105 protein-coding genes and 2 pseudogenes (2 of these 107 only partly in view) are annotated in these 115343 nt (G+C 52.6%); 19 read left to right on the forward strand and 88 right to left on the reverse strand.

Annotated elements, in window-relative coordinates; translation table 11 throughout:
* The 6 genes from DWX59_RS05300 to DWX59_RS05325 all read right to left on the reverse strand — a co-directional run.
* Positions 1-679: the 5' portion of a glycosyltransferase family 2 protein gene (locus DWX59_RS05300; RefSeq protein ID WP_117556733.1), read on the reverse strand. The gene continues 308 nt to the left of window position 1, outside the view; 679 of the gene's 987 nt are visible here — the first part of the coding sequence; its start codon is at positions 677-679; its stop codon lies beyond the left edge, outside the window.
* 3 nt (positions 680-682) lie between these two features.
* The gene (locus DWX59_RS05305) at positions 683-1717 is read right to left on the reverse strand and encodes a glycosyltransferase family 2 protein (protein ID WP_117557280.1); all 1035 of its coding nucleotides are present in this window, start codon (positions 1715-1717) and stop codon (positions 683-685) included.
* 29 nt (positions 1718-1746) lie between these two features.
* A complete protein-coding gene (glf, locus tag DWX59_RS05310) occupies positions 1747-2847 on the reverse strand; it encodes a UDP-galactopyranose mutase (protein WP_117556735.1) in 1101 nt (366 codons plus the stop codon).
* Positions 2848-3047: 200 nt separating this feature from the next.
* The gene (treR, locus tag DWX59_RS05315) at positions 3048-3770 is read right to left on the reverse strand and encodes a trehalose operon repressor (RefSeq protein WP_117556737.1); all 723 of its coding nucleotides are present in this window, start codon (positions 3768-3770) and stop codon (positions 3048-3050) included.
* An 87-nt stretch (positions 3771-3857) separates the two neighbouring features.
* Entirely contained in the window at positions 3858-4613 is a 756-nt protein-coding gene (locus DWX59_RS05320) for a TraX family protein (protein ID WP_117556739.1), read from the reverse strand.
* Complete coding sequence (locus DWX59_RS05325; protein WP_117556741.1) at positions 4610-5431, reverse strand: Cof-type HAD-IIB family hydrolase; 822 nt, start codon at positions 5429-5431, stop codon at positions 4610-4612. Before DWX59_RS05325 ends, DWX59_RS05320 begins: the two co-directional genes overlap by 4 nt.
* Positions 5432-5727: 296 nt before the next feature.
* On the opposite strand from DWX59_RS05325, the gene DWX59_RS05330 reads away from it, so the two are divergent.
* Positions 5728-7386: a hypothetical protein gene (locus DWX59_RS05330; RefSeq protein WP_117556743.1), complete on the forward strand. Its 1659-nt coding sequence runs from the start codon at positions 5728-5730 to the stop codon at positions 7384-7386.
* An 80-nt stretch (positions 7387-7466) separates the two neighbouring features.
* Here the strand turns inward: DWX59_RS05330 and DWX59_RS05335 are convergent, their stop codons facing one another.
* From DWX59_RS05335 to DWX59_RS05480, 30 genes are all read right to left on the reverse strand, one after another.
* The gene (locus DWX59_RS05335) at positions 7467-8027 is read right to left on the reverse strand and encodes a 3D domain-containing protein (RefSeq protein ID WP_117556745.1); all 561 of its coding nucleotides are present in this window, start codon (positions 8025-8027) and stop codon (positions 7467-7469) included.
* Positions 8028-8187: 160 nt separating this feature from the next.
* On the reverse strand, positions 8188-9855 hold the full coding sequence (leuA, locus tag DWX59_RS05340; RefSeq protein ID WP_117556747.1) for a 2-isopropylmalate synthase: 1668 nt from the start codon (positions 9853-9855) through the stop codon (positions 8188-8190).
* 339 nt (positions 9856-10194) lie between these two features.
* Positions 10195-12306, reverse strand: coding sequence for a BglG family transcription antiterminator (locus DWX59_RS05345; RefSeq protein WP_166460167.1), 2112 nt, complete (start codon positions 12304-12306; stop codon positions 10195-10197).
* On the reverse strand, positions 12296-12844 hold the full coding sequence (locus DWX59_RS05350) for a class I SAM-dependent methyltransferase (RefSeq protein WP_166460168.1): 549 nt from the start codon (positions 12842-12844) through the stop codon (positions 12296-12298). Before DWX59_RS05350 ends, DWX59_RS05345 begins: the two co-directional genes overlap by 11 nt.
* Positions 12845-12929: 85 nt before the next feature.
* The gene (locus DWX59_RS05355) at positions 12930-14192 is read right to left on the reverse strand and encodes a PTS transporter subunit IIC (RefSeq protein ID WP_117556753.1); all 1263 of its coding nucleotides are present in this window, start codon (positions 14190-14192) and stop codon (positions 12930-12932) included.
* A 23-nt stretch (positions 14193-14215) separates the two neighbouring features.
* The gene (locus DWX59_RS05360; protein ID WP_117556755.1) at positions 14216-14986 is read right to left on the reverse strand and encodes an SDR family NAD(P)-dependent oxidoreductase; all 771 of its coding nucleotides are present in this window, start codon (positions 14984-14986) and stop codon (positions 14216-14218) included.
* A 47-nt stretch (positions 14987-15033) separates the two neighbouring features.
* Complete coding sequence (locus DWX59_RS05365) at positions 15034-15324, reverse strand: PTS sugar transporter subunit IIB (protein ID WP_117556757.1); 291 nt, start codon at positions 15322-15324, stop codon at positions 15034-15036.
* Positions 15324-15776: a PTS sugar transporter subunit IIA gene (locus DWX59_RS05370; protein ID WP_117556759.1), complete on the reverse strand. Its 453-nt coding sequence runs from the start codon at positions 15774-15776 to the stop codon at positions 15324-15326. The genes DWX59_RS05365 and DWX59_RS05370 overlap by 1 nt, the downstream gene beginning before the upstream one ends.
* An 18-nt stretch (positions 15777-15794) precedes the next feature.
* Positions 15795-16463 carry a deoxyribose-phosphate aldolase gene (gene deoC / locus DWX59_RS05375; RefSeq protein ID WP_117556760.1) on the reverse strand — a complete coding sequence of 223 codons (669 nt, stop codon included), beginning with the start codon at positions 16461-16463 and terminating at the stop codon, positions 15795-15797.
* A 40-nt stretch (positions 16464-16503) separates the two neighbouring features.
* Positions 16504-17169: a deoxyribose-phosphate aldolase gene (gene deoC, locus DWX59_RS05380; RefSeq protein WP_117556762.1), complete on the reverse strand. Its 666-nt coding sequence runs from the start codon at positions 17167-17169 to the stop codon at positions 16504-16506.
* 315 nt (positions 17170-17484) lie between these two features.
* A complete protein-coding gene (gene glmM / locus DWX59_RS05385; protein ID WP_117556764.1) occupies positions 17485-18837 on the reverse strand; it encodes a phosphoglucosamine mutase in 1353 nt (450 codons plus the stop codon).
* Between the two features lie 44 nt (positions 18838-18881).
* On the reverse strand, positions 18882-19742 hold the full coding sequence (gene rfbD / locus DWX59_RS05390) for a dTDP-4-dehydrorhamnose reductase (RefSeq protein WP_117556766.1): 861 nt from the start codon (positions 19740-19742) through the stop codon (positions 18882-18884).
* A gap of 108 nt (positions 19743-19850) precedes the next feature.
* Positions 19851-20873, reverse strand: a complete 1023-nt coding sequence (gene rfbB, locus DWX59_RS05395; protein ID WP_117556768.1) for a dTDP-glucose 4,6-dehydratase — start codon at positions 20871-20873, stop codon at positions 19851-19853.
* A gap of 68 nt (positions 20874-20941) precedes the next feature.
* On the reverse strand, positions 20942-21841 hold the full coding sequence (gene rfbA, locus DWX59_RS05400) for a glucose-1-phosphate thymidylyltransferase RfbA (protein ID WP_117556770.1): 900 nt from the start codon (positions 21839-21841) through the stop codon (positions 20942-20944).
* 403 nt (positions 21842-22244) lie between these two features.
* A complete protein-coding gene (locus tag DWX59_RS05405) occupies positions 22245-22949 on the reverse strand; it encodes an N-acetylmannosamine-6-phosphate 2-epimerase (RefSeq protein ID WP_117556772.1) in 705 nt (234 codons plus the stop codon).
* Positions 22927-23430: a NanQ anomerase/TabA/YiaL family protein gene (locus DWX59_RS05410; RefSeq protein WP_117556774.1), complete on the reverse strand. Its 504-nt coding sequence runs from the start codon at positions 23428-23430 to the stop codon at positions 22927-22929. Before DWX59_RS05410 ends, DWX59_RS05405 begins: the two co-directional genes overlap by 23 nt.
* Before the next feature lies 1 nt (position 23431).
* Positions 23432-24355: a dihydrodipicolinate synthase family protein gene (locus DWX59_RS05415; protein ID WP_117556776.1), complete on the reverse strand. Its 924-nt coding sequence runs from the start codon at positions 24353-24355 to the stop codon at positions 23432-23434.
* On the reverse strand, positions 24345-25481 hold the full coding sequence (locus DWX59_RS05420; RefSeq protein WP_117556778.1) for a Gfo/Idh/MocA family protein: 1137 nt from the start codon (positions 25479-25481) through the stop codon (positions 24345-24347). Before DWX59_RS05420 ends, DWX59_RS05415 begins: the two co-directional genes overlap by 11 nt.
* 12 nt (positions 25482-25493) lie before the next feature.
* Positions 25494-26606 carry a Gfo/Idh/MocA family protein gene (locus DWX59_RS05425; protein WP_117556780.1) on the reverse strand — a complete coding sequence of 371 codons (1113 nt, stop codon included), beginning with the start codon at positions 26604-26606 and terminating at the stop codon, positions 25494-25496.
* 40 nt (positions 26607-26646) lie between these two features.
* Positions 26647-27477: a carbohydrate ABC transporter permease gene (locus DWX59_RS05430; RefSeq protein WP_117556782.1), complete on the reverse strand. Its 831-nt coding sequence runs from the start codon at positions 27475-27477 to the stop codon at positions 26647-26649.
* Entirely contained in the window at positions 27474-28355 is an 882-nt protein-coding gene (locus tag DWX59_RS05435; RefSeq protein ID WP_117556784.1) for a carbohydrate ABC transporter permease, read from the reverse strand. Before DWX59_RS05435 ends, DWX59_RS05430 begins: the two co-directional genes overlap by 4 nt.
* Before the next feature lie 45 nt (positions 28356-28400).
* Positions 28401-29786, reverse strand: coding sequence for an ABC transporter substrate-binding protein (locus DWX59_RS05440; protein ID WP_117556786.1), 1386 nt, complete (start codon positions 29784-29786; stop codon positions 28401-28403).
* A gap of 223 nt (positions 29787-30009) precedes the next feature.
* Positions 30010-30888 (reverse strand): helix-turn-helix domain-containing protein, encoded by an 879-nt coding sequence (locus tag DWX59_RS05445; RefSeq protein ID WP_117556788.1) that lies wholly within the window; start codon positions 30886-30888, stop codon positions 30010-30012.
* A gap of 224 nt (positions 30889-31112) precedes the next feature.
* Positions 31113-32681: an ABC transporter substrate-binding protein gene (locus DWX59_RS05450; RefSeq protein ID WP_117556790.1), complete on the reverse strand. Its 1569-nt coding sequence runs from the start codon at positions 32679-32681 to the stop codon at positions 31113-31115.
* A gap of 20 nt (positions 32682-32701) precedes the next feature.
* On the reverse strand, positions 32702-33667 hold the full coding sequence (locus tag DWX59_RS05455) for an ABC transporter ATP-binding protein (RefSeq protein ID WP_148315191.1): 966 nt from the start codon (positions 33665-33667) through the stop codon (positions 32702-32704).
* Positions 33664-34707 carry an ABC transporter ATP-binding protein gene (locus tag DWX59_RS05460; protein WP_117556792.1) on the reverse strand — a complete coding sequence of 348 codons (1044 nt, stop codon included), beginning with the start codon at positions 34705-34707 and terminating at the stop codon, positions 33664-33666. The genes DWX59_RS05455 and DWX59_RS05460 overlap by 4 nt, the downstream gene beginning before the upstream one ends.
* Positions 34708-34719: 12 nt before the next feature.
* Entirely contained in the window at positions 34720-35601 is an 882-nt protein-coding gene (locus DWX59_RS05465) for an ABC transporter permease (protein ID WP_117556794.1), read from the reverse strand.
* An 11-nt stretch (positions 35602-35612) separates the two neighbouring features.
* Positions 35613-36542, reverse strand: coding sequence for an ABC transporter permease (locus tag DWX59_RS05470; protein ID WP_117556796.1), 930 nt, complete (start codon positions 36540-36542; stop codon positions 35613-35615).
* 58 nt (positions 36543-36600) lie between these two features.
* Positions 36601-37545, reverse strand: a complete 945-nt coding sequence (locus tag DWX59_RS05475) for a cupin domain-containing protein (protein WP_117556798.1) — start codon at positions 37543-37545, stop codon at positions 36601-36603.
* 14 nt (positions 37546-37559) lie between these two features.
* Entirely contained in the window at positions 37560-38525 is a 966-nt protein-coding gene (locus DWX59_RS05480) for a cupin domain-containing protein (RefSeq protein ID WP_117556800.1), read from the reverse strand.
* Between the two features lie 222 nt (positions 38526-38747).
* On the opposite strand from DWX59_RS05480, the gene DWX59_RS05485 reads away from it, so the two are divergent.
* Positions 38748-39617 carry a LysR family transcriptional regulator gene (locus DWX59_RS05485; RefSeq protein ID WP_117556802.1) on the forward strand — a complete coding sequence of 290 codons (870 nt, stop codon included), beginning with the start codon at positions 38748-38750 and terminating at the stop codon, positions 39615-39617.
* On the opposite strand, the gene DWX59_RS05490 is transcribed toward DWX59_RS05485, so the two are convergent.
* From DWX59_RS05490 to DWX59_RS05530, 9 genes are all read right to left on the reverse strand, one after another.
* Positions 39602-40453 (reverse strand): alpha/beta hydrolase, encoded by an 852-nt coding sequence (locus DWX59_RS05490; RefSeq protein ID WP_227115822.1) that lies wholly within the window; start codon positions 40451-40453, stop codon positions 39602-39604. The genes DWX59_RS05485 and DWX59_RS05490 overlap by 16 nt on opposite strands.
* Positions 40454-40464: 11 nt before the next feature.
* On the reverse strand, positions 40465-41880 hold the full coding sequence (uxaC, locus tag DWX59_RS05495; protein ID WP_117556804.1) for a glucuronate isomerase: 1416 nt from the start codon (positions 41878-41880) through the stop codon (positions 40465-40467).
* A gap of 15 nt (positions 41881-41895) precedes the next feature.
* Entirely contained in the window at positions 41896-42696 is an 801-nt protein-coding gene (locus DWX59_RS05500; protein ID WP_117556806.1) for an SDR family NAD(P)-dependent oxidoreductase, read from the reverse strand.
* Positions 42697-42802: 106 nt separating this feature from the next.
* Complete coding sequence (locus DWX59_RS05505; RefSeq protein ID WP_227115821.1) at positions 42803-44047, reverse strand: UxaA family hydrolase; 1245 nt, start codon at positions 44045-44047, stop codon at positions 42803-42805.
* Positions 44040-44378 carry a UxaA family hydrolase gene (locus DWX59_RS05510; RefSeq protein ID WP_117556810.1) on the reverse strand — a complete coding sequence of 113 codons (339 nt, stop codon included), beginning with the start codon at positions 44376-44378 and terminating at the stop codon, positions 44040-44042. The genes DWX59_RS05505 and DWX59_RS05510 overlap by 8 nt, the downstream gene beginning before the upstream one ends.
* Positions 44379-44404: 26 nt before the next feature.
* On the reverse strand, positions 44405-45112 hold the full coding sequence (locus DWX59_RS05515) for an RraA family protein (protein WP_117556812.1): 708 nt from the start codon (positions 45110-45112) through the stop codon (positions 44405-44407).
* 41 nt (positions 45113-45153) lie between these two features.
* Positions 45154-46455, reverse strand: coding sequence for a TRAP transporter large permease (locus DWX59_RS05520; protein WP_117556814.1), 1302 nt, complete (start codon positions 46453-46455; stop codon positions 45154-45156).
* Positions 46455-46946, reverse strand: coding sequence for a TRAP transporter small permease (locus DWX59_RS05525; protein ID WP_117556816.1), 492 nt, complete (start codon positions 46944-46946; stop codon positions 46455-46457). Before DWX59_RS05525 ends, DWX59_RS05520 begins: the two co-directional genes overlap by 1 nt.
* Before the next feature lie 93 nt (positions 46947-47039).
* Positions 47040-48158, reverse strand: coding sequence for a TRAP transporter substrate-binding protein (locus DWX59_RS05530; RefSeq protein ID WP_227115818.1), 1119 nt, complete (start codon positions 48156-48158; stop codon positions 47040-47042).
* Positions 48159-48449: 291 nt separating this feature from the next.
* Between DWX59_RS05530 and DWX59_RS05535 the strand changes: the two genes are divergently transcribed.
* Complete coding sequence (locus DWX59_RS05535) at positions 48450-49574, forward strand: enolase C-terminal domain-like protein (protein WP_117556818.1); 1125 nt, start codon at positions 48450-48452, stop codon at positions 49572-49574.
* A 110-nt stretch (positions 49575-49684) separates the two neighbouring features.
* Here DWX59_RS05535 and DWX59_RS05540 read toward each other — a convergent pair whose 3' ends face one another.
* Positions 49685-50758, reverse strand: a complete 1074-nt coding sequence (locus tag DWX59_RS05540; RefSeq protein ID WP_117556820.1) for a LacI family DNA-binding transcriptional regulator — start codon at positions 50756-50758, stop codon at positions 49685-49687.
* A 117-nt stretch (positions 50759-50875) separates the two neighbouring features.
* On the opposite strand from DWX59_RS05540, the gene DWX59_RS05545 reads away from it, so the two are divergent.
* Entirely contained in the window at positions 50876-51625 is a 750-nt protein-coding gene (locus DWX59_RS05545; RefSeq protein WP_117556822.1) for an SDR family NAD(P)-dependent oxidoreductase, read from the forward strand.
* Between the two features lie 57 nt (positions 51626-51682).
* Here the strand turns inward: DWX59_RS05545 and DWX59_RS05550 are convergent, their stop codons facing one another.
* Positions 51683-52678 carry a zf-HC2 domain-containing protein gene (locus DWX59_RS05550; protein WP_117556824.1) on the reverse strand — a complete coding sequence of 332 codons (996 nt, stop codon included), beginning with the start codon at positions 52676-52678 and terminating at the stop codon, positions 51683-51685.
* Positions 52678-53154, reverse strand: coding sequence for an RNA polymerase sigma factor (locus DWX59_RS05555; protein WP_117556826.1), 477 nt, complete (start codon positions 53152-53154; stop codon positions 52678-52680). Before DWX59_RS05555 ends, DWX59_RS05550 begins: the two co-directional genes overlap by 1 nt.
* 214 nt (positions 53155-53368) lie before the next feature.
* Between DWX59_RS05555 and DWX59_RS05560 the strand changes: the two genes are divergently transcribed.
* Together DWX59_RS05560 and DWX59_RS05565 are read left to right on the forward strand one after the other, a co-directional pair.
* Positions 53369-54634, forward strand: a complete 1266-nt coding sequence (locus DWX59_RS05560) for an AAA family ATPase (protein WP_117556828.1) — start codon at positions 53369-53371, stop codon at positions 54632-54634.
* Positions 54635-55279 carry a retron system putative HNH endonuclease gene (locus DWX59_RS05565; RefSeq protein ID WP_117556829.1) on the forward strand — a complete coding sequence of 215 codons (645 nt, stop codon included), beginning with the start codon at positions 54635-54637 and terminating at the stop codon, positions 55277-55279. It begins immediately after the preceding gene.
* A gap of 89 nt (positions 55280-55368) precedes the next feature.
* On the opposite strand, the gene prfA is transcribed toward DWX59_RS05565, so the two are convergent.
* The 7 genes from prfA to DWX59_RS05600 form a co-directional block, all read right to left on the reverse strand.
* Positions 55369-56445, reverse strand: a complete 1077-nt coding sequence (gene prfA, locus DWX59_RS05570) for a peptide chain release factor 1 (protein ID WP_117556831.1) — start codon at positions 56443-56445, stop codon at positions 55369-55371.
* Positions 56438-57325, reverse strand: coding sequence for a peptide chain release factor N(5)-glutamine methyltransferase (gene prmC / locus DWX59_RS05575; RefSeq protein ID WP_117556833.1), 888 nt, complete (start codon positions 57323-57325; stop codon positions 56438-56440). Before prmC ends, prfA begins: the two co-directional genes overlap by 8 nt.
* Positions 57279-58337 (reverse strand): DUF1385 domain-containing protein, encoded by a 1059-nt coding sequence (locus tag DWX59_RS05580; protein ID WP_117556835.1) that lies wholly within the window; start codon positions 58335-58337, stop codon positions 57279-57281. The genes prmC and DWX59_RS05580 overlap by 47 nt, the downstream gene beginning before the upstream one ends.
* Positions 58338-58442: 105 nt before the next feature.
* The gene (gene rpmE, locus DWX59_RS05585; RefSeq protein ID WP_025485384.1) at positions 58443-58649 is read right to left on the reverse strand and encodes a 50S ribosomal protein L31; all 207 of its coding nucleotides are present in this window, start codon (positions 58647-58649) and stop codon (positions 58443-58445) included.
* Between the two features lie 382 nt (positions 58650-59031).
* The gene (locus DWX59_RS05590; RefSeq protein ID WP_117556837.1) at positions 59032-60729 is read right to left on the reverse strand and encodes an FAD-dependent oxidoreductase; all 1698 of its coding nucleotides are present in this window, start codon (positions 60727-60729) and stop codon (positions 59032-59034) included.
* A gap of 57 nt (positions 60730-60786) precedes the next feature.
* Entirely contained in the window at positions 60787-62166 is a 1380-nt protein-coding gene (locus DWX59_RS05595; protein ID WP_117556839.1) for a cation:dicarboxylate symporter family transporter, read from the reverse strand.
* Positions 62167-63360, reverse strand: a complete 1194-nt coding sequence (locus tag DWX59_RS05600) for a MalY/PatB family protein (RefSeq protein ID WP_117556841.1) — start codon at positions 63358-63360, stop codon at positions 62167-62169.
* Between the two features lie 278 nt (positions 63361-63638).
* Here DWX59_RS05600 and DWX59_RS05605 point away from each other — a divergent pair, with 278 nt between their 5' ends.
* On the forward strand, positions 63639-64121 hold the full coding sequence (locus tag DWX59_RS05605; RefSeq protein WP_117556843.1) for a MarR family winged helix-turn-helix transcriptional regulator: 483 nt from the start codon (positions 63639-63641) through the stop codon (positions 64119-64121).
* Between the two features lie 165 nt (positions 64122-64286).
* Positions 64287-64742 (forward strand): large-conductance mechanosensitive channel protein MscL, encoded by a 456-nt coding sequence (gene mscL, locus DWX59_RS05610; protein WP_117556845.1) that lies wholly within the window; start codon positions 64287-64289, stop codon positions 64740-64742.
* 11 nt (positions 64743-64753) lie between these two features.
* Here the strand turns inward: mscL and rho are convergent, their stop codons facing one another.
* The 9 genes from rho to thrC all read right to left on the reverse strand — a co-directional run bounded on the left by rho (position 64754) and on the right by thrC (position 79297).
* Positions 64754-66367, reverse strand: a complete 1614-nt coding sequence (gene rho / locus DWX59_RS05615; RefSeq protein WP_117556847.1) for a transcription termination factor Rho — start codon at positions 66365-66367, stop codon at positions 64754-64756.
* Between the two features lie 234 nt (positions 66368-66601).
* Entirely contained in the window at positions 66602-67918 is a 1317-nt protein-coding gene (locus DWX59_RS05620) for an AAA family ATPase (RefSeq protein ID WP_117557288.1), read from the reverse strand.
* A gap of 28 nt (positions 67919-67946) precedes the next feature.
* Positions 67947-68675 carry a polysaccharide deacetylase family protein gene (locus DWX59_RS05625; protein ID WP_117556849.1) on the reverse strand — a complete coding sequence of 243 codons (729 nt, stop codon included), beginning with the start codon at positions 68673-68675 and terminating at the stop codon, positions 67947-67949.
* 348 nt (positions 68676-69023) lie between these two features.
* Complete coding sequence (locus DWX59_RS05630; protein ID WP_117556851.1) at positions 69024-70898, reverse strand: GH25 family lysozyme; 1875 nt, start codon at positions 70896-70898, stop codon at positions 69024-69026.
* Between the two features lie 81 nt (positions 70899-70979).
* Positions 70980-72044, reverse strand: a complete 1065-nt coding sequence (locus DWX59_RS05635; RefSeq protein ID WP_117556853.1) for a PspC-like choline-binding domain-containing protein — start codon at positions 72042-72044, stop codon at positions 70980-70982.
* A gap of 105 nt (positions 72045-72149) precedes the next feature.
* On the reverse strand, positions 72150-74021 hold the full coding sequence (locus DWX59_RS05640; RefSeq protein ID WP_117556855.1) for a phosphotransferase: 1872 nt from the start codon (positions 74019-74021) through the stop codon (positions 72150-72152).
* Positions 74022-74351: 330 nt separating this feature from the next.
* Positions 74352-76466 carry a glutamine synthetase III family protein gene (locus tag DWX59_RS05650; RefSeq protein WP_117557290.1) on the reverse strand — a complete coding sequence of 705 codons (2115 nt, stop codon included), beginning with the start codon at positions 76464-76466 and terminating at the stop codon, positions 74352-74354.
* 269 nt (positions 76467-76735) lie between these two features.
* Entirely contained in the window at positions 76736-77599 is an 864-nt protein-coding gene (gene fba / locus DWX59_RS05655) for a class II fructose-1,6-bisphosphate aldolase (RefSeq protein WP_117556859.1), read from the reverse strand.
* Positions 77600-77803: 204 nt separating this feature from the next.
* On the reverse strand, positions 77804-79297 hold the full coding sequence (gene thrC / locus DWX59_RS05660; RefSeq protein WP_117556861.1) for a threonine synthase: 1494 nt from the start codon (positions 79295-79297) through the stop codon (positions 77804-77806).
* 227 nt (positions 79298-79524) lie between these two features.
* Between thrC and DWX59_RS29210 the strand changes: the two genes are divergently transcribed.
* The 3 genes from DWX59_RS29210 to sfsA all read left to right on the forward strand — a co-directional run bounded on the left by DWX59_RS29210 (position 79525) and on the right by sfsA (position 81001).
* A complete protein-coding gene (locus DWX59_RS29210; RefSeq protein WP_235844126.1) occupies positions 79525-79800 on the forward strand; it encodes an Rpn family recombination-promoting nuclease/putative transposase in 276 nt (91 codons plus the stop codon).
* Complete coding sequence (locus DWX59_RS29215) at positions 79752-80054, forward strand: PqqD family protein (RefSeq protein WP_235844920.1); 303 nt, start codon at positions 79752-79754, stop codon at positions 80052-80054. The genes DWX59_RS29210 and DWX59_RS29215 overlap by 49 nt, the downstream gene beginning before the upstream one ends.
* Positions 80055-80275: 221 nt before the next feature.
* A complete protein-coding gene (sfsA, locus tag DWX59_RS05670; protein WP_117556863.1) occupies positions 80276-81001 on the forward strand; it encodes a DNA/RNA nuclease SfsA in 726 nt (241 codons plus the stop codon).
* Positions 81002-81120: 119 nt separating this feature from the next.
* On the opposite strand, the gene DWX59_RS29220 is transcribed toward sfsA, so the two are convergent.
* Positions 81121-81507 carry a hypothetical protein gene (locus DWX59_RS29220; RefSeq protein WP_227115810.1) on the reverse strand — a complete coding sequence of 129 codons (387 nt, stop codon included), beginning with the start codon at positions 81505-81507 and terminating at the stop codon, positions 81121-81123.
* Positions 81508-81640: 133 nt separating this feature from the next.
* Between DWX59_RS29220 and DWX59_RS05680 the strand changes: the two genes are divergently transcribed.
* Positions 81641-81880, forward strand: coding sequence for a FeoA family protein (locus DWX59_RS05680; protein WP_117556865.1), 240 nt, complete (start codon positions 81641-81643; stop codon positions 81878-81880).
* Between the two features lie 84 nt (positions 81881-81964).
* On the opposite strand, the gene DWX59_RS05685 is transcribed toward DWX59_RS05680, so the two are convergent.
* The 5 genes from DWX59_RS05685 to DWX59_RS05705 are packed head-to-tail and all read right to left on the reverse strand — an operon-like array spanning position 81965 to position 86277.
* Positions 81965-82852, reverse strand: coding sequence for a dihydrodipicolinate synthase family protein (locus DWX59_RS05685; RefSeq protein ID WP_117556867.1), 888 nt, complete (start codon positions 82850-82852; stop codon positions 81965-81967).
* An 11-nt stretch (positions 82853-82863) separates the two neighbouring features.
* Entirely contained in the window at positions 82864-83754 is an 891-nt protein-coding gene (locus DWX59_RS05690; protein WP_117556869.1) for a fumarylacetoacetate hydrolase family protein, read from the reverse strand.
* A 38-nt stretch (positions 83755-83792) separates the two neighbouring features.
* Positions 83793-84980 carry a UxaA family hydrolase gene (locus DWX59_RS05695; RefSeq protein ID WP_330665929.1) on the reverse strand — a complete coding sequence of 396 codons (1188 nt, stop codon included), beginning with the start codon at positions 84978-84980 and terminating at the stop codon, positions 83793-83795.
* Positions 84981-84995: 15 nt separating this feature from the next.
* Complete coding sequence (locus DWX59_RS05700; protein WP_227115809.1) at positions 84996-85289, reverse strand: UxaA family hydrolase; 294 nt, start codon at positions 85287-85289, stop codon at positions 84996-84998.
* Between the two features lie 31 nt (positions 85290-85320).
* Positions 85321-86277: a 2-keto-3-deoxygluconate permease gene (locus DWX59_RS05705; RefSeq protein WP_117556873.1), complete on the reverse strand. Its 957-nt coding sequence runs from the start codon at positions 86275-86277 to the stop codon at positions 85321-85323.
* Between the two features lie 222 nt (positions 86278-86499).
* Here DWX59_RS05705 and DWX59_RS05710 point away from each other — a divergent pair, with 222 nt between their 5' ends.
* Positions 86500-87291 carry an IclR family transcriptional regulator gene (locus tag DWX59_RS05710; protein WP_117556874.1) on the forward strand — a complete coding sequence of 264 codons (792 nt, stop codon included), beginning with the start codon at positions 86500-86502 and terminating at the stop codon, positions 87289-87291.
* A gap of 1095 nt (positions 87292-88386) precedes the next feature.
* On the opposite strand, the gene DWX59_RS05715 is transcribed toward DWX59_RS05710, so the two are convergent.
* From DWX59_RS05715 to DWX59_RS05745, 6 genes are all read right to left on the reverse strand, one after another.
* Complete coding sequence (locus DWX59_RS05715; protein ID WP_117556876.1) at positions 88387-89619, reverse strand: phenylacetate--CoA ligase family protein; 1233 nt, start codon at positions 89617-89619, stop codon at positions 88387-88389.
* 19 nt (positions 89620-89638) lie between these two features.
* The gene (locus tag DWX59_RS05720) at positions 89639-90226 is read right to left on the reverse strand and encodes an indolepyruvate oxidoreductase subunit beta (RefSeq protein WP_117556878.1); all 588 of its coding nucleotides are present in this window, start codon (positions 90224-90226) and stop codon (positions 89639-89641) included.
* Between the two features lie 15 nt (positions 90227-90241).
* Positions 90242-92176: a thiamine pyrophosphate-dependent enzyme gene (locus DWX59_RS05725; RefSeq protein WP_117556880.1), complete on the reverse strand. Its 1935-nt coding sequence runs from the start codon at positions 92174-92176 to the stop codon at positions 90242-90244.
* Between the two features lie 530 nt (positions 92177-92706).
* Entirely contained in the window at positions 92707-93972 is a 1266-nt protein-coding gene (uraA, locus tag DWX59_RS05735; protein ID WP_117556884.1) for a uracil permease, read from the reverse strand.
* A gap of 81 nt (positions 93973-94053) precedes the next feature.
* Positions 94054-96042: a helicase-related protein gene (locus DWX59_RS05740; protein ID WP_117556886.1), complete on the reverse strand. Its 1989-nt coding sequence runs from the start codon at positions 96040-96042 to the stop codon at positions 94054-94056.
* A gap of 78 nt (positions 96043-96120) precedes the next feature.
* On the reverse strand, positions 96121-96516 hold the full coding sequence (locus tag DWX59_RS05745; protein ID WP_117556888.1) for a DUF6483 family protein: 396 nt from the start codon (positions 96514-96516) through the stop codon (positions 96121-96123).
* Positions 96517-96748: 232 nt separating this feature from the next.
* Between DWX59_RS05745 and DWX59_RS05755 the strand changes: the two genes are divergently transcribed.
* The 3 genes from DWX59_RS05755 (at position 96749) to DWX59_RS05765 (ending at position 101046) form a co-directional block, all read left to right on the forward strand.
* Positions 96749-98686 carry a FeoB small GTPase domain-containing protein gene (locus tag DWX59_RS05755; protein ID WP_117556892.1) on the forward strand — a complete coding sequence of 646 codons (1938 nt, stop codon included), beginning with the start codon at positions 96749-96751 and terminating at the stop codon, positions 98684-98686.
* A gap of 95 nt (positions 98687-98781) precedes the next feature.
* Positions 98782-99843, forward strand: a complete 1062-nt coding sequence (locus DWX59_RS05760) for an AI-2E family transporter (protein WP_117556894.1) — start codon at positions 98782-98784, stop codon at positions 99841-99843.
* A gap of 42 nt (positions 99844-99885) precedes the next feature.
* The gene (locus tag DWX59_RS05765; RefSeq protein ID WP_117556896.1) at positions 99886-101046 is read left to right on the forward strand and encodes a DUF3810 domain-containing protein; all 1161 of its coding nucleotides are present in this window, start codon (positions 99886-99888) and stop codon (positions 101044-101046) included.
* A gap of 170 nt (positions 101047-101216) precedes the next feature.
* Here DWX59_RS05765 and DWX59_RS05770 read toward each other — a convergent pair whose 3' ends face one another.
* The 5 genes from DWX59_RS05770 to tig form a co-directional block, all read right to left on the reverse strand.
* The gene (locus DWX59_RS05770) at positions 101217-103283 is read right to left on the reverse strand and encodes a M3 family metallopeptidase (protein ID WP_117556898.1); all 2067 of its coding nucleotides are present in this window, start codon (positions 103281-103283) and stop codon (positions 101217-101219) included.
* A 137-nt stretch (positions 103284-103420) separates the two neighbouring features.
* Positions 103421-104989 (reverse strand): metallophosphoesterase, encoded by a 1569-nt coding sequence (locus tag DWX59_RS05775; protein WP_117556900.1) that lies wholly within the window; start codon positions 104987-104989, stop codon positions 103421-103423.
* A gap of 14 nt (positions 104990-105003) precedes the next feature.
* A complete protein-coding gene (locus tag DWX59_RS05780; RefSeq protein WP_117556902.1) occupies positions 105004-105813 on the reverse strand; it encodes an HAD family hydrolase in 810 nt (269 codons plus the stop codon).
* Positions 105791-106375, reverse strand: a complete 585-nt coding sequence (locus tag DWX59_RS05785) for a xanthine phosphoribosyltransferase (protein ID WP_117556904.1) — start codon at positions 106373-106375, stop codon at positions 105791-105793. The genes DWX59_RS05780 and DWX59_RS05785 overlap by 23 nt, the downstream gene beginning before the upstream one ends.
* Before the next feature lie 32 nt (positions 106376-106407).
* Positions 106408-107523, reverse strand: a complete 1116-nt coding sequence (gene tig, locus DWX59_RS05790) for a trigger factor (protein WP_117557294.1) — start codon at positions 107521-107523, stop codon at positions 106408-106410.
* Between the two features lie 131 nt (positions 107524-107654).
* On the opposite strand from tig, the gene DWX59_RS29805 reads away from it, so the two are divergent.
* A complete protein-coding gene (locus tag DWX59_RS29805) occupies positions 107655-107708 on the forward strand; it encodes a hypothetical protein (protein WP_409337924.1) in 54 nt (17 codons plus the stop codon).
* A gap of 115 nt (positions 107709-107823) precedes the next feature.
* Here the strand turns inward: DWX59_RS29805 and DWX59_RS05795 are convergent, their stop codons facing one another.
* Together DWX59_RS05795 and DWX59_RS05800 are read right to left on the reverse strand one after the other, a co-directional pair.
* Positions 107824-109218 carry an aminopeptidase gene (locus DWX59_RS05795; RefSeq protein WP_117556906.1) on the reverse strand — a complete coding sequence of 465 codons (1395 nt, stop codon included), beginning with the start codon at positions 109216-109218 and terminating at the stop codon, positions 107824-107826.
* Between the two features lie 18 nt (positions 109219-109236).
* Entirely contained in the window at positions 109237-110178 is a 942-nt protein-coding gene (locus DWX59_RS05800; RefSeq protein ID WP_117556908.1) for a leucine-rich repeat protein, read from the reverse strand.
* A gap of 284 nt (positions 110179-110462) precedes the next feature.
* On the opposite strand from DWX59_RS05800, the pseudogene DWX59_RS30225 reads away from it, so the two are divergent.
* Both DWX59_RS30225 and DWX59_RS30230 read left to right on the forward strand, forming a co-directional pair.
* A pseudogene (locus DWX59_RS30225) lies at positions 110463-110600 on the forward strand (YHYH domain-containing protein); the annotation flags it as partial.
* 72 nt (positions 110601-110672) lie between these two features.
* Positions 110673-110834 (forward strand): annotated as a pseudogene (locus DWX59_RS30230) (peptidoglycan-binding domain-containing protein); the annotation flags it as partial.
* 447 nt (positions 110835-111281) lie between these two features.
* On the opposite strand, the gene DWX59_RS05810 reads toward DWX59_RS30230, so the two are convergent.
* From DWX59_RS05810 to DWX59_RS05830, 5 genes are all read right to left on the reverse strand, one after another.
* Entirely contained in the window at positions 111282-111971 is a 690-nt protein-coding gene (locus DWX59_RS05810; RefSeq protein ID WP_117556910.1) for a response regulator, read from the reverse strand.
* Positions 111964-113445, reverse strand: a complete 1482-nt coding sequence (locus DWX59_RS05815; protein ID WP_117556912.1) for a sensor histidine kinase — start codon at positions 113443-113445, stop codon at positions 111964-111966. The genes DWX59_RS05810 and DWX59_RS05815 overlap by 8 nt, the downstream gene beginning before the upstream one ends.
* Before the next feature lie 34 nt (positions 113446-113479).
* The gene (locus DWX59_RS05820; RefSeq protein ID WP_117556914.1) at positions 113480-113866 is read right to left on the reverse strand and encodes a potassium channel family protein; all 387 of its coding nucleotides are present in this window, start codon (positions 113864-113866) and stop codon (positions 113480-113482) included.
* On the reverse strand, positions 113863-114300 hold the full coding sequence (locus DWX59_RS05825) for a potassium channel family protein (protein ID WP_117556916.1): 438 nt from the start codon (positions 114298-114300) through the stop codon (positions 113863-113865). The genes DWX59_RS05820 and DWX59_RS05825 overlap by 4 nt, the downstream gene beginning before the upstream one ends.
* A 214-nt stretch (positions 114301-114514) precedes the next feature.
* Positions 114515-115343: the 3' portion of a DUF4118 domain-containing protein gene (locus DWX59_RS05830; protein ID WP_117556918.1), read on the reverse strand. Its footprint extends 635 nt past the window's final position; 829 of the gene's 1464 nt are visible here — the last part of the coding sequence; its start codon lies off the right edge, out of view; it ends in the stop codon at positions 114515-114517.

Below are 115343 nucleotides of genomic sequence, written 5' to 3' on the forward strand. Positions count from 1 at the left end.
AGGAACTTGCCACCCCCACCCGGTACACGCACATGGGCTCGTCCATATAGTAGGCGTATCCGGCGCATGCCATCATCAGCTGCATGGGGATGTCCCCCACCGGGCAGTGGAGATAGTAGTCAGGCAGCGTCTTTACGATTCTGGCCGGAAATACAAGGGACGCCGTGGGATATCCCGTGGATTTGTCCACGATTGCCTCCGGCTCCACCTTCCTGCTTTCCCTGTAGGGCCGCATCATCCCTTCTGCCATGGAGCCGTCCACGCTTATGATCTTACTGCTGTGAAAACACAGGGAACAGTCCGGGTGGGCCCGCAGAAAATCCACCTGCTTCCGGAGTTTATGGGGGTCTGTCCAGTAGTCATCCCCCTCGCACATGGCAATGAACTCTCCCCTGGCCCTTGGGAAATTGAAAATACTGATATTGGAAATCCCCTTGGAATACTGGTTTTCTTCCCTGAGGATCGGTTTTATGATATCCGGGTATCTGGCCGTGTACTCCCGTATGATATCGGCCGTCCCGTCCGTGGACGCATCGTCGTGAATCAGGATTTCGTATGCGAAATCCGTTTCCTGCATCAGGAACCCGTCCAGGGCGCTCCTTATATATGGGGCGTGGTTGTAGGTGATGCAGCAGATACTGACCGTGGGCCTGACATTTTCCATTTTATAATCATCCATATCTTAATCTCCCATAAACAACATCTGCCCAATGGTCCTGAGGGCCGTATTTTTCGTAAATCCGTAACGCATCATAAGCAGGATCTTCCCAAGCCTGCTTTTTCGCGGAAGTTCCGTAAACGCAGACAGTATCTCCCTCTGCCCCGGATCCAGCTCATCATGGAACAGGGCCAGCAGGCACCCGGCCTGCCCGAACATAAGCCTGTAATTCTCCTTTGCCCTGCCCCCGTCCTTGATGCGCGCCCCGGCGCCTTTGAGGCTGTCCCCTTTTTCCGCTCCCAGCGTGTTGTCCCTGTGCTGGCGGTACAGGTACAGCGGCTGCCCCACCCATCCAATCCTGCCAAAGCAGCTGGCAAGAAGGGCCAGCCAGGCGTCATGCATCAGGCAGACCCGGGGCAGCTGCTCCAGGTACGGCAGCATGGCACGGTTCATCATCACCGCGCCGCCGGTAACATTGTTCTGTACCAGCAGCTGGGGAAGGCTGGTGCGCTCCGGCGATATTTTCTGATAGCGGAAAAAGCTGGGGGCAATCTCACCCAGATGTTCATCCACCACCTTAAGGTCGGAGTGGACCAGGACCGGAAGCCCGCCCTTTGACGCGCTTCCTTCCAGCTCCTGCATTTTCCGGAGAAGCATCTGCGCCTTACAGGGCAGCCACACATCATCCTGGTCGCTGAGCATGAAGTAGTCTGAGGACGCGGCCCTTATAAGCCGCTCCCCCTGCTCAGGCGTCAAATCGTAATCATCCTCCCAGGCAGCCTTGCCCTTACCCGCTGCCAGGGAGGCCATCATCTTAAGCAATCCCAGGAAATGGGCCGCGGCCCCTCCTGAACCAGTGCGGCGGTGCAGTATCAGCACGCGGTCCCTATGCTTAAGGCCATACCGGTCCAAAAGCACGCCTGTGCCGTCCGACGAGCCGTCGTCCGATACCACAAGAAGGATTCCCCCCTGGCCCTGGGCCAGGATGGAATCCATCTGCTCTTCAATATAATCCCTGCCGTTATAGGCAGCCGCAAGTACCGTTATGCCGCGGTCCATACCTGCCCCGTCCAACACCTTCAATGCGTTCACCCAAAGATTTCCTCTGCCCGTCCCATGGCTGATTCAATCACCTTATCCATGTCATAATACTTATATTCTCCCAGACGGCCGCCAAACAATACATGCTCCTCCGCTTTTGCCAGTTCCTCATAGCGGCGGTACAGCTCCTGGTTCTTCCCGTCATTGACCGGATAATAGGGCTCCATGCCCTCCTGCCAGCTGACCGGATATTCCTTTGTCACCACGGTCTTTGGCTGGGTGCCGAATTCAAAATGCTTATGCTCGATCATCCTTGTATACGGCGTTTCCCTGTCCGTATAATTGACCACTGCCACACCCTGGTGGTTCTCTTCGTCAAGCACCTGGGATTCAAAGCGCAGGCTGCGGTACTCCAGCTTGCCATAACAGTAGCCGTAGAAAGCGTCAATGGTTCCTGTATAGACCACGGTATGTCCCAGGCTGTCATAATGCTCCCTGTGCTCCAGGTAATCCACGCCGGTCAGGATATCGCAGCCCTCAAACAGCTTATCTATGATGACATTGTATCCGCCGATGGGAATGCCCTGGTATAAGTCGTTAAAATAGTTATTGTCGTATGTGTAGCGGACCGGAATACGCCTGATGATAAATGCAGGCAGCTCCGTGCAGTCCCGGCCCCACTGTTTCTCCGTATATCCCTTGATCAGCTTCTCATACAGTTCCCGGCCCACCAGGCTGATGGCCTGTTCCTCCAGGTTGCAGGGTTCTCCCCGTACCTCTGCCTTCTGCTTCTCAATCATGGCCTTTGCCTCATCCGGCGTGGAGATTCCCCACATCTTGCTGAATGTATTCATATTAAAAGGCATGTTGTACATCTCGCCCTTAAAGTTTGCCACAGGACTGTTGGTATAGCGGTTGAACTCAGCCAGATTGTTGACAAATCCCCAAACCTTCTTATTGCTGGTATGGAAAATGTGGGCGCCGTACTTGTGCACATGGATTCCTTCCACATCCTCACAATATATATTACCGCCGATGTGGTCCCTTTTTTCCACCACCAGGCATGTCTTACCGTTCTTCTTTGCATACCAGGCAAACACGCCTGCGTACAGTCCGCTTCCGACCAGTACATAATCGTAATGCTTCATTCCGGATTCTCCTCCTTAAGGCCCCTCCTGAGCGCCCGCTGCATGTCTGATAAGGCGTGTTTACTAAGGGGGTTGTTTTCACAATTGTACTATGTTTTGGCAAAAATGTAAATGACGGCTTAAAACCTCCCACTCTGTCCGGCCAGATGGTTTTATCAGCCGTTTCCCTCCGCCGCGTGCGGTTCCCGGGCGCAGGTACTTCATTTCCCCCTGTGCGCCAGGTCATAGAACACAAACCGGTCCGGCCTGTGGCGTGACTGGGTGAATTCAAACATGATGCCCTGGGCATTGTATGTCATGCTGCTGACCACCGCCATGCAGTTATATCCTTTCATGTCCAGATAGGTCTCGTCAATCTGGTTCATGCGCTCCACGGTCATCTTCCGCTTGGTGGTCACGATGCTTTCCCCCAGTTCCTGCTCCATGTACTCATAAATGGAGCCCTCCGCAATCTCCCGGGTCAGGTTTTTCACCACATCCTTCAGGAAATAGTTGTGGTCAATAATCAGGGCCTCCCCGTCAATGTAACGCACCCTCTGGATATAATAAACCTGGGCCCCTATGGGGAATGTGGTCCTCTTCTGGATTTTCCCATCCACCGTAAGCTCGGCAAAACAGGCCACATGGGTCCTGTAGCTCTTTTTATTCCTGGCCACAGCCTCTTTCAGGCTCTCAATCCCACTTAGGAGGAACTCCGACTGTTCCTGGGGCTGGTATATAATCTGGACCCCTTTGCCGTGGATGCTCTGCACATATCCTTCCGATGCCATCTGTCCGATTGCCCTTCGTATGGTGTTCCTGGAACACTCAAATTCCTTAACCAACATGTTCTCCGAGGGCAGCATTTCCTGGCAGGCGTACACCCCGTTCTCAATCCTGCCCCGCAGTTCCATATAAATCCGGTCGTATTTCGTCTTAGCCATATCTACCTCACTATCCCGCATCCTCCCGGTGTACAGGAAAATGCACGCTCATACTAACGCTTATACTAATTTTACCCCTGTGCTCCCTCACATCATGGGAATGTGAAGGACAAACAGGCGGATTAAGAACAGTACCAGAAGGTGGAGGGGGTAAAACCAGTAAAATATATATTTATTACCCTGCCTTCCCTTTTCCCCGCTGTACATGAGCAGGGGGACTGCTGCCAACGCGCCTGCCCCCATCCCTGCCCCCAAGGTATCTGCAAAGGACACCAGGCATCCGCCCGCCACCCTGGCCGTACGGTTCCTCCTCAGAAGGTAGAATGCTGCAATCATCAGCATACCGTCCGCGCCGTAATCAGAATTTATCAGCCAGGCAAACCCGCAGGCAGCCGCCAGCACCAGGGCCATGTAAATATGCTGCCTGGCATCATAATAAGCTTCCGCCTTCTTAAACCCATGAAGCATCACAAGCCCGGCTGCCAGTTCCACATATATATTCCGGCTGCCTCCAATCCATCCATTGTACACTGCCAGGGAAAAGGGGATTTCCGAAACAGCCGCAAACACAATCATGCGCAGGCAGTATTTCCTCCAATCCCGGGTATGGAGGAACCCTTCCGTCAGAAGGAACCCATAAATAGGAAATGCTGCACGTCCCAATATCCTCATGCCATATGCCACATACCCAAGGGTTTCCGGGTTAACCGTCCAAAGGAAATTCCCCGGCGCGCCCCCGCCTCCCCCATACTCCAGCCAGTACTGCAGTATCACAAGCCCTGTATGGTCAATCAGCATGACAGCCATTGCAATCCATTTCAATGCATTACTGCTAAGCTTCATTTAAAATTCTCCTCTAGCGCCGCCAAAAGTCCCTGGTGGTCATTATCCAATGTCACATGTGCCGCGCTGCGCCGGACCACAAGGGGCGCGTTGGCCATGGCATAGCTGTTTTTAACCGCCCTGAGCATGTCCATGTCATTGCATCCGTCCCCGAAGGCAATCACCTGGTCCAGTCCAACGCCGTAATGGCTGCAGAGGAATCCCACGCCCCTGGACTTGCTCACCCTTCCATCCATCACTTCCAGGTATACAGGCGATGAAGATGCGACGGACAGGTCCGGGAAATGTTCCTTCAGGCGTTTTTCCAGTCCCTGCACTGCTTTCTCCTGCCCCATGAGGAGGAACTTGTGCACGCCCCGGTCCGCTGCGAATACTTCCCTTATGTCCCCGTTCATGGCCTTTAGCCCTGTAATCTCCTCTTCCTTCCTGACCCAGGGACTGCTGTCGTCATCCACCACCCATCTGCTGCCCCCATAGGTATTGCAGCAGATTTCAGGAAATTCCTTCCCAATCAGGTCCTTAATCCTGACTGCCAGGTCCAGGTCCATCTGGCAGCTGTACATTGTCTTGCCATCCTCATCCCGGACCAATGCCCCACTGTAACATACCATGGGCGCCCGGCAGCCAATCATGGCCTGGATTGTGGTCATGCCTTCAGGCATCCTGGCCGAAACCAGGACAAAGGGGACCCCTTCCCTTTCCAGTTCCAGAATCTTTCTGCGGGTGGGCTCCGGTACGTGATGGCTGCTGTTTAACAGGGTGCCGTCAATGTCACTGAAAACCATCTTATATTTATGGAATGTTCGGACAGCTTTCATACGGACTCCTTTCTCTTACGCCTTTATATCGCACCTTTATATCACGCTTTTTTACTGCGCTTTCGTATTACACTTTTTCCTGCTCTTTTACATTTTTAATCCCTATTATCTTAACACTGACATGGGGGTTTGCAAAGTATTTTTTCACCTTGTCCGCCTCCCTTCCCCTGTCCCATCCGGTCCGTTGGCGCTGAAAAGACCGGCTGTCCAGCTTTTCCCCCTTGTATTTATTTCTACATGTTATATAATCTTCTATAAGGCATTTGTTAAAAAGTCGTTAAAAATGGAGGAAATATATGAGAAAAAAGACGCAATTTCTGCTGAACCTGGTGTTGACACTGGTCTTTCTGGTGTTGATTGTCTTCCAGGGTCCTAACCTGAATCCAATGTATCCTGACGGTGCATTTTCCTGGTGCTTCATCATCAGCTGCTACGTAATCCTTAACTTTTTCGTAGCCCTTGGAAGCGTGCGTATTACTACCAATGAATACAACCGTCCCCAGTTATCCGTTGACAAGAGCGTGGGCGGATATAAGACCGGCTTTGCCCTTTTGGCCATCCTCTGGGTCCTGTACTTTGCCGCCACCGTCCTCTCCATGCCCCTGTTCAATTACAAGGTTTACAGGGACCAGCTGGGGACGCCTGTTGTGTCAGAGTTCACCGACACGGTCCAGCCCCTTGCCTTAGACCAGCTGCCCATTGTGGACAAAAGCCTTGCAAGGGAGCTTGCGGATAAAAAGGTAGGCGAAAACCCGGGGCTGGGCAGCCAGGTGGTCCTGGGAATCCCGGTAATCCAGAAGGTAAACGGAAAGCTGGTCTGGGTGGTTCCCCTGGAACACTCCGGCTTCTTCAAATGGCTTAAGAACATGGACGGCTCCGCGGGCTATATCGTGGTGTCTGCCAGCGATGTCAGCGATGTTACCCTTGTGACGGACCACAAGATTAAATACCAGGCCAATGCGTATATACTGGACGACCTGAACCGTCATGTCCGTCTGTTTGGAGGCGGCCTGTTCAAGGGCCTTACAGACTATTCCTTTGAGCTGGATGATGACGGGGTGCCCTACTGGGTCATCACTACCTATAAGAACCGATGGCTCTTTAACCTGCCGGAAGCAACCGGCGTGCTGACCGTGAACGCCACCACGGGTGAGACAACACAATACACCATTGACACCCTTCCGGAATGGGTGGACCGCGTACAGCCGGAAAGCTTTGTCATGGACCAGATACAGAACCAGGGCACCTATGTCCACGGAATCTTTAACTTCTCCAACCAGGATAAGTTCCGCCCCAGCCAGGGTGACATCATCATCTACAACGGCGCCCGCTGCTACCTGTTCACAGGACTGACCAGCGTTGGCTCTGATGAATCCGCCATCGGCTTTATATTGGTGGACATGGTGACAAAGGAATCCAACATTTACCAGATGAGCGGCGCCACGGAAACAGCTGCCCAGAGTTCTGCCGAAGGAAAGGTACAGCAGTTCGGTTACCGCGCCTCCTTCCCCATGATCATCAATCTGGACGGGCAGGCCACTTACTTCATGACGCTTAAGGATAATGCAGGGCTGATCAAGCAATACGCATTTGTTTCCGTTTCCAACTACACCAATGTGGGAACCGGTGAAACCATTGACAGCGCCCTGCGCAACTACCGCCAGGTACAGGGCACGGTGAACAGCAACATCTCCGCAGGCCAGGCCACCACCACGGCCAAAGGAACGGTCCTGAGGATTGCCAGTGAGACAATGGAAAACACCATCACTTACAAGATCATCCTGGAAGAGCAGAAGGACCACATCTTTACCGTGTCCTATGAGCTCAGCAGTGAACTGGCCCTGACCCAGCCGGGGGACAGGGTGTCCATGGATTATATGGAGGACCCCACCGGGGTTTGCCCGGCGCTCTCCTTTGATAATCTGGAGTTCACGCAGAAAGGGTCCGGCTCCTGATCATGTCCGCATAGGACGGAATAAAACAAAAGACATCTGTGCTAAATATGGATGGGGCTATCACAACAACCCCATCCATATCAAACATCAGATGCCTTCACTAAAAACACCTCTGCCTTATATCTTCCATTCTCAACCGCTTCCTCATGGGTATCGAAATAAATATCTATTACATGCCCGGTAATACAGGCGCCGGTATCTTCCACCGTATAAACCGCCTCCCCAATCCTGATCCTGCTTCCCAAAGGAAATATATCCAAATCAGCCGCCGCCGTATGCCCTGGCCTTGGGACTGTTCCTGAAAAGGTTAATTGGTTGTCCCCGGTACATAGTTCACAGCTGCAATAACCGGTGATTTCAAACATGCCGCAGGATTCCCCCAATTCTTCCTGTGAACCGTCCGGCATGGCATGGCCCGTTCCTTCCCTCTCCTCCTTATCCTCCGGTTCTTCCATCCCCTCAGATACTTCCTGTATCACAATTATGCCAGGCGCTTCAACGGAATGGTCCCCGTCTCCTGAACGGACCTCTATCTCCCCGGCACATGGTTTGGCGTAAGCGTTGGAAAGATCCGGCCCTGGCAGCAGCACTGATATCACAGCCAGGATTAATATGGCATTTCTTATATTCCTCCGGCACATACAATCCCCCCTCCATTATGTGAAAACGTGTTTTGGAACACATCCTAATCATAATATCGGCACAATTACCGTAATCCTTAACAACAAAAAAGCCAGCAGGCTGTATTTCCTGCTGGCCGGTATGATTTACCCTATATTAATAAAATGGTTCCATGCCTTATCAATAAAACAAACGGTTCACCGCGCTGAAGATACCGCGGATGGATGCCCTGGTGATGTTGGAACTGATGCCCACACCGTAGGTTGCCTTGCCTGTGACCTGGTCAACCAGGTGGATGTAGGAAGCTGCCTCCGCACCGGAGCCGGAACCAAGTGCGTGCTCGTTGTAGTCCAGGACCTTAATCTGGATGCCAAGGGCATCCTCAAGTCCTCTCTGTACAGCGTCAATGGGTCCGTTTCCAACGCCTTCAAATGTTTTCTCAATGCCGTGGTCTGAGAAGGTTACCTTTGCAAGGGTTGCAAACTCGCCGTCCCCTGTCTCTGTATCGGTTATGCGGCACTTCCTGAAATGCATGGGTTCCTTGCGCTCCAGATAATTCTTCTTGAATTCCTCCATAATCTGCTCAGGCGCAACCTCGCCCTGCTGCTCGGAAATCTTCTGGATGACATCTGCAAATTCCTTGTGCATCCCCTTGGGCAGCTTGAAGCCGTAGAAGGTGTCCATGACAAATGCCACGCCGCCCTTGCCGGACTGGCTGTTGATACGCACGATCGGCTCGTATTCCCTGCCGATATCGCTGGGGTCGATGGGAAGATATGGAACCTCCCAGTACTCCCCCTTCCTCTCGCGGAGCGCCTGCATGCCTTTGTTGATTGCATCCTGGTGGGAACCGGAAAATGCGGTGAATACCAGCTTGCCTGCATACGGATGCCTGGGCGGGATGTCCATCTTGGTACAGCGCTCACAGACCTCTGCAATCTCGCGTATATTCTCAATATTAAGTTCAGGGTTAATGCCCTGTGAGAACATGTTATAGGCAACTGTCAGGATATCCACATTGCCGGTACGCTCACCGTTGCCGAACAATGTGCCCTCCACACGGTCCGCTCCTGCAAGAAGGGCCAGTTCCGTGGAAGCCACGCCCTCGCCGCGGTCATTGTGGGGATGTACGCTTAAAATGATGCTCTCTCTGTTCTTAAAGTGCGTATGCATCCATTCAATCTGGTCCGCATACACATTGGGGGTGGTCATCTCTACGGTTGACGGAAGGTTGATGATAATGGGTTTCTCCTTGGTGGCTCCCCATGTCTCCTGGACAGCCGTACAGATATCAAGGGCAAATTCCAGCTCTGTCCCGGTAAAGCTCTCAGGTGAGTACTCAAGGCGGACCTGGGTATCGCACTCTGCCGCATAACGCTGGACCAGCTTGGTGCCGATGACCGCGATATCCTTAATTTCCTCCATATCCTTATGGAACACCACATCACGCTGTAAGGTGGATGTGGAATTATAAATATGTACAATGGCCTTCTTAATTCCCTCTAATGCCTCAAATGTCCTTTTAATCAGATGCTCGCGGCACTGTACAAGGACCTGTACCTCCACATCATCCGGAATCAGCTTGCGCTCCACCAGCGTGCGTAAGAAATCATACTCAATCTGGGAAGCAGCCGGAAAACCCACCTCAATCTCCTTGAATCCCAGTTTAACAAGAAGGTTGAACATCTCCACCTTCTCTTCCACGACCATGGGTTCCACCAGGGCCTGGTTGCCGTCCCTAAGGTCAACACTGCACCATACGGGCGCTTTCATGATTTCCTTGCCGGGCCATGTGCGCTCCGGGAAATTTACAACAGGGACCCTCTTATATCTCTTATAATTTAACATGTCTTTTCCTCCAATCCTGTCCATCATTTAAAAGTAATATACCAGTCCTACGGTCCTAATCCCTCAGCCCGTTCCGGGCAGTCGCTCGATGACACCGTAGCGGCGGACGATGAACAGTACTACCCTTACTGATTCAGCCCCATTTCCACATCATTCCTTTACTGTTAAAATCGCTGTGTTTTTGCAACGTTAATTCATTATATCACATTTAGAAATAGCTGACAACATGGATACCGGCCCCGGCTATTCTCAATAGTTATACCTTTTATTCCTGTTTTTTATGAACAATGGGGCGTTTGGAGAAAATCACGTTCCCTGCATGACTGCCTGCTGCTGTCCTTAACTTATGATGCTTAAAAGCTCGTAGGCGCTTGCGGCTGCCTCTATGGCTTCCCGCTTCCTGGCGTCCCCCAGCACATCCACCAGTTCCTCCAGCACCTTGATATGGGCCGTGTTATGGTTGGACAGCAGCATGACGATGAGTTTTACTGGGTCGTTTTCCGCATGGTTGAATTTAACCGGTTTGTCCAGGGTGATGACGCTCATGCAGGGCCCGGGCAGTTCAGGCGCCAGCAGATGGGGAAGGGCAACGCCCCTGTCAATGACCATGTAACCGCCCAGCCTGCGCTTGATGCGTATCATTTCATCTATGTGCTTCTGTGTGATATATCCCTGGTCCTTCAGAAGGTTTCCCGCTATCTGAATGGCATCATAACAGTTTTTAGCATGGACCTTAACCCCAATCAGGGACTCATCCAAAAGATTCCTTAAGGCAGGTTTCCTGCTTTTGTCCAGCCCTTTTACCTCATCCTTGATATCCCTTGCCAGCTCGATTGACAGCTTGATGCGCTCCTCTGGTTTCAGTTCCAGGGAACGGGCCGCGATGTTGATGGTTGCGCTGATATATTTATTCAGGTCCACGTTCTGCATACGCAGCATGAACATTCCCATAAGCTTATTGATATCCTCCAGTTTCAGTAAGGGGTTCACCGTGATGCACGGATAGTGGCTGCTCTCTAAAGGCAGGGTGGAGATAATCAGGTCACAGGGCAGGGGCTCAGGGGAATTGACAAATTCATGGTAAGAAATGGCCTTGACCACGTTAATATTAGAAAATATGGCCCCCAGGCGGTTTTCCAGTATCCGCGACGTAGCAACCGTGCTGTTGCACACAATAATCACGTTTTTCTTTGCGGCATCCTCCAGCGGGTTCTTGAGGATGCAGGCCACGATATACATGGAAATGTAGACAGCCTCCTTACTGCATACCTCCCGGTTTACATGTTCCATGCGCATCCGCAGTATGGACCACAGCTTCTCCCGTACCACCTGGCACACGTCAGGGAAGGTCTCCTCTATCTCTGTCAGCGCCGCGTTATGTTCCGCAGGTATATTGAGGAACAGCCGGTACTGCATGACGCTCAGATGGGTAGCCAGCTCCAGCACCGTGTCATCCCCCTCCTCAAACTCCAGCTCCAGGGAATCCTTTACCTCTGCAATCAGCTCTTTGGCAATGAGGACATTTTCCACATTGATGTCCTGGGACGAGCCGAACTTGCGCAGGGACATCCACTGTGCATGGATAAAGAACATTTCATCCTCATCCATGTCCAGACCGGTCCGGTCCAGTATCAGGTCGTGTATCCTGGTAAAGTCAAAGCCGGACTGCGCCTTGATATGTGTGTAATTCTGTCTTCCCACACTAATCCTGCACCCCCTGTACCTGCGTGAGAACGCTGTGAGCAGATACAGGAACATTGCACAGAACCCGTTATCCGATATGGTCACCTGGGCGCTCTCCTGCAGCTGCCGTATAAGGAACAGGATGTCCTCCCTCCACATGCTGATTGCTTCACAAAGAGCGTCCATCCTGTATTTTCTCAGCACATTTTCCGCCTGGATGAACCTCATGCCGATCAGATCCTGCTGGTGCGTCCCGGTTTCCAGCATTTCACGAAGAAGCATGACACATCCCCGGCGTATATTGCTCTCCGAATCCCGTACAGCAATTCCTGTGTGGGGCCTGGATATCATGTGGATGCAGAACTGGTTCATCCACGTTTTCACCTTCTGCAGGTCATTGGAAACCGTGGCCGCGCTTACCTGAAGCCTGTCCGCAATCCCGGCAATGCTGGTGGATGGTTCCTCTGTCAGCAGCCAGCCGGTAATGGACCTGACCCGTTCCCTGGAGGACATTATATATACGCCTGTGCCCTGCTCCTCCAGTTCCCTTTGGATGCGTCCATCGCTGTCATTTAAAAGTATCCCAAGTCCAGGCACCCTCACCACCGGTTCATGTGAAAATTCAGCCAGCCACCGGTCAATGACGTCCAGGTCACTGCGGATTGTCCGCGTGCTCACGGACAGCCGCCCGGCCAGTTCACTGCTTGTCATGGGCTGCCTGGACCGGATCAATAGTTCAATTATATGTATGCATCGTTCATAAAGCATATGTCCATCCCTCATCCCTGTGCCTGCCGTAACATTGTTCCACCACTTCCTCCCGGTCCGACAGACGCCGGGACGAAGAACATGCCAGGACAAATCCCCGCTGCTGTGACCAGCTTTTTATCACGGTCAAAAGCGCGGTGTCGGCTGACTTGTAACTGATCCAAATGAACCCCTCCGTTTTCAGGCACATCCCAAGACACGCCAGCAGCTCCCCGCTGTCCTCCACATAGGGAAGGACCATGAAAAGGCAGATAACGTCATAACGGCGCCCGGCCAGCAATCCCCCATCCTGGGTAAATGCAATATTCTTCCTGGCAAAATGTCTGCGGGCAAAGGAAATCCGTTCCGCGTCCGGGTCATATCCAGTAACATGCCGGAAGGAATCTGAGAGAATATAGCTCCCCCATCCATATCCGCAGCCATAATCCAGCACACAGTCCTGTACCTGGGCAGCAGCGGCATTATCATAGGATGCCAGCATGGCATGAAGGAATGGATCTTTGCGGATTAAATCCAGATACTGCATTGCCTTTTCCATTGTCCCCCTCACTTCCTTGCATAAGCAGACAAGCCAGCACTCCATCCTGGAAATGGAATGCATGGCCTGTCAGACAGATATTCACTTAATGAAAGATTGACATCACTTTTGCAATCAGGTAACCAATCGTATTGAAATCCATTGCTTCATACGCTCCTCCGGTAGCCATAAGGTGTCCTGTCATGGGGAAGGTGAGCGCAACCGCAAACTGCAGGATGAATCCGGTGACAAGGGCACTGAAGATGCAGTTTTTAAGCCCTCCCCTTGCATTGGCATATACACCTACCAGGGCGCCCTCAAAGAAGTTTATCTGGACCCCGGGCACCACCACGGGTGAGAATCCGGTAAAGGCCATCACCAGTGTGGCCAGGATAGAACCCAGAAGGCTGAATATGAATCCCAGCATGACCGCGGTTCCCGCATACGGAAATACCGTTGGATAGTCAAGCCCAAGCACCGCATTGGGAAGAAGGGATTCCGCCACGCCTGAGAAGGCAGGTATCAGTTCCGCCAGCATCATGCGCACGCCGTAAAGGATAACCGCAATGCCTCCGCCAAAGGTCAGTGACTGGATGATTACATAGAGGATCCATGGCATCCCTGCTGCCAGTTCCCTGACAACCCCAGGACCGGCTATGAATGTAAAAATAAAATTCATCGCCAGCACAGCCATACAGGTGGCGATAATGCTGTCCTTCAGCCAGTTAAGGGAATTGGGGAATTCTATTTCCTCCGTTGATTTCCCGCCCTTCTTAAAGAGCCTTCCCGCCTCCCCCGCTATGACCAGTGCAACGGCACTGGGGACAAAGTTGGCATGCTCCGTGGTTACCGGCTTTAAGTAGTGGGCTGAAATCGTAGTGGCAATCCAGTAGTAAACCCCGGAAATCAGTCCGCCCACAAGAATCAGCGTGACACCGGTAAAACCGAAGCCTGCCATGATGCTTGCCATGAAGCCTGCCCAGAACAGCTGCAGATGGACTGTCATGGCCAGATTCTTCCATGGGGTGAATTTGGCCAACAGGATATTAATGATAAAACCAGTGATGAATATCAGGGCCGCCTCTGTCCCAAACCTGGCCATGGACTCGGAATACACCACCCAGTACAGGGGCAGTACCCCATCGACCCCCAGCCCTCTCTGTACAAGGGTTGTCAGCAGGGTGATAGGCGTCCCGATGATGGTTGTACCGGCGCTCAGGATCAGATACCCCATCATGGTCTTAACCGTTCCCATAACAATGTCACTGACGCTTTTCCTTAAAAATATCAATCCGATACATGCGATGATACCCAGCATGACCGTGGGATTGCCAAGTACATTGGTAATAAAATCAATTGCAAAATCCATAGTATCCCCCTCTCCATCTTCCCCTACAGTTTCCAGGCAGCCGTGGGCGTCTGTGTGGCCCAGATTCCTCCATCCAGTCCTATGGTCTGTCCTGTGATATAACCTGCCTGCCCCGAACAGAAGAAGCTTACCAGATCAAATGCGTCATCCGGCTCCCCAAACCTGCGCAGCGGTATCTGGCAAAGTTTACTCTCTGCACGGTTCTTAATCACGTCCTCCGCCATAGGCGTATTAAGCACGCCAGGCGCATAGCAGTTCACACGGATATGATAAGGCGCCAGCTCTGCGGCCCATACCCTGGTCAATACCATCATTCCGGCCTTGGCAGCTCCATAAGCCCCTGAACCGGTATTGGGGAAGGTTGCCAGTATGGAAGCCACATTGACGATATCCCCCCCGTCCCCCTTCATATAAGGCACACAGGCCCTGGTGCAGTACATGGGCCCCAGCAGGTTCACGCTGACCATGAGCTGGATATGTGCATCCGTGGAATCCTCTATCATGCCTTTGTGAAGCACGCCCGCATTGTTAATCAGGATGTCAATTTTACCAAACCTCGTTCCTATGTCCTCTATGGCCTGGTTCACCTGGGCGCTGTCGCTGACATCCACGGTATATGTCAGGAAACGCCCTTCATCCGGTTTCACCTCATCCGCCACAGCGGCCAGGTTGTCTCCATTCAGATCCAGTAGACATACGCTGGCGCCTTCCCTGTAGAACCGGATAGCCAGCTGTTTGCCGGCTCCCTGTCCTGCTCCTGTGACAATCACTACCTTATTATCAAATTTCCCCATTTCTGAATCCTTTCTTATATAAAAACTCCCCGGCTTCCTGCTGGTCCCTACTTAATCCTGTTTGCTTCGCAGTACTCCCTCAGTTTGTCCTTGATTTCCTGCTTATTCACAAAGCTGGTAAGCTGTATGACAGGTTTGTCAATATCCTGCACCAGATAGGCCAGTTCCTTGCCTATGAGCACCAGGTCCGCGGTGCGGGCCGCGCCCTTCCCCGTCGTGATATCGCTGACCTCCAGTTTTGCCTGTATCCCTAAGTCCTTTAAGGCTTTCTCAGCATTCATTTTCAGAATCACGCTGCTGCCCATTCCACATCCGCATATTGTAACGATATGTAACATTAATCCTCCACCTCCACATTATTGAATATCCCGGCAACCGCTGCCTTACTGCCGCAGGCCGTTATCCTGCCCAGCATGCTGTCATCCTCAAAAATAGTAGCGATTGCCTGTATGATTTTGAGGTGAAGATCGTCATTGCTCCCTGCCAGTCCAATCAGCAGACGCACCGGATCATTGCTCTCATTGCCAAAGGTTACGGGCCGGGATAATGTCATGATACTGATGCCGCTTTTTATGACGCCGTTGGTACTCCTTGCATGGGGCATGGCCAGTCCCGGGGCAACCACGATATAGGGTCCAAGGGTCTTGACGGTCTGTATCATGGCGTCCACATACTCCCTGGTCACATAACCGTTATTTACAAGTATGGTCCCTGATTTTTCCACCGCATCCTGCCAGTCTGCTGCAGACACATTCAATTCTATATCATCCAAACTTACCAGTTTCTGCATTCCCATTCCTCCGCCATCTTACAGGCCGCCAATGATTTCCTCTCCTGCACTGGCGCCTATCCTTGTAGCCCCTGCTTCAATCATGGCCAGGGTATCGGCAGTGGTGCGGATTCCACCGGCCGCCTTCACGCCTGTATCCGGCTTTACGCGGCTGCGTATGAGCCTTACATCCTCCACGGATGTGGAACGGGGCAGCATGGCTGAGAATCCGGTGGATGTCTTCACAATATCCACCCCATGCTTTTCAGCCAGTTCACATGCCTTGACAATCTGCCCCTCTGTCAGCAGCGGGGTTTCAATTATAAGCTTCACGATTGCCCCTTTGCCATGGCTTGCCTTAACCACACCTTCCAATTCCTCATCCACGATATCATATCGTTCAGACTTCAGGGCGGAAACATTCATGACCAGGTCAATCTCCTGCGCCCCCTTATTAAGGGCGTCCTCCGTCTCATGGATTTTCACATCCGGCCAGTCAAATCCCAGCGGGAAACTGATGACGGTGCATACCTTTGTATCGGAGCCCTCCAGGACCTGGGCTGCCGTCTCAATCATATTGGGCAGTATGCAGACACTTGCAAAATGATTCTCCTTAGCCTTTTCGCAGAAGCCGGCAACATACTCATGGGTCATGCCTGGTTTCAATGTGGTCTGGTCAATATAACGTGCCAATTCATTTCTGTTCATTATTCCATCCTCCTTGTGGCTCAATCCAATCAATCCCAAATCAATCATTAAAGCTGTCTACAATTTTAAATGCCGAACTGGTGGCAATCCGCTCCGCTCCCGCCCGGATCATGGCTGCCGCATCTTCCCGGGTCCTCACGCCGCCGGAAGTCATTACCTTGATTGCGTCATGATAATGGTCCTTAATAAGCTTTACCTGGTCCGTGGTGGTGACGAAACCGAATCCGGTATTGGTCTTCAGATAAGGAATCCCCAGTTCAATGGCCATCTCAGCCGCCCTTAGCTGTTCATCCACGGTCAGAAGGCTGGCAAAATATATCATTTTCATGATCTTGCCTTCCATCATGTCCACAAATGGTTTCAGTTCCTCCTTCACGTATTCGTAGCGGCCTGATTTAAATGCGCTGACATCCATGGAGATATCCAGTTCGTCCGCCCCGTCCTTAAGTGCCTTCCTGGCCTGATAAAGCTTTGCTTCATGGGTCATCCCTCCCAGCGGATAGGAAATGACGCTGACCAGCTGCTTGCCTGCCTGGTGAAGGATTTCTGCGTTTCCCCTGATAAAAAACGGCTCTGTCAGCGTGGTGGCAAAGTCATAATCCAGGGTCTTCCTTACGAACTCCTCCACCTGCCCCAGGGTAGGCGCCGGCGTAGCCCCCAGAGAAGCATCAATCATCCGTTCCACATCGTTTCTTGTTACATCCATGCCCTTATTCCTCCTTTAAAATAGTGTTTCTTTCCGCCTTCATTCTAAGGTCATGGACAGTGGAAGTCAATTTGAAATACCCCCTCCTAGTTGTGGAACTTTTATAATTATTTAGCAAAATTCAGTGATTATTTTGTTAGATTTTATCACTATTTTTACCAATAATCTACATTTATTTGGTTGAAACCGTAAAATGGATTGCACGCAAAAAGGCTGCCGTATCCTGACGATCACAGCAGCCTTCCATCCTTCAACTTTTAATTTGCATTTTTCAATCCTGTCCACAGGTCATGTCAGGAAGGTTCCTTCCATCCCTTATACGCAGTGTCCCTGCTTCTTCATCACATCAATCACCTGGTCCACGAACCGGCCGCAGGTATCCAGGTCCGGCGCTTCCACCATGACGCGCACCACGGGCTCGGTGCCGGACTGGCGCAGGAGGATGCGTCCATCAGTCCCCAGGCTTTCAGCCACTTTTGCCACCTCTGCCTGGACCGCCTCATCGTCCTGGGCCTGCTTTTTATCCTTGACCCGCACGTTCTTAAGTACCTGAGGATAGATATCAACCTCTGATGCCAGCTTCTCCAGGGTCTGCTTTTTCTCCAGCACCACTTCCATCACCTTTAAGGAGGTAAGGATACCGTCCCCTGTGGTTGCGTGCTTGCTGAAGATGATATGGCCCGACTGTTCGCCGCCCAGGCAGTTGCCGGTAGCAGCCATGTTCTCATACACGTACTTGTCGCCCACAGCCGTCTTTTCATAGGCAATGCCTTCTCTTTCAAATGCTTTGTAAAGCCCGAAATTGGACATGATGGTGGTGACCACGGTGTTGTTGAACAGGGTTCCCTGCTCCTTCATGTATTTGCCGCAGATGTACATGATGACATCGCCATCCACTACATTGCCCTTCCCGTCCACGGCAATGCAGCGGTCCGCATCGCCGTCATAGGCAAAGCCCAGGTCGCATCCCTGCTCCACCACGAAGTTCTGCAGATACCTGATATGGGTGGAACCGCAGTCCGTATTGATGTTCAGGCCGTTGGGGTCGTTGTTCATCACATGGGTCTCCGCGCCCAGGGCATCAAACACATTCTTGGCAATGGCGGACGCGCTGCCGTTGGCACAGTCCAGGGCCACCTTCATGTTCTTAAAGGAACGGGTTGCAATGGAAATCAGATAACCGATGTAGCGGTTGCGCCCGGCCGCAAAGTCCACGGTGCGGCCTATGTTCTCTTTTCTTGCCAGGGGGATTTCGCCGATTTCCCCATCCAGGTATTTTTCAATCTCCAGGATAACGGATTCTTCCAGCTTCTCGCCTCTTTCATTGATTACCTTGATACCGTTGTCATAGAATGGATTATGGCTTGCGGATATCATGATCCCGCAGTTAAACCCTTCCGTGCGTACCACATAGGATACGCTGGGGGTGGTGGTCACATGGAGCAGGTACACATCGGCGCCGGAAGCAGTAAGGCCTGCAACCAGGGAATACTCGAACATGTAGCTGCTGCGCCTGGTATCCTTCCCAATCACCACACGGCACCTCTCGTCCGGCGCCTTCTGCCCATAGTACCATCCAAGGAAACGCCCCACTTTATAGGCGTGTTCCACAGTCAGATCCACATTGGCCTCTCCGCGGAAACCATCCGTACCAAAATATTTACCCATTGTCTCTTAATTCCTCCCTGTCTCTAATTACGCTGCAGAAGCTGTCACATCATACCATTTTCTTTGAGGACCTTCAGATACCGGCCCAGGGCGTCCTGCCATGCAGGCATCCTGTCAAACCCGTTCGCAGTCAGTTTATCCTTGCTCATCCTGCTGTTCAGCGGACGTTTTGCCTTTGCCGGGAAACAGGATGAGTCCACCGGCGTTACCTTTACCTCATCCATGCCTGCCTGGCGGAAAATCTCACATGCAAATTCATACCAGCTGCACAGGCCTTCATTGGTTGCATGATAACGGCCGTATTTATCCGTCTGGATCATATCAACCAGCAGGCGGGCCAGGTCATAGGTGTAGGTGGGGGAACCAATCTGGTCGTCAACAACGCTTACCGCCCCCTTTTCTTTTCCAAGGCGCAGCATGGTCTTTATGAAGTTCCCGCCGTTCACGCCAAATACCCAGGCAATCCTGACTATGAAGTATTTGCTTACATTCTGCTCCACGCTGATTTCACCCTCATACTTGGTCAGGCCGTAAACGTTGAGGGGTTCCCTGTGGTCGTCCGGTTCCCAGGGACGTCCGCCGCCGCCATTGAACACATAATCCGTGCTGATGTACATCATCTTGATGTCCAGCGCCTTACATACCTTGGCGATATTGCGTGTCCCTTCCGCATTGACCTTACGGCACAGCTCCAGGTTATCTTCAGCAGCATCTACTGCAGTATATGCTGCGCAGTGGATAACTGCGTCAGGTTTTGCACCGGTAATTACACGTTCGCAGGCTTCCTTGTCAGTGATATCCATCTCTTCCACGTCCACGCCAAATCCTTCTATGCCGCGGCCGGCAAGTTCATTCATCACATCATGGCCCAGCTGGCCTTTAACACCTGTTACAAGAACCTTCATAATTACATTCCCTCCATTCTTAATAATGGCCGGCAGGGAACGTAAGCGCCCCTGTTAATCCATCCGGGCATCCTCGTCCTCTGTCAGCCATCTCTGTAAATTTACTGGTTACAGGCGGTTTCCATACATTTTATCGAAATAACTGCTGTACTCGCCGCTCAGGATATTCTTCCACCATTCCTGGTTATCCAGATACCACTGAATGGTCTGCTGGATTCCTGAATCGAAATTATAGTTTGGCTTCCAGCCCAGCTCTGTCTCTATCTTAGTCGGGTCAATGGCATAACGCATATCGTGGCCCGGACGGTCTGTCACAAATTTTATCAGGCTCTCCGGCTTGTCAAGGGCCCTTAAGATGGTCCTGACCACTTCCAGGTTGGTGCGCTCATTATGCCCGCCAATATTGTATACTTCCCCTTCACGTCCCTTGTGGATCACAAGGTCGATGGCCTCGCAGTGGTCCGCCACATGGAGCCAGTCACGCACGTTCTCCCCGGTGCCGTATACGGGCAGTTCCTCGTCTGCCAGGGCGCGGCTGATGATTAGCGGGATCAGCTTTTCCGGAAAATGATAAGGACCATAGTTATTGGAGCAGCGTGAAACAGTTACCGGCAGTCCGTAGGTCCTGTAATAGGAGAGCACGAACAGGTCGGCGCTGGCTTTGGAGGAAGAATACGGGCTTGATGTGTGAAGGGGCGTTTCCTCGGTAAAGAACAGGTCCGGCCTGTCCAGAGGAAGGTCTCCGTACACCTCATCCGTGGACACCTGATGGTAACGCTTAATGCCGTATGTGCGGCATGCGTCCAACAGGGTGGTGGTTCCCATCACATTGGTCCTGACAAAGCTTTCCGGGTCAGTGATGGAACGGTCCACATGGCTTTCTGCTGCAAAGTTAACAATCACATCCGGCTTTTCTGTCTCAAACAGGTCAAAAATAAACTTCCTGTCCGCGATATCGCCTTTGACAAACTTATAATTCGGCTTGTCCTCCACCGGCTTTAAGTTCTCCAGGTTGCCTGCGTAGGTCAGCAGGTCAAGGTTGATGATCTGGTAATCCGGGTATTTGTTCACCATATGGTGTACAAAGTTGCTTCCAATAAAACCGGCGCCGCCGGTAACAATGATTTTCATCTGATATTTCCTCCTCACTTGCTATGGCACTTACATCCATGGACCGGATGGAACCACCATCTGCCCATTCAAATATCCTGCGGATGGATCTTATCCACATATTTTCCATCCAGGACATCCTTTAAATATTTGCCATACTGGTTCTTTTTAAGCACCTCGTAGGTTTCCATTACCTGTTCCCTGGTAATCCAGCCCCTGAGATACCCGATTTCCTCCAGGCAGGCAATCTTGCGGTGCTGGTGGGTCTCCACGGTCTTGACAAAGTTGGTGGCCTCCACCAGGGATTCATGGGTTCCCGTATCCAGCCATGTAAAGCCCTGGCCCAGAAGGATCACATCCAGTTCCCCATTCTCCAGGTAAATACGGTTCAGGTCCGTTATCTCCAGCTCACCTCTTGCTGAAGGCTTCAGGTTCCTGGCATACTCCACCACCCGGTTGTCATAGAAATAAAGTCCGGTCACACAGTAATTGGACTTTGGCTTCTCCGGCTTTTCCTCAATTGAAACAGCCTTTCCATCCTGGTCAAACTCCACAATGCCAAACCGCTCCGGATCGTCCACATAGTAGCCAAACACAGTGGCGCCCGTCTCTTTGGAGGCCGCTGCCCTCAGGCGCTTGGCCAGCCCCTGTCCATGGAAAATGTTGTCGCCCAGCACCATGGCCACTGAATCCGTTCCAATAAACTCCTCACCAATGATGAATGCCTGGGCCAGGCCGTCCGGGCTTGGCTGTACGGCATAACCCAGATTAATCCCAAACTGGTGCCCGTCTCCCAAAAGCGCCTCAAACCTGGGCGTATCGTCCGGTGTTGATATGATCAGTATATCCCTGATACCTGCATTCATCAGCACGGACAGCGGGTAATATATCATCGGCTTATCATAAATTGGAAGCAGCTGCTTTGATGTCACCTTCGTCAACGGATACAGGCGTGTCCCGCTTCCTCCGGCAAGTATGATTCCTTTCATTCTTCCTCCTTCGCTATGGACACTTAGGGACCCTAGGGTGTGTCATACCAGGTCCCATACGTTCGGTGCATTTCATCCCTGTGCCCATACCTTGTACGCTCTCATTTTTCTTTGTCCAATATACCATACTATCTCCATTTTTTCAAATAAACTGACAAATATTTCGTTATTATTCAGGAAGACTTAATATAATGCCCTCCTCACCATTCCAGGCAGAAGGGCATTTGGAAGGTATGGCAACTCATTTCCAATGGATTATACACCAGTTTGCCCGGCTCTGCAATTTTATTTGCAGGCGCACGGAATTAAAACGGGCAGGCGGCAGGACGGCCAGGAATAAACGGAAGGCCGTCATGCCCAATAAGAGCACGCCGGCCTTCCCGCTTATCTGTCTCCCAATCCATCATGCATCCCGATTATCTATGGCCCTCATGAACCGCTGCGCGATTTCCAAGGGCCTGGTAATTGCCCCGCCCACGATTACGGCCCAGACCCCCATGTCCAGCATATACACCGCCTCTTCAGGCGTATGCACCCGGCCCTCTCCAATGACAGGTATGGGAAGGTCCCCTGCCAGCCGTCCTGCCAGTTCAAAATCAGGCCCGTCCAGCTTAGGTGTATAATCCGTGTAGCCGCTCATGGTGGTGCTTACCAGGTCAACGCCGTTTTTCCAGGCATCCATTCCCTCTTCATAATTGGATATGTCGGCCATCAGGATCTGGTCCGGGTACTTTTCCCTGACCTGGCGGATATATTCCGCGGCCGTAAGGCCGTCCCCCCGCTTCCTGTCCGTGCAGTCCATTGCAATGATATCCGCTCCTGCTTCCACAAGGGCGTCCACCTCCTTCATGGTTGGGGTGATGTATCCCTCATAACCTTCATACACCTGCTTTATGAGTCCGATGACCGGAAGTCCTGTCTCCTTCTTGATTCCCGTCACATCCCTGACCGAGTTGGCCCGTATCATGGGACTTCCCGACTGTCCGGCGGCCCTGGCCATGTAAGGCATCAGGGAGCGCTCCGGGTCATAGAGGGGTTCTCCGGGCAATGCCTGGCAGGAAATGATAAGCTTTCCTTTTATCCGGTCAAATAATCCTGTCTTGTCCATTTTCGTCCTTTCCTTTCAGGCAGCAGGAGTCCTTCTGCTCCCAGGCCACCTTGACTACGCATTTTCTGATTGCCTGCGGCCGTGCCTTTAAACCTCCCGGCGCATGGGCCTCGCACGGCATGCAGATGATGAAACGGCCCGGTCCCATGGTGCAGGAGGCGTCCGCTTTGGCCCGCACTGCCTGGAAATCCGGACTGTACTCCCCTGCAGGCGTCACCTGGTCCAGTGCCGTCCCTATGACCTCGCACCCATCCAGGTCTATCTGGATATCCATGTAAGCCCGGTGTATCTCGTAACTGTCTTCTGTAAGCTCATGGGTCACTGCGTCCATTATCTGCAGATATACCCTATCCCCGTCTATTTCTGTTTTTCCCGTGGGAAGGGTATTCAGGTCCGTATCCATGAGAAAACGGATGGCTGTGTCCAGATTCGGGCAGATTCCCCTGTATCTTCCTATATTTTCCAGCAAATCATATATCATGTCAGCAGTACTTCTCCTTTGCCGCTTCTATCATGGCTGCCGCCTCCCCTGCAATGGCCCTGTCCCTGTCATCCAGGTCCGTCAGCGGTTTCCTTACGCCGCCGATGTCGATTCCCCTGCTGATGCGCAGTACTTCTTTTATCATGCCGTACATGTTTCCCCTGCCGGAACAAAGCTTATATATGATTTCATTTACATCATACTGGATTGCCTTTGCTTCCTTGTACCTACCCTCCATGGCCAGTGTGTAAATCCGTCCCGCCAGCTCCGGCATGGCCCCGTAGGTGCCGCCGATGCCGGCGTCCGCTCCCATGGCCAGGCCCGACACCAGCTGCTCATCCGGACCGTTAAATACAATGAAGTCATCCCGGGTCCCCATGGCCTCTGCCTTAAACATCTGGATGTCCTGGACCGGCATGGAGGAATTCTTGACCCCGGCCACCTGCGGGTTTAAAAGCATGGTCTTAAGCAGGCTCATGGTCAGGGCCGTGCCTGCCAGCTGAGGGATGTTATAGATGATGAAATCCGTATCCGGCGCAGCGGCTGATATGTCATTCCAGTATCCTGCCACTGAGTACTCTGGCAATTTGAAGTAAATGGGCGGTATGGCCGCAATGGCGTCTACTCCCAGCTTGGCTGCATGGGCCGCCAGTTCCTGGCTGTCCTTTGTATTATTGCAGGCCACATGGGCAATCACGGTCAGACGGCCGGCCCCTTCTTCCATCACCGCCTCCAGGGTCTTTTTCCTGTCCTCCACGGACTGGTAGATGCACTCCCCCGAGGAACCGCCCACATACACGCCCTTTACGCCCTGCTCCACAAAATACCGGGTCAGCCGTCTTGCCGCGTCCCTGCTGACCGCCCCATCCCCATCGTAACACGCGTAAAATGCCGGGATGACCCCTCTGTATTTATCAAGCTTCATCTTTGTTACCTCCCTGTGTTCCCATGATTTCAGATAATTTCACCTTTCTGTCCTCAAACCGCGACCTGGTGCAGGCATCGGCGGTGGCAATGGCATTCCTGGCAGCTTCCCCGGTCAGCAGGGGCTTAAACTCTTCATCCGGCTGCGCCCCATGCATGATCCCGTTGAAGTACTGCATTTCATCATACATGATGCTGTGCAGCCACATGGGAGGCTTTTTCCCCGGTTTTCCGTACATGATGGCCCCATCCATTTCCGTCCCATGGTAAATCCTGGTGCGGTCATCGTCCTCCTCCCGGGTCTTGTGTATAAGGAAATGCTCCTCTTTGTCACCCTTTTTCAGCGTCCCGCCGCAGTTGAACATATCCAGGCGGATGGCGCCCTCTGTTCCCTGTATCAGCACATAGTGCTCGGGCCAGTGGAAAGCAGAGCCATACTCCAGGATGGCATACCGGTTGTCCGGGTATTCCATGGTAATGAACAGCATGTCATCCTCGTCCCCGAACTTTTCCCCCTGGTGGGCCACGTTACCCCCTGCCATGGTCACTGACTGGGGACAGCCTCCCATCAGGAACTGGATGCAGTCCAGTTCATGGATATGATGGTACAGATGGCCGCCTGACTTGGAGCGGATTTTCTTCCAGCTTACCGAGGGCTGGATATCCTCCCATCCATTTCTGGCGGAATGGCAGTACAGCACCCTGCCGATCACGCCGTCGTTAATCATCTTCTTTGCCGTGCGCACGCCGTGGAAAAAGTTCATTACATGGCCTGCCATAAAGGTAACATGGTGATTGACACATGCCTCCACCATTTCCACGCAGTCCTTAAAGGAAAGGGCAATGGGTTTTTCACAGAACACATGGACCCCATGCTCCGCTGCCTTGATGACCGGTTCCTTGTGAAGGTAATTGGGCGAGGCCACAATCACCGCATCCACATCCTCCCGGCTGTATAATGCGTCCAGATCCGTCTCCACCTCACAGCCCAGTTCCTCCGCCACACTCCCGGCATTTTCCGGGTCATATACAGCCACCACCCTGGCGCCTTCCTGTTCCTTCATGATGCGGGCCAGCTCCGCCCCGAAATATCCTGTTCCAACCACTGCATATCCAATTGTTTTCATGAATGTTCTCCTTTATTGTTCAATGATTTCACTCAGTCTTACTTTCCTGTCCTCATTCAGGGACAAGGTACAGGCGTCCGCGGTTGCAATGGAATTCCTGGCCGCCTCACCGGTGAGAAGGGGAAGGAACTCCTCTGTCACCTTGGCGCCGTGAAGCACTGCATTAAGGAACTCCATCTCCTCATCCATGATTCCCTGAAGCCACAGGAAGGGCTTTCTTCCCGGACGTCCGAACTGATTGCCGTTATCCGCCTGGGTCTCCCTGTATATCCTGGTCCTGTCCTCATCCTCTTCCTTTGTCCGGTGCACCAGGAAATGCTCCTCCCTGTCCCCGGCCTTAAGGGTCATGCCGCAGCTGCACATATCTATTTTAATGGCGCCCTTGGTTCCCTGGACCAGCAGGTAGTGTTCCTGCCACCGGAACGCGGAGCCATACTCCAAGAGCGCGTACCTGTTCCCCGGATACTCCATGGTGATGAACAGCATATCATCCTCATCCCCATAGGCGTCCCCCCTGTGGGCCGCATTGCCCCCAGCCATGGTCACGGTGTCCGGGCAGCCGCCCATAAGGAACTGCACACAGTCCAGTTCGTGGATGTGGTGGTACAGGTGCCCGCCTGATTTGGAGCGGGTCTTTTTCCAGGTCTCGGATGCCCCTGTGCCCTCCCAGGCATTGCGCGCCCCATGGCAGTACAGGATATCCCCGATTGCGCCCTGCCCAATCAGTTCTTTTGCCCTGCGCACTCCCCTGAAAAAGTTCATCACATGCCCTGCCATGAAAATCACATGGTTATCCTGGCAGGCCCTGACCATTTCCCTGCAGTCGCCGTAAGAAAGCGCAATGGGCTTTTCACAGAACACGTTCAGGCCATGTGCGGCAGCCGCAAGCACCGGTTCCTTATGGAGGTAATTAGGGGTTGCCACAATCACGGCCTGGATATCCTTCCTGGACACCAGGGCCTTTAGGCTCCCCTCTGCGTCACAGCCCAATTCCGCAGCCACCGCGGCCCCGTTTTCAGGGTCATGGACCGCCCGGATGACAGCCCCCGGCTTTGTATTCATGATGCGCGCCAGCTCCGCCCCGAAATAACCTGAGCCAACCACACCGTATCCAATCATTTCCATATATCCACCTCTTTCCTAGTTTAACAGATCCGGCCGCCCATCATGATTTAACCGCGCCGTCGGACATCCCGCCTGCAATCTTATTCTGTATCAGGCAGAAGAAAATAACGGACGGAAGCACCACCAGGGCCGATGCGGCCATCATATCGCCCCAGTCCAGGATCTCGGCGCCGTCTAAGGAGCGCAGGGCCACGGCCACGGTCATCTTGCTGGTATTGTTCATCAATATCAATGCGTACAGGAACTCATTCCATGTGTTGATAAAGGTATAAATGGCAGTTGCCACCACCCCGGGCGCCACCAGGGGAAGCACCACCTGGATAAAGGTCTGCATCTTGTTGGCTCCGTCAATCCTGGCAGCCTCCTCAATCTCCACCGGCACGGTCCTGAAAAACCCGGTGAGAAGCCACACAGCGTAAGGCACGGAGAATGACAGATATACGATGATCAGGCCAATCCTGGTATTAATCAGGCCCAGCTTTCCCATGACCACGGAATAGGGAATGGCCAGCAGGATGGGAGGGAAAATATAGGTGGTCACCAGCACCTTGGACATGGCGGAGCCAAGTTTCTTAAAGAACCGGACAATGCCGTACGCTGCCAGGGACGCCACGGTAATGGCAATCAGGGTGGTCACCAGGGAGATGATGACACTGTTCTTTATATTGACAAAGAATTTCAGGTCATTGATTACATGGGTATAGTAGTCAAGGGTCCATGTCCTTGGCCAGAAGGCCGTCGGACTGCCCGTCAGCTCCCCCTTGCCCTTTACGGACGAAATCAAGATCCACACCAGCGGGAAAATGGACACAAAGGTAAGAAGGATCAGATATATATGGCTGATAACAGAACCTGTCTTGATTTTTTTCATTTGCTGTCCTCCCTTTCCCACTTATTAATTACCGCAAAATAAATGCCGCATATGACCATCAGGAATATGAATAACAGGACCGTTACCGCTGAGGAACGCCCAATCAGCTTGGTGCTCCAGCCCATGTTGTAGGCGTACAGGGGAATGGTCTGGGTGGTTCCCGCCGGCCCGCCTCCTGTAATCAGGTAAATCAGGTCAAAGTTATTGAATATCCACACGGTCCTTAAGACCACCAGCAGTCCCACCACCATCTTGATATGGGGCACGGTCACATAGTAAAATGACTGCCACGGCCTTGCGCCGTCTATCTGCGCCGCCTCATACTGGTCCTTTGGCACTGTCTCCAGCGCCGAGAGGACATTTACCATGATCATGGGCGCGCCGAACCATATGTTAATCATCACCAGGGTGATGAAGGCCATGGTGCCGCTGGTAAGGAACTGGGGCGCCGTCTCACAGATGCCCAGCTTTATCAGCACATTGGGCAGGAACCCATATACCCCGTTGAGGATCCATTTCCATGAAAATGCAATGACAATGGAGGGAAAGGCCCAGGGAATGATTAACAGCGTCTTATAAACGCCTTTGCAGACCTTGATCCGCTTTAATGCCAGGGCCGCTGTAAATCCCACCGCAATCTGTCCGATGAGGGACAGCACCGTCCATTTCAGGGAGTTAAAGAACGCAATCCAGAACCCGGTATCCTTAAGCACCTCCGCGTAATTCTTAAAGCCTATGAATTTAAACACGGGCTTAATCAGGTTTTTATTTGTAAAGCTGTACACAATGCTGGAACAGATGGGATATATGAACAATGCAATAACTATGATGATTGCGGGAAGCACGAACATCCACCTTGTATAATTTTTCTTCCCCAAGTTTTCCTCCTCCTTTTCAATGTAAAGCCCTTCCGGGACAGCTGCTTACTCAGCTGTTTCAAATAATGCATTCAGTTTGTCTTGCGCCGCCTTGGCAGCCGTCCGCACATCCGTGCCATTGGTAATGATATCCTGGAACATTTCCTCAATCACATGGTTATTCTGCATGATTCCCGCCTGTACGTTGGGTCCGTGCTCATATCCGAACGCGGTCCCGATGTCGGCAGCCGCTGTCAGCACTTCTTCTGCGTGGGCAAACTGTTTGATGGTCTCATCATCCTTATAGGCATCCGTATCCGCAATCCCCTTGATGGCAGGAAGCATCCCCACCGGTGTTGCGTGAAGGAATTCCACATAGGTATCCTCTTCGTACAGTGTCTTCATGAACGCCTTGCATATCTCAGGATGTTTGGACGCCTTCCATACCACCATCGGGGTATTGGTGGTCATGATACCCTCTGTCCCATCATCTGCATGAATCTTGGGAACCGGATAGCAGTCCACGTACTGGAGCAGGTCCGGTGAATTGGCTGCAACGCCTGAAATCTGGAACCCTGAGTTAAAGTCAAAAGCTGTTTTGCCCTGGTAGTAAAGGGTGGCCTGGTCCAGCACGTCAAAGTTAATGGAATCCTTTGGCGAGCAGTCATTGTACACCTTGACCCAGTAGTTGATGCCGTCAATGGCAAGGTCGCTGGTCAGGTCAGCCTTCAGGTCATCGGTCAGCAGGCTGCCGCCGCCGCTCCTCACATAGAAGTCCAGGAAAAATGTTGCCTGGAAATCATTGGTCCCGCAGGGGAAGGACAGACCGTACACCCCGTCCTTGGTAAGGGTCTTGGCGGCCTCATAAAGCTCATCCCAGGTCTCAGGCACCTCAAGGCCGTTCTGTTCCAGAAGGTCCTTCCTGATCCACATTACATGGGCATGTCTGTAAAGGGGGACGGAATAATTATTGCCGTCCATGGTGCCCTCTGCAATGGCTGTCTCCGCAAACTTATCCCTGCCGATATCATCAATCAGGTCATTGATTGGGGCCAGGGCGTCCACGTTGATCATCTCAGCCACCTGGGCCGGCAGGGCCGTGCTCATGTCCGGTACATTTCCCGATGCAAGGCCCGTGGTCCATTTTGTATAAAAGTCATTCCAGGAAAATGTCTCAATGTTGATCTTCACATCCGGATTCTCGGCCATGAACTTGTCGGCCGCCTTCTGGATGGTCTCCAGGCGCGGGCCCTGTGTAAACGAATGCCAGAAGGTAATCTCCCCGGAAAGTTCCCCGTCAGCCACCGTATCCTGTGCAGACGCCTGTCCCGCCGCTTCCTTTCCCGTGGTCTCCTTGGAACCAGGAGCCTCTGTCCCGGAACCCCCGCATCCGGCCAATGCCGCCGCTGACAGCGCTGCTGCAAGAATAAGGCTTACGTAACGTTTTTTCATATCTCTTCTCCTTTTTTTGTATTCGTCAACTTGCTGTTTCTAATGGTATTATATTCATTTTATTTATGCATTTCAACATGCTAGGCAACTTATCATAGCACAAAACGACTATATCTTTATTTTTTTGTCTTGTTTTGGATTCGGATAGGGAATGGCAGATGACAATAAAATAAAGGCCCTGGCTTTGTACGTCAGGACCTCGGTCATATCGTATACAGTTCATTCATTCCTGGGACATTTTCCTGTACTGATTAGGCGTCATCCCAAATGCCTGCCGGAACACCCGGGTAAAGTGATTGGCGTCCTCAAATCCCACGTCGTGGGCAATGCAGTTCACCGGGTCGTTGGAGACAAGGAGAAGCCGGGCCGCCGTTGTCAGACGGACCTGGCGGATGAATTCAGTAACGGTTTTCCCGGTGGCTTCCTTGAACAGGCGGCGGAACGTGGTCTGGGCCACTTCAGCCATGCCGCTGAGTTTGGCGGAGGTGTATTCCTCCGTGGGATTCAGCATGATATAATCAATCACGGTCTGGATTCTTGGGTCGGTCTGGATTGTGGACTTTTTCACACGCTTGCGGATCTGCTCCAGATTATATTCCAGGCCGTTGATTTCCGCCTTCACATCATCCGGCTCGTCCGAATTAAGGATGTCGATGAGACTTGCAATCAGGCTGTCCAGGGCGCCGCGCACATGGAATACCTTGGACTTCTTATCCGTGCGCACCCATTTAAAGATACCGCTGAAATATTGTCCGATTTCCTCCCCCACATCCATTACCAGGGGGAAATTATAGTATTCCCTGAGGAAGTTGGCCCCCTCATAAAATACGGAGGTGGTAAAGCGGATGCTGTAAAAGGAAAACGTATCCTCCAGGGCCCGGCAGGAAAGCCGGCATCCCTCGGGTATGTAAGAAACCTGGCCCTTTTTCACGATTACGCTCTCATCATCCACCATAAACTCGGCGCTGCCGTCAATTACATAGCGCAGCATGTTATAGGGTATGGCACTTTCCGGATAAATCCAGGTCCTTCCAAAGGAATATTTGTCAATGTAAAGAAAGTTAAAACGGATTGTATTCATAAATGATGACAGAGACTGCATACCCTTCCCCCTCTCCAATCAATGGTCCCAAGTCCTTTTCCCCAGCCGGTGCCTTCCTAAAATGATTTTAACACAAAGGAGCATGGATGAACATCCTGACTCAGGGGAAATATCCAAAAAAAGGACACAGCAGCTGTTTTCCCTGCTGTGTCCTCTCCTGGCCGGATAACACCTAGTACTCCATCCGGCCAGTAACTACAGTGACCGGATGGATCCTTAGGCTTTTAATTCCAGGAAAACCCGGACCAGTCATAACTTTCCATTGCCGGACAGACCGTACAGTTCAGATCTTTGTTATAGGCAATATTGGAAACCATATAGAACAGGTTAATCCTGGGTACATCCTCCGCCTCAATCTTCAGCGCCTCGGTAATCAGTTCCAGGCGCTTTGCACCGTCATCCGTGTTGGCCTGTTCCTCCACTATCCTGTCGTACTCAGGATTGGAATAAAAGGTCATGTTGGAATCCGGGATATTGTCCGTTGACAGGGTTCCCAGAAGGAAGGTGGAATCCAGGGTCATGCTTACATTGCCCACGGTGTAGCATCCCAGCTTGCCTGCCTTGATATCGGACAGCAGGGCCGCGCGCTCCATGACCTGTATCTCAGCGTCCACGCCGATTTCCTTCCACTGGCTCTGCACAATGCTTGCAATCTTCTTGGTGTAATCTTCCCTTACATAGATGGTGGTCTTAAATCCGTCCGGATATCCGGCCTCTGCCAAAAGCGCCCTGGCGCCTTCCACGTCATACTTGGGCGTGTCAATGGCGTCCGCTCCCGGATTGGGGGCTGTCTGGTCTGTGAGGATGATTTCCGCGGGCATCCCGGCCCCGTCCATTGCACCGGCTATGATATCGTCGCGTTTCACAGCCATTGCCAGGGCTTTCCTTACCTTCACATCGTCAAACGGTTCCACGTTCACATTAAACGCAAGGTTCCAGATGGCTGTCCCATTGGTCTCCTGGTAGCCCAGCTTGTCATTGGATTGCACCGCCATCACATCCAGGCCGCCGATGTTGTAAACCAGGTCCACGTCACCGCTCTCCAGGGCAACCATGGCAGTGGTGGCTTCCTTCAGGACACGCAGCTCAATGTGCTTGATGGCCGGCGCGCCCCTGTAGTAATCCTCGTTGGATTCAAGAATGATCTTGCTGCCCTTCTGCCACTCCACCAGCTTATACGGGCCGGTCCCGCATGGCTTTGCCGCATAGTTCTCATCCCCCACGGATTCCACGTACGCCTTGGATACAATGGCGCTGTTGGTCTGGGTCAGGTACTGGAGGGCTGCCAGCTCCTTATACTTAAGGTTTACCTTTACCGTGCTCCCGTCCACTGCTTCGGCACTGTCCATGAAGGATGTGTATAGCTCGGACTGCGGCTTGTCAATGGCCCGGTTCAGGGAAAATGCCACGTCCTCTGCCGTCAGGCCGGACCCGTCCTGGAACTTCACGCCCTCCTGCAGATGGAAGGTAATGGACATACCGTCATCCGACACTTCCCAGGTCTCGGCCAGCCCGGGCACCACATTGCCATCCGGATCCCTGCGCACCAGCGGGTCATGCAGGTTTAAGATGATCATGCCGCCAATGGAATCAGCTGCCAGCTGGGGGTCCAGGGTTGTGGGTTCATTGGTCAGGGCAATGGTCAGGGAATCCTTTGCTTCACCTGCGCCGCCTCCCTGCGCGCTCCCGGAAGCCGCAGGCGCATCCCCTGACTTCTGTCCGCCGCCGCAGCCGGTAAGGGCCAGGGCCAGCACTGCCGCTGCAACCAAACAGTTCAACATTCTCTTTTTCATAGCTTCTCCTCCTTATTGTATCATATAAGATTACAGGCAGCATAATGGCCTGGGCTTACCTCCCTGAGCGGTATCTGACCGCCCCGGCACGCGTCCGCCGCATGGGGGCACCTGGCCGCGAAGCGGCACCCCGGCTCCGGGTCAATGGGACTTGTCACTTCTCCCCGTATCACTGCTTTCTTCTTTCCCCTGAGGGAAATGTCCGGAACCTGGATGGCGTCTAAAAGCGCCTTTGTGTACGGGTGTAGCGGATTATCAAACAGCTCCTTGGAACCGCACCGCTCCACACACTGTCCCAGGTACATGACAGCTATCTCATCGGATATGTGGCGCACCACGGACAGGTCATGGGTGATGAACATGTAGGTCAGCCCCATATCATCCTGAAGGTCCATGAGCAGGTTCAGTATCTGCGCCTGGATGGACACGTCCAGGGCGGATACCGGCTCATCGCAGACAATGAATTTGGGATTCACGGAAAGGGCCCTGGCAACGCCGATCCTCTGGCGCCTTCCGCCGTCCAGTTCATGGGGATACGCATTCTCCAGACGGGCCGCCAGCCCCACGGTCTCCATCAGTTCCTTGACCCGTTCCTTTAGCTGGTTCCTGTTCTTCATGACCTTGTTGACCACCAGGGGCTCCGCAATCAGCTCGCTTACGGTCATGCGCGGATTCAGGCTGGAGTACGGGTCCTGGAAAATGATCTGCATTTCCCTGCGCAGCTGCCTGAGCTGATGTGGATTGTATGTAAGAATGTCCTTGCCGTTATATAGGATTTTCCCTTCCGTGGCAGGCGTCAGCCTGAGGATGGTCCTGCCCAGCGTGGATTTGCCGCACCCGGATTCCCCTACCACTCCCAGGGTCTTCCTTGGCTGGATGGTCAGGTTCACATCATCTACCGCATGGAGCAGGCCGGAACCCGTGTCAAAATACTTTTTCAGATGGACGGTTTCTATCAGCGGCAATTCCTGATTCATCTGGTTCATACGCGTCCGACCTCCTCTCCTGCAGATTCCGCAATACCCGCGCCTTCTGCTTTGCTGCCCGGTTCCCCGTCTCCCACATACAGATGGCAGGCGATCTCATGGGTGCCGTGCCTGTAAACCTGCGGCAGGCTCTGCCTGCATACTTCCATGCAGTGGGGGCACCTGGTATGGAACTTACATCCCCTGGGCAGGTTGGTGGGGTCCGGCATCAGGCCCGCAATCGGGTTCAGACGTTTGGCGTCCCCGGTCGTGCTGGGTATGGAACCGAACAGTCCCTGGGTGTACGGATGATGTTCCTTGCCGGTAAATATATCTTCTATGGAGCCGTGCTCCACAATCTCCCCTGCGTACATGATGGCCACGCGGTCACAGGTCTGGGCAACCACGCCCAGGTCATGGGTAATCAGCAGCATGGAGGTGCCGAACCGTTCCTTTAACTCTTCCATCATCCCCAGGACCTGGGCCTGGATTGTCACATCCAGCGCAGTGGTGGGTTCGTCCGCAATGAGAAGCCTGGGATTGCAGGCCAATGCCATGGCAATGACCACCCTCTGCTTCATGCCGCCGGAAAATTCATGGGGATAACATGTCTTCCTGGCAGCGGGAATGCCCACCAGTTCCAGCATTTCCTCTACCTTTTTCCCCATCTCCGCCCTGCAAAGCCCATTGTGGTTATGGAACTGAAGCACCTCCTGTATCTGGTCCTCCACCGTAAGCACCGGGTTCAGGCTGGTCATGGGGTCCTGGAATATCATGGCTATCTTCTCTCCCCGCACACCCAGCATTTCACTTTCCTTCAGATTCAGCAGGTTTTCACCCTCAAACAGGATCTGCCCCTGCCCCACCTTCCCAATCCGGTCCGGCAGGAGGCGCATGACGGCCAGCGCGGTGGTGGTCTTTCCTGCGCCTGTCTCGCCAACCAGCCCAAGGGTCTCCTTTGTGTTCACATTCAGGCTGATGCGGTTTACTGCATGGACCGTTTCTTCGTCTGTCTGGTATACTATTTCCAAATCTTTGATTTCCAATAATGCATCCGTCATGGCTGTCCTCCCTTAATTCTTAAGCTTCGGATCCAGGGCATCCCTTAATCCGTCGCCTAAAAGATTGAGCGCCAGGGAGGTCAGGATGATTGCCAGCCCCGGGAACAAGGTAATATACGGGGAATACCGCATGAAATCCCTTCCCTCGGCCAGCATGGAGCCCCACTCAGGAAGAGGAGGCTGCACGCCCATTCCGATAAAACTCATACCGGCAGCTGTCAGTATCATCCTGCCCACGCCCATGGTAGCCTGGATGATGATGGGCCCCATTGCATTGGGCAGGATATGCTTTACAATGATGTAGGAATCCCTGGCCCCGCTGGCTATGGCAGATTCTATGTAATCCTGGTCAATGACGGTCAGGATGGACGAGCGGATGACCCTTGTAAACGGCGGGATCCTGGCAATGGTCACTGCAATCAGCAGGTTGGTCATGCTTGGCCCCAGGGAAGCCACGATGGCCATGGCTAAAAGCTCGCCGGGGATTGCCAGGAATGTATCCAGCACGCGCATGATGGCATTGTCAATGCGGCCACCGTAATATCCGGCAATGGAACCCAGTATCCCGCTGATGCACACGCTGCCCACCGTGGCAGCCAGGCCGATGATGATGGAAATCCTGGCCCCATGCACCACCCTCGCGAAGATATCCCGCCCATAGGCATCCGTGCCAAACCAGTGGTCCGGGCTGGGCGCCTTCAGCCGGTTGGCCACATCCTGGGCAATGACCTGGGTGTCATAATCGCAAATGACATCCGCGAACACGGCCAGCAGTACCATGACTGAAAATATGCCAAGCCCCAGCATGGCCGCCTTATTCTTTTTAAACCTTCTCCAGATTTCCCTGGCCGGGCTGTTTCGCTTAACAGCCGCGTTCTTATCTCTTTCACTCATATCTTCGGCCCTCACTTACTGTATCTTGAACGGATACGCGGATCAATGAACGCGTACAGCAGATCCACGATCAGCATAATGATACAAAACAGGGCGGCCAGCATCAGTACGGCAGCCATAACCTGAGGCGTATCCTTGCTCCGGATGGCATCAATGGCAAGGGTTCCCACCCCCGGCATGGCGAATACGGATTCCGTGATCACGGAACCGCCAAGCAATGCCCCAAAATGCATGCCCGCCACCGTGATGACCGGCAGAAGCGCGTTCTTTAAGGCGTGCTTCCATATAACCACCATACTGGACGCGCCCTTTGCCCTTGCGGTGCGGATATAGTCCTGCCTTATGACCTCCAGCATGGTGGAGCGGGTCAGGCGGAGGATTTCCGCCGCCCCCGGCAGGGCCAGGGTCACAATGGGAAGGATGAAGCTCTTCATCGTATCCGCCCCATTGGAGGGCAGCCATCCCAGCTTCAGCGCGAACAGAAGGATGGACAGAAGACCCAGCCAGAAGGCGGGTATGGATGAGAAGAACATGGCCGTGACCGAGTTAATCACATCCAGCGCCGAATACTGCTTAACCGCGGACAGGATACCAAGGGGAACCCCGATTGCAACCGACAGCAGCATGGCGCCGGCGGCCAGCTTCATGGTGGTGGGGAATCTGGAGAATATCTCAGTAAACACAGGGGTCCTTGTCCGGTAGGACAGGCCGAAATTGCCGTGGACCGCATTCCACACATAATCCACATAGCGCAGCCAGAACGGCTTGTCCAGTCCCAGTTCCCGGGTCAGCTCCTGTCTTGCGGACAGGGGGGCGTTGTCTCCCAGGACAAGGGAAGCCACATCCCCCGGAATCATATTCATGATAGTAAAGATAATAAAGCTTACCCCCAACAAAATGGGTATCAGCAGCAATAAACGTTTTATAACATACTTTCCCATACAGGCTTCCTCTTTTTCACTGGCTGCAGCGGCCCTTAAGGCATGGCTGTCACATGTCTTAAACCCTGCTTATTTTTGTGATGCAGCTTTTGTTTTGCCGGAAAATGTCCTTTACCTCGTCCCAGTGCCCTGCCAGGTCAGGACCTGCCTCCAGCTTTTTCTCCACGATTTCTGCCAGGCGCAGTCCCAGCGCCTTTACATTGTAAGCGTGCAGGACGGTCCGGTCATCCAGTATTTTCATGGAATAGCTGGTATATGGCGGAACATGAAGGATGTCCCTGGCATTGGCAGTAAAGGTTTCCCCCAGCACGGATACCTCCACCCTGCCTTCCTTTACCACGTATAAATCCCAGTCAGGATGGGGCGCGTCCCACTCCACGCAGACGCCCTTATCCATGGCGAATTCCCATATTTCCTTTGCCCCGCCTGTCTCGTGGCGCCCCACCTTCTGGCTGCACACAATGCCGTCAAATGCAAAACAGGCAATGCCCTTTCCCTTTGGGCGGATCTGGGGCATCCCTTCCTTTTGAACCACCTCTGGCTCAGGTTCGCCAAGGCGCTTGGTATGGTGCTTCAGGCGGTACCCTGCCATGAATGCATCATCCTTAAGTTTTTCAGGATAACTCCTGTCAATGAGCTGTTTTTCCAGGATTCCCCCGTACATGTCCATGCCCAGGAACAGTTCGCGCCATATGGTCCCCTCCTCCAGGAAGCGGAAACCATGGGACATATACGGCTCGATATGGATTAAATCCCCTGCCTCAGCCACGGACCGTTTTCCGTTGATGGTAACCTCCACGCTGCCCCTGTCAATGGAAAATGTCTCATATCCCTTCGAGTGCTCATGGTAGGGCACAAAGGCATTTTCCTGATAATACACATCGCTCATCTCATTGTTCAGTGTCTCCCCCACAGGAGCAATGAACAGATAGTCCTTACAGTCCTTTTCTTCCAGTTCATGGATATAATCATCCGGTGTTATATGTATTTTATAATCGAACATACCCTTCCCATCCTTTACACAGTTATTTTGCGGATTCCGGTAACCCAGCAGTTGTTTTCGCGCAGTATCTTCTCCACATAACCCCAGTCCTTCAGGTTTTCCGGCGTACGTATCTTCTCTGCCTTCAGCCGTTCCATCACATGCATCAGACAGGACTGCACATTGTAGGCGTAAATGACCGTGCCCTCTTCCAATACGGTCAGCGTGTGCTTGTAATAAGGCGGAATATTAATCACATCCCGTTTCCCGGCCGTGAAATCATGGCCGTCCGCCTTTACATGGACCGCGCCTTCCATAACCAGGTACACATCATTGCCCGCATATGGATAGTTCCATTCAATCTGGAGGCCTTTCTCAGGAAGCAGTTCCCAGATTTCCTTCACCCCGTCCGTTTCCCAGCGGCCTACCTTCAGGTTCAGCTTCATGCCGTCTATCTCAAAGCCCGCAATGGCCCATCCCTTTGGGCGCACAGCCGGAATATCATACTTTCCGGCCGGTTCCGGCACCGGGTCCTCACGGTACAGGGTTCCAAGAAGGGTGTATCTCCTGGCCTTAAACTCCTCGTCCTCCCAATACTCCGGGCTGTAGGTGCGGATCACGTGCTTGTCCTCCACACAGTTATACATGTCCATGTCCTGGAACATTTCCCTCCAGATGGTGTTCTCCTCCAGGTAACGGTAGCCGTGGTTCACATAAGGCCGGATATGTACGATATCCCCTCTCTCGATGATGCATTTCTTCTTATTGATGCATACCTCGGCAGACCCCCCGTCAATCAGGAATGTCTCATATCCGTTCTCATGGTCGTGATACGGCACGAATGCGTCTTTGATGTACACCGTATCCCCCAGTTCGTTTATCATGCGCCTGCCCTGTGGGCGGATCAGCAGGTCGCCGTGGTTGTCGCTGTCCGGGATGGAATACAGTACATCTTCCTTGGGGTCAATGTGCATCACGCTGCGCAGGTTCTCAACACTCATTGTTGTTGCTCCTCCTCCATATGATTATTTTACCGCTTTAACTTACTAAAATAATAGGATTTAAAAAAAGGAAGGCTGCCTTGCCTCTCTGCAACTCTTCCTAAAATCCACTTTTCAGTTTATGAAATGTAGTATATACTATTTTTATGATTCTGTCTAATATATGTTTACTCATGTTTTCCATAATCTACAGGTTATGGATTCTAAAAGGAGGGTATTAACATGGAACTGCTGCAGCTCCGCTACTTCTGCGTGGTAGCGAAACACCAGAATATGACAAAGGCGGCTGCCGAACTGATGATTTCCCAGCCCGCCCTCAGCAAGACGATTGCCTCCCTGGAAAAGGAACTTGGCACGCCCCTGTTCGTAAGGCGCAACCGTTCCATTTTCCTGAACCGGGCAGGAGAGATACTGTATCAGAAAATAGACCAGAGCATCAATCTGATTGACGACACGGTCTCAGAAATCAGGGAACTGTCCAATGAACCCTTTGGCAATGTCAGGCTCCTGGTCCTGTCCGCTTCCTCTTATATGCCGGGCTTTTACATTGCCTTCCACCAGCGCTATCCCTTCATCAAGCTCCAGCTGAGCAATTACATACGCTATGAGCACATGTTCATGTATGACTGTGATTTCTGTATCACGGCGGATGCCGGTTTCACCCCGCTGGCCGGAAACTGTGTGGTCCCCATCCTGACGGAACGGTTTGTCCTGGCAGTCCAGAAGCAGCATCCACTGGCGGGCCGCGGGTCCATCCACCTAAAGGAAGCCGCCCCCTATCCCTTTGTGGCCTCCAACCGCAGGGAGGACCTGGAATTCTATTGCCTGAAGGCAGGATTCCGCCCAAATATCATTGCGGAATGCGACAATGGGACCACCTATGAGGCCTTCCTGAGGGGCGGCGTGGGGATATCCGTGGTACCGGAGATAACCCTGGGGTCCGTACTTCCCGAGGATATTGTATGCATCCCACTCACCTATCCTGTCATAGAGCGCACCATCAGCCTGACCTATGACTCCAGGCGCCGCATGTCCAATGCAGGGCAGCTGTTTTTACAGTTCTGTATGGAGTATTTTCAGGCCGGGTCATGAGGGTTTGGGAAAACCAGGTCCAGCCATTGCACGCACTGTTCAAACCAGCCTGCCACATGGGCGTCCGCGTACCGGTGTTTTTCCGGCTCCTCCACCTCCATGGTGGCCAGGGACAGCCCGTGTTCCCCGTAGGGATAGATATGCATCTCAAAGGGGACGCCCTTTGCAGCCAGGCTTTCGGCAAAGCACAGGGAATTCTGGACCGCGACCGTGGAATCCCCGGCGGTGTGCCATATGAAAGCGGGCGGTGTCTGCGCATCTACGTGCGCTTCCAGACCATAATATCCCGGCCCCGCCAAATTCCCTTCTGCTGCTGCAGGATCCGGCCCCGCAAGCATTTCCATACTCTCCCTGTGGGCGTATTTCCCTGCCGTGATGACCGGGTATCCCAGAATCAGCCCATCCGGGCGGATTACAGAACGGTCTTCCCCGGCAAAAAGGCATTCATCGTTCCAGTGCACACCAAGGCTGGCAGCCACATGGCCTCCTGCGGAAAAACCACAGAGGATAACGGGGCGGCCGGGGCTGGCAGCGCGCACCCTGCGCACGGCCCCGGCCGCCTGGCAAAGAGGCGCCGTTCCAAGGGTCTCGCCGTGGACCGATACCGTGTAGTACAGGATCCATGGTTTCCACCCCTGTGCGGCAAATGCCTTTGCCACGGGAAGGGCCTCCCTTGGGGAGTGCCACCGGTACGCTCCCCCCGGGCAGATAATCACATTTCCCTTGATGCATTCCGAACCATATTCCGGACCAGTATCGCTGCCATCCAGAGTTACCTCTGCCAGACGGGCCGGGGGCTTCAATCCTGCCTCTGTTATGTCAATTGTCTGCCTCATCCCATCCACCTCTATCCTTCATTTACATGAAAGCCAAAGAATTCATTCACATTGTTGAAGCACACATCCTCAATCACCTGTTTTAAGGCTGCCTCGCCGGAGAAATATTCCCCTCTGTCCACCAGCTCCCCAAGATAATTGCACAGTACCCGTCTGTAAAGTTCGTGGCGTGGATAGGATATGAAGCTTCTGCTGTCCGTCAGCATGCCCACGGACAGGCTGACCGGATACAGGTTGGCGCACGCCTCAAACTGGCGCTTGATGCCAAATGCCTGGTCATTGAACCACCAAGGCGCGCCTAACTGCACCTTTCCCTTCACGGTGCCGTCGCAGAAGCCGGCTGCAAGCACGGCCCATGTCTCAATCTTCATGCCGTCAAGGGGGTACAGGATGGTCTTAGGCAGTTCCCCGGCTATGGTCAGCCGGTTCAGCAATTCACCCACGCTGGTCACGGAGCACTGGTCGTCCGTACAGTCAAACCCGGTGGAATGTCCTGTCCGTCTGACCCCGTCCCTGTTCGCATCCAGATAGGTACCGATATGGAGCTGCATCACATAGTTGTTCCGGCTGTACCTGCGCCCCATCTCATAGAGGAACGCGCTCTGGTACTGGTCCACCTCATGGGCCGATACAGGTTCATTCTTCCTTGCCTTTTCAAATATCCCGGCAATCTCCCCATCCGTATAATCAGCCCATGTAAAATGCGGTACCCCATCGTCGCTGACCGTTGTTCCGGTTGTTTCCCGGAAGAACTTAAGCCTTGCTTCCAGGGCATCCAGCATGGTTTCGAAGGAATCAATCCCTATACCGGACACCTTCTGGAGCTGGTCCAGATAATCAGAAAATCCATCCTGTTCAATGAACATGGCCTTGTCCGGACGGAAGGCAGTGATGACCCTTGTAAACATTTTCTCCTTCTGAAGGGCAATGTGGCAGTGCAGGTCATCCACCGGGTCCTCGGTGGTGCTCACCAGCCTGACATTGGAGTGCTCCATGCACCAGCGCCTGGTCATGTGGCGCTTCACAATCAATTCCTTTGTCCTCTGGTAGATTTCCTCTGCATTGTCCGCTGTCAGGGGCTCATCGATGTCAAAATACCGCTTCAGCTCCAGGGCGCACCAGATATACACGGGATTTCCAATCATCATTGGGAATACGGAGGCAAAGGCAAGGTATTTGTCATGGTAATCTGCCTCTCCCGTGATGTATTTCTCATCAATCCCAAAGGTACGCATGGCGCGCCATTTGTAATGGTCCCCCCGCAGCCACATTTCCCCCAGATCCTCAAATTCTTTGTCTTCGCATATCTCAGAGGTCATGAGATGGCAGTGATAATCTATGATTGGCAGGTTCTCTGCATATTCGTGATACAGCCTGCTCCCTGTTTTGCTCGTGAGGAACAGCTCCTCGTCAAATCTTGTATTCATTTTCATATCCTCCGGTTAAAATCCAATCAGGGCGCCGCCGTCCACAGGGATGCAGCTTCCGCTTATGTAGCGGGCGGCATCGCTGCAAAGGAATGCCGCGCACATGCCCACGTCCATGGGGTCGCCCACGGTCTTGGCAGGAATCCTCCCCATGATCTTGGCCAGACGGGGCGGATCGTTATCCACGGCCTGATGGAACATGGGAGTGTCAATCCAGCCGGGCGCAATGGCGTTCACTGTCACGCCGAACTCGGCAAGTTCGGCTGTCAGGGTGTGGATCATGCCCAGGAAACCAGCCTTGGAAGTAGAATATCCCGCCACCTGGGGCTGTCCGATGTAGCTGGTCATGCTGGCCTGGTAGATGATCCTTCCTCTTTTCTGTCCCTTCATGTAAGGAACCACTGCCTTTGTCATGGCAAATGAGCCTACCAGATGGACCTCCAGGACCCGTTTATAATCCTCCACCGTCATGTCCCAGATGAATTTCTTGCAATGGTTTCCTGCATTGTTGACCAGGATGTCCACACGCCCCTGCTCTTGCACAATCCGGTCCACCAGTTCCTGGGCACGGCCTGTATCCGTGATGTCAAACTGATAGAATACCGTTCTATCCCCAAATCCTTCCAGCGCCTCTGCCGCCTGTTCCGGTGATTCAAAGCTCACAACGCACACCTTGGCCCCGGCGCTTACAAGGCACCTGGTAATGGCAAGTCCCAGGCCCGTGGAACCGCCTGTGACCACGGCCACCTGGCCGGAAAGGTCGTACCAGTCTGTTATTTTAAAATCCTTCATTTCATTTTCAGTAAATGCAGCCATTTTCTCTCTCCTGTCTCATAAGGCATGTCTGCCAACGGTTCCCGTCCAGACATGCCTGTTTATATACTTATATAAATCCTTCACATATCCGCTTATGCGTCCATACCTATACAGACCCTTCACATGCCCGTTTATACGCAACCTCTTTTTCCTGATACTTGTAAGGGATATAAAATTCCTTATGTCCCAGGACCTCGCTCTTCGTGGGTGTGCCTCCGGCTGTTCCAGCCACATATGCAGCCAGGTCAAGGGCCATCTCCTTCTGGCTCATCCCTCCATACAGGATAGGGCTTGCATCGAAGTCCATGTCCTCCTCCATGCGGCTGAATGTCTCATGGTTTCCCGTAATCTTGATACAGGGCGCAACCGCGCTTCCCACCACATTGCCCCTGCCTGTTACCAGGAACACGATGTGGGCGCCGCAGCTGATCAGGTCCATAAGGCCCTCATTGTCATTGGGGTTGGTGATTCCAAACTGCATGAAGTGGGGGTCCGGCGTGGAATCCAGCAGCCACAGGCCGCCGTGCTTCGGTGGGACCGAAACCTTCAGCACGCCTTCAATGGGTCGGGAACCGCTTTTAATCACAGCTCCCATGCTCTTTTCCTCAATGGTGGACAGGCCTCCGGCAAAGTTCCCGGGGCTGACCGAATACTGGCGCACGGATTTGCAGTAATCCAGGGCCTTGTCGTAGGTATAGCGCAGTTCCCTTGCAGCCTCCGGGTTTGCCGCCCTGCCCACCAAAAGCCCGTCCAGTCCGATGGCCTCCACAATCTCCTCAAATATGGCGCAGCCGCCCAGGTCCACCAGACGGTCAAAGAAACGCCCAACCACGACATTGCCCGCCAGGCCGCTGGTATAATCGCTGCCTCCGCACTCCGCGCCGATGACCAGGTCTTTGAACCCCATCCTTACCCGCGGGGTGTGCTTAAGCCGCTCCAGGGCTTCCCCGACCCAGGCCGTTCCTTTTGTGACCGCTGGTTTCGTCCCGCCCTCCTGCTGTATGAACATCCAGGAAGCTTCCTTGCCCTCTTTGACCGCCACGTCCGCCAGCCACTGGGGCTGTATGTATTCACAGCCCAGTCCCACGGTCAGCACGGCGCCCACATTGGGATGCTTTATAAGGCTAATCAGCAGGTCCACCGCATACTGGTTGTCGGTACACCCGTCAAAGCCCACCAGCTCCACATCCGGATGCCCGGACTCCTCCACAATCCTCCTGGCCACGAACTCCGAGCATTTGACCGTATAGATGACCAGCACCCGGTTACGTATCCCGGGCGCCCCGTGCTTTCTCCCATAGCCCTGCCATGACCACTCCGTCAGTTCCATTCTCTTTTCCTCACTACTCATATTTAGTATCCTTTGGCGCACCGGTCCGGACGTCCAGGTGGCTGGACCGTTCGTCATAGATGCTCTGCATCACGTGGAGATGGACCCAGCTTCCCTTAGGTATGTCCGCCGTGGCACGCCCAATCACAACGCCGTATTTTATAATATGCCCGCCTGCCCCTATATCCTTAAGGGCAATCTTATGTCCGGCAGGAATATCCGCTGCCGCCTTGATGGATCCCTCACCGCAGTCTCCGGTCAGTCCGGCCTCCTGCCCCGCCTTAATCCCGGCCAGGGCAGTGGCCACATTATCCCCAAGGTCAATCTGAAACGCCTTAATCTCTTTTTCCATATAAAACCTATGCCCCCGGATTTCCTTTACAGTATTCCAAATTCCGCAAATGCGTCGGTAGCCGACATGCCGCCCTCGATGGCCCGGCGCACGGTCTTCTCTCCAGCCGCCTTAATGAGGGCCTTTTCAATCACCTCGTCCTTGACCTCAGCCGGAATAATCAGGACGCCGTCAATGTCGCCGAATACAAGGTCGCCGTCATGGATGGTCACCTGGCCGATCTCGATGGTGCAGCGGTAATCGCATACATAGGTGCGGACCGAGGAATCCTGCGCCCAGCACTGTGTACAGAATACAGGGAAATTCTGCTCCAGCACCTGGGGCGTATCCCTGCTGTAGCCATCCAGCACAGCGCCCACTGCCCCTCTTGCCTTGGCAGTCGCTGTCAGCAGTTCTCCCCACAGAGCGCTGTGATGGGCGCCAGTGGCAATGTAGATGTCACCCTGCCTTAACTGGTCCAGGGCCTCGGTCAGATAGCCAAAGGGTTTTTTAGGACTGTCAAATACATCGTTTTCCAGGACCGTACACGCATACCCGGCCAGCTTCAGACGGTTGTCCGGCTGGCTGCGGTCAATGAACGCGTCCGCCGGCACCAGGGCCTCCAGGGGCCGGATGGCGGCCGGAAGGAACTGGTGCTTATATCCCATCTGGTCCAGGATATCACCCACCACGGGGGTGTAGAGTTTTTCTTTCATCAGATCAAATAATTCTTTGTCATCATTCCATTGTGCCATGATATATTCCTCCATTCGAAACCTTATACTTAACCGTTATATTAAATCGCCATATTAGGGAGCCACATAAAGCTCTGCGGGAAGTAAGTAAGAATGATCAGCGCAATGCCCATTACAATGTAAAATGGAATCATTGATTTTGCCAGCTTCTCAATCTTAATACCCGAGATGGCGCTTCCGATAAACAGGGTGGAGCCCACCGGAGGCGTCAGGAGGCCGATACCAAGGTTCAGCACCATTACCACGCCCAGGTGGATGGGTGATAACCCAAGGGACATCCAGATTGGAAGGATGACCGGTGTCAGCATCAGGATCAGGCAGGCCATCTCAATCATGCAGCCCAGAAGCAGCATCAGGATGTTCAGCATGATGAGGATTAAAATCTTATTGTCCGTCAGGCCGAATAAGGCTTCGGATACAATGGACGGCACCTTAAGGTAGGTCAGAAGGTATGTAAACGCGCCTGATACGCCAAGAAGAATCAGCACCTTCCCAAGTGTCATGGTAACGTTGTTGAAAATATGGGGTATATCCTTAAAGCCGAACCCTTTGTAAATAAACAGGCCCACCACCAGGGACCACACCACTGCGCAGGCAGCTGATTCCGTTGTGGTAAACACGCCCGTGATAACGCCCACCACCACGAACAGGACGGAGAGCATGCCCCAGACAGCCCTGCTGAACGCCCGCAGACAGGCCCTCAGGTCAAACCTTCCCGTTACAGGATAGTTCATTTTAACAGACACATAGTAAGAATATACCATCAATACAACGGACAGCACCGCGCCGGGAACATAACCTGCCAGAAACAGCTGGCCGATGGAAACGCTTGTGACGCCGGACGCTGCCAGGGTAAAGATGACCATGTTCTGGCTGGGAGGCACCAGGATGCCTTCCACGGAGCTTGCCATGGTAAGACAGGTGGCAAAATCCCTGTCATATCCCTGGTCCTCCATCATCTTAATCTCAATGGGACCCAGGGACGCGCAGTCAGCCGAGGAGGAGCCGGAGATGCCTCCGAAGAAAAAGGAGGCAACCACATTGACCATGGCAGCGCCGCCCCTGAACCAGCCTACCAGTTCCTTCGAAAAATCAATCAGGGTATCCGTTATCCCGCCCGCGCTCATAAGTTCTCCCATCAGGATGAAGAAGGGGACTGCCAGCAGCGTATAGGAGTTCAGGTTCCCCACAAACTTAAGGGCCATCTGCATGGGATTGATGCCCAGGTAAAAGAAATCAGCCAGGGAGGCGATACCGATGGCGTATACAATGGGCACCCTCAGGAATACCAGGACAAGGAACAGACCTATTAATAACAATGTTGCAGCAACTGTTGTACTCATCACTCACCAATCCTCCTTGTCCACTGTGTAATCAATGCCAGAATATACAGGACCCCTGTCACCGGCAGGGACAGGTACATCCACGCATAGGGAATATTGACGCCTGCCATGGTATTGGTCCTGGCCTGCTGCATCAGCTGTCTGCCGTACACAAACATGAACACGGCAAAGGCAAAGATGCATGCGGTTGCAAGCAGGTCCGTCACAAGAAGGGCGCCCTTTCCCATCTTCTCATCAAACATGGTCACTTTCAGATGTTCATCCGTGCGGAGCACCAGGGAAGAACCAAGGATGCTCATCCAGGTCAGCAGGAACAGGGACATGGGTTCCCCCCACATCGGGGATTTATGTATGAAATACCGTCCCACAAAAATATAAAACACGATTGCCACCAGGGCGCCCAGCATAAGGACGCAGATATGTTTTACAATTCCGAATACAACCCGGTCCACTGACTCCCATAATTTTTTGAATTTTTTCAGTTCGTTCATAAATTTTCCTTTTCTTTCAAAGAAAAGGGTGCTGCCGGGATTATCCGCAGCACCCTTTTACAGTTATTCACGCACCGTCAGGATCATCTCTGATTAATACTCTGCATTCCTAATCTTTTCAATGATTGCCTGTGAATCTGCATCATAGGAAGAGTAAACGCTCTCACATGCTTCTGACCACTTGTCCAGGTCGGCAACCTCCAGCTTTGTGACGCCTTTTTCCTCAAAGCTGTCAAAGGTGGCCTGGATTTTCTCCTGGTTGTACTCATAACAGGTCCTGCCTGCTGCCTCGGCCGCTTCCTTCATCCAGCCCTGCTGCTCTTCTGTCATGGAGTTCCATCTGTCCTTGTTCATCAGGATCACGCCGCAGCCAAAGGTATGTGCATCCGGAATGAAATAAGGCGCAACCTCGTTATAGGAATTAGCCATGTAGTTAATCACGTCATTCTCTGCCCCGTCAACAACCCCTGACTGTAAAGAAGTGTAAAGCTCGGAGTATGCAATGGGTGTTGCGGATGCCTTTAATGCCGTCATGGTATTTACCATCAGGTCTGTCTCCGGAACCCTCATCTTTAAGCCGTTCATCATATCCAGTGAGAACTCAGAAGGGCTGCCTAACTTCTTATATGTATTTTCCGTGATGAACATGTGTCTCGGTCCCTCTGTGAGCCAGCCCAGGGCCACATAACCGCAGTCCGCCTCGTCAACAGATGCCAGTAATTCCTGGCCCAGGCTGCTGACCGCCATCTCCTGGAACTGATCCATGTCCTTAAACAGGAAAGGAAGTCCGCTCAGGCTAATCTTATCCGCGCCGTAATTAGAAAGGGAGGACGCATTTCCCCTGAATATGTCAAGGGTGCCCATCTGGATTCCCTGCATGCTCTCTTTTTCATTGCCAAGCGTGCCATTGAGATAAAGCTCAACCGTAATCTGTCCGCCGGACAGTTCCTCAATTTTTTTGGCAAACTCCTTTGCTCCCACGGTGGCGCCGTAGTCCTCGCCGTTTACCTCGCTCCATGTAAGCTTGATGCTGTCGCCGCTTGCCGCCGCTGCAGGCGCTCCTGTCTCTTCCTTCTTAGCATCCCCTGCTTCTTTTGCCGCCTCTGTCCCAGCCGCAGCTGTGGTATCTGTCTTTCCTGAACCGGAACCGCATGCTGCCAGCGACATTGCGGTGAAAGCTGCCATGGTAATTGCAAATAAAGTTTTTTTCATGTTCTGTACCCTCCTAAAATTTACAAAAACGTTTTTGTTATTGCGTATAGTATTTTCATGATTTAGCATACCACCATTAAAATACTTTGTCAATCCGCAGGAGGTTTTAGTTTGTTTAGTTGATATTTTAGTAAAAATAGCACAAAATATCCGGATTTTTTTCACCATAATCACAGTTCGAAACTAAACTTTATTCCTTCCTTTACTTTCCCTCCCCTTGTTGCTATAATTTTCTAAAACGTTTTTTTAGTCATTTATGCGTTAAATATCCATATTGGAGGTAATATTTGTATGATTATTACAAGATTTGAGAGTTGGTGGGTAGAAAGAGGAAAATGCCTCTTTGACGAACGGCGCCAGGGCGGTGCAAAGATGGGCTGGGATGTGATTGTCATCAAGCTTACCACCGACACGGGCGTGGAAGGGATTGCCACCTGCATGGCGGCGAGAAGCGGGGCGGTCAGCGAATCCTATCTGCAGGAAAGCATTGCCCCTGTTGTATTAGGAAGGGACCCCCATGACAGGGAAGCCATCTTCCAGGAACTCTGGGTCATTGACCGGCACGAAGCATTTTTCCCTGTATTCCTGCCCGGTCCCGTGGATGTGGCACTGTGGGATATCTGCGCCAAGGAAGCCGGGCTTCCCTTATATAAGTACATCGGCGCTTACCGCAGCAGCCTGCCTGTATATGCCAGCAGTAATTTCTTAAGTTCCGTCCAGGACTATGTGGACGAGGCCCTCTATTACAAGAGCAGGGGAATCAAGGGCTACAAGGCCCATCCCGCCGGACCCGCGGAGTTTGACATGAAAGTCCACGCAGCCGTCAGGGAAGCGGTGGGCGAAGATTTCGTGCTGATGACCGACCCCGTGGGAGACTATACCCTGGACGAGGCCATACGGGTAGGGCGGCAGCTTGAAAAGCTGGATTATAAATGGTTCGAGGAGCCGTTCCGCGACTTTGAGCTTTACAAATACACGGAACTCTGCCGCACCCTGGATATTCCCATCGCCGCAACAGAAACCACACGCGGCTGTCACTGGGGCGTGGCCCAGGTCATTGCGCAAAGGGCTGCCGATATTGTCCGGGCCGACGTAAGCTGGAAGGACGGCATCACCGGAACATTGAAAATCGCACATATGGCCGAAGGTTTTGGCCTGAACTGTGAAATCCATACAACTACCATGAACTATATGGATATGGCCAACCTTCACGTCAGCTGTGCGATTAAGAACTGCGGATATTTTGAATATTTCGTGCCGGAGGACAATTACCGCTTCCCCATGAAGGGCGACCTTCCCATTGATGGAAACGGCATCATCCACGTGCCGGACAAGCCGGGCGTAGGGGCTGAGCTTGACTGGGAACTGATCCAGTCCGCCTGCCATAATTATATCTGCCAGGAGTATGGGAAATAGAAGGGATATGAGGGGGAGGTTTTAGGGAACCTGGGCGCAGACCGCGGCAGTATCCTGTGGCAGCAGCTGGCCGCAGGCAACATGCAAAAGCGGCCGGCGGCCGCCAGTATTCACAGAAACATATAGCGGTACTGCTCATGCTCATACATCACAAGGTTGCTCTTAAGCACCACTTCGCTTCCCACGAATACCTTTTTCTGCTCCGGCACCTTGCCGCTGATCAGGTATTCAGCCAGGGTGCGTATGCCCACATATCCCTGGGCATAGGGGTTTTTCTGGATAACATTGTTAAGCACGGAGCGCCTGAGCCGTTTTGCCGTGACATCCGGCAGGTCGGAGCCCACCGCATATACCTTTCCAGCCTTTTTGCTCTCCTCCAGGGCCTGCCCCAGCATGACCGTGCCCTGGGAATATACGCTGCAGCACGCCGCCACATCCGGCCGCGTAAGTTTGTTGAAAATATTAAGATAATTCTGCCGGTTAATGGAGTAGGAATAATCCTTGTACACCAGATTGGGGCAGCGGTTTTCAGCAAGATAATCATCAAAACCCTTTACTATAAGGGAGTGGGCATCCCATTTAGGATTGCCCGCACAGAGGAAAATGCTTCCGAATTCCGGAATCCGGTCAATAATCAGCTCCGCCATGGTCCGGCCTATGACATCATATTCAGGCTGGATACAGCAAAGGCTGTCGCAGAGCTTGTTCTCCGAATTAATGCTCACCACGGATATATCCCTGTCATGTATGTCCTGCCAGTCCTGGGCCGCAGAAAACCCGTCCACATGCCCCACGGTGAGGATGCCGTCAATCCTGCGCTCCATGACAAGCTGTTTCAGCTTTGCAAATACTTCGTTCTTATCAGACTCATAGTAAGGCAGCTCAATGCATTCAACATTGGCGTTGAGCTTGGACAGATAGTCATGGACCCCTCTCCACATGGGCTGGTAATAATATTTATTATCCCCTGCATCGCTGGGAAGCAGGATTGCAATCCGCTGGGTGCTGCGTTTCAGACTGGAGGCAAGGGTATTGGGCTGGTATCCCATCTCCTCGGCTGTCCTGCGGATTTTTTCCCGGGTTTCATCGCTTACCCCCGCTTTTCCACTGAGGGCAAAATGCACTGAACTGATGGAAACGCCGGCCTTGGCCGCCACATCCCTGATTGTCACTTTTGTATTCACGGCGCCGCACCTTTCAAAGAAAAAGTATCGCCTAGGGCCTGTTTGAAAATTCATGCCCTAAAACAATCACTGTTATTATACAACAAATATGGATTTATTTACAAGGAGGAACAAAAAATGTCAGATTTACAGAATAAAGCGGGTATTGTCACAGGAGGAAGCAGCGGCATCGGATTTCAGATTGCCAACGTGCTGGCCGGTGACGGTGCCACGGTCTACTCCATCAGCCGTACAGGAGCGCCCAAGGAAGGCATGGGCGAAAGCGCGTCCGGAGTCATCCACCTGAAAGGCGATATCAGCGATATGTCCGCCATGAAAGCATTGGTAGATGAGATTGCAGCAAAGAACGGCGGCTGTCTGGATTTTCTTGTGAACAACGCCGGGGCCACCTTTAAGTGCCGGGCCGAATCCTTCCCCATGGACCAGTTTGACCGCATTATGGATGTGAACGTAAAATATGTGTTTGGCATGAGCCAGCTCTGTTACCCTTATCTGAAGCAATCGGCGGGAAGAGGCCGCATCATCAACATCACAAGCATGAGCGCCCACCTTGGCTTTTCCGAGGTCATCCCCTACTGTGCCAGCAAGGGAGCCGTATTATCCATGACCAGAGGCCTGGCCGTGGAGTGGGCCCAGGACAATATATGTGTCAACAGCATTGCCCCGGGCTGGTTCCAGAGCAAGATGCTGGAACAGGTGGCCGACCCTGCCAGGGAACAGAAAATCCTCAGCCGCATGCCCCTTCATTCCTACGGCGATACCAGGGACCTGGGCGCCCTTGCCAGCTTCCTCTGCGGCTCTGGCGCCAGCTATATGACCGGCCAGGATTTTGCGGTTGACGGCGGGGCGCTGGCTTTTGGATACTGACGGAACGCCGGCCGGTCCGGCCCCTTTTTTACACTATCCGTTTTTGGCCTTACCCTTTTACCTGCCGCTGATTTCCAGCAAATCCAGAAGCGCCTGCACGCCCTCCGGGCTGTCTGCAAAGGACTTGACAGGGGCGCCCACATATTCGGAGCACTCCGCCTCTGTCATCCTGCCGCTTCGCTGAACCGGACCCTCCTCCAGTTCCACCGTATAATTCCATTCCACTTCCCCCAGGTTTCCCGTAAGCGCAATCAGCATACAGGCATATCCCTTCATCCTCTCCTCAAACACAGCGGAATTAGATGTGCTGTCCTCAAACTCCAAAGTCCAGCCATAGGGCTCTTTGGAGGTCTGTAGCTCGTTCTTAAAATTGCCAAGGGACCTTGATATGCCCACAAGCCCGGCCAGCCTTCCATTGGCAGACGCGTCCCCGATATACGGATTCTTTGCCTTATACAGCTCATTGGCCTGCCTGCTTACCACCTCCCCATTGCTTTTAACGGTCATGCCCCTGATGTCCAGCCGTGTCCCCTCCGGGGGAAGGCCCACCTCCAGGTTGAAGGTGCCGCTGCGGTTCCAGGGCGACGGAAGGCATGCATAGATGACCATTTCCTCTGTCCCGTCAGCCTTCCTGACAATTTTATACCTGCTAAAAACAGAGGCCGAATCATAAAACGTTCCTCCCACCCTCACCTGGCCGTCATTAATGTCCGTATAGGTTATCATATAGGAGTCCGAGGGATATCCGATCATGAACAGCTTTATGGATAAGGCCAGCACCATTGCAAGGAACACGGCGCACGCGCCCAGGACCACGTTCCTCAGGTTTCTCCGTTTCACCTTTTTCAGATAATCAATCTCCCCTGCTTTGGCACTGCCCCCAGCGTCTTTCCCGCCTTCCACCTCCTGCTTCATACGCTTATACAGGTCCCTGCACTCCCCGCACCCTTCAAGATGCGCCTCAATCTCGCGCCCTGTTTCCTCTGACGTAAGGCCCTCCACATACAAAGGCATCAGGTCTTTTATGATATCACACGGTATTTTCCTGCTCATTATTTCTCTGCCTCCTTCACCACCCGCTCTTTTGCGCGGTAATAGGTCACCCTTGCCCAGTTCTCACTTTTCTCCATGATCTCGCCAATCTGCCCAAATGTCAGGTTGCCCACCAGCCTGAGATACATCACTTCCCGCATGGGATTCTCCAGATTGTGTATCAGCCTCAGGATCTGTATGCTGTCCCAGGAACGGAACAGCTGGGTTTCGGCGGAGTCCACAGGGATTTCCCCTGCCTCCTCCAGCGTCACATGGTTCTTCCGGCTGCGCGCATGCTCATACCACAGATTCTTCGCTATGCCGCACAACCAGGTGGAGACGCTGCTTTTCCCTTTATATTTGCCAATATTCTTCACTGCCCGGTAAAATGTTTCCTGGGTCAGTTCCTCCGCCAGATCCGGGTCCTGTGTCCGGGTCAAGAGAAAACCATATACCATTTTTCCGTGCTTTAAATAGATTTCTTCCATGGAATCCATATATGCATTTCCTCCTTATGTTAATTGGTGATGAAAAAGGGCGGAACGTTACAGGGAAATTTTAATATTCTTATCACTTCTTTAATTCCTTGTCAATATAAATGGAGAAAAGTCGAAGGAAAATTTGGAAATCAATCGAAAGGCAGGCAATCTTATGGTAAAATACTTATAAACACGTATCAAAAGACATAAATGCTAAAAATGGAGGTCTGAAATGATCATATCAGATGTTACAATAAAAAATTTTAAAGGCATTGAAGAAATAAAGATAGATTTCAAACCTGGATTTAATTTAATAAAAGGAATTAACGGCAAGGGTAAGACCTCTATCCTGGAAGCAATCGCTGTCGGACTTGGAGGATTTGTTGCCGGGCTTGAGGGCGTTGCCACCAGACATTTCTCAACCGATGAAATCCGCACCGTATATTCAAAAATAGGCGATGGTTCCTATGGAAAAAAACACATGGTGCCTGTAGAGGTCACCATGAGGGCCAGGCTGGATGGGGAAATGTTCGAGTGGACCAGAGGCCGGACCAGTATTAAAGCATCCAGAAGCACCATCCAGCCCCGCAATATCTGCAGGAAGGCAGAAAACATGGCAGAAGACAGTGAATCCACGCTGCCAGTCCTTGCTTATTTAGGAGCGGGCAGGGTATGGTCCCAAAAACGGGAAAAGCCGGAGAATGTCTTCAGGAAACAGTATTTCAGGACAGTGGGATATACAGATTCACTTTTGGAAGCATCTAATATAAAGCTTTTACTTAACTGGTGCGTAAGGATGGAACAGGTGGCCTGGCAGAAGGAAGCAAGGATTGCCGAATATGAAGCAGCAAAAAAGGCAGTCGCGGACTTTATGGATAACATGGAAGCCAATACGGGACACTGCGTATTTTATGATAAACAGAATGAGGAATTATTATACCAAAAGGATGGGCAGATACTTCCTGTCATGCAGCTGAGTGCTGGTTATCAGTCCCTTATCTGGATGGTTTTTGACATCGCATACCGCATGGCCATATTAAACCCTATGAAAAAGGAGAAAATCACAGATACTTGCGGTGTTGTCCTGATTGATGAGATTGATATGCATTTACATCCAAAGTGGCAGTGGAATGTAATTGAAGCATTAAGGAATGTTTTTCCTAATGTACAGTTCATTGCTGCCACGCATTCACCTGTCCTCTTTGCATCCGCAAAAAACATCTGGCTGATAGATGTGGACGGAACAGAACCTGTTTACGGATATTCCCACTATGGAATCGATGTCAATACTTCCATGTCAGTCTTTCAAGGAACAAAAGAAATTCCGGAAAATGTCCAGCAACAGGTTGATGCATTTTATAACGCCATGGACTCTGAAAAATATGAGGAAGCAAAAAACATATTAGAACGGTTAGAAACAACCACCGCCCCAACGCATCCATTATTAGTAGAGCTTAGGACAAGATACGATTTTGAGACCATTAATTGGGAGGAATAAATGATATACATCAAGAAAGGCAATGAACCGGATTCCCTGACCAAGTATCGGAAGAAAAAATTTGCTTATTATGACGGGTACAAAGACAAGGATGATATCCGCAAAAACTTACTGGAAGAGCAAGGATATCTATGTGCCTACTGTATGAGGAGAATAGATAAGAAGAGGATGAAAATTGAACATTGGTATCCGGAGGAGCATCTAACTGACATTGAATGTCTGAATTATCAGAATATGCTAGGCGTATGCCTTGGACACATAAATGGGACAAAAGGTTCTGATGATACATGTGATACACATAAAGGCAGTGAATTTATCAAAATCAATCCTCTGGACCAATCCACGCTGCGGCATATTAACTACAGTTCCGCCACAGGCGCTATATTTTCCCAAGATACGGATATCGAAAAAGATATCAATGTGACCTTAAACCTTAATTCAAAGCCTCATATGCTGAAGGAGAATAGGAAGAAGAAGTTAAATGCCTGTATCCTGGAAATGAGCAGATTGCAAAAAAACGGTATTTGGAACCGGAAAATGCTCGAAAAAATGTATGCGGTATATGAGGATTTTGATTCCGAGGGCAAAAGGATGGAGTATGCCGGAATTGTTTTGTGGTACTTAAAAAAACGCTTAAAATATTAAAAAATGACTGCCCTTGAGGAATATCGCACCTTGCGGGCAGTCATTATCATATACCATCAGCATTCAGCCCCCGCGGTAATCCGGCAGGACTATATTGCTTCATTCATCTTAGCCAGCTTCGCCGCCTGGTCCGCTGCAATCAGGTTATCCAGCAGTTCCTGTATATCCCCGTTCATAATGGAATCAATCTTATATAAAGTCAGCTTAATCCTGTGGTCCGTCACACGGCCCTGGGGGAAATTATAGGTGCGGATCTTCTCAGAACGGTCGCCGGTGCCAATCTGGCTGCGGCGTTCCTCTGCCTCGGAACTCTGACGCTTCTCCAGTTCAATGTCGTACAGCTTGGAACGCAGCAGGCGGAAGGCCTTTTCCTTGTTCTGGAGCTGTGACTTCTCTGTCTGGCTGTATATCACGATTCCGGTAGGCATATGGGTCAGGCGTACCGCGGAATCCGTGGTATTGACGCACTGGCCGCCGTTGCCGGACGCACGCATCACGTCAATACGGATGTCGTTCATATCAATCTGTACATCCACTTCCTCCGCCTCGGGCATGACGGCAACCGTTGCAGTGGAGGTATGGATGCGGCCTCCGGATTCTGTCTCGGGAACCCGCTGCACGCGGTGTACCCCACTCTCATATTTAAGCTTGGAGTACGCCCCCTTACCGGTAACCATTGCCACCACTTCCTTGAAGCCGCCGATTCCGTTCTCATTCAGGCTGATGATCTCAACCTTCCACCTGTGGCTGTCCGCATAGTTGGAATACATGCGGTACAGCTCTGCTGCGAACAGGGCCGCCTCATCGCCGCCCGCGCCTGCCCGGATTTCCAGGATGATGTTCTTGTCGTCATTGGGGTCCTTGGGAAGCAGGAGGATTTTCAGTTCATGCTCCAGTTCCTCGATACGCTTCTTGGCATCAGACAGCTCTTCCTTAGCCATCTCGCGCATCTCCTCATCGTTTTCCTCCTCAAGAAGGGCCAGGCTGTCCTCCACGTCCTGCTTGGCCTGCTTATACTGCTTATAAGCCTCCACAATGGGCGCCAGGTCTGCCTGCTCCTTCATCAGCCGGGTAAACCGTTTGGTATCCTGGGTCACAGCCGGGTCACCCAGCATCAGCATCAATTCCTCATAATGGATTAACATATCATCTAATCTGTCAAACATAATTCTCTCCTGTCTCCTTCCAACCTGCACGCACCACCCGGTCCAGCCCGGCCATATCCTTCATTACTTCCACCTGCACATATCCATGCGCCTCAAACATCTGCCTTACCGGCAGTCCCTGGTCAAATCCAATCTCCATATACACGCAGCCCCCGGGGGCAAGATGCTTTCTGCATCCTTGTGCCAATATCCGGTAAAACGCAAGCCCGTCAGCCCTTCCGTCCAGGGCCATCCTGGGCTCGTAGTCCCTCACCTCAGGTTCCAGGCCTTCTATGTCATGACTGGGTATATAGGGCGGATTGGAAACAATGATGTCATATCTGCGGTCAGGTTCCAGGCGCTCAAACATGTCGCTTTCAATCAGGTTGAAATCCCCCTCATGCTCCTTCAGAAGACGCTGCGCGTTGCGGGCAGCAACCATCAGGGCTTCCCTTGACACGTCAAGGGCCGTCACATCCCGGAAACCACCCATAAGGGCCAGGCTGATTGCAATGCAGCCAGATCCGGTGCACACGTCCAACAGCGCTGCGTCCTTTCCCTTCTGCTCCTGCAATACCAGCTCCACCAGTGTCTCCGTGTCCTGCCTTGGTATCAGCACATGTTCATTTACATAAAACTCAAATCCCATGAACTCCTGGACGCCTGTCAGGTGCTGGAGGGGTATCCGCTCTGCCCTTCGGTCAATCATCTCCTCATATTTCCTGCACTTTAAGAAAGTCTCCTCATCCTCAGGAAGCGTCTTATCCTTTATTGCCAGGAAGGAGGCCAGGCTTTCGCCAAATGCCTCCAGCAGAAGGTACCTTGCATCCAGACCCGCGTCCGGCACGCTGCTCCTATTCAGTTTCTCCGTTCCCTGCCATAGCAGCTGCTGCATGGTCATGTCCTGCCGCTCCTTTGCGTTCCTTTTTATCATAGGCCCTGCCTGTACCGTCATCCTGTCTTGGGGCGCTGTTTTCCTTCCATCCCGGAAACGCCTCATCCAGATAGCTCCTCCAGTCAAACACGGTTTCAACCGCTGCAATCGCAACCTCAATCATGCTGTCATCCGGTTCCGTGGTGGTCAGTCCCTGCATCCACATGCCGGGACGGCTTAAGATATTCACCAGCTTGGAATCGTGTCTGCCCGCAAAGCGCAGGAACTCATAGGACACGCCTGCAATCACCGGTATCAGCACGATACGGCTGACAATCCTAAGCCAGATCGTATCCACGCGGATTACCATGAAAAACAGGATGCTGATGACCATTACAATCATGATGAAGCTGGTGCCGCAGCGTTTATGCTCCTTGGAGCTGGCCCTTACATTGTCCACGGTCAGCTCCAGCCCGTGCTCAATGCAGTTGATGCACTTGTGTTCCGAACCGTGGTACATGAAGGTCCTCTTTATGTCCTCCATCCTGGATACCAGCTTGATATACCCAATGAAAATAACAATCCTGATCACGCCTTCCAGGATGGCCATCACTGTCTCTGAGGGGATGAAGCTTTTGCAGAAGCGGGCAATGAGCAGCGGCAGCACCATGAATATACCGATGGCCATGACAAAGGAAAATATCATGACCACACTCATGAGCACGCTCTCCAGCTTTTCCCCAAATACCTTGTCCAGCCACGCCTCGAACCGGCCGGGCTGGGCCTCCTCATCATCCTCAAAAAAACTGCAGGACCAGGTCAGGGCCCTCATGCCCACAACCATGGAATCTATAAAACTGAAAATACCCCTGATAAACGGAAGCCCAAGAAACTTATGCTTCCTGGTGATGCTTACGTAGGTATCCTTTTTCACCTCAATATCCCCGTCCGGCTTGCGGACCGCTATGGCGTAATCATTGCCGTTCATCATCATGATGCCTTCAATTACGGCCTGACCGCCAATTCCTGAATATTTCATCCTTTCTTACCTTTCTTAGCTGGATGCCGCGGTACGGGCGCCGCGGCACATAAACCAGAAAGGGCTGAGCCTGATGCCAAGCCCAACCCTCATCTTTTTTGCCTATTAGTTAGCATTCATGCCATACTTACGATTGAACTTATCAATACGTCCACGGGCCTGAGCAGCCTTCTGCTGGCCGGTATAGAATGAATGGCACTTGGAACAGATTTCCACGTGGATGTCTTTCTTTGTTGATCCTGTTACGAACTCATTACCACAGTTGCACACAACCTTTGCCTGGTAATAATTTGGATGGATTCCTTCTCTCATTTCTTTCACCTCTCTGATAATATTTGCGGTTTCCGACCGCGGCCTGTATGCCAATCTGCCTCTGTACATTACAGGCAGCCGGCTCCCGCCGTCACCAGAACGCACAGATATCAGCACTGTTCAAGTTATACGCACCCTCACCGTAAGGTCCTGACTCACGCAGATGCTAAAACTGCCGTCAATCCAGACAGCTTACACAGTATAGCATAAATTGTCCGGGATTGCAAGTGGTTTTTCAGCCTGTCCAAATAATCTCCCAACAACCTTCCCATGGGCTGTCTGAACGGTTACAATTGGCCGGACCCGGCCTCAGATATCTGAAAATCGGACGGCACCGCCCTCTTACAGGCATGCCGTCCGATGAAACCTTTACAGTATTGATTTACATAAAATTATATTCCGTTACAATCTTCTCACGGCCGGTTGTCACATCTGTGAAATATTCAAAATAACTGATTCCCAGGAACGAACCGGAAATGTTGATGATATTGTCAAAACCGCGGCCCTTTAAGGCCATGATGGCATTATAGCTTCTCTGGCTGGTCCTGCAGTGCAGGTATACCGGTCTGTCCTTGGGTATCTCCGCCGTGCGCTGGCGCAGCTCGCCCAATGGGATATTGATTGCGCCTATGAGATGGCCTGCCTCGAACTCATCCCTGCCCCTTACATCAATGATGCAGGCCTGATTCTCCACCAATCCACGCACCTCATTGACATGAACCTGTTTAAATACGCCATGAAGCACATTCAGCCCCACCAGGGCAGCCAGGTTCACCACGTCCCTGGCAGTTCCAAACACAGGCGAATAACACAGTTCCAGGTCCTTTAAGTCCTCCAGGGTGCCGTTCATGGCTATAATGGCAGCAACCACGTCAATCCTCTTGTCCACATTGCCTTTCCCAATGGCCTGGGCTCCCAGAATCCGGCCGGTGGGCACTTCAAATACAAGCTTAAAATGCATGGGCGCGCTTCCCGGCATCAGTCCCACCTTATCCATGGACATGGTATACACAGAGTCACAGGGAATATTGGCTGCCCTGGCCGCCCTTTCGTTAAGCCCCGTGGCAGCGGCGTTCCGTTCAAACAGCCTTACCGCGCAGGAGCCGATGACCCCCCTGTTCCTGCCCGGTATGCCGTACATGGCGTCAGCAGCAGTCCTTGCCTGGCGCAGGGCCGGACCGGCCAGAGGAAGCTTCGCCGGCCTGCGGGTCAGCTGGTTATATACCTCGACGGCATCCCCCACCGCGTAGATATGCGGGTCGCTTGTGCGGTAATCAGCCGAAACCTTGATTGCCCCGGTTTCCCCCAGCTCAAGCCCTGCCTGCCTTGCAAGCCCCGTCTCAGGCAGCACGCCGATGGAGAGCACTACCGCGTCGCAGGGCAGTTCCTTTCCCGAGTTCAGGACAACCTTATCCCCGGCAATGGCCTTAACGCCATCCCCCACAGCCAGTTCCACACCCTGGTCATAAAGTTCCTTTTGCAGGATCTGGGCCATATCATAATCAAACGGCGTCATGATCTGGTCCGCGGCTTCTGCCACAGCCACATGTTTCCCGGCTGTCTTCAGGTTTTCAGCCACCTCAAGCCCGATGAAACCTCCGCCAATCACAACCACGTTGCGGATTTCCTCCCTGGACACGTACTGGTCCAGCTTTGCGATGTCATTCACATTGCGCACCGTAAATACGTGGGGAAGAGATACTCCCTCGATTGATTTAGGGCGGATTGGATACGATCCAGGCGAAAGGACCAGTTCATCATAAGCCTCTTCGTATTCCCGGCCGGACACGCTGTCCCTGACCTGGACCACCTGGCGCTCCCGGTCAATGCCATACACCTCATTGTTGACCCTTACCTCAATATCATAGGACGTCTTAAATCCCTCCGGCGTCATAAGCACAAGCCAGTCCTTATCTTCCACGGTCCTGCTTAAATAATAGGGAAGGGAGCAGTTCGAGAATGATACATGCTCTCCCCGTTCAAATATGGTGATTGATGCATCCGCATCCAGGCGCCTTACCCTGGCTGCCGCGGAAGCACCGCCGGCAACCCCTCCTACAACGAGTACACGTTTTCCCATGTCCACACATCCTTTACCGTCTATTTTCTGCTCTCAGCCTGTTTTCCCGGCTTATTATTATGCTTTCGCTGCAGGCTTCTTATCCAGGTTCCTGGATTTATCATTATATGCATCCATATCTATGTTCTTGGTCATCTTGGCGGATACCAGGGCCGTCACCATGCCGTCGCTTACATTCAGGGCTGTCCTTGCCATATCGATGACCGGCTCAATACCAACCAACAGCCCTGCGAGTCCAACCGGAAGCCCAAGCGCGGATAATACCGTGATTCCTGCAAAGGTTGCACCGCCGCCCACGCCGGCAATACCGATGGAGGCAAAGGTGATGACAATTACCATCAGGATGAAGAAAGACGGCGTGATAGGCTGTCCCACAGCGGGCGCAACCATCACTACCAGCATGGCCGGATAGATTGCGGCGCATCCGTTCTGTCCGATGGAGGTGCTTAAGGAACCTGCCAGGTTGGAAACGCCGTTGTCCACTCCCATCTCATCGGTTAAGGTGCGGATGGTCAGAGGAAGGGTACCTGCACTGGTACGGGAGGTAAATGCAAATACCAGCGTGGTCATGGCCTTCTTAAAATATACAAACGGGCTGAGTCCTGCAAAGGCCAGTATCAGTCCGTGAATGACGAACATGATGATGATGGCCGTATAGGATGCAAGCACAAAGGTCACAAGCCGCAGTATGCTGGTATAATCACTTCCCGCAATGGTCTTGGTCATCAATGAGAAGATGCCGAATGGGGTCAGCATGATGATCATCATGACCACTTCCACCACAAGGGTATTAAGCGAGTTCATGATTTTACCGAAGAACTCCGCCTGTTCCGGGGCATAGGTCCGCACCCCGATGACGCCAATCCCAAGGAATGCAGCAAACAACACCACGGAAAGGGTTGCGTTGCTTCCCTGTCCGGTCAGGGCATAGATTGGGTTGGACGGAATGATATCAATGATGGTATTCTCAATGGAAAGTCCCTCCTGGGCCTTTTCCTCCAGCTGGGCAGTTTTCTGCGTCTCTGCCTCGCCGATTTCCAGTCCCTCTGCGCTGACGCCGAAGGTCTGGGCCGTAACGCCGCCCACCACAGCCGCCACTGCTGCTGTTGACAGAAGGATTACCAGCACAAGGGCCGTGATCTTGCCCAGGTTCTTGCCTGACTTCTGGTTAATGATGGCACACACGATGGATACAAAAATCAGCGGGATGACCATCATCTTCAAAAGCTTGGTATACGCGGTTCCCACCAGGCTGATCCAGCGCAGGCTCTCGGAAACAGCTGCATCGTCAGCCACTGTCTTTAAGATTGCGCCAAAGATAATACCGCCAAACAGGCCGGCCACAACACGTACATTAAAAGATTTCCCTTTTTTTCCTAAATAAAACAAAAATCCCAGATAAGCCACAAAGCAGATTACACTAATCGTAACAGCCATTTATTCCCCCAACCTTTCTTTGATGTTATTGATGATGCTTGCGACTGCAGTTTTAATATTCTTTGTATCCGTGGCAAGGTTAATGCGGATGTATCCCTGGGCCATGACGCTGAACCACTCGCCCACGTCACAGGCCAGCCTGCACTTATCCTGGATGAACCTGGCGGTCTCATCCCCCGGCACATAGCTTCTAAGGTCAATCCATGACAGATAGGTGCCCTCAAGGGGGGTAACAATGATCTCAGGCAGCTCCCTGGCAAATTCCTGCTTCATATAATCGTAATTGTGACGGATCAGGGCCTTCACATCCTGAAGCCACTCCTCCCCGCCCCTAAAGGCAGCGCCCATGCCGGTAATGCCCATCAGGTTCACCTCCGGGGAACCAATGCCCTTAATATAGGCATCATACTTCTCCATCAGCTTCCCATCAAAAATAATGACATGGGAGTGGATGAGTCCGGCCAGGTTAAAGGTCTTGGAACCGGAGTTCAGGGTAATCAGGATATCCTTGTATCCGCCGTCCTTCACACAGGCAGAAGATACAAATGGCTTCCCTTCGTATGTAAAGTCCTGATGGATCTCATCCGAAACAACCAGCACGCCATGCTTGCGGCAGATGGAGAACATGGTATCCAGTTCTTCCTCAGACCATACGCGGCTTACCGGGTTATGGGGTGAACACAGGATGAACATCTCTACCTTGTTGTCAATGATTTCCTTCTCAAACTTCTCAAAATCCAGGCTGTAATATCCATGGTCGTTGTCAAGCTCACAGGTCACAAGCTTCCTGCCTGTATTTAAAATAGCGTCATAGAATGGATAATACACAGGCGGGCAGATGATTACGGACGCCTCCTCCTTGGTATACGCCCTTACTGCCGCGTACAGGGAGCCCACAACCCCGGTGGCGAACCGGACATTCTCCCTGGCAAGTTCCACGCCATGATGCTTCTTCTGCCATGCAAAGAAAGAATCAAAGTACTCATCCTCCACCTTTCCATAGCCAAAAACACCGTGCTTCACACGCTCTGTCAGCGCCTCCCTGACAACAGACGGGGACTGTATCTCCATATCAGCCACCCAAAGCGGAAGCAGGTCCCCATCCCCAAAAATCTCCTGGAGTGAATCCCACTTCAGTGTGCCGGTACCCCGGCGTTCCACACAATTCTCCCTACAGAACTTCTCAAAGTCCATCTTCCATACCATCCTTTCCCAAGTGTAAGCAAGTCTTCAAATATTGTTCACTCGATGAACTATATTATAAAATACTTCGTGCATAATGTCAATATGCTTTGTATTTTTTTTAGTAATAAGGACATTATGCACATTAAAACGACTATATTTTTTCAATATTGTTCTATTGCTTTACTATTTTTCCTATTTTGGTTAAAAGAAAGCATTGAAGGCCTTTTCCAGATATGTTACTATAACATGTACAGACATTATATTAAGAACAGGAGCCGAGACCCCATATGAGCCATCTTACAGATATCAACAGCGCGTACCAGAAGCTGAATGTAAGGGCGAATACATTGTATGAATTCGTCATTTTATATCACAATTACATTTATGCCCATCACACATATGAGAATGAAAATTTCAACATGATGGAGATACACACCCTTACATACATCGACGACTGTCCCGGAATCACTGCCACCGAACTGTCAAAGCTATGGCACAAAAGCAAAAGCGCCATCTCCCAGGTCATCAAAAGACTGGTGGATTCCGGATATGTTGAGAAGCGCTTCAAGGAGAACAATGAGAAATCCGTCTGTCTCTATGCGACGGATAAAGGCCAGCGTCTTTCCAGTGTACACAAGGCATATGACGTGGCCGACATTACCCAGACCACATCTTATCTGATTGAACAGTGCGGCCAGGCGGATGTGGATGCATTTTACAGGATCATTGATAAGTACAACGAACTTCTCAAGTCAGACCTGGAGCATTAGGGCGTGTTTGGAGATTGCTTTCCGTCAGCTGCCCCGGAATTTTAAAACCGGCCGCGCCATGCAGAGGGAATCATGGGGGCCGGGAATGATAAATTATTAACGATTTCCTGTCATCCAGGAAAACAGAATAAAAAACATGAAACTACAAACGAGGAGGAAGATTCAATGAGCAACCTGAACAACGTAATGAAAGAATTCAAAGCATTCATACTGAAGGGCAATATCATCGACATGGCTGTGGGCGTCATCATTGGCGGCGCATTCAGCAAGATTGTCACATCCCTTGTGAATGATATCCTGATGCCGGTCCTTGGCGCCCTTACCGGCGGGGCCAGCTTCAATACGCTTAAATACGTGCTCAGCCCTGAAGTAAAGGCGGGCGGAGAGGTGGTAAAAGCAGAAGCCGCCATACTGTATGGCAGCTTCCTTCAGAATGTCCTTGATTTTATCATTATCGGGGCCTGCATGTTCTTCATGATCAAGACCGTTGCCGTCATCAGCTCACGCCTTCGCCATGAGGAAGAGAAAAAGGAAGAGGCGCCCGCGCCTGCCGGTCCCACCCAGGAGGAACTCCTGGCTGAAATCCGCGACCTTTTAAAAGAGAAAAATGCTTCCGCCTGACAGACACCAGATTAATAAAACCTGATTCTCTTGGCGTTTTCCACAAACTCCCTGTTGTTCCTGGTCCTTGCGAACAGATCCAGTATCTTTTCCACGGCATCCTCGGGCTTCATGGAGTTTGTTGCTTTGTGTATGATATCCACTGCCTCGGCTTCCTCCCTGGTCAGCAGAAGGTCATCCCTTCTTGTGCCCGACTTAAGGATGTCAATGGCAGGGAAGATGCGTTTCTCAGACAGTTTCCTGTCCAGCACCAGCTCCATGTTGCCGGTGCCCTTAAATTCCTCATATACAACATCATCCATACGGCTTCCCGTATCCACCAGCGCAGTTGCCAGAACAGTCAGGCTTCCGCCTTCACGCATGTTGCGGGCAGCGCCGAAAAACCGCTTGGGCATGTGAAGGGCAGCCGGGTCAAGACCGCCGGAAAGCGTACGGCCGCTGGGCGCAACCGTCAGGTTATATGCCCTTGCAAGGCGTGTGATGCTGTCCAGGAGTATGATGACATCCCGGCCATGTTCCACCAGACGCTTGGCCCGCTCCGCCACCATCTCCGAAACCCTTTTATGGCGCTCAGGCAGTTCATCAAAGGTGGAGTAAATCACTTCCACGTTGGGACCCACGATTGCCTCCCTGATGTCCGTCACTTCCTCCGGGCGCTCGTCAATCAGGAGGATCATCAGATGCATGTCCGGATGGTTGGTGGTGATGGCCTTGGCCACCTGCTTTAAAAGGGTGGTCTTACCTGCCTTTGGCGGTGATACGATCATGCCGCGCTGTCCCTTGCCGATAGGTGACAGAAGGTCCAGCACACGCATGGCAACGGACGTCTTCACGCCGGGCATCTCCATATGCAGGCGCTGGTTGGGGAAGATTGGCGTTAAATCCTCAAAATTAGGCCTGGTCTCCGTAGCGCTTAAGGGATATCCGTTCACTGTCTTGATGTAAAGCAGGGCGGCAAACTTCTCCGTGGCTGATTTAACCCTTCTGTTGCCTGCAATGATATCCCCTGTCTTCAGATTAAAGCGGCGGATCTGGGACGGCGCCACATACACGTCGTTCTCCCCCGGCAGGAAGTTCTCACACCGGATGAACCCAAATCCGTCAGGCATTACCTCCAGGATCCCATTGGCTTCAATCCCGCTGTCCAGCTCTGCCATATCCTGGTTGGACAGGCCCGTTGTATCGGACCTGGCATCGGTCCTGGACGTGCGTTCGCCGCCCTCGGACTGCTGGTTAGAACCCTGGTTCTGGCTGTAACCGGTATGCGGCCTGTTCTGCTGGGATTTGGAAGCTGAATATTTATTATCGTAAGACCGGTTGGTGTTACGCCTTGGCTCCTGGCTGCGGCTTTCCTGTCTGTCCTGGGACTCCTGGGGCCTTGACTGGGTGTTATCCTGCCTGGGCTTCACAGTCTCCTGCCTGGGCTGGGCACTGTCCTGCGCCTGCGCCTGGCGTTTTTCCTCTTTTCTGATTTCAGTGGGCTTTACTTCCGGGTTCTTCTCTGCCGCCGCGCAGAGCAGGTCAATGATTTCAGCCTTGCGCAGGCTGCTGATTCCTTTAATGCCCTGGTTTCTAGCCATTTCCTTTAATTCTGCAAGAGGAAGTGTCTGCAATTTTTCCCGCATAGTATCTCTCCTTATCCAATATTAATCAACTCATCCGTCAAGACAGACTGATGGTCTATTTCCAACACTCGGGGTATTATCTTATGTTCAATCAAATTCGGGGTTTATTCCAGATTTGCGAATTGCTTGGGACTAACAGACTGCTGACAGCATAAGAAAACTGTCAGCCAATCTATGTATAGCCCTATTATATACACGAATATTACGGAATGTAAAGTGAAAATTGAAATAATTTTAGTTTGTCAGCCAATTCATATGGGTTTTTATACTGGCTTCGTAGCCATTATCCGATGGTTCATAGAAGACAGCCCCCTCCATGCCGTCCGGCAGATACTGCTGTTTTACATAATGCTTGGGATAATCGTGCGCATATTTGTATCCTGCCCCGTGCCCCAGCTTCTCAGCTCCCTTATAATGCCTGTCCTGCAGGTGTACCGGAACCGGCATGGTCCTCTGGTCCCTGACTGCGTCCATGGCCTTAAACACAGCCATGCAGGCCGCATTGCTCTTTGGCGCGGTTGCCACATAGGTCACTGCCTGGGACAGGATGATCTGGGCTTCCGGAAGTCCGATCCGCTCCACGGCCTGGGCCGCATTCACAGCCACCGCCAATGCCTGGGGATCTGCGTTTCCCACATCCTCCGATGCGCATATCATGATCCTTCTGGCAATGAATTTGATATCCTCACCCGCATAGAGCATCCGGGCCAGATAATAGACAGCCGCATCCGGGTCCGAGCCGCGCATGCTCTTGATAAATGCAGAAACCGTATCATAATGGTTATCCCCGTTCTTATCGTACCGCACCACCCGCTTCTGGATGCATTCCTGGGCCACTGACAGATTAATATGTATCTTTCCGTCCCCTGCCCGTTCCGTTGTCAGGACTCCCAGCTCCACTGCGTTAAGGGCTGCCCTGGCGTCCCCGTTGGCCGTATCTGCCAGGAAATCAGCCGCATCCTCATCAATCACCGCGTCATAGGCCCCCATCCCCCGTTCCCTGTCATATACCGCCCGGCGTATCAGTTCCCTGATATCCTCCTTTTCCAACGGCTTAAGTTCAAATATCCTGGAGCGCGACAGCAGGGCCCCGTTCACCTCAAAATAAGGATTCTCCGTGGTGGCCCCGATAAGAATCAGCGTGCCGTCCTCCACAAAGGGCAGGAGATAATCCTGCTGCCCCTTATTAAAGCGATGGATCTCATCCACGAACAATATGGTCTTCCTGCCATACATGCCCATATTGTCCTTGGCGCCCTTAACCACTTCCTCCATGTCCTTCTTTCCGGCAACCGTGGCATTAATCTGTTTAAAATCAGCGCTGGTGGTATTGGCAATCACCTTGGCCAGGGTGGTCTTTCCCGTACCGGGAGGGCCATAGAAAATAATGGACCCCAGCTTATCCGCTTTGATTGCGCGGTAAAGCAGTTTATCCACGCCCACTATATGCTGCTGCCCCACCACCTCGTCCAGGGTCCTGGGCCTGAGCCTGGATGCCAGCGGGGATTCTGTCTCCATTGTATTCTCTCTCATATAATCAAATAAATCCATTGTCTTACCCTTTCTGCCGTGTCCTGTCTCAATCAATCAGCAGTTCATCAACCGTAACAAAAGTATATCCCTGCCTGGTAAGCGTGTCAATCAGTTCCAGCGCAGCCTGTACCGAAGTGGGAAAAATGTCATGCATTAATATAATATCCCCATCCTCCACATCTTTCAAGACCCGTTTCACAATCTTATTCTTATTCTTCAGTTTCCAGTCCAGGGAATCCACGGACCACAGCACCGTGGTCATGCCCACGTCACACTCCAGCTCTTCATTCCAGTCCCCAAAGGGCGGCCTCATGTACTGCGGCCGTTCCCCTGTTATATCCTCTATCATCCTGCTGGTCCTGTCCACGGCCTGGCACACGGTCTTTGCCCCGGCCTTGGTCAGCTGGACATGGCTGAAGCTGTGGTTTCCAATCAGATGGCCCTCATCATGCATCCGCTTCACCAGCTCCTCATTCCCCTCTATGTTCTGTCCCATAAGGAAAAACGTGACCCTGACGCCCCTTTCCTTCAGGCCGTCCAGCAGCTGGGCCGTGCATTCCTCATGGGGACCGTCATCAAATGTAAGGGCCACGCATTTGCCTTCAAGCCCTTTGGCCCGGTCCAGGGTTTCCCCGCCCTCCTGGACCCACGTCCCATTCCCCGCCGCGGCATGGACCGGCCGGTTCCCCAGTACAGTCCAGAACAGCCCTCCAAGAAGAATCACGTCCGCCCCACAGACCATGGCCAGAAGTTTTAACTTATTTCCCAGTTTCACCTTATGCCCTCTTTCACCTGATGCCCTTTATCTATCCAGTATATGTTGGGGATAGAAGGAAAAATGCATGGGATTGGATGACGGTCCTGAATCTGTGGGTATCCGGGTTCCCTCCATACATACGGATTGGGCATGGGATGCGGGAAAAAAGGGAGGAGTGCATTGGGTTCGGAACAAGGCAGGGGTTTGTATCAGGTGCGCAACGTGACGGGTGGCTATTTCGAATACAGAAACTATACCGGGTACAGAAAGGGGCGGATTCCTGCATCACAGCAAGAATCCACCCCTTTATGCCGTCCTTTGAGAACACTGCTTCCTGAGTCATCTCATATGCATACCATCCTATTCCTATCCCACCGGAGTAATGATTACCCCGGGGCCGCCGGATTTCCCGCCGGGGGAAGCGCCCGGTGCCTGGCCTGACTGGCTTTCGCCCGGTGAAGTGCCGGCCTGGGCGCTGCCGCCTGACTGGGAAGTCCCGCCAGGCTGGCTATTACCTCCAGGCTGACTGCTGCCTCCAGGTTGGCTGCTGCCTCCAGGCTGGCTGCCGCCTCCAGGCTGGACGCCGTCTCCTGACTGGCCCCCAGCGCCGTCCTGGCCGCCGTTATTTTCCTGTATCTGGCCCAGTACCCCCTCAGGGCCGGCCTGATATCTGGTCCCATTGATGTCAACCACGGTGTTTACCGCCATCCTGCCCGTGGATGGGTCCATATAATAGTGGAGGCCGTTTACATCAATCATGCCCTTTGCCATACGGCCCGAGCCTTCAAAATAATACCACGCGCCGTCCATCTCGCGCCAGCCGGTTGCCATGGCACCCGAACCCCTGAGGAAGTATTTCTCCCCTGCATCTTCCAGCCATCCGGTCTGCATGGCCCCCTGGCCGTCAGCATAGTACCAGGTTCCGTTATCATTAATCCAGCCTTTAGAAAGTACGCCCGTGTGATCCAGATAGTACCAGGTTCCGTTCTGGTTGGTCCATCCCTTGGCCATGGCTCCTGAGTTCTCCAGGAAGTATCTTCTTCCGTTGTCGTCCAGCCAGCCGGTCTGCATCACGCCCTGGCTGTCCGCATAATACCAGGTTCCATTATCGTCTATCCACCCCTTGGACAGGGCGCCTGAACTGCCGAAGTAGTACCATTTGCCGTTGTCGGATTTCCAGCCCGTTATCATGCGGCCCGTACTGTCATCCAGATAATATTTCTGGTCCGAAAGCGTAAGCCAGCCCTTGGATGCAAGGCCCTCCCCGTCCATGTAGAACCATCCCGTGCCGTCGTCAATCCAGCTGTTTTTCTGTTTTACGTAGTTCTGGTAATAATAGGTCTTTCCCTGGATGGTCCTCCAGGTATTGCCCGGTATCACCGATGTAAAATCCTTAAACTGGAAATCAATATCCACATTCCCACTGATTCCGTTGACCGCGCCCGTGCTGGTGGCCTGCCACATCACCGGGTTCTGGTATGCCGGTTTTGCGGAGTAGCGGGCAACCCATACAGGATAATCCATCTTGCCCATGTCCAGTTTGTTGGCCAGCCAGTTGTCATTGGCATAAATGATGGGATAATAGCCGGCTTCGGATATACGCCTGCAGAACGCATTGGCGATTGCCGCCAGTTCGTCCTTGGACAAGGCGCCCTGGGTGGAATCCTCCATGTCAAATGCAACCGGATAGGATACCGGATAATCGTGGATCAGGTCCAGGACAAAGTTGGCCTCGTCCACCGCCATCTCCGGCGTGGTGGCAAGGGAATAGATATAGACCCCCACCTTAACCCCGGCCGCGCTGGCCTGCTGTATGTTCCTGTGGAAATATGGGTCCACCGCACCTTTGGAGCGTGTTCCCAGCATGACAAAGGACACGTCGTCAGCAGCCACCTGGCTCCAGTTAATATCCCCCTGCCATCTGGATACGTCAATTCCCCTGAACAGCACGTTGCTGATGGATGTGCCGTCCGGCATCCGGTATGCCCCGTTTACCTTTTTCCAGGCATTGGGGTTGGCTGCGGCGGTGCCGGAGGATGCCGCGCCCGTACTTCCTGTACTCCCGGTGCCTGCCGCAGGCTGCCCGGGGCCTCCTGGGCCTGCTGATGTGGCAACCGGCGCCGATGTCTCTCCCGGCCCAATCGCCAGAGCGGTGCCTGCGGGAAGAATGGTGCCCGCGCTTATGATTCCCGCCATGGCAAGTACCTGGCAGCGTCTTATCATGTGCATCTTGTTTTTCATACATTTCTCCTTATATAAAAAATAAGAGGGGATGCCCAGCCGTCCGCTGTGACATCCCCCGTATTATGATCTGATTTACCCTCAGCCTGGTCCGTCTGTCCTTCCGGCCTGCAGGCCCCCTGAAGAACTTCCGCCCGGTGAATTGTTTCCGGAACTGGTTCCGGGATTCCCCCCGGACGTGCCTCCAGGCCCGTTGTTGCTGATGCCTGAGGAACCGCCGGATGCCCCCGGACCGCCGCTTGTGCCGGTGGAGTTGTTGTTGTCAACAGTCCCCGGAGTCTGGGCCGATACACCGCCGGCGTTCTGGCATATACCGCTGGCGTCAAAGGTGTACTGCGTTCCGTTGATGGTTGCCGTGGTGCCTGCAATCATCCTTCCCTCATTGGCAGGGTTCAGATAGTAATACTTTCCGTCCAGCTGAATCCAGCCAGTCATCATATGGCCATTGCTGTTAAAATAGTACCATGAGCCGTCAATCTGCTTCCAGCCCGTGGACATCTTACCGTTACTCATATCCATGTAATACTTGTTGCCGTCACTGTCACTGAGCCATCCGATCAGCATGCGCCCGTCCGTGTTCAGGTAGAAATAATCCTTGTCCACCTTGGCCCAGCCGGTCATCATCTTGCCGTCCGTGCCGAACAGGTACCAGTTGTCCTTAATCTGGGCCCAGGAATTCACAACGCACTTGCCGTTGCTCTGGAAATAGTACCAGGCCCCGTCCATCTCACGCCAGCCCGTTGCCATGGTTCCGTTGCCCCGCATGAAATAAAAGTCGCTGGTGGTTCCATTGCTGATTTTCAGCCAGCCTGTTACCATGGTCCCATCATTTAGCATATAGTACCATTTGCCGTCTTCCGGATTGACCCAGCCCGTTGCCATGATGCCGCTGGGCTTGAAGAAATACCATTTGCCGTCAATCTGCTTGAAATCCTTTGTCATATATCCAGTGGACGGGTCCATGTAGTACCATCCTTCACTGGTCTGCAGCCATCCCGTGTATACCTGGCCGTTGTCGACATAGGTCCAGTTGTCATTTGATTTTGTCCAGCTGCCGGCGGCATAGCTGGTAAATGCGCTTCCCAATGCCATGGCCCCAATCATACCGGCTGCTGTGACAGCTGTCCAGTACCTTTTATGTCCCATGTGTCATCCTCCTCGCCTCTTATATCCAGTAGGGGACAATATTCCCCAGTTTTCCACATATTTTTGATTATAGCACAATCCCATATGCTTTTGATAACATTTTTATTACAATTTCCGTAATTTCCTATAATATTTCTTGGCATACCGGTACATGATTATGGTGTACTCCCCGAATTCATCTCCCAGCGCGCTCTTATACACGGCCCACAGGCTCCACAGGAAACCTCCCAGCGCAGCGTAGGCATAGACGGCAAAATACTCGTCTTTTGTAGGTTCCCTTTGGAGGTAGCTTGCCAGAAGCTTCTCCATATCCGCCTCATCATAATAGGAATAGATTGCGCACATGGATACATCCATGATTGGGTCACACATGCCGGCATACTCCCAATCCAGAAGTTTTACACCGCCATCCTTAAGAAACAGGAAGTTATCCACATTGGCATCAATATGGCTCAGGCATTTGGGGCGGTCCATGGCGTCCATACAATCCATGAGCCAATCCATCCACTCCCGCACCTCCTGGTAGTCCTCAAAAAGGTTGCCGCCATGGCTGCTGCACAGCTTTTCATAAAAATCAATCCTCTCACGGATGTCAAAGTCATGTCCCACCGTGATGCCTGACCCATGGAGCCTGCGCACCATCTCCATGCACCGGTCCATGTCAGACCAGTCCGAGGCGTCTGCATTCCTGGCCCCTTCGTAGTATTCGGCAATCTTATAACCGGTCCGTTCGTTCATATAAATCACATGCTCGGTAATGCCAAGGCAGGCCACTGCGTCATAGACCTGTTTTTCCTGTTTTCTGTTAATAAGCAGCTCCGTGCCCGGACCGGGGATACGGCAGATGCAGCTGCGCTCCCCAACCCTGAACAGGAAGGACTTGTTTGTCATGCCGGACTTCAGGCAGCGGATATCCTGAATCCGGGACTCAGGCACCTTAAATACCTCGGCCACCAGCTTCATGGCCGCGTTGTCAGAATGATTCTGATACCTGGGGTCGAATAAGCGCAGTTCTTCCAGGTTCTCGAACTCATATACCTGGTCGTCGGGCTGGCGGTTTGCATCCATTTCAATCTCATCCCAATGGGAGGGCGGCAGGCCGCAGGCCTTTGCGGCCTCATCAAGCAGAGCCCCGCCTTCCTGTTCCAGACGGCGCCTGGCCTCGCCTGACAGCATGTCCACATATACCTGTTCCCAGTAAAACTGCTCCGTGCCCGGGCTTTTGTAATAGGCCTCCAGCACAGGAAGGAACCGTGCGGAAAACTCCCTGGAAAAATAGGCCGGTCCATACATGACCCACTGGTCCCTTCCGCCTATCTTCACATCCGTGATACGCCCCCTCTTGTTAAAGGACAGGCACCATTCCTTGGTCTCGCCATGCTGATAAGCGGCGCTGTACCATGCCCCGCACTCATATGCGTGGAACATGTTCTCCCTCATCCAGTTGTCGGAGGACAGCACATACATGTTCCGCCCTTCCAAGACCTTCCTGGACCTGTGGATGGTGGCCAGGGTGTTCTTGTCCGGATACTCAGGATTATAGAGAAGCTTCACATCATATTTGTCTATCAGATATTCAAACTTTTCCTTCAGGTAACCCACCGCTATGGTGATGTCCGTAACCCCTGCCTCATGAAGCTGGCCTATCTGGCGCTCAATCATACGCTCCCCGAACACCTCCAAAAGCCCCTTGGGGGTCTCAAATGTCAGGGGGACGAACCTGGAGCCAAACCCTGCTGCTATGATTAATGCACCGTCAACCTTATACCCTTTTAGCAGGCGCTTCCCTTCCCCTGTAAGCTCCCATCCGGAGCCGGCTGCGCCGTCCCCCCGTTCCGCAATGTATCCCATTCCGATGCACTCTTTTATAAGCCCGTTGGCAGTACCCAGGGACACCTTAAGCTTTTGCGCCATCTCCCTCTGGGTGATATCCGGCTGCTCCAGCACTGTCCTGCACACAAGTCCATGTCTGTCCATCAATACAAATCCTCGCTTCCGTCCCATTTATGTTCAAAATATTCATTTAACAAAAATATATGAACATTATAACACATCCCCCGGAAAATGCAAGCCGGATTAAGGCTCCATGGAACAGGGGATGGAAAAGGGGCCTCCACCCTACCGGCAGGACCCCTTTTCCATATAGGCTTATCTATCATGATACTCATTTCCCCGTAACTGACTTGACCATGTCCGGCCGCATGTCTGATGGATTTGACAGCCGGCTTCTATATCCGATGCAGCAGCCAGTCTCCATATCCGACGCCGCGGCAGCCGGTTTCTGTGTCTGACGCCGCGGCAACCGGCCTACACTTCAAATATCAGGTCGCCGTAGCTGGGCATTGGCCACAGTTCCTTATCCACTATCATTTCCAGCTTATCCACCGGCGCCCGTAAGGCCTCCATGGCAGGTACCACTTCACTGTGATATGCGGCTGCCTGGGCAATCCCGCCATCCGCACCGGCCGCCTTCTCAGTCACCTGGGCCAGCCTTAACACAGCTGCCTTGGTATCGGCCAGCAGGCCGGAGGCCTCCATGAGAAGTCCTGTCTGTGTGCTCACATCCGCCTCCGGGCAGGCGCCCTTGACCGCGGATATAGAGGCTGCCAGCTGCGTGGTATATTTGATGACCGCCGGTATAATGGACTTGCTGGCCATATCATACATGGTCCTGGCTTCTATATTGATGGCCTTGGAAAAGTTCTCATATTCAACCTCAGCCCTGGACTCCAGTTCAGCCCTGGTAAATACGCCGAATTCCTCAAACAGCTTCACTGCCTTATCCGTTGTCAGGGCAGGAATGGCCTCCACCATGGAGCGGATGTTGGGAAGGCCCCTTTTCCCTGCCTCCGCAACCCATTCATCCGAGTATCCGTTTCCATTAAAGATGACCCTTCTGTGGGCTGACAGCATTTCCTTAATCATGTCATGGACCGCCATGTCAAAATCCTCTGCCTTTTCCAGGGCATCGGCAGCTTCCTTGAACGCTTCCGCCACAATGGTGTTTAACACGGTGTTGGGGCTTGCAATGGAATCAGAGGAACCCACCATACGGAACTCGAACTTGTTGCCTGTAAATGCAAATGGCGAGGTCCTGTTCCTGTCCGTTGCATCCTTATCCAGGTCAGGAAGGATATCAACGCCGGTCCTTAAGGTGCCGCCCTTCTTGGAATGGGTGGCTTCACCTGTGCTGCACAGCTGGTCAATCACATCCTCCAGCTGCTCTCCAAGGAAGATGGAGATAATGGCCGGCGGCGCTTCGTTGGCGCCCAGCCTGTGGTCATTGCCCACATCTGCAGCCGACTCCCGCAGCAGGTCTGCGTGAAGATCCACCGCCTTAATGATACATGCCAGCACCAGAAGGAACTGGATGTTCTCATGGGGCGTGTCACCTGGGTTTAAAAGATTGGTGCCGTCGTCCGCGGTCAGGGACCAGTTGTTATGCTTTCCTGAACCGTTGACGCCTGCAAATGGCTTCTCATGGAGAAGGCATGCCATTCCATGGCGGCCAGCCACCTTTTTCAGTGTCTCCATTACAATCTGGTTGTGGTCCACTGCCTGGTTCACGCCCTCATATATGGGGGCCAGCTCGTGCTGTGCAGGCGCAACCTCGTTGTGCTGTGTCTTGGCCGGCACGCCCAGCTTCCAAAGTTCTTTATTCACATCGTTCATGTAGGAACCGATCCTCTCACGGATGGCGCCAAAGTAATGGTCCTCCAGCTCCTGCCCCTTGGGCGGCATGGCTCCAAAAAGGGTGCGCCCGGTGTAAATCAGGTCCTTGCGCTGTAAGTACTTTTCACGGTCTACCAGGAAGTATTCCTGCTCAGCCCCCACGGACGGAGCAACCCGCCTGGCCGTGGTGTTCCCAAAAAGCCTGAGGATCCTTAGGGCCTGCTCATTAACTGCCTGCATGGAGCGCAGCAGCGGCGTCTTTTTGTCCAGGGCCTCGCCTTTATACGAGCAGAAGGAGGTAGGGATGCAGAGGGTGACGCCGATGGCGTCCTCCCTTAAGAATGCGGGAGAGGTACAATCCCAGACCGTGTAGCCCCTGGCCTCAAAGGTGGCGCGCAGGCCGCCTGAGGGGAAGGAGGATGCATCCGGCTCACCCTTGATCAGTTCCTTGCCGGAAAATTCCATGATTACCTTGCCGTCGCTTGGAGCAGAGATAAAGGAATCATGCTTCTCAGCCGTCACGCCTGTCAGCGGCTGGAACCAATGGGTATAGTGGGTGGCCCCCCTCTCAATTGCCCAGTCCTTCATGGCGTGTGCCACCACGTCCGCAATACTGGGATCCAGTTCCGCGCCGTCTTCCACTGTCTTTTTCAGCTTCTTATACACATTTTTAGGCAGACGGTCCTTCATCACCGCATCATTGAACACATTTTTCCCGAATATCTCAGATACATTCAATACATCGCTCATAGATTCCTCCATCCTCTCTTTGATCCTTCCTTTTGGATCTTCTGCTTCATTTTCCATAGTCCTGTTATCCTGTCAAAATCCAAATACCATTTCCCGTAATTTTATTCAGTCCGGCCGGATATATAACAAAAAGGTGCTCTCCCCTTGAGAGAGAACACCTTTGTTCTTTATTAAAATAAACCATTTCCTTTAAAATTGCAAGCAGTTTTTCGGGAAAACATGTTTTTTATTCTAATAAGCATTATTAAGCTGTCTTAATATCTTAGGACTCAAGCCTTGCCCACGGAACCGAATAATTCCATCTTTTCTTTTACGGTTGCCTTGATTGCATCTGCGCCCGGGGCAAGCAGTTTCCTTGGGTCAAAGCCTTTGCCGCTCTTGTCCTTGCCGGCCTCGATGTACTCCCTGGTGGCTGCTGCAAAGGTAAGCTGGCACTCTGTGTTAACATTAATCTTGGCAACGCCCAGGCTGATTGCCTTCTTAATCATATCCTCAGGGATACCGGTTCCGCCGTGAAGCACCAGAGGCATGTCGCCTACAGCCGCTTTCACATTCTCCAGCACGTCAAAGCGCAGGCCTGGCCAGTTCTCCGGATATTTGCCGTGGATATTGCCGATGCCTGCTGCCAGGAAGTCGATTCCCAAATCAGCAATGGCCTTGCACTCATTTGGATCCGCACACTCGCCAAGGCCAACAACGCCGTCTTCCTCACCGCCGATGGAGCCCACCTCAGCTTCCAGGGACAGTCCCATGTTATGTGCAATCTTAACCAGTTCCTTGGTCTTCTCAATGTTCTCCTCAATTGGATAATGGGAGCCATCGAACATGATGGAGGTAAATCCTGCCTTGATACATTTATAGCAGCCCTCGTATGAGCCGTGGTCCAGGTGCAGGGCAACCGGAACCGTGATGTTCAGTTCTTCCATCATGGCCTTCACCATGGCAGATACTGTCTTAAAGCCTGTCATATACTTTCCTGCGCCCTCTGATACGCCCAGGATAACCGGAGATTTGAGTTCTTCTGCTGTCAGCAGCACGGACTTGGTCCACTCAAGGTTATTGATGTTAAACTGTCCAACTGCATACTTGCCTTCCCTAGCCTTGTCAAGCATCTCTTTTGCTGAAACTAACATTTGATACCCTCCTTATAAAGTTTGTTATTTTATTAACTATCTCACCTATTATATCGCAGCTGCGAACAAAAAGGAAGATGTTTTTTTAATTTATAGTCCATATCGCGTCAGGACCAGAATGTCCCGCATTAAATGCCCTGCCCGTGCCATTGGAAAACCAGTCCGGCAAAACAGTAAGGTATTTAGTATGGGTAATGCTATGGATCAGATCCCAAGAATAGCTTTTACCGTTGCTTCCATTTTATCCACATCGCACTCCGTATTGTGGCGTATCGGCGCATGGCGGATTTCTTCAACCGCAGCAGGCACATCCACTCCGCACAGGCTGCTCAGGGCATCTACCACTTCAAATCCGTCTTTGCCCCTGATGCTCTCAGGCCCGGCAATGGCTTCCATCACACTGTCAGAGAACTTGTAGGGACTTGCCGTGGAGGCAATGACGGTCTTTGCCGTGTCGCCGCTTTTGGCCCTGTAGTCCCCATATACAGCAGCTGCAACGCCTGTATGGGTGTCAATCAGGTAACCGGTGCTGTCAAATATCCTCTTGATGGCGGCCGCATTTTCTTCCTGGGTTGCAAAGCCGCCTGCGAAATCAGACATGAACGCCCTCATATCCTCTGTGACGGTATAGCTGCCCTTCACGGACAAGTCCTGCATCAAAGCCTTGTTGGCCCTGGCGTCGCAGCCCGTGCTCAGATAAATCAGGCGCTCCAGGTTGCTGGAAATCAGGATATCCATGGACGGGGAATTGGTGAGTATGAAATCCCTCTTCCTGTCATAGGTTCCCGTGGTAAAGAAATCATACAGCACCTTATTGTCATTGGACGCGCAGATCAGAGTCTTAATCGGAACGCCCATGCGTTTTGCAAAGTAGGCTGCCAGGATATTACCGAAGTTGCCTGTGGGAACCACCACATTAATCTGCTCGCCTCCTGCAATCTCCTCATTGGCCAGAAGCCTTGCATAGGCATATACATAGTAAACAATCTGCGGGACCAGCCTGCCGATATTAATGGAATTGGCGGATGAGAACTGGAAGCCCTTTGATTCCAGCAAAGCCTCCAGGGACTTGTCCCCAAACAGCTTCTTCACACCGGTCTGGGCATCGTCAAAGTTGCCGTTAATTGCCACCACGTTTGTGTTAGCGCCCTTCTGGGTGCGCATCTGGAGTTCCTGGACCTTGCTGACCCCGTCCTTTGGATAAAATACAATGATACGGGTGCCCGGTACATCTGCAAAGCCAGCCATGGCAGCCTTACCCGTGTCCCCGGAGGTGGCTGTCAGGACCACAATCTCCTTATCCACCCGGTTCTTCTTTGCCGCCGTGGTCATAAGGTGGGGCAGGATGGAAAGGGCCATGTCCTTAAATGCTATGGTGCTTCCGTGATACAGTTCCAGGAAGTATGCGCCGTCAGCCTTTGCCAGGGGCGCAATCTCTTCTGTGTCGAACTTGCTGTCATAGGCCTTTGTTATACAATCTTTAAGTTCCTCGGGACTGTAATCCGTAAGGAACAGCTTCATGACCTCATAGGCCGTCTCCTGGTAGGTCATGGTCCCAAGCTTCTCCATGGGCACGTCAAGCTCCGGTATCTCTGTGGGCATGAACAGGCCGCCATCCTCTGCCAGTCCCTTCAGGATGGCCATGGATGCCGGCACGCCTGTCTCACGGCCCCTTGTACTCTGATAGGTTAATCCCATACTCTTGTCCTCGCTTTTATATTATGTTCACATTTATTATTGAAATATTAACACATTTCACCGGCCGGTGCAACTGAAATTCGGAACGGTTGCAGCGGCCGGGAATATATGCTACAATGAATCCAAAGCAGTACATCTGATTATTCTAAAAAGTCTATCCGATTCAGGTTAAACTCGTATCTTGCTTTAAAACCCAGTATTCCATCCGCAATGTGGAAAACCGCTCCGTGGTATTAGACGCTCTGGCCGAGGATGAAGAAGGCCGTCTGATAAACGTGGAAATGCACCCTCAGGAAGATGAAGACCATGTCCGGCGGGTACGCTATCATCTAAGCGGCATTGACATGAGTTATCTTGAAAAGGGGAATGATTTTGAGGCCATTCCGGAGGTTTACCTGATTTATATCACGAAAAAGGATTTCATCGGAAGGAACAAAGGGAACTGCTGGATTATATGGAACACTCGGCAGCTGATTATGAGACCGGGACCTTCCCGCATTTAGCTGCAAGGGTCAGACTGCTGAAGGAAAAGAAGGAGGGAATCGATATTATGTGTGATATTCTTGAAAAGGAACGGGCCGAAGGAAAGGCTGAAGGAAAGGCCGAGGGAATGGCTGCAGGGATAGCGGCATTCATCCTGGATAACCTGGAGGAGCATAAGACGGAAGAACAGATACTGGCCAAACTGGTAAAGAGGTTTTCCCTGAGCCGGGAGGAAGCCGGGAAGTATCTGGATGAGTATATTCCAAAGGACTAATATGGGACATGGCCGAATCCATGACTGATGAAACACAGATGATTGAACATGACCGGGTTCATGCAGATTCTGCTTGATTCCTCCGGATGGTTTCTATATAATTGAGTATCGCCTGTTTTTCCACATAGGTGTGGATGACAGGGATTGGTATCATTCGGATTGATATCATCCGGATCCATATCCCTATGGATACCCGACACTTTGACCAGGAGGAATCTTCAATGATTTATCAGCATATAAAAACCGGAACATTCATAAGCCGCCCCAACCGTTTCATTGCCCATGTGAGGCTGGAAGGCCAGACTGTTGTCTGCCATGTGAAGAACACAGGACGCTGCAGGGAGCTGCTGATTCCCGGCGTAAAGGTAATCCTTCAGTACCATCCGGATGCCGCTGCAGCCGGACGCAAGACAGAATATGACCTGATTGGGGTATATAAGGGAGATATCCTGATTAACATGGACTCCCAGGCGCCGAACCGGGCGGCCTGGGAATGGCTGGGCGGACTGGATTGCATTCCCGGACTGCCTGGCTGGGCGCCTGACAGCCTGCGGCGCGAGGTGACCCACGGTGATTCCCGGTTTGACCTGGCATTTACCCTCAATGAGATGAATGGCAGCAGGACACGGCCTGCGTTCATGGAGGTAAAGGGGGTAACCCTGGAAACAGATGGCATGGCCATGTTTCCGGACGCGCCCACTGAGCGCGGGATCAAGCATCTTCACGGATTGGCAAAGTCGGTGCTGGAAGGTTATGAAGCCTATGTACTGTTTGTCATCCAGATGAAAGGAGTCCACGGATTCAGGCCCAATGACACCACCCATCCTGCTTTTGGCGATGCGCTGCGGGCAGCGGCAGCGGCCGGCGTCCATGTCCTTGCATATGACTGCGCCATAACACCGGCTGCCATGACGATTGATGCTCCGGTGGATGTGATTCTGGAATGATTCAGTAAATGGGGGACCGGGGCCCCCACATCCATGGAAGCCCCGGCCATCCCATCCGGATTCTCCGGATTATATTCCCTTTATCATAACCTCAAATTACATGTGCTGCAGCCAGACCTTCACCTGCTGCATCCGCATCCGGAGTTACATCTGCCGCATCCGCAGCCGGAATTGCACCCGCAGTTACCGGTTGACGCTGCGGAGGCGGTGCGCCCTGCTGCCTGGGCAGCGGTCCTGGCAACAGGTGACTGGTTGCACTGGTTATTGGCGTAGAATCCAGCCATATATCCCTGCCAGTATAAATTGCAGTTGCGGCAGCCACCGCTGGCAGCTGCTGCACTGGCTGTGTTCGCATAGGTCGTATTCCCATAATAAGCCGCAGTTCCATAATTATCTGCATTTCCATAACAGGTACCGCCGGCAGCATATGCCGCACCCGCGTTCACAGCTGTCCCGCCATAATTCACACCATTTCCACTACAACCACCACATTCATTATAATTCATATTTTATATTCTCCTTTCAATTAGGTTGTACTCTATTATATGGGCATGTACGGAATGTGTGACAGGCCTGTTCCTCCCCCCGGATAAGCGCCCTGCATATAATATAATAACAAACCTGAACCGGTGATTTATTATGGTCTATCCTTTAAATGAACTCAATCCAGGTGAAACAGCCGAGGTGGTCTGGATCATCAGCGACCCATATATGTCTGACAGGCTGGACTCCCTGGGTTTTTCCTTCAAGGAGCATATAACCTGCATCCTTGGCGGCAGCAGGGATTCCATGTCTGCCTATCTCATACGCGGCACCCTGATTGCGCTGCGCACTGAAAATGCAAAGGAAGTGCTGGTACGTTCCTTAGGGTGTGTCTGAAGCCTGTCTTGCGTCCTGCCGGCAGCAGAAACAGGGGCCGCAGACGCAGCCCCTGACCAAAACATGAAATCCTCCTATCTTTTGTCATCCCACCTGTTCCATGATTGCCTTCAGACGCCCTGTTTCTGATTCCGTTGTACGGAGCACGGGTTTCTTACAGCAGTCCTTTATCCGGACTCCCCTTAGGAGCATTGCCTTTTTAAGGGTTCCCACAAAAAACGGATTGATATCGTAGATACCCATTAACAGGTCCACCTTTTTCTGGAGGGCAAAGGCAGTATCCCAGTCCTTCCGGTTCACAGCCTCCTGCCAGCTTACCAAAAGCTCCGGATATACATTGGACAGGGCGCCGATACAGCCCGCGCCGCCGCAGGCAGCATTGTGGATCAGGTTCTCATCAAAACCGCAGTATACCTCAAACTCAGGGAATTCCTCCCTCACCATTGTAAGGATGCTTCTGGTATGGCCCATCTCTGAAACCGAGTCCTTCAGTCCCACGATATTTTTGTGCCTGCGCAGCAGGTTCAGGACAATTTCCGGTTTTACGTCATATCCGGTCCTGGCAGGAAAATTATAGATGTACAGAGGCCCGTTAATCTTGTTTGCCGCCTCATCATAAAATGCTTCAATGGATGCATCGTCAATGGTAAAATAGTAAGGGCTGATCAGCATCACGCCGTCCGCTCCCGCCCGGAGGGCGTAGTTACTCAGCTCCACTGTTTCCTCCATGCTGTCACATGCGGTTCCAAAGAATACCTTTGCCCTCTTATTAATATATGGGACCGCCATGTCAATCAGCGTTTTTTTCTGTTCCATGTTCAGGGCATAGAATTCACCGCTGCTCCCAAGTATCAGCAGGCCTGCGATGCCGCCTCCGATTAAATGGTCGTATATGTTTTTATTGCCCTGTAAATCCAGTTCTCCATTCTCATCAAATGCAGTTACAACCGGAGTGTAAAAGTTCACGTTCATATATTTCCTCCCTAGCCGATTCTATTTGTCAGTTTACCTATTTTCTCTATCTCGCATGTTACCTGGTCGCCCTTTTTCATATAACGGGGCGGGTCATACCCCATACCCACGCCGGAGGGGGTTCCTGTGGCAATGATGTCCCCGCACTCCAGTGTGATGCACTGGGACAATTCCGATATGAGCCACGGAATGCCGTGGATGAAACTGCGCGTATTGGAGTGCTGGCGCAGCTGCCCGTTGACAAAGCTTTTTACTTCCAGCTCCACGGGAAAGGGCAGTTCCTCCCGGCCCACGATTACCGGCCCCATGGATGCGTATGTGTCCAGGCTCTTTCCGTAAAACCACTGGCCATGTGCCGTCTGCAGGTTCCTGGATGAGATGTCATTAAAGATAGAATATCCGAATATATATTCCTCTGCCCTGCAAGCCGGTATCTTCTTTCCGTCTTTGCCAATGATGACCGCCAGTTCCACCTCGTAGTCCAGCGCCTCATCCACATCCAGCCTGCCCTCAATCCGTCCGTCAGGACCCATAAGCCGCAGCGCCCGCTTGGAGAAGTATACTGCCTTGGGCGGCTTTTTAAAACTTTCTTCCCCCAAATGTTCCTCTGTTTCCTTTAGATGGTCTTCATAATTCACACCCACGCACAGGATATCGTGAACCGGCCGTTCAATGGGCGCAAGAAGCCTTACGGAATCCAGGTCATATACCGGTTCTCCCAAACATCCGGAAACCGGCGGCTCTGGTAAGCCGCCGGAGATACCGGCATGTTTTATGAAGTCCATCATATCCCCCTTCTTCAGTCCGGGAACAAAGGATGACGCCGGGATAACCCGGTTCCCCTCCAAAAGGATGCCAACCTCTGCTTCCTTTCCAGGGGCCATAAACCTTATGTATTTCATGATACACCTCTTTTTTTCATTGCTCCGTCCTTATATGGCTACATATAATTACATACCCTGGCAATGGCCATTTCCGTATAGCCCAGGGCTTCTGCCTTGGTCAGCTTTCCGTCAGCCACCTGCTTTATTTCCGTAAACAGCTCATCCCCTAATTCCTCCAGGGTCTTTTTGCCGTAGATATAGGGGCTGGCATCAATGTCAATGTTATCGGACATGTTTGCATAGGTTACTTTATTTCCCGTTATCTTGATGACAGGCACGATCGGGTTGCCGGTGGGGGTTCCGCGGCCAGTGGAGAACAGGCATATCTGGCAGCCGCCGGCAGCCATTCCCGCAACGGATGAGGGGTCGTTTCCTGGTGTGTCCATGATGACCAGGCCCATGTTCTTATCTACCTGTTTCGCATAGTCATAGACCTCATTGACCGGTGCATGGCCGCCCTTATGGATGCAGCCCAGGGACTTTTCTTCCAGTGTTGTCAGGCCGCCTTCCATGTTGCCCGGGGACGGGTTCCCCTCCCTCACGTCATGGCCCACAAGGCGGATAGCATTTTCATAATCATGTACAATCTGGTAAATGCGCTGGCTGACCCTCTCATCCTTCCCCCGCTTTGCCAGTATGTGTTCCGCGCCGATGAATTCAGTTGTCTCAGACAGGATGGATGTGCCCCCGATTTCCGCCATACGGTCGCTAATCTCGCCGATAAGCACATTGGAGGCAAGGCCGGAAGTGGGGTCTGAACCGCCGCATTCTGTTCCGATAATCAGTTCAGACATGCCGAATGCTTCCTGGGCAAGCATGGACGCATCCATTGCCATCTGCCTGGCCGCGCGCACCGCCTTCTCAATGGTGGCAATGGTACCGCCGTTTTCCTGGATGATGAAATGCTCCAATGGCTTGTTGGTGCGTTCCCTGATTGCGTCCAGGACCAGGTCCATCTGGCAGTTCTCACATCCCAGAGAGATGACCACAGTCCCATATACATTAGGATTGGCCGCATAACCAGCCATCACGTCCATGGTAAACTGCTGGTCCGATGGTACCTGTGAACATCCATTCTGATTGTTAAATGTAACTGCGTTTTCTACCTGGGAGGCAATGATCCTTGTTGTATCAGAAGCACATACGCTGGCCGGAAGGATTAAAACCTTATTGCGGATTCCTACCCTTCCATCCGGTCTTCTGTATCCCATAAATGTCATTTCCTTCATTACTTTCTTATCCATTGTGTCAACCCCCTTTTATAATTGTTCCCTGTGGTTCTCAACATTGTGTGTATGTACATGCTCTCCTGCCTGGATATCCCTGGCAGCCAGCCCGATATGTTCCCCATACTTGACAACCGGTTCTCCCTTTTGCATATCCCTGATTGCGAATTTGTGGTAAATGGGTATGTCCGTGACAGCCGTAACCTCATGGAGCCCGCCGGTCTTATCCAGCCACGCCGCGGCCTGGCCTGCTTTAACCGGTTCAATGGCAACGGCTACCGTATCTTTTTCGTCAATAATCATTGCATTTGTAATTATTTCGCTCATTCTAATCATCCTCCACCATTTGTCCTATTATTTATTCAGTTTTAAGCGGCATTTTGGGACAGCCGTACTTCTTGGCCCAGTAGCTTGTCATCAGGGGCGCGATGATTGCCGTTACCACCACGGCCGCTGCCACCTGGGTGGTTGCACCGGATACATACGGCTCAAGGGCCGGGTCCGCCATGGCCACCACGGCCGGGACAGCCACGGCATTGCCTGCGGTTGTGGCAACTGCCCAGCCCGCATATCCGGGACGCCTGCCAATCATCCTGTCGCAGAATACGATAAACGCACCGCCCACAAATACAGAGATAAGACCTAAGATCACGCCAGGTATACCGCCCTTAAGGACATTCATAAGATTGATTCCCGCGCCCAGGGTCAGTCCCACAAAAGGAATCATCACAGAGCCTGCTGGGGAAACGAATTCCGCAAACTTCTTATCCATATTCCCCAGGATCATGCCCACCAGGATGGGGGTCACGGTTGCAATCAATGCCTGGATCGGAATATTGGCAAGACCCGATACGCCCATGGCAATCATGGTCATGAACGGTCCGTCATTTAACGCCAGCAGCGCCATGGCTCCTCCGTCCACATCATCTCCGTAGGTCTGCATCAGGGCCAGGTATACGGAGCCGTTGCTGTTGGTTACGGCGCTGATGATTGCCAGTGCAGATAATCCCAGGACACCGGCAGGTCCAAATATCTTGCCTACAGCAATACCGATCACTGAGCCGATACAAAACTTTGAAAGCAGCAGAATGCCGCCCCGCTTCAGCACCCTTCCGATATCGCCCAGCTGCAGCGTGGTTCCCAGGCATACAAGCTGGATACCCATGGCGGTTGCTGCGCCTGCATTGGAAAATGTTGCTGTTGTAAGGGAGCCCAGCTGCAGCGCCTGGGGAAAAAAGGTGTTTAAGACCGCGCCAATCAGCAGCGGCACAATCATCATTCCGGCAGGAACTTTTTTAAGGAAATTCATTATCATAGTTTTACCCCTCTCTTCTTTGATTGTACGTATATTCGTACGATATGCGCATTCTCGTACATCACATAAAAAGAATATATCTGATTCAATAAAAAGTCAATATCAATTTAACATTTTGACAGATTACACAAACATATACATTTTATATTGTACATGTTTACTAATGGCTTTCTCAAAATTCCCTCTGGTATAATAGACTCAGCAAGTTAAAAGGAGCGGACAATGCCAAATACAGAACATAAACCAACCGAGCGTGTTTTAAACATACTGGAACTGCTGGGAACCACCCCATCCGGACTTAGCCTTTCTGATATAGCCAAGCAGATCGGTTCCCCCAAGACAACCGTGGCCCCTATCCTGCACACCATGGCCAGCCGGAACTTCATTGCATACCACAAGGACAGCAGCCTTTACACCATAGGCATCGGCGCCTACCTGGCAGGAATTTCCTATTACGGTGAAAAGAGCATCATGCAGTTCATCAAATCCGAAATGGAATATGCGGTCAATGAAACAAACGAAATCTGCCAATTCGGAATCCGTTCCGATAACAGCGTGCTCTATATAGCAAAGGTGGACTCAAAGGAGGCCATACGCCTTGTATCCAGTGTGGGGAAACGGCTTCCCCTCTACTGCACGGCCCTTGGAAAAGCCCTTCTGTACCAGCTTCCCTTTGAAAAGGTAAGGGCCCTGTACCCTAACGGTCTGGAAAAGTTCACCGAATATACCATCACTGATTTTGAAACACTAAAAAAAGAGTGGGATGAAATCAACGCCAGCAAATTCGCCCATGAGAAAAAAGAAACCGCCCTGGACATCTGCTGCTATGCAGTCCCTATCTGCTGCAACCAGAAAACCATTGCCAGCCTGTCCATCAGCGTTCCAGCCTTCCGGGACACGGAGGAAAAAGCCAAATTGATAAAAGATATACTTAAAAAGGTGGGAAATACAATCGAACAGTATTTGTTTGAGAATAATTTGGATGAGAATGCGTTCTGCATTTATGAAGGGTAGGGGTTGTTGATTTGTGGGATGAAGGGGTAGGTGCATCCGTCCGTGAGCGGAATGGGGATGGGGGCGGTGGATACGGCTGCGGGGCTAGCAGCTCTAAGCCTATGGGAAGCGGTGCTGGACAAGAGTCTGGCCGCCTAACTCGCGCTCAGTTTCTTCCGGGTATTTTGTTATCGGGCTCAGACAAAGGCGCCAGACTCTTAGCACCGCTTCCCATAGGCTAAGACCTGCACGCCCCTGTAGATGCATCCACCGCCCCCATACCCATTCCGCTCACCCGCTACGTCTCGACAGCCTCCTGCATCACACAAATCAGAAGTGTGAGATATGAATCCCTGGAGCAAATTTAATACCAGTACCACTACATCCAGCGCCGCTGCCTGCGTCAGGAGTGGATCTGCATAGCAACGGCGTAGTAGTCGCTACGATTCGCTTTGCAGACACGCTCCTGGCGCAGATAACAGGTGCTGGATGTAATGGTACTGGTATTTATATTTATGCTGAGCTATGCCAGCCACATCTTCCTCGCTGCTTCCCTATTGCTATCTAATTGCTTTTTTATACTTTTTTCTTCCAGCCTCTCCATCTGGCCTATTATAGCGTAAGTTCAATGGCATATGGGCAGTTGTCCATATTCTATTAAGCATCTAACAATGGCATGAATCACCCCCCATACCAACCCAACTTGATACCTCCAACATAAAATATCCCATCAACCATCGGACTGTCTGCGGCATATGGCGGGCGGAATCTTTTTCCTGTGGTGGGGTGTTCAGACGCAGTGGCAGGAGTGGGGACGGGAGGCGGGCGGGCTTTCGGTTCCTTGTGGAGGGTGCTTGGTCTGCTTGCTCAAAAAATGGGCGGAAACAGGGCCGAGTGAGGGCTTCCAGGCCCGAACGCAGAGCGCCTACGGACGAAAAATCATCAAGATTTCTTCGGTAGTTGGCGCGGTGCCCTGTTTCCGTCCATTTTTTGAGTTAGCAGACCATGCGCCCGGAACCAGGAACCGAAAGCCCGCCCGCCTCCCGTCCCCGCTTCCGGAAACAAACAAAAGCAGAGGTTGCGTACCCTCCTGCACCCCTCTGCTTCTAACCCCCACTAATACCTATTATCAAATACCCGAGTAGACTTCTTTTCACTCCGCGGAAGTTCCCCAAGGTCCACCAGCTTAACAACCGGTGTCAGACCTATCCTGTTTTTGAAGCCGGTCTGTATTTCTATCTCAAGTGCGTACCGGTTAATGGATGGGATGGTTTCCACAAACAGGGTCATTACGTCCTTGCCCATGAGATGGTCTACCATGACCTGATACTCGCTGGACGCGCCTTCAATGGAGCTTAAGAGTTCTTCTATCTGGCTTGGGAAAATGTTGACACCCTTTACTTTTACCATGTCGTCCGTGCGTCCGATTAAGGTTCCGATCCTTGGATAGGGGGAACCGCACGGACAGTCGCCTGGCACAATCCTGGAAAGGTCATGGGTGCGGTAACGGATTAAGGGGGCGCCTTCTTTTTTCAGGGTTGTGATGACAATCTCCCCCACTTCCCCGTCAGGCAGGACTTCCCCTGTCTTCGGGTCCACAATCTCAATATAAATAAAATCATCCCAGTAATGCATGGCTCCCTGGGCCTGGCAGTTGATTGCAATGCCGGGACCATATACTTCTGTGAGCCCGTAGATGTCGTAGAGGTCAACTCCAAGCTCGGCGGCAATCCGCTTCCTCATCTTGTCACCCCAGCGTTCTGAGCCGATTACGCCTTTTTTCAGACATATCCTGTCACCAATCCCTCTCTTGGCTATCTCCTCTGCCAGCAGCAGTGCGTAGGATGAGGTGGCGCACAGGACCGTGGACTTCATGTCCATCATCATGCGCAGCTGTTTGTCCGTGTTGCCGGGTCCCATGGGCACGGTCATGGCTCCCAGGCGCTCGGCGCCCAGCTGGAAGCCGATTCCTGCTGTCCACAGCCCGTATCCCGGCGTAATCTGTATCCTGTCCATGTTGGTGATTCCCGCCATTTCATAGCAGCGGGCAAACATCAGGGCCCAGTCATCCACATCCTGTCGGGTGTAGGGGATGATGACCGGGGTACCGGTGGTTCCTGACGAGGAATGGATGCGCACGATCTTATCTTCGGGTTCAGCCATCAGACCAAGGGGATAGGCCTCCCTCAGGTCGCCTTTCCATGTAAACGGAAGCTTTTCAAAGTCCTCCTGTGACTGTATCTGGTCCACATTGATTCCTTCCAGCTTGTGCTTGTAGAAACACTCCTTGCCGGTCAGTTTCTTAAGCTGTTCCTTTATTAGAAGGAACTGGGATTCTTTCATCTTCATTGGTTCTATCCTCCGTTTTTCACGCATGTTCTGAGGCAGCGCCCAGGTTAAGCGCTGTCACGTTCATGGCCCTGAACTTCTCAGGTACCCGTTTTAATATGGCCTGCTCCATCTCCTCCAGGGAAATGCCAATCAGACCGCTGGCAATGGCAGCGCCCAGCAGCGCCACATTCAGTACCTTTGGGGAACCGCTCTGGGCGCAGATGGCCGTGCCGTCCACCACCACCAGGTTATCCACGGTCTGTTTAAGATACTCCATCATCTCATTGCCGGTATAGGCGCCTCCTGTAAGGGAAGCTGTAACCGGGCGGATCGGCACGGGTGATACCACCATGCAGCCTCCCTTTTTCAGGTACGGAAGACAGCGCACTGCCTCGGCAGGTTCAAAGCCAATGATGACATCCGCTGCTTTATATGGTATCAGGGGGGAGTGGATTTCCTCCCCAATCCGCACATGGCTGACCACACTGCCGCCTCTCTGTGCCATTCCAATGGTTTCCGCACCCCTGGCTTCCATCCCCTTTTCCATGGCAGCCAGGGCTATCAGGCGGGACGCAAGGACGGTTCCCTGTCCTCCCACTCCACATAACAATACATTCTTTGTCATAGCTATCCTCCTCGCTTATTCCACAGGTTCAATGGCATCCACCGTACATATCTGGCCGCAAAGCCCGCAGCCCGTACAAAGGCCCGGATCAATCCTGACCGTATCCTGGTCCAGCACCAGGGCCGGACATCCGATTTCATTGATGCAGGTACGGCAGTCCACACACCTGTCTTCCACAATCCTGCATTTTTTCGTGGTTTTTACAATGGCAATACAGGGCGCCTTGAATATCACGGCTTTTACCCCTTCCAGGGCAGAAAACTCCAGCACGGTTTCCACGCACTGCTCCAGATCCAGCGCGTCCACGGTCCTTATGTGCTTTACGCCGATTCCTTCCAACACCTTTGTTATGTCAACCTTTTCCACTACCTGGCCCATCATGGTCCGGCCGGTACCCGGATGGGGCTGGTGCCCTGTCATGGCCGTGGTGGAATTATCCAGGATACACAGGGTCAGATTGGCCTCATTGTACACTGCATTGACAATACCTGTGAGCCCGGAGGCAAAGAATGTGGAATCCCCAACAAAGGAGAAATAACGCTTGTGCGGCTCCACCCTCTGCATCCCCTGGGCCATGGTGATGCCTGCCCCCATGCAGAGACAGGTATCCACCATGTCAAGGGGTTTTGCATTGCCCAGTGTATAACAGCCGATGTCACCGCAGTAAACGCCTTCCACTGGCTCCTGTCCATCCGGCAGCTCCTGATTCAGCTTTTCCATAGCCCGCTTGACCGCATAAAAGGAGGACCTGTGGGGACATCCTGCGCAAAGGACCGGAGGACGGACGGGAAGGGACGGCGTGGGATGGGAATCCTCAAGGGAGACCGGGACGGCGGCACCGGAACACATACCAGGCACCGCGCCGGCTGCTTCACCGGAACACATGTCAGGCACCGCGCCGGCGGACAGGGATTCCAGATAATCTATGTACGGCGCTCCCAGATAAGCCTCCAGCACCTTCTGCACGGACTCCACACTGTTCTCACCCGCGCACTGCACATCCCCGGTAAGCTTTCCCCGGATGTTAACGTCCAGGTGGTGCCTGCCGCAGAGCAGCGTCAGTTCCTGCTCCAGCACCGGATCAAGCTCTTCCACTGCCATGACCTCCTTAAGGCCGTCCATGAACTGAAGCATCAGCTTTTCCGGCGTGGGGTTGGGTGTGGATATCTTGATGATACGCGCGCCCTTATATCCGTTCAGCGCTTCCATGACAAACTCATAACTAATCCCATGGGTAATGATTCCCTGGATTGTCTCCTTTTCTTCCCTGTGCACAAGATTAAAGCGGTAGGTGCTGAAATCCTCCCCGATTACAGGGTTGCGCGCCTCAATCATCTTGTGGTTTGCATTGGACAAACGCGGGAAAATAACCCATTTATCAGGATCCTTCACGAATCCCTGGGGCGCCGGGAGACTGATCCGCTCCTTTAACTCCACGCTGGCACAGCCATGGCAGATTCTTGTGGTGGGACGGAACAGTACCGGGGTGTGGTATTTTTCCGAGTAATCAAAGGCATCCCCAATCATCTCATAGGCTTCCTCCGGGGAACTGGGGTCAAATACAGGCAGCTTGGAAAACTGTCCGTAATGGCGCGTATCCTGTTCTGTCTGGGAGGATATGGGACCTGGGTCATCTGCCACCATGACGACCATGCCCCCCTTGACGCCCACATAGGCCAGGCTCATAAGGGGGTCCGAGGCCACGTTAAGCCCCACCTGTTTCATTGTGACCATGGCCCTTGCGCCTGTGTAGGCGGCGGCTGCAGCCACCTCCATACCCGCTTTTTCATTCACCGACCACTCCACATAGATATCTCCTGGATTGTGTTTTGCAACTGTTTCCAGGACTTCCGTGGACGGGGTGCCCGGATAACCTGACACCACCTGCACACCCGCCCTGACTGCTCCCAGGCCGATTGCTTCATTTCCCATTAAAAATGATTTGGACATTGCCCTTCTCCTTCCGTTATTTACATTTTCTGCTATTTCCAGATACAAAAAGACCTGCCCCTTAGAAAGGACAGGTCTGAATATAACACCTGTGGTACCACCTTGTCTGCTTACCTCTTTTACAAATATGCCGGTACTGCGCTGCGTAAATTCCATCATCCGGAACCCGCCATCCGTGCTTGGACCTCCCAGCACAAACCGGCACATATTCTGCCTTTAACGCAGGCCTGCGGTCCGGATACTGGGGCGATGGATGCCGGACAATCATCACAGCCAGCAGCAGCCGATTCCGGCTTTCCTGCTGCCCGCTTCCTGATTCCGGCCGCATCCGGCCTGCCTGTTCACCTTTCCCTCAGCGGTCCATTTGCCGTCCGGCTTATTACAGGGATCCCACCATCCCCTGCTCTCTGTGAATGCCCTCTACGGTTTGATCTCCGCTTCATCGGTTTAATACTTTACTTTATCAGTCATTATTACAGATTTCATTGTAAATGTCAATGACTTTCCAATGTATTTCCATGCCTGTAATCCTATGCCTGGTCATTGGTGAGATGGAAGTAATCCAGCACATAGAACACAAGGCTTAAAACCATACCTACCACACAGGCCAGGACCATGCCGGTCAGCTGGATGTTGCCCAATTTCACAGCAATCCCTGAAAGGCCGGTGACAAATATGACAGAGGTCAGGGCCAGGTTCCTTGAATTGCCGTAATCCACCTGGGAATCCACCAGGATACGCAGGCCTGACGTGCCGATCATGCCATAGAGCAGGAAGGAAATCCCTCCAATGACCGGCCCCGGTATTGTGCTGATCAGGGTGGACAGCTTGCCGATAAAGGAACATATGATGGACAGCACGGCAGCTCCTGCAATCACGCGTACGCTGTATACCCGTGTGATGGCCATGACGCCGATGTTCTCCCCATAAGTGGTGGTTGGCACGGAACCGATAAGCCCTGATATCATGGTGGAGAAGTTGTCCCCGAACAGGGAACGGTGAAGGCCCGGGTCCTTTAACAGGTCGCGTCCCACAATCTTACTGGTAACCACCTGATGCCCGATATGTTCCGAAGTGATGACCAGCAGGACCGGAAGGATGGTCATGATTGCCTCCAGGTTAAACTTGGGCCTTGAAAAGTTGGGCAGCGCAAAGACAGGCGCTGCGGCCACTGCTGAAAAGTCCAGGAGACCGCACGCAAATGCAGCCGCATACCCTGCTATGACAGCTATCAGGATAGGGATGACGGAAAAGAACTTCCTGAACAGGATGGAGCCAAACACAGCCGTGCCCAGCGTGATTATGAATACAATAATCTTGCCCGGGTCCATCACAGGGTCCAAAAGGCCTGCATTTTCAGCCGCATTGCTGGAAAGTTCAAGACCGATCAGGGCCACTACCGGTCCCATGGCTGCGGGCGGGAGGACAACATTAATCCATTCCGTGCCGAACTTGTAGACGATAAATGCCAGGATGCACCCGCAAAAGCCCACGGCCACAAAACCGCCCAGTGCATAGGCATATCCGGATTCCCCAAAGCTTTTGATGACCACTCCGGCCGGAGCTAGGAATGCAAAGCTGGACCCCAGATAAGCAGGGGCCTTCCCCTTTGTCACGCAGATGAACAGCAAGGTTCCCACACCGTTCATGAACAGGACCACGGCCGGACTGATGCCGAACAGGAATGGCACCAGGATGGATGCGCCGAACATGGCGAACATGTGCTGGATGCTGAGGGGAACAAGCAGCTTAAAGGGCACCTTGTCCTCCACCTGAATGATACGTTGATTTTCCATTTTCTTCCTCCTTTGTCTTTTCCATACGCTTCTGACAATAACTGGCGCATCCCTGCGCAGACCTGCGGTAATGGCCCGCTTCTATGATGCGCGGCGCCGTCCCCCGCGGTTGTGGGCACGGTTTATCTTCCCCCGCTCAAAACATTTCTCACATACGGAGAAGGGATAATCCCATGACAGCTCCCTCCCGCAGGCTGAACACTTGCGGGAATAGCTGGCACATTCTGTCTTCAGGATGCGGCTGATTTCTTCCTCGGTGTGACGCCGCTCCTCATTGAGGTTTCCGGTCTGGACCGGAAGCCCTGCCTTCCTGGAAAACTGGAAATACAGGTCCAGCATCTTATAATAACTTTCCAGGTCATACAGGTCGTCGCCAGGGCTGTAGGGGAATTCCAATTCATCCGCATCCCTGTAATCCCTGCAGTAATCCTTCCACAGGTCCATGACCATCTTATTATCTATGTCAATGGAGCATGTTATCAGCTTATATATCTCCTGCCTGGTAAATGTGTCCATGTCATCCTGATGCACATGTTCAAATGTCATGTACAGGGACAGCAGCTCGTCCACCTCCATTTTCTCATAGATGGAAGGCGTATCCATGGATGCCCAGATTTTTACCAGGGTGTCAATCTCAGCCGGCAGGTTAAGCAGCTGTTCCGGGAAACCCACATACGCTTTCATGATGGGTATGGGAAGCCTGGACAGCCCGTCCCGGATCACTTCCAGCTCGTCGATGGCAGTGACGAACCCTTCATCATAAAGCCCGTATCTCCCGGCCCGGCCCGCTATCTGCTTAATCTCTTCCGGGTTCAGGGTACGTTTGCCCACCCCGTCGAATTTCCTGGTCTCCACAAACACGATCCTGCGTATGGGCAGGTTCAGGCCCATGCCGATGGCGTCCGTGCTTACCACCACATCGGTCTCCTTTGCCAGGAACCGGCGCACCTGTTCCCGCCTGGTGGCCGGGGGCAGGCTCCCATATATGACGCTGCAGTGGGTTCCCTCGTTCTCCAGATGGGCTGCCAGGGCAAGCACTGATTTCTTTGAAAATACAATCAGGGCATCGCCTTTTCTCAAATCCCGCTTCAGGTTATACGGCTTTGTCTCCAGGGTCAGCCTGGTATTCCGTTTGTGGCGCACCACCCGGAACTGGTCCCCGCAGCGTTTTATCATCTGCACAATGATATCCTCTGCCTCAGGCGCCATGCACAGATGTATCTCCTCTGCCCTCAGTCCCAGGACCGCCCTGGTCCAGTTGTGTCCCCGGTATGGGTCCGCAACCATCTGGCATTCATCTACCACAACAATATCAAAATAATCATGGTCATTGAGCATCTCCACGGTACAGGCCTGGCACACGGCCCCTGGCACCTCCAGAGTCTCTTCCCCTGTTATCATGGAACATGCAAGCCCCTCAGAATTAAGCTTGTCGTAGACCTCCAGGGCCAAAAGCCTTAAGGGGCCGAAATACGCCCCGTGGCCGCACTCCTTCAGCCGTTCCAGCGCATCATGTGTCTTGCCGCTGTTGGTGGGACCTACATGGAGGATGAACCTGCGCTTCATCTCCCTGGCTCCCGGATACTCCTCCTCCGGCTTCTGGTTCACGGATTCCCGGATTCCCTTTTTGATGGTCTTTGGTATATAGAACAGCTGGTAGGCCCGGTCCAGGGAGTTGGTCAGCAGGTAACGGCGGATCCCCTGCATCCTGAGCACATGCTCCAGTTCCTCCAGTGACAGGCCGGACAAATACTCCAGGTCCTTTCTGGCAAGGGCGCCGCAGAATTCCTTCATGCTGGCACAATTCTTTTCCCACTCCTGGACAGCCGGTCCCGGCGGCAGCTTTCCCTCCTTGTGCATCAGATATGCGCAGACCTTGGACAGCATGGCATGGACATCGCTCAGCTCATTGGCTTTTTCAAGGGGCTTTATATTCGCCTCGGTGAGACGCTTTAAGCGTTTCCTCAATTCCACGGCCGTCATGGCCCTGTACCGCTTATTCACATTGCCGAAAAACAGCTCCTTATAGTATTCCTCCAAATACTGTGCGCATTCTCTTTTTATCTCCATGGATTTCCTCTTTCTTTCTGATTTTCACAAAAGCAGCCAGGTGCACATGTTCCCACGTCCATCTGGCAGCTATTAAACTTACACCATGGTAGTATCCACAAAATGCTCAAAACCCGAAATGCCATATTCCGCGCACACGCTGTTGATACCGTCCACAATCTCCTCCCGCGAATAATTCGCCTCGAAAAGTGTGTCATCCTTCATCTGGTTAAGATACATATAAAAAGTAAGGGCCATCTCCAGGCGGTCAATATCCTGGGGATCCAACTGGTCCGAGAGATAATTCTCAGCCCCGTTGATATCGCCCGCGTCCGCCATGTCCTTTAACTGGCGGTACACCCGGTCCATAGGCGTATACTTGTCCTCGTCCTCCGGAAGTTCATAGTCTATATCGTTCTTGCCCAGCGCCAGCCTTGCAATGGCCCTGACCAGGTCGCTAATCGTCCTCATCACATAATCGTCCTGAAATCCCATAACCATCCATCTCCTGCGTATTTTCCTTTTAGTATAGTTGATATCGTTTCCGCCGTCAAGCCGTAGAATTCATCCTGCCTGACAATGTCCTGCAGACTGCCCCCCAAAGCCTGTGCCGTTTCAGCCATACCCGGCGCTGCGCCGCTGTACTGGCACCACACAGATTTCCCGGCATATCTAATCATAAGGCCCAATCCGCTCCCTGGATTGGATTTATATATGGAGTGATTGAATGGAACATGAATGCAGCGTGATTGCCCTTGCCGGAACCCCAAAGGCCGGAAAAACCACAATATTCAACGGACTGACAGGTATGTGCTGTTACACCGGCAGCTGGTGGGGGGACAGGGGAACGCCTGGCTGCGGTACGTACACCTACTGCGGCCAGACTTATATGCTTCTTGACATGCCCGGCGCCTATTCCCTTCCCCCTGCTCCGTTCCCGGATTCCGGTTCCCGGGAAAACAGGGACTCCTTCCTGGGTTCCCAACAGCCGGACGTCATCGCGGTGGTGGCTGATGCCACCAGGCTGGAACTTGGACTTCACCTGCTAAAACAAGTGCTGGGCATGGATACAGGAACCAGGGATGCAGACAATATCCCGGTGATACTCTGTGTTAATTTTTGTGACGAGGCGCTGCGGACAGGGCTGGTGATTGATTATAACCTCCTGGAGGATGTGCTCCAGATTCCCGTGATTCCCTGCTGCGCCCGGCGCCGGAGCCATCTTGACGATATCAAGGCCGCCATACATTATGCGGCCAAACCAGGGAACCGGAAGGCTTTCTGTTATGACTGCCTGGACTTTTCCCCTAAGAAATTAGCTGCGGAATGTATCTGCGCCTCCTCCGACACGGACGGCGCCCGCAGGGTGCTTCTGGACCTGCTCCTCACCGGGCCGGTTACAGGCAAGATCATACTGCTGTTCCTGCTGGCCGGGGTCCTTCATCTGACCATGATTGCCGCCGGTTTTCCCTCCCGGCTTTTGTGGGAGGCCCTGTCACGGCTGGAGCTGTCCCTGGACAGGGCCATGACATATCTGGGGGCGGCCCCCTGGCTTACCGGCTGCCTTGTCCACGGGGGATTCCGCGCGCTTTCCTGGACAGCTGCAATCATGCTGCCTCCCCTTGCTGTGTTCCTTTTTTTCTTCACCCTGCTGGAGGACCTTGGATTCCTTCCCCGGGCATCCATGGTCATGGATCCCGTATTTGGGAAATGCGGCGCCTGCGGCGGACAATGTGTGACCATGGCCCTGGGTCTGGGGTGTAATGCCGCCGGAGTGGCCTGCTGCCGGTCCATCCAGTCCCCCAAGGAACGCACCATTGCCGTACTCACCAATTCCATGATTCCCTGCTGCGGCCGCTTTCCTGTTTTTATCATGCTGATACCCCTGTTTTTTGCAGCCGGGCCAGTGGACTCCCTGACCGGTTCCCTGTCCTGCGCCCTGTTGTTTTCCATCCTGCTGCTGGCCGCTGTCTACCTGTCCATGGGGATATCCTGGCTTCTGTCAAAGACACTGCTAAAGGGACTGCCCTCCGCCTTCACCCTGGAGCTGCCTCCTTACAGGAAAATGCACATCACCCGCTCAGCCCTGCGCTCCCTTCTGAACAGGACCATGGTATTTACCGGACGCGCGGTCAGGGCAGCGGTTCCTGCCGGAATCATCGTCTGGTTCCTGGCCAACCTGTTTTACACAGGGCCATCCGCAGGCCTTGTCTCCTTTCACAGGCCTGCGGCTGACGTACCCAGCCTGTTAAATGCCTTTACAGGCATGCTGGATCCTGCTGCAGTCCTTCTTGGCATGGATGGGGCCATATTGGCAGCCTTCATACTGTCCTTCCCGGCAGGTGAACTGTTTCTTCCAATCCTCATCATGGCCTACCTTGAGGGCGGGCCCCTTGGCGGGATATTGGGAGGGTCCCTGGACGCGGGCGGCAGCGCCTTTTCCCTGTATCAGCTGCTTGTCTCACAGGGATGGACCTGGATTACCGCCATCTGCACCCTTGTCTTTACCTTCCTGCATTGGCCCTGCCTGACCACCTGCCAGGCGGTTGCCCGGGAGACAGACAGCTTAAAATGGGCCGGGACAGCAATCTGTATCGCAACAATCCCCGGGATTCTCATATGTATGGGTATTGCGCTGTATGGACACATGGTTTTAGGTATCTAAGGCAGCATGTCCTCCAAAATCTGGGTATTATTTCTTGACTGCGGCATCCCCACTGCCTATAATAGAGGTAAGCAAACAAACAGGACGCTTGTCATATGGACCTCCAAAAACGCAGGACCTTTATTATCAGCTTTATATACTTTGCGATTATCGGTGTGATTTGCTATATTCTCTTTAAAAGGCTGATTCCCATGCTCATGCCCTTTATCATGGCGCTGGCAATTGCCGCGGCCCTGGACCCGGCTGTCTCCTATTTAGGAAGCCGCATGAAGGGCGGATACAGGTGTGCGGCAGCGGCAGTCCTCCTTCTGTTTTATGGCTGTCTCTTCAGTCTGGCCGCTGTCTCCGGGAACTGGCTGTTTTCCTGCATCCAGGAACAGGGCAGGAAGCTTCCTGCTTTATACGGCGAAGTCATGGAACCAGGGCTGTCCCGGTTTTTCACACTTCTGGAAGCCAGTTTCCCTGGTCACAGCATCCATATCTCCTCGCTTGGAACCAGTCTGGAGCATGCCATGGAAAATGCAGCAGGCGCCCTTTCTTCCAGCCTGATCAGTTATGGCGCCTCCGTCCTTGTTGGATTCCCATCCCTTTTGGTGGATATCCTGGCTGCCGTAATCGCATCGTTCTTCCTTACAGGAAGCTACCGCCAGACCGCTTCATTCCTCATGCGCCAGATTCCGGATAAACAGCGGTCCATACTTACGGCTGCATGGGCCAGTATACGGCAGGTAACGGGACGTCTGGTCAAGGCATACGCCCTGCTTATGGCCCTCACCTTCGCAGAGCTCTTCGTGGGCTTCTGGGTCCTGGGCGTGCCCATGGGCTTCACGGCCGCATGTCTGATTACCCTTGTGGATATCCTGCCCGTGCTGGGCACGGGCACCGTCCTTTTGCCCTGGGCCTTCATTGCCTGGACCACAGGTTCAGGAAGCCTGGGTATCGGCCTTGTGTGCCTCTATCTGCTGATTACAGTGGTCCGCCAGACCCTGGAGCCTAAAGTGGTTGGCCTCCAGATGGGCCTCCCTCCTGCTGCTGCCCTGCTCTGCATGTTTGTGGGCGGCAAGGTACTTGGGCTTGCCGGTATCTTCCTGTTTCCCATTGGCGCCACCGTCCTTTTTGAACTCAGCGAGGACGGAACCATCCAATTATTCAAATAATATGCATAAACCGGACTACATTACATAAAGGCAGGTATGTTTATGAAGATTCCATCCATTTTCCCGTTCCCACCATCCAGTCATACCTCCGGCGCCCCGGACCGGGACCGCGGGCCCCAGGTCCGGCTTTTTGCCATCAGCCTGGTTCTGGCTGCCGCCTCCGCCGTCCTGGGCGCCTGTGCCAGGATGGTGCCTGGATTTGCACATACATATTCCATTACCGTCTATCCTGTGCTTGTGAATACCATTGGCCGTTTCAGCAGCATTTTCCCATTCTCCCTGTCAGAAGCAGGGTTATATCTGGCTGCTGTTTTCTGTATCCTGAACCTTCTTTTCCTCATCAAAAAACCGCTTGCCGCGCTGTCCCGTCTTTTTTTCCTTGCCTGTCTCCTCCTGTTCCTGTACACGGCCGGCTGCGGCATCAACTACTACCGCACGCCATTTTCCTATGAGGCCGGCATGGTCATGGAACAGTCGTCAGCCGGGGAGCTTTACAGTCTCTGCCTGTTCCTCACAGAACAGATCAACAGCACCCTTACGGAAACAGACCATTCAGGGGATGCGCTTAAGGGACTTTATCCAGGGCAGACAGAGGACACGCCCCTGCCGTCTGCCGCAATGCTCCGGGAACTTGGGATGGAAGGGGTTAAATCCATGAAGGGTCTGGGTACAGCCTACCCCCAGCTGTCCGGATACTACCCGTATCCCAAGCCGCTGATGAATCCGCGTCTGCTGTCCATCCAGCAGCTTTGCGGCATCTACTCCCCCTTTACCATTGAGGCAAACTACAACCGGGAAATGCCTTACTACAATATACCGCACACCATATGCCATGAACTGTCCCATCTGAAGGGGTTCATGCGCGAGGATGAGGCCAACTTCATCGGATACCTGGCCTGCATTGGCTCCGATTCCCCGGATTTCCGCTACAGCGGCTACCTGACCGGATGGGTCTACGCCGGCAATGCCCTGGCCAAGGCAGACCTGGAGGCATACTATGGGCTATATGGGCGGCTGGCCCCTGAGGCAGCCAGGGACCTGGCCTGGAACAACCAGTTCTGGGACAGGTTTGACGGCAAGGTGGCTGAAGCCTCCACCCAGCTCAATGACCGTTACCTGAAGGCCAATAACCAGGAGGATGGGGTGCGCAGTTATGGGAGGATGGTGGATCTGATGCTGGCTTATTATAGGGATTCCCAATAGTGATAGGGGGCGGCGATATTACAGCCGGCAATGGCCGCTGCATATATGTCCCGGACAGCCGCTCATGATTCAGTGTAAGCAAATGCCTGCATATGAAAAGGACAGCAGCCCGGATATCTGAATTTTCAGATTTCCGGAGCCTGCTGTCCTTTTATGGTCATGAGCCTTCCCTACCGCTTCTTCCTTACCTCCCACAAAATCACAAGACCAACACTGATAATCAGGACCTGAAGCACGATTACGGTGCCGATTCCTGCCAGAATGATGAACTGAACCGACCTGTTGTCCTGGGCCGCGGATGTTTCGTTTGCGCTAACCCCGGGCGCTTCCACATCAGGCTGTGCGCTGTTTTCGGCCTCCTCGGCCTCCATGCTGCCGGTCCCTGCTATCCTTCCAAGTTCCAGGGACAGTTCCTTTATATCCGCCTCATCAAACACATCTTTCATGCCCCATCGGTCCATGGTCCCTCTGTAAGGCGCTTCCAGGCCCTCGTTCAGTATCCCAAGGTAGATATCCACCGCCCCATCCCAGTCCTCCCCGGAAAGTACCCAGAGATCCAGGGCTGACAGGGCTGACGTCCCATAGCCAATATAATACATGGGACTGTAGAACAGGTGGGGGATATCTACCCAGTCATAACACATATTCCCATAGACCCGGTAATACCAGCCATCGTAGGAATCCTGAATCTCCTTGAACCTGCGGTTCATATCATCCAGGGTCATGTCAGGGGTTGTGTATACGGCTTCCTCGAACTCCTGAATCATGCATGCAGTGATGGCCACGTACAGCATATCGCTCATCGTCTCATAGGTATAGGCAGAGTCCCCCTCCCCAAACAGACTGCCGGCATAACGTGTTGACAGCATCTCCAGTCCCTGGGACTGCAGCTCGCACACATCCACATGAAAGCCCTGATACATCTCAGGGACTGTATTATAATAATAACTGCAGAAATGTCCGAACTCATGAATCAGGGACTGGTAATCCCGGAAGGTATTGTCACGGTTTATGAAGATAAACGCATCCCTGTAACTGGGCAGTCCCACTGTGTAGCTCCCATCGGTACGCTCCACGCTGTCCTCCCCTGCCTGGATATCATACAGATGGTTATCCCTCATATAGCGGAATACTTCCCCCAGTTTTGGCACCATCTGGTCCATGCCGTCCCCTACCGTATCAAGAATCTCCTCTGCTGTGCTGTCCTCCAGCAGGTCCAGGCTGTCGTAGGAAGCATTGTCCACCGCCTCTGACCACAGGTACCAGATATTATCGCTGAGGACCACGATGTTATCCTTCACATTCTGGCAAAGCTGCCGCGTATCCTTAAGGGTATAATCCCGCCCGTATATTGTCTCATGGGCATATTCAGCATAATTATCATAACCCGCGGACCTGGCTATCTCCCCGCGGACCTTAACCAGTTCCAGGTATTTGTCCCCCAGGATACGGTTTCTTTCCCTGCCCAGCGCCTCGCTCACCTCACGGTAATCCGCGGTGTCCATATCCGGCTCTTTTTCCAGACGCCCATAATCCCACTGTTCCCCGTCATACTCCACGGATATACTGCCGGATGCCAGCTGGTCATATTCCCGGATCAAATCCTCTTCCTTTCTGTGAAGATCCAGCTCCTCCTGGGAATAATCCTCATAGTAGGCAATCTTGGGAACATAGGCTTCTCCGATTTTTTCCTCAAGAAGGGAGCGGTAAGAAGACTGAAGGCCCTTTTGCAGGCAGGCGGCCGCCTTATTCCCCATCTCCGAATACAGCTGCGTTGTATAAGCCTGCTCCCCAGCTGCTTCCTGGTCAGATATATCCCTGTCATACATGATCTGGGCCATATAAGCCATTGTAGCCAGCCGGTCAAACTCACTGATGATCAGGTCATACAGACGTTCCACTTCCTCTTCCTGCCCCTGTGTGTTTAAGGCCAGTTCAAACTCCTCCATGGCCTTGTCCATGACCGTTGTGGAGAAATGCTCATAGGGCCTCTGGGAAAAATCCACCCCTTCAAAGAACCGGCCTGTCCGGGGTAGCGGCGGCCACGCCTGTGCTGCCGCCTGATACCCCGGTTCCGACCGCGCCCGAACCGCCGCCTGACGCCCCGGTTCCGCCTGCGCCTGTGCCGCCGCCTGAACCTGGGCCAGGCCCCAGGACGGTACGGAAGCCATCAGGATGGCTGCGGCCGCCAGCGCCCCCATGGGTCTTATGACAATCTTCCATGTGTTTTTATTCATGGCCGGTTCCTCCTTTGTATATTTCTTACATTTATTCTAACACACAAACAGGCCCCTCACAAGGCCTGTCCGTTAACCGGGCCGGCAGCCATGCCAGCCCATATCCTGTAATGTTCCAGATGCCGGGTGTCCCCGGTTCATTCCCTGAGCCAGCCCTCTTCCTCCGGCAGCAGGAAGTAATTATTATCCCTGTCTGAATCCGTAATCATGGAATCCAGCTCACGGAGCAGGTAACTGTCCGGCATATTGCGCTGCCACCAGCGGTACCCCTTTGTGTTCCTGATTCCTTTTGCATCAATCTTCCTGCCGGCATAGTAATCAATATACACGCCCGCATAGGTGGCTGCCATGGAGCGCTCCACATCCTCCCCAAGATTCTGCACCACTCCCCGTATCTGGTCGCTGATAAGTTTCTGTATGTAGCGGTAAGACCAATCCTCAAAGTCCAGCAGATCCGGATTCCCGCTTCCCGTCTTCCTGGCCCATCCGGACACATCCACGGACCGTGTCTCATAGGAAATGCTGCCATCCTCATCCCAAACCACTTCGCCGTACTGACACGGAGGAATGCTCAGTGCATCTGTAATGATTTCCTGTATCCCATAAGCCCCATCATCCACTCCCGGCTCAGCCTTGTGCTTGCGCACCCTCTGTACGTGAAGGTGGCCGCTGAAAAACAGGGGCAGCCGGTATTTCTGGAGAAGGTCAATCACCTCACTGTTATTGTCCATGGCGCACTGGGTGGTATACATACGGCTCTGGGCCAGCAGGTTATGGTGGGCAATGGGCAGCACGAAAATCCCCTGTTCCCTGGCCTTTAAAAGCTGCTCATCCATCCATGCCAGGGTGCTCTCCTTAATCCTGCCCTCCACCTTATTCTCAGGTTCATACTGGCAGGAATCCAGCATGAGAAGCCAGTTCTTTTCATCCAGCGCATATACATAACTTAAGGAGCTGCTGTCCCTGCTGAGGGCCTGGTCATATCCATACCTGCGGTATATTTCATAAAAATCCTCCCCGTCAATGGAGTCCACGGATTCCTTTTCAGCCCCGTAATACACTGCGGCGTGTCCATTGTTGATATCGTGGTTGCCGGGAATGACCAGTACCTGTACCCCGGCGTCCTGTACCCGGGCCAGGCGTCCTGCCAGCTCTTCATGGTTCATCCGCTCCCCGTTCATGGTAATGTCCCCGCTGAGCACAAGGGCGGAAGGCTTTTCTTCTATGACCTCATCCAGGAAGGCCTCCAGCAGTTCAGGAAGGTACTGGATGACCTTCCCGTCGCTCCGCTCCACAAACAGCTGGAATGCAGGGCCTCCGTCACCTGCCCGGGCGCTCTGATAATGGAGGTCCGTGGCCAGGACAAGTTTTGGGGGGACATAGGGCTCTTGTGTGTCCTGGGGCGGGGTCCACAGGCCCGGGAACTGCTTCTTCCAGCCAGTATACCCTTCTTCTCTTATGACCTCCTCCGGCTTTTCGGCCTGGGAATCCGTGGCCGTCTTAGCCCGGCTGTCTTCTGTCCCGTCCTCCGGCCGCTTTCTATGATCATCGCCCGCAGATGCCGGCCCCGGCCCTTTGGTAGTTGCCTCTGTCTGCACCGGGCCAGCGGGTTCCATTAATTTTTTCATAAAATGCAAAACCCCGAAGCATGCCATGAATACCATGGCATACATCAGGGCACTTATTATCCAGGTCTTTTTCTTCATCCGGTCAGCTCTTTCTATATGATGCCTAACTCTTCCATCGCGTATGCGATACCGTCATCCTCCACGTCCTTTGTCTCAAAAGTGGCATAGGGCAGGAGTACATCGCTGTGCTGTCCCATAAGCACACAATTGGTGGCATATTTGAACATGGACAGATCATTGCTGCTGTCGCCAAATACATAGGCGTCATCCTTGGAAATGCCGTAATGCTTTAACACCAGATCCATGGCAGTTGCCTTTGAATGGCCTCTGGGAACACACTCATAATAGCCGTCCCCCCTGTCAATGGCCTCAATATCCTTAAGGCGCCCAAACAGTTCCCTGGGCCTGCTCTTCTCATCTGAAGCCAGATAAAACTTGGAAAAATCGTAGCAGTCATCCTCCCAGTCATACCTGGACGCGGTGCCCGACCGTCTCAATGCCGCCTTCAGTTCTTCCACCTGGGGAAACCTGGAAACCGTCCTGTGCAGATAACATCCTTCCACACCTTCCAGCGCACCGTCCAGGCCGCACTCGTCGATATCCTTTTTAATCTGCAGGCCCCTCTCATGGGGGATCTGGTAGCAGTAAAGTACCCTGCCCTCTGCAATCACATAGGTGCCGCAGCCGCACAGACAGCCATCTGTCTCAATCTCGGACCGTATGTCCCTGGTATGGGGATACACCCTGCCCGTATTAATGAACACCAGATGCCCTCTTTTGCGCGCCTCCTTAATTGCCTGTTTGGCGCTGTCAGGAACCAGCCCCGTCTTTTCAGACAGGAGGGTTCCGTCAATATCAAAAAACAAAGCTTTGTTCCTATTACTCATCATCTCTGAACACAATGGTCTGTGTCTCCTCATCCATACTCTCTACAATTGCAAGGGATTCCAGCCGGATGCCCTCGGAACGCAGCAGGTCGCCGCCTACCTGGAAGCCTTTCTCAATCACGATCCCGGCGCCCACCAGTTCTGCACCGGAGTCCCTGACGAGGGCGGCCAGTCCTTCCAGCGCCTTGCCGTTGGCAAGGAAATCATCAATCAGAAGCACCTTGTCCCCAGGCCCTAAAAATTCCTTGGACACGATAATATCGTATACACGGCCATGGGTAAAGGATTCCACCTTAGTGGTATAAACCTCACCTGCAATGTTCTTGGTCTGTGTCTTCTTGGCAAATACCACCGGCACATCAAAGTACTGGGCAACAATACATGCTATTCCGATACCGGAAGCCTCAATGGTCAAAATCTTCGTCACCGGCACATCGGCAAACCTGCGTTTAAACTCCCTGCCAATCTCCCCAAACAGCTTAATGTCCATCTGATGGTTCAGGAAGCTGTCCACTTTCAGTACGTTTCCGGCTTTAATCTTGCCGTCTTTACGTATCCTGTCTTTTAAAATCTGCATGCACGTACCCTCCTCATTCTTTTCTTATCCTATTACTGCGCCGCCGTGGTCTCCGCTGCTTCGGTCTCCGCCGCCGTGGTCTCTGCTGCTTCGGTTTCCGCCGCCGTGGTCTCCGCTTCCGATGCCTGTGCAACATTGGCTGCATTATCCGCCATGAATTTCATGACCTTATAATTCAGGGCCATCTCATCAAATGTCTCCTGGCCATAATACCCCACCGCAGCATCTACGGTCTGCCCGTTGGACTCTGCAAATGCCTCGCGGTCAGCATCCTCAAGCACAAGTCCCTCCCGCTCAGCAATCGTATTAATGACCAGCTGGTTCTTTACATCATCCTTCACGCTGGCGTAGATTGCTTCCTGAAGTCCGGGCACGTCCATGCCATTGGCCTGGGCCATGCCTGCCAGGCTGCTTCCATACATCTTGGCCTGCTGCTCATACTGTTTGAGCCTTGTGTTATAGCGCTTGGAAACCGCGTTCTTATTCAGCTTGAACGTGGAATCCGCAACCACCTGCTGAAGCACGGACGTCTGTACCTGGCGGTCCGCTGCCTGCTGCTTCTGCTTTAACAGGTCGGCACGGATGCTTTCCTTGTACTCATCCACTGTCTTGTAGTCTGAAACCCTCTGGACAAATTCATCGTCCAGGACAGCGTCTTTTTTCTCTTTTACCGCGTTCACGGTAACTGTGAATACAACAGGCTGGCCTGCAAGGGATTTTTCCTGATAGGTCTCGGGGAATGTCAGGTCCAGTTCCTTCTTATCGCCCTTCTTAACCCCAATCAGGCCATCCTCAAACCCGTCAATAAAGCTGCCGGAGCCAAGCGTCAGGTCAAAGTCCTTGGCAGAACCGCCCTCAAATTCCACACCGTCCTTTGTCCCCACATAATCGATGTTGACCACATCCCCCTCTGCTGCAGGGCGGTCAACCTCATCTTCCTTGGGATTCTGGCTTAATACCTGATTAATCCTGGAATCCACCTCTGCGTCTGTGACCAATACTTCCGGCATGTTTACCTTAACGCCTTTGTATTCGCCCAGTTCCACAGTACCCAGGTTTTCCTTCCCTCCCTCAGTACTGCCTGAACATCCGGTCAGCAGTGACAGGGCTGTCATGGTGCATAAACATATCAATGCTATTTTTTTCATCTTACATATCCCTTTTCTTTTACTCATTTCACACATCCCCGGCAGGAAAACATCTGTTTCCTATATTTCCCTAGAGCGTGCTTGAAAATTGCTTTCCGTCAGGTGTGCGTCCCACTTTGTGGGACGTGCAGATGGCGGGAATGAATTTTCAAACACGCCCTGGTCTGCCCTCCCCTAATCCGTGATGGGGAATTCCCGGGGATTCCTTTCGGAGCGTGCGCTGTACATAGTTATACCATACCTGTCCATGAAAAAAAAGTATTTCCATCAATTTCATGAAAATTTAAGAGGGCTTTCCTTTTATTTATAAAACGCCTTAAATGCCTTGTAGGTGTTATACACATCCAGCTTGGAAGACAGCTCAAAGGGGGAGTGCATGGACAGGATGGGTACGCCCAGGTCCACGGTATCCACGTTCATGTGTGCAACCAGCTTGGCAATGGTCCCGCCTCCGCCGGCATCCACTGCTCCCAGCTCCCCTGCCTGCCAGTACACGCCCTCTTCCTCCATGATGCCAATGACCTTTGCCATGGTTTCAGCGCTGGCATCATTGGAACCGGCCTTGCCCCTTGCACCTGTGTACTTGGTCAGGACACAGCCCTTGTTGATGTAGCTGGAATTGCGGCCCTCGTATACATCCGGGAATGTTGGGTCATAGGCCGCATTCACGTCCGAGGACAGGCACAGGGAATTCCTGAGCACATCCCGCACCGGAACGCCTGCCTGTTCTGCAAGGTCTTCTATGTAGTGAAGCACGTAGTCCGAATTCAGGCCGGTATTGCCGTCAGATCCAGTCTCCTCCTTGTCGGTCAGGATGGTCACGGTGGTATGGGCAGGCTTCTTTGCATCCATCTCGGCCGTAATGGCTGTGTAGGCGCACACCCGGTCATCCTGTCCGTAAGCGCCTATCATGCTGGCATCCAGCCCCACGTCCCTGGCCTTTGCCGCGGGCACCAATTCCAGCTCAGCCCGGAAGAAGTCCTTTTCCGTAATCTTATAGCGTTCATTGAGCAGGGACAATGCCATCAGCTTAACCGGTTCCTTTATGTCCTCCTCCTGGTAAGGAAGGGAGCCAATGACAATATTCAGTTCCTCCCCCTTAAGACCGTCCTTTAAGGGGCGCTCGTTCTGTTTGGCTGAAAGGTGGGGAAGCAGGTCGGTCACACAGAACACAGGATCTGCCTCATCCTCACCGATACAGATATCCACGGTCTCCCCGTTTTTCTTAACCACCACGCCATGGATGGCAAGGGGGATGGTTCCCCACTGATATTTGCGTATCCCGCCGTAATAATGGGTCTTAAAAAATGCAATCTCATCCTTTTCATACAGGGGATTGGGCTTTAAATCCAGCCTCGGCGAGTCAATATGAGCCCCGTTGATCCTGACCCCCTCTGAAAGCGGCTTCCTGCCAAAAGTGGTTGCTATCAGCGCCTTATCCCTATTAACATAATACACCTTATCCCCAGCCTCATAAGAAGCCTTCCTGTCATATGGCCTGTATCCTGCCTTCTTAAGCATTTTCACGGCAGCCTTTACACATTCCCGCTCCGTCTTGCCTGCATTTAAAAATGCCTTGTAACCCTCGCAGTATTTGGACGCCTTTTCTATCTGTCCCGGCGAATCCTTCCCAATGTGCGGAAAGGTCCATGTAAGCTGTTCCTGTAATTCCTGTGCTTTTGTCTTTTTTGACATATTCTGTTTTATCCTCCTTTATAATTCAAATGTCCTGGCCCTCAAAGGCACATGACCGAATCTCTCGTGTTTTATATCCATGAGAAGGGCTGCATCCGCAGCATTCCCTCCCCGTGAAGCCGCATCCAGCATCTGTCCCAGTCCATCCCTGCCCATAAACCCGGAGCGGGCCATTAAGCCCAGGATATCCCGTTCCCCTCGCTTAAGGATTCCCTCAGCGGCATCCCCTGCATGGGCAGCAATATAATCCTGATACGCCTTTGCGGCCTCCTCCTTAAGCCCCCAGGGCCAATACAGGCGGTACAGGGCCAGGCGCGTCACAAGTTCCGGTTTCTCCTGCACGGTCACATGGGGGAACAGCCGGTCATACTCCCCCACATCAAACCGTGTGCCGTCAAAACAGTAACGGTACATATGGCCGCAGCCATGCATTTCCCTCATAATGATCCTGGCCGGTGTATTCTCCACCGACTCCTCAAAATATTCCGGGAACACCAGCTTGGCAAGGAGCGTTCCGTCCTCCCTCCTGTAATCCACATCCAGGGTCTGACGGAGCTCTGAAAGGATTTCCCTGAAACAGGACTTTCCTTCCTCCCTCACACAGATATCCAGGCTGGCAATCCCGGTACACCCGGTAAACACGCCCGCCCCCCAGTCATCCACCGTGCTCTGGCAGGAGAGCTTCCTCAGTCCGGAGCAGTTATAAAACGCATAGGCGCCTATCCGTTTTGCATACCTGGGCAGCACCAGCTCCTTAACCTGGCTGCCGCAAAGTTCCGGCTCGCCCTCATATTCATGCGGCGGCACCCCGCGCCCTCTGACCGTCTCTGAAAAAAGGTATCCCTCCAGCCCGGTCACCGGCTTTCCGTCTATCCTGTCCGGAATCTGTACAATTCCGTCTAAACCATAACAACGCCGGACAGATATTCCGTCCAGCGTTTCTTCATATAATAACTTCATGGTATCAGTTTAACCACTTTATATGTTTTTTTCAAGAACATTTTACAATCTGCCGTAAAAAGGAAAATTACCTGTCACAAAAAGGATGACGCTTCTAATGGAATATGGTAAAATAAAACCAGCAGGAGGGAGGGGAGCCTTCCCACTCCCTGAACCGCAAAACATCACATATCAAGGGGGAAATGTTTATGAGACACATCAGCAGGAAAATCATTGCAATGAGCATGGGAATCATGATGGCAGGAAGCGCCGTCTGCCACATCAGCGTCCAGACATCCATTGTGGCGGAAGCCCATTCCGGGAGGACCGACGCTAGCGGCGGACACCGGGACAACAAGAACAAAAGCGGCCTGGGTTCCTATCACTACCACTGCGGCGGACATCCGGCCCACCTGCATACCGGCGGCGTATGCCCCTACGCCGCCGCTTCATCCGGCAGCACCCAATCCACCACCTCCGCCCCTGCCTCCGAAGCAGACACCGAACTCACCAAACAGGTCCAGCAGGCCCTAAACGACAAAGGATACGACTGCGGGACCCCCGACGGCATAACCGGAGAAAAGACCAGGACCGCACTAATCAAATTCCAGGAAGACAACAACCTGACTGCCGACGGAATCATCGGCGAAGAAGTAAAGACCGCCCTGGGAATCTAACCCCAAGCCACCGCTAACCCACACCACCTCACCCAAAAACAAAAGCAGCCCAATCCTCCCCCCTCCGCCGGATTCATGCATGAAGGCCATCCGCTCTGGGAACACCCAGCAGCCTCTCCGTAGCCTTAGCAGGAGGAAGGGCCGGGAGGAAGGCGGGGCTGAGGTTCCTTGTGGAGGGAGGCAGGTCTGCTTGCTCAAAAAGAGGCTGGAAACAGGGCCGAGTGAGGGCCTCCAAGCCCGAACGCAGAGTCTCCACGGACGGAAAATCATCAAGATTTTCCGGTAGTTGAGACGGTGCCCTGTTTCCAGCCTCTTTTTGAGTTAGCAGACCAGCCTCCCGGAACCAGGAACCGCAGACCCGCCTTCCTCCCGGCCCTTCCTCCGTGGAGACAAACAAAAGCAGAGGCTGCGTACCCCCGCACCCCTGCCTTCAACATCAAACCCACCTTATTCATCCACAAATCGATACCCCACCCCCACCTCAGTCAATATAAACCTGGGGTTTGCCGTATTGTCTTCTATCTTCCGCCTGATATTCGCCATGAATACCCGCAGGGACTGGTAGTCGTCCGTGGTGTCATATCCCCACACCTCCTGTTGGATATAATGATGGGTCAGTACCTTGCCGCTGTTGTTTACCAGCAGCACCATCATCTTGTACTCAAGGGGCGTCAGGTGGATTTCCTGGTCATGGACATAGACCTTGCGCTTTTCAAAATCCATCCTGAAATAGTCCAGCTCAAACTCCTGTTCCTGCCTGCTGACAAAGGAGTCCTTGTGCCGCAGCCCCACACGGATGCGGGCCAGAAGTTCCTCTGCGCTGAAGGGCTTGGTTACATAATCGTCCGCGCCCTGGTCCAGGGCATTGATTTTTTCCCGTTCCTGCCCCCTGGCAGAGACAACGATGACCGGTGTGTTGGATTGCTTCCTTATCTGCTTTAACACTTCCATGCCGTCAATATCCGGCAGCCCCAGGTCCAGAAGGATCAGGTCCGGATGGTTGGCATAGAAAAGCGAAATGCCGGAAAGGCCATTATCTGCAAGTATATATGAATATCCCCGGGTCTTAAGGGATATTTTCATGAAGTTCTGTATGGTCTTGTCATCCTCAATGACCAGGATCGTGGTTTCATTCATGCTTTTTGTCCTCCAATGGCATCCTTATTTCAAACACGGCGCCGCCCTGGCTGCCGTTATAAGCTGTTATTGTCCCGCCCTGGGCCTCTACAATGGCTTTGCAGATGGTAAGCCCAAGTCCCACGCCTCTTTGTTTATCTCCCTTTTCATAGGCCGTGGTAAAGAAGTTGTCAAAAATCTTATTAATCTTGTCCTGGGAAAGGCCCACTCCGTTATCTGAGACAGTGAACACAAGGCCGTCCCCCTCCCTCACCACATTAAGGGTAACCGTTGTGCCGCTTCCGGAATGCCGGAAGGCATTATCCAGAAGGTTGACCAGCACCTGTATGAAAAGTCGGCCGTCCACAGGAAACAGGATGATATCCTCCGGCGTATGGGACCTTAAGGTATGGTTTCCTATCCGCTTTGACACCAGCCGGACCGCTGATGAGACGATATCGTCCAGCACTTCCTTTTTCTTGTTGATATCCAGACGGCCTTCCTGGATCCGTGTCATGTTAAGCAGGTTTTCAACCATGGAACTGAGCCACTCTGAATCCGTACAGATATCCTGTAACATGCTCTTGATTGTGGCATCGTCCATAATCCCCAGATTGTCCAGAAGGAAACCCGCGCTTGCGCTGATTCCGGTCAGCGGGGTCCTCAGGTCATGGGAAATGCTCCGAAGCAGCGTGCTCTTAAGCCGCTCCCGCTCCACCTGGACCCGGTTATCCTCCTTTTCCCTGCTTAGCTGTTCCCGCTCAATCACAAGGGTAATCTGGGAAATAACCGTGTCCACATATATCTTCTCTTCCTGGTTAAGGGTCCATCCGGCACAGTCAAAAATGATGACGCCATATGTCTTTTCCCGGTTCCTGATAGGGACGTACAGACCGTTGTCATCCGGGAACTGGCACTCCCCATGTCCGCAGGGAATGGACTGGCGGTAACACCACTCAGCCATGGAGTTAGAGAACTCCGTACCCTCATCCTCCTTCAGAAGGACTGTCACATGTTTCCCAATCAGACCTGCCAGGCTGGCCTCGCTGTATTCCTTAATCTGCTGGTATCCGGACAGGTTCAGGAAGCCGCTTCCGATTTCATTGAGCTTGGCCGTTATTTCCGTCTTCTTGTTGGCTATCTGCATCTGTTTCTGAAGCTTCAGCACCAGGGTGGCAACCGTGGCAGCCACTGCCACGAATATTACGGATGATATTACATAGTTAAGGTCATCCATGTGGAAGGTCAGCTTGGGTTCCGTAAACAGATAGTTAAAGGTAAATGTGAATACAAAAGCCGCACAGAACGCCCATGCCAGGCTTCCCGTTGCAAGTATGCTGATCAAAACCCCTACCAGGTAAACCAGAAGCAGGTTCTCCGCCCTGATTCCCCAGCTGTCCAGCACAATGGCCAATATGGTTGAGAATACCCATATGACGGTCATCCTCACACATGCCTTTACAAAATCCAGTACAACATCCCAATGGTTAAACATATATTTATCCTTCACTGTCCTTTACTGTGGTGTATTACCCAATCATATCCGCAATCATTTCAGGAATATTTATCACCATATCCATTCCCAGCTGCCTGAAAACCTCCACATTCCTTGGATTCTTCACAACGCACACAGCCTTCCTGACCCCAAAAACCTTCCTGCACATCTGGCATATCTCAAAATTGTCCGTGTCCTCCGTCCCTATGGCCGCAATCATATCAAAATCCTTTAACCCGGCGTCCGCCAGGACATCTTCCTGACAGGGATTGCCCAGGATTGCCTTGACGTCATAAGAAGCACACACATGCTCGCAGAACTCTTTATCCTTATCGATTACTGTCACCTTATGGTTCCTGGCCGCCAGAAGGCCAACCAGGATTTTTGCGTAATCGCTGCTTCCTGCCACCGCTATCTTCATACCGCCACCTCCTGGCACACGGACTCTGCCAGATTAAGGTAATCATCCACTGACAGGTTATAGACACAGATTGGCTTAATGGGCGTATCCCTTATGAGCCGGCTCCTGCTGGTGTCATCCAGGCGCGCATATACCTGGTTTACCTGGAAAATGCGGCTGGCTATCTGTGAAATCAGAAGGTTGGAATTATCATCCTGGGTGGCTGCGATGAACATGCCTGCCCGTTCAATCCCTGCTTCCTTTAATACCTTGGGGTCAGTGGGGTCCCCTTCCATCTCAGCCCCGCCGAATCCGTCCGGCAGGTAACGGAAGCTTTCCCTGTCCTTATCTAATACAACCACCTTGTGGCCTTTATTATATAATGTATTGGCCAGCGCTGCGCCGAAGGGACTGCAGCCAACTATGATGATGCCTTTTGATTTGTGGAATAACATGATATTTCCCCCTTTCTACTATATGTTCCCACTTTTATTGTAAAAGGAAACCATATAAAGAAACTAGGGATAATGTACAAACAGGATATAAAGATTCTATAAAGATATCTTTATACCCCTGTTTCCTGACTACAATCATATCCTTAATCCATACCTGTGTCAAATAAAAATTGCATCTGAAAACCATAAGCGCGGACACATACCGTTCCAGCCGTCAGTTCCCGTATAGTTTAAGCGACAATATGACAGCTGTCCCGCCATACCTGCTGCTTTTTATGACCAGGCTTCCCCGGTATTTATCCAGGATCTGCCGGGATACGGACAAGCCGCCGGACAACACGGAGCCGCTGTCCCTGCCCTGTTCGAGGGTCCGCTGCAGTTCCTGAAATGAAATCCCGCTTCCGCCGTCAGATACCTCCAGCACCCCATATCCCTGTTCCCTTCCAAGACTTATATAGACCTTTTCCCGGACAGGCGTATGGATCAGGGCATTATCCAGCACATTGGATACTGCCTGCCTGAGAAGTTCCCTGTCCCCTTGGACCAGGATTGGCTCCTGGGGTTTCTTAATCCACAGGATGCGCTCCCTGCCGGCCTTGCCATAGAAGTCCACGGCCCCGGCCGCTGCTTCTGCAAGATCTGCATGTTCCTTGTCCCCGGGGACTGAACGGTCCAGGCAGAGCAGGACAGCCGCGTTCCTGAGCCGGTTATACAAGGTGCAGAGTTTTAGGCGCAGGCACGGTTCCAGGCCGTCTGATTCCTTTAAAATGTCTTCCATGGGCAGACAGAAGTCGCGGTACAGCCCATGTTCCATCCGTTCCTTCCACCCATCCCTTGGCCCGTTCCCCCCGGGTCCCATATCATATTCCCCGTCCTTTTCCGGGATTCCCTCTTTCTCAATGGCCATGGCCATCTGGGACATTACGGTATTGATAAAGACCATATGGCCGTCATCGATTTCCCTGCCATCCGTATACACGCCTATGACGCCCAGGCATGTATCACGGTTCCTGATTGGCAGGTATACCCATCCGGAGTCCCCG

The sequence above is a fragment of the Enterocloster aldenensis genome, from assembly GCF_003434055.1.
Lineage (GTDB): Bacteria > Bacillota > Clostridia > Lachnospirales > Lachnospiraceae > Enterocloster > Enterocloster aldenensis.

What these genes read in the sequence shown, in the direction of transcription:
- DWX59_RS05475 (WP_117556798.1), bottom strand. Translation starts at nt 37,545, where the DNA reads ATGTTCGATTATAAAATACATATAACACCGGATGATTATATCCATGAA.
- DWX59_RS05480 (WP_117556800.1), bottom strand. Translation starts at nt 38,525, where the DNA reads ATGAGTGTTGAGAACCTGCGCAGCGTGATGCACATTGACCCCAAGGAA.
- DWX59_RS05370 (WP_117556759.1), bottom strand. Translation starts at nt 15,776, where the DNA reads ATGCAGAAACTGGTAAGTTTGGATGATATAGAATTGAATGTGTCTGCA.
- rfbB (WP_117556768.1), bottom strand. Translation starts at nt 20,873, where the DNA reads ATGAAAATCATTGTTACCGGCGGCGCCGGTTTTATTGGAAGCAACTTT.
- DWX59_RS05365 (WP_117556757.1), bottom strand. Translation starts at nt 15,324, where the DNA reads ATGTTACATATCGTTACAATATGCGGATGTGGAATGGGCAGCAGCGTG.
- DWX59_RS05500 (WP_117556806.1), bottom strand. Translation starts at nt 42,696, where the DNA reads ATGGCTGCATTTACTGAAAATGAAATGAAGGATTTTAAAATAACAGAC.
- DWX59_RS05765 (WP_117556896.1), top strand. Translation starts at nt 99,886, where the DNA reads ATGAAGATTCCATCCATTTTCCCGTTCCCACCATCCAGTCATACCTCC.
- DWX59_RS05820 (WP_117556914.1), bottom strand. Translation starts at nt 113,866, where the DNA reads ATGAAGATAGCGGTGGCAGGAAGCAGCGATTACGCAAAAATCCTGGTT.
- DWX59_RS05595 (WP_117556839.1), bottom strand. Translation starts at nt 62,166, where the DNA reads ATGGCTGTTACGATTAGTGTAATCTGCTTTGTGGCTTATCTGGGATTT.
- DWX59_RS29220 (WP_227115810.1), bottom strand. Translation starts at nt 81,507, where the DNA reads ATGAATTATAATGAATGTGGTGGTTGTAGTGGAAATGGTGTGAATTAT.
- DWX59_RS05705 (WP_117556873.1), bottom strand. Translation starts at nt 86,277, where the DNA reads ATGATAATGAATTTCCTTAAAAAAGTTCCTGCCGGAATGATGATTGTG.
- rfbD (WP_117556766.1), bottom strand. Translation starts at nt 19,742, where the DNA reads ATGAAGGTTCTTGTAACAGGTGTTAAAGGCCAGCTGGGCCATGATGTG.
- DWX59_RS05795 (WP_117556906.1), bottom strand. Translation starts at nt 109,218, where the DNA reads ATGTCAAAAAAGACAAAAGCACAGGAATTACAGGAACAGCTTACATGG.
- DWX59_RS05465 (WP_117556794.1), bottom strand. Translation starts at nt 35,601, where the DNA reads ATGAGTGAAAGAGATAAGAACGCGGCTGTTAAGCGAAACAGCCCGGCC.
- DWX59_RS05755 (WP_117556892.1), top strand. Translation starts at nt 96,749, where the DNA reads ATGGAACATGAATGCAGCGTGATTGCCCTTGCCGGAACCCCAAAGGCC.
- thrC (WP_117556861.1), bottom strand. Translation starts at nt 79,297, where the DNA reads ATGGGATTAACCTATCAGAGTACAAGGGGCCGTGAGACAGGCGTGCCG.
- mscL (WP_117556845.1), top strand. Translation starts at nt 64,287, where the DNA reads ATGAGCAACCTGAACAACGTAATGAAAGAATTCAAAGCATTCATACTG.
- DWX59_RS05800 (WP_117556908.1), bottom strand. Translation starts at nt 110,178, where the DNA reads ATGAAGTTATTATATGAAGAAACGCTGGACGGAATATCTGTCCGGCGT.
- DWX59_RS05720 (WP_117556878.1), bottom strand. Translation starts at nt 90,226, where the DNA reads ATGACAAAGAATGTATTGTTATGTGGAGTGGGAGGACAGGGAACCGTC.
- glf (WP_117556735.1), bottom strand. Translation starts at nt 2,847, where the DNA reads ATGAAGCATTACGATTATGTACTGGTCGGAAGCGGACTGTACGCAGGC.
- DWX59_RS05450 (WP_117556790.1), bottom strand. Translation starts at nt 32,681, where the DNA reads ATGAAAAAGAGAATGTTGAACTGTTTGGTTGCAGCGGCAGTGCTGGCC.
- DWX59_RS05320 (WP_117556739.1), bottom strand. Translation starts at nt 4,613, where the DNA reads ATGAAGCTTAGCAGTAATGCATTGAAATGGATTGCAATGGCTGTCATG.
- DWX59_RS05630 (WP_117556851.1), bottom strand. Translation starts at nt 70,898, where the DNA reads ATGAAAAACAAGATGCACATGATAAGACGCTGCCAGGTACTTGCCATG.
- DWX59_RS05360 (WP_117556755.1), bottom strand. Translation starts at nt 14,986, where the DNA reads ATGGGGAAATTTGATAATAAGGTAGTGATTGTCACAGGAGCAGGACAG.
- DWX59_RS05430 (WP_117556782.1), bottom strand. Translation starts at nt 27,477, where the DNA reads ATGAAAAAAATCAAGACAGGTTCTGTTATCAGCCATATATATCTGATC.
- DWX59_RS05605 (WP_117556843.1), top strand. Translation starts at nt 63,639, where the DNA reads ATGAGCCATCTTACAGATATCAACAGCGCGTACCAGAAGCTGAATGTA.
- DWX59_RS05680 (WP_117556865.1), top strand. Translation starts at nt 81,641, where the DNA reads ATGGTCTATCCTTTAAATGAACTCAATCCAGGTGAAACAGCCGAGGTG.
- DWX59_RS05325 (WP_117556741.1), bottom strand. Translation starts at nt 5,431, where the DNA reads ATGAAAGCTGTCCGAACATTCCATAAATATAAGATGGTTTTCAGTGAC.
- prfA (WP_117556831.1), bottom strand. Translation starts at nt 56,445, where the DNA reads ATGTTTGACAGATTAGATGATATGTTAATCCATTATGAGGAATTGATG.
- DWX59_RS05520 (WP_117556814.1), bottom strand. Translation starts at nt 46,455, where the DNA reads ATGAGTACAACAGTTGCTGCAACATTGTTATTAATAGGTCTGTTCCTT.
- DWX59_RS05505 (WP_227115821.1), bottom strand. Translation starts at nt 44,047, where the DNA reads ATGAGTAGTGAGGAAAAGAGAATGGAACTGACGGAGTGGTCATGGCAG.
- DWX59_RS05345 (WP_166460167.1), bottom strand. Translation starts at nt 12,306, where the DNA reads ATGCTTTATGAACGATGCATACATATAATTGAACTATTGATCCGGTCC.
- DWX59_RS05770 (WP_117556898.1), bottom strand. Translation starts at nt 103,283, where the DNA reads ATGAATAAAAACACATGGAAGATTGTCATAAGACCCATGGGGGCGCTG.
- DWX59_RS05485 (WP_117556802.1), top strand. Translation starts at nt 38,748, where the DNA reads ATGGAACTGCTGCAGCTCCGCTACTTCTGCGTGGTAGCGAAACACCAG.
- DWX59_RS05455 (WP_148315191.1), bottom strand. Translation starts at nt 33,667, where the DNA reads ATGAACCAGATGAATCAGGAATTGCCGCTGATAGAAACCGTCCATCTG.
- DWX59_RS05620 (WP_117557288.1), bottom strand. Translation starts at nt 67,918, where the DNA reads ATGGATTTATTTGATTATATGAGAGAGAATACAATGGAGACAGAATCC.
- DWX59_RS05690 (WP_117556869.1), bottom strand. Translation starts at nt 83,754, where the DNA reads ATGAAATACATAAGGTTTATGGCCCCTGGAAAGGAAGCAGAGGTTGGC.
- leuA (WP_117556747.1), bottom strand. Translation starts at nt 9,855, where the DNA reads ATGTTAAATTATAAGAGATATAAGAGGGTCCCTGTTGTAAATTTCCCG.
- sfsA (WP_117556863.1), top strand. Translation starts at nt 80,276, where the DNA reads ATGATTTATCAGCATATAAAAACCGGAACATTCATAAGCCGCCCCAAC.
- DWX59_RS05535 (WP_117556818.1), top strand. Translation starts at nt 48,450, where the DNA reads ATGATTATTACAAGATTTGAGAGTTGGTGGGTAGAAAGAGGAAAATGC.
- tig (WP_117557294.1), bottom strand. Translation starts at nt 107,523, where the DNA reads ATGAAAAAAATAGCATTGATATGTTTATGCACCATGACAGCCCTGTCA.
- DWX59_RS05710 (WP_117556874.1), top strand. Translation starts at nt 86,500, where the DNA reads ATGCCAAATACAGAACATAAACCAACCGAGCGTGTTTTAAACATACTG.
- DWX59_RS05460 (WP_117556792.1), bottom strand. Translation starts at nt 34,707, where the DNA reads ATGACGGATGCATTATTGGAAATCAAAGATTTGGAAATAGTATACCAG.
- DWX59_RS05470 (WP_117556796.1), bottom strand. Translation starts at nt 36,542, where the DNA reads ATGGGAAAGTATGTTATAAAACGTTTATTGCTGCTGATACCCATTTTG.
- DWX59_RS05775 (WP_117556900.1), bottom strand. Translation starts at nt 104,989, where the DNA reads ATGAAGAAAAAGACCTGGATAATAAGTGCCCTGATGTATGCCATGGTA.
- DWX59_RS05530 (WP_227115818.1), bottom strand. Translation starts at nt 48,158, where the DNA reads ATGAAAAAAACTTTATTTGCAATTACCATGGCAGCTTTCACCGCAATG.
- glmM (WP_117556764.1), bottom strand. Translation starts at nt 18,837, where the DNA reads ATGGGTAAATATTTTGGTACGGATGGTTTCCGCGGAGAGGCCAATGTG.
- DWX59_RS05305 (WP_117557280.1), bottom strand. Translation starts at nt 1,717, where the DNA reads ATGGACCGCGGCATAACGGTACTTGCGGCTGCCTATAACGGCAGGGAT.
- DWX59_RS05445 (WP_117556788.1), bottom strand. Translation starts at nt 30,888, where the DNA reads ATGCAGTCTCTGTCATCATTTATGAATACAATCCGTTTTAACTTTCTT.
- fba (WP_117556859.1), bottom strand. Translation starts at nt 77,599, where the DNA reads ATGTTAGTTTCAGCAAAAGAGATGCTTGACAAGGCTAGGGAAGGCAAG.
- DWX59_RS05555 (WP_117556826.1), bottom strand. Translation starts at nt 53,154, where the DNA reads ATGGATTCCATGGAAGAAATCTATTTAAAGCACGGAAAAATGGTATAT.
- DWX59_RS05545 (WP_117556822.1), top strand. Translation starts at nt 50,876, where the DNA reads ATGTCAGATTTACAGAATAAAGCGGGTATTGTCACAGGAGGAAGCAGC.
- DWX59_RS05580 (WP_117556835.1), bottom strand. Translation starts at nt 58,337, where the DNA reads ATGAAATATTCAGGAATTGGCGGTCAGGCCGTAATTGAAGGCATCATG.
- DWX59_RS05425 (WP_117556780.1), bottom strand. Translation starts at nt 26,606, where the DNA reads ATGGAAATGATTGGATACGGTGTGGTTGGCTCAGGTTATTTCGGGGCG.
- DWX59_RS05745 (WP_117556888.1), bottom strand. Translation starts at nt 96,516, where the DNA reads ATGGGATTTCAGGACGATTATGTGATGAGGACGATTAGCGACCTGGTC.
- treR (WP_117556737.1), bottom strand. Translation starts at nt 3,770, where the DNA reads ATGGCTAAGACGAAATACGACCGGATTTATATGGAACTGCGGGGCAGG.
- DWX59_RS05825 (WP_117556916.1), bottom strand. Translation starts at nt 114,300, where the DNA reads ATGTTATTCCACAAATCAAAAGGCATCATCATAGTTGGCTGCAGTCCC.
- rfbA (WP_117556770.1), bottom strand. Translation starts at nt 21,841, where the DNA reads ATGAAAGGAATCATACTTGCCGGAGGAAGCGGGACACGCCTGTATCCG.
- DWX59_RS05415 (WP_117556776.1), bottom strand. Translation starts at nt 24,355, where the DNA reads ATGAAGCTTGATAAATACAGAGGGGTCATCCCGGCATTTTACGCGTGT.
- DWX59_RS05695 (WP_330665929.1), bottom strand. Translation starts at nt 84,980, where the DNA reads ATGGATAAGAAAGTAATGAAGGAAATGACATTTATGGGATACAGAAGA.
- DWX59_RS05550 (WP_117556824.1), bottom strand. Translation starts at nt 52,678, where the DNA reads ATGAGCAGGAAAATACCGTGTGATATCATAAAAGACCTGATGCCTTTG.
- DWX59_RS05700 (WP_227115809.1), bottom strand. Translation starts at nt 85,289, where the DNA reads ATGAGCGAAATAATTACAAATGCAATGATTATTGACGAAAAAGATACG.
- DWX59_RS05355 (WP_117556753.1), bottom strand. Translation starts at nt 14,192, where the DNA reads ATGGATTTTGCAATTGATTTTATTACCAATGTACTTGGCAATCCCACG.
- DWX59_RS05405 (WP_117556772.1), bottom strand. Translation starts at nt 22,949, where the DNA reads ATGGACAAGACAGGATTATTTGACCGGATAAAAGGAAAGCTTATCATT.
- DWX59_RS05410 (WP_117556774.1), bottom strand. Translation starts at nt 23,430, where the DNA reads ATGATATATGATTTGCTGGAAAATATAGGAAGATACAGGGGAATCTGC.
- DWX59_RS05715 (WP_117556876.1), bottom strand. Translation starts at nt 89,619, where the DNA reads ATGAAGATGAAAGAATCCCAGTTCCTTCTAATAAAGGAACAGCTTAAG.
- DWX59_RS05760 (WP_117556894.1), top strand. Translation starts at nt 98,782, where the DNA reads ATGGACCTCCAAAAACGCAGGACCTTTATTATCAGCTTTATATACTTT.
- rho (WP_117556847.1), bottom strand. Translation starts at nt 66,367, where the DNA reads ATGCGGGAAAAATTGCAGACACTTCCTCTTGCAGAATTAAAGGAAATG.
- uxaC (WP_117556804.1), bottom strand. Translation starts at nt 41,880, where the DNA reads ATGAATACAAGATTTGACGAGGAGCTGTTCCTCACGAGCAAAACAGGG.
- DWX59_RS05600 (WP_117556841.1), bottom strand. Translation starts at nt 63,360, where the DNA reads ATGGACTTTGAGAAGTTCTGTAGGGAGAATTGTGTGGAACGCCGGGGT.
- DWX59_RS05525 (WP_117556816.1), bottom strand. Translation starts at nt 46,946, where the DNA reads ATGAACGAACTGAAAAAATTCAAAAAATTATGGGAGTCAGTGGACCGG.
- DWX59_RS05810 (WP_117556910.1), bottom strand. Translation starts at nt 111,971, where the DNA reads ATGAATGAAACCACGATCCTGGTCATTGAGGATGACAAGACCATACAG.
- DWX59_RS05640 (WP_117556855.1), bottom strand. Translation starts at nt 74,021, where the DNA reads ATGGACAGACATGGACTTGTGTGCAGGACAGTGCTGGAGCAGCCGGAT.
- DWX59_RS05785 (WP_117556904.1), bottom strand. Translation starts at nt 106,375, where the DNA reads ATGCAGATTTTAAAAGACAGGATACGTAAAGACGGCAAGATTAAAGCC.
- DWX59_RS05515 (WP_117556812.1), bottom strand. Translation starts at nt 45,112, where the DNA reads ATGGCACAATGGAATGATGACAAAGAATTATTTGATCTGATGAAAGAA.
- DWX59_RS05815 (WP_117556912.1), bottom strand. Translation starts at nt 113,445, where the DNA reads ATGTTTAACCATTGGGATGTTGTACTGGATTTTGTAAAGGCATGTGTG.
- DWX59_RS05440 (WP_117556786.1), bottom strand. Translation starts at nt 29,786, where the DNA reads ATGAAAAAACGTTACGTAAGCCTTATTCTTGCAGCAGCGCTGTCAGCG.
- prmC (WP_117556833.1), bottom strand. Translation starts at nt 57,325, where the DNA reads ATGACCATGCAGCAGCTGCTATGGCAGGGAACGGAGAAACTGAATAGG.
- DWX59_RS05635 (WP_117556853.1), bottom strand. Translation starts at nt 72,044, where the DNA reads ATGGGACATAAAAGGTACTGGACAGCTGTCACAGCAGCCGGTATGATT.
- DWX59_RS05650 (WP_117557290.1), bottom strand. Translation starts at nt 76,466, where the DNA reads ATGAGCGATGTATTGAATGTATCTGAGATATTCGGGAAAAATGTGTTC.
- DWX59_RS05350 (WP_166460168.1), bottom strand. Translation starts at nt 12,844, where the DNA reads ATGGAAAAGGCAATGCAGTATCTGGATTTAATCCGCAAAGATCCATTC.
- DWX59_RS05590 (WP_117556837.1), bottom strand. Translation starts at nt 60,729, where the DNA reads ATGGGAAAACGTGTACTCGTTGTAGGAGGGGTTGCCGGCGGTGCTTCC.
- DWX59_RS05490 (WP_227115822.1), bottom strand. Translation starts at nt 40,453, where the DNA reads ATGAGGCAGACAATTGACATAACAGAGGCAGGATTGAAGCCCCCGGCC.
- DWX59_RS05685 (WP_117556867.1), bottom strand. Translation starts at nt 82,852, where the DNA reads ATGAACGTGAACTTTTACACTCCGGTTGTAACTGCATTTGATGAGAAT.
- DWX59_RS05335 (WP_117556745.1), bottom strand. Translation starts at nt 8,027, where the DNA reads ATGTGCCGGAGGAATATAAGAAATGCCATATTAATCCTGGCTGTGATA.
- DWX59_RS05510 (WP_117556810.1), bottom strand. Translation starts at nt 44,378, where the DNA reads ATGGAAAAAGAGATTAAGGCGTTTCAGATTGACCTTGGGGATAATGTG.
- DWX59_RS05740 (WP_117556886.1), bottom strand. Translation starts at nt 96,042, where the DNA reads ATGGAGATAAAAAGAGAATGCGCACAGTATTTGGAGGAATACTATAAG.
- DWX59_RS05725 (WP_117556880.1), bottom strand. Translation starts at nt 92,176, where the DNA reads ATGTCCAAATCATTTTTAATGGGAAATGAAGCAATCGGCCTGGGAGCA.
- deoC (WP_117556760.1), bottom strand. Translation starts at nt 16,463, where the DNA reads ATGAACAGAAATGAATTGGCACGTTATATTGACCAGACCACATTGAAA.
- deoC (WP_117556762.1), bottom strand. Translation starts at nt 17,169, where the DNA reads ATGGATGTAACAAGAAACGATGTGGAACGGATGATTGATGCTTCTCTG.
- rpmE (WP_025485384.1), bottom strand. Translation starts at nt 58,649, where the DNA reads ATGAGAGAAGGAATCCATCCAAATTATTACCAGGCAAAGGTTGTGTGC.
- uraA (WP_117556884.1), bottom strand. Translation starts at nt 93,972, where the DNA reads ATGGAAAATCAACGTATCATTCAGGTGGAGGACAAGGTGCCCTTTAAG.
- DWX59_RS05330 (WP_117556743.1), top strand. Translation starts at nt 5,728, where the DNA reads ATGAGAAAAAAGACGCAATTTCTGCTGAACCTGGTGTTGACACTGGTC.
- DWX59_RS29215 (WP_235844920.1), top strand. Translation starts at nt 79,752, where the DNA reads ATGGAACACTCGGCAGCTGATTATGAGACCGGGACCTTCCCGCATTTA.
- DWX59_RS05565 (WP_117556829.1), top strand. Translation starts at nt 54,635, where the DNA reads ATGATATACATCAAGAAAGGCAATGAACCGGATTCCCTGACCAAGTAT.
- DWX59_RS05560 (WP_117556828.1), top strand. Translation starts at nt 53,369, where the DNA reads ATGATCATATCAGATGTTACAATAAAAAATTTTAAAGGCATTGAAGAA.
- DWX59_RS05420 (WP_117556778.1), bottom strand. Translation starts at nt 25,481, where the DNA reads ATGAAAACAATTGGATATGCAGTGGTTGGAACAGGATATTTCGGGGCG.